The following is a 101,304-nucleotide window of genomic DNA, read 5'->3' on the forward strand; positions in this document are numbered from 1 at the left end:
AAACGGCGGGGCCGGTGCTGGTGATCGGGGTCGGGCTCATGGCTTCTCCTGGTGAGGCTTTCGCCCGGCAACAGGCGTTCCGGCCGGGTACGACTGTTGCCTGCGCCGGACGATGAACAAACCTTCGTCCCCGCCGCCGTCCGCCTCCCGGACGCGCCCCCAGCCCCCGTCGCCGGCAGCCGTCGGCAAGCCGCCGGTGGCGCCGGGCAACGACGCCAGCGACGACGGCAGCGGGCTGCCGCTGCCGCACGAACGCGACGAGGCACCCGACGCGCCCGGAGGCAAGCCGCGGCCCGTCATCGAACAGGCGCGGCGCGACATCGAGAGCGGCCAGGTCGACACCGACATGCGCAGCTCCGCCGGCCTCGACGCCGACGCGCGCAAAAAGGCTTTGCGCGGCGGGTCCTGAGGGCGGCGGCGCCTTCAGCGGCGCAGCGCCTGCTCGAGTTGCGCCTTGTCCATCGCCGAACGGCCGGCGATGCCGGCCTTGCGCGCTTCCTCGTAGAGCTGGCGGTAGCTGCGGCCGCCTTCGCCGCGGTGCGAGCGCAGGCCGCCGCGGCGCGACGGCGACAGGTCTTCGGTCGACGCCGGGCTCGCGCTCTCGGCCTCGCCGGCCTGGGCGCGCACCTTGTTCACGGTGCGTGCCGCGATCTCCTCGGCGCTGTCCTCGGACTTGCCGCGCTCCAGCAGCCCGTCCTTGATGTGTTCGTACTGGCGTTCGCGCTTGGCGCTCCAGGCCTTGGGCATGCCGTGCTCCGTCAGTCCGGACGCAGCGGCTCGGCGGCGTCGGTCTGCTCGCGCACCACGTCGCGCGGCGCGCCGTCACGGCGCAGACGGCCCTGCTCGCGCAGCATCTCGTGCCCCAGCTCCTGGCGCCGCGCCTTCGGCAGGGCCAGCACGACCTGCGGGAACAGGTGTTCCTCCTCCTCGCCGTGGTGGTGCACGCACTGCTCCTGCAGCACGTGCGCCTTGGCGCCGAAGGTGGCGTCGGCCGGGTCCAGGTCGAGCAGGTCGGCGAGCAGGCGCTTGAGCGACAGGTGCTCCTCCAGCGACTCGAGCAGCACGTCCTCGGTGCGTGCGCCGGCGACCGCGGGATAGAACACCCGCTCTTCGGCCAGCACGTGCATCGTCAGCTCGTCGCCGACGGCGACCAGCGCCTGCGCGCGTGCATCCGGCTGCTCGGCGGCGTGGAGCCGGCGCAGCAGTTCCTCGAGGCGGCGGTGCTGGGCGACGAGCATCACGACGGCGTCGTCGGCTTCCGGAAGGGCGTGTTCCACGGCGTTCTCATGAGTGGTGATGGCAGCTGCGGGCACGCCGCGTGCCCGAGTGCGGGCCGATGACCGAACCCGACCGTCCCCCGCCGCCTACACCCCGCCGCTCCGGGGGCGGCGGCCTCCGGGTCGGCCCCTGGCTGCTGCTGCTGCTCGCGCTGGCGCTGGCCTGGGTCCTGGTCGACGTGCTGATGCTGGTGTTCGCGGCGCTGCTGTTCGCCTTGATCCTGCGCGCGATGGCGCTGCCGCTGGAGCGCCGCGCCGGCCTGTCGCCGCGGCTGTCGCTGCCGCTGGTGCTGGTGGCGCTGGTGCTGGTCGTCGGCGGCGCCATCGGCGTGGCCGGCGCCGGTGCCGTCGAGCAGATGCAGGCGCTGCGCGAGACGCTGCCGCGCGCCTGGACGGCGTTCCAGCGCTGGCTCGCCGACTACACCACCGGGCGCTGGCTGCAGGAGCTGTGGCACAGCGCCAAACCCTTCGAAGACTGGAGCCGGCTCGCCGGCCTGGCCACCGGCACGATCAACGCCGCCACCGGCGCGATCGGCGCCGCGGTGCTGCTGGTCGTGCTCGGCATCTACCTGGCCGCCGACCCCGGCACCTACCGCGACGGCCTGCTGAAGCTGGTGCCGCGCAGCCGGCGCGAGCTCGTCGCGCGCACGCTCGACGCCGCCGGCCGCGACCTCTCGCGCTGGCTGCTGGGCCAGGGGGTGTCGATGCTGCTCGTCGGCGCGCTCACCGGCATCGGGCTGGCGCTGATCGGCATGCCGCTGCTGCTGTCGCTGAGCCTGATCGCCGGGCTGCTGGAGTTCGTGCCCTACTTCGGGCCGATCATCTCGGGCGTGCTGATCGTCGGCGTCGCGCTCGCCGAGGGCGAGGGGCTGGCGCTGCAGGCGCTGGTGGTCTGCGTCGCGGTGCAGCAGGCCGAGGGTTATGTCGTGCAGCCGCTGGTGCAGCGCTGGGCGGTGCGGCTGCCGCCGGTGCTGGGCATGTGTTCGGTGCTGGTCTTCGGCGTGCTGTTCGGCCTGCCCGGGGTGCTGCTGGCGATGCCGCTGATGGTGCTGACGATGACGCTGGTCAGCGAGCTCTACGTCAAGACCGTGATCGAGCCGCAGCGCTGACGACGGCAAAACTTGCCCGCTGCCGGTCATTCGAGCGGCGCAGGGCTTGGCTTTCGCGCGTTTTCCCCGGTGATGGCGGTGTTTTGTCGCGGCATGCTTCTTGAAGGGAACACGCGGGGACGCCTGTGCCAGGCGCCGGAGGACAGCAGATGAGCCCGAACCGCATCCGCGGCTGGCGCCGTTTCGGCGTCGGCCTGTTGTTGGTGGCTTCGCCCGCCTTCGGCGGCGACGCCGAGGTGTTCGAGATCGAGACGCTGGACGGCACGCCGCGGCTGCTGGTGCAGGCCGACAGCGGCGTGCGCAGCTGACGGGTATGGTCCTTGCTTTGCGCGGTCACACACTCGAACCGGACACCCAGCCGATGAACACGATTGCCGACGTCATGACGCGCGACCCGATCGCCATCCGGCCGAAGGAGACGGTGCAGCGCGCCGCGCAGCTGATGGACGAACTCAACGTCGGCTGCCTGCCGGTGTGCGAGGACTGGCAGGTGCGAGGCATCGTCACCGACCGCGACATCACCGTGCGCGCCATCGCCGCCGGGCTGGACCCTGCGGTCACCGAGATCGGCTCGGTGATGAGCGCCGGCGTGCGCTGCTGCTCGCAGCGCCAGCCGGCGGCCGAGGTGCTGCGGCAGATGTCGGCGGTGCAGATCCGGCGCCTGCCGGTGGTCGACGACCTGGGCCGCCTGGTCGGCATCGTCTCGCTCGGCGACATGGCCGCAACCGGCACCGAGGGCGTCGAGGAAACGCTGCGCTGCATCTCGACCCCGGCCGGCCCGGACCGGGCCGCCGCATGAGACCGCAGGACTGGTCCGCACCCACTGCCCTCAGGCCGGCCACGACGGCTGCCGCGCTGCTGCTCGCGGTGGCCGTGCTCGGCGGCTGCTCAGAGACCTCGCGCCTGCAGGTCGGTGCCGACGTCGGCCCCGAGCCGACGCTGGTCGAGCCGGTGCGGCGGCTGGTGCCGACGGTGAAGGTCGCGAAGGCCGTGGGCTGGCCCGCGGACACCGCGCCGGTCGCGGCCCCCGGGCTCGAGGTCCGGCCCTTCGCCACCGGGCTGGAGCACCCGCGCTGGCTGCAGGTGCTGCCCAACGGCGACGTGCTGGTCGCCGAGAGCAACGCGCCCGCACGCCCGGAAGAGGGCCGCGGCTTCAAGGCCTGGGTGATGAAGCTGGTGATGAAACGCGCCGGTGCCGGCGTGCCCAGCGCCGACCGCATCACGCTGCTGCGCGACGCCGACGGCGATGGCCGGGCCGAGCTGCGCACGCCCTTCCTCGAGAACCTGCACTCGCCCTTCGGCATGGCGCTGATCGGCGACCGCTTCTTCGTCGCCAACACCGACGCGGTGATGGAGTACCCCTACCGCAGCGGCGACACCCGCATCACCGGCGCCGGCCGACGCCTGGCCGAACTGCCGGCCGGCGCACGCAACCACCACTGGACCAAGAGCCTGATCGCCAGCCTGGACGGGCGCACGCTCTACGCCACCGTCGGCTCCAACAGCAACGTCGCCGAGAACGGCCTCGAGGAGGAGCGTGGCCGCGCCGCGATCTGGGCCATCGACGTCGCCAGCGGCGCGATGCGGCTGTACGCCAGCGGGCTGCGCAACCCCAACGGCATGGTCTGGGAGCCGGCGACCGGCGTGCTCTGGACCGTGGTCAACGAACGCGACGAACTCGGCAGCGACCTGGTGCCCGACTACCTGACTTCGGTGCGCGAAGGCGGCTTCTACGGCTGGCCCTGGCGCTGGTGGGGCCGCCACGTCGACAACCGGGTCGAGCAGCCGGCCTCGCTGCCCGAGGTGCTGGTGCCCGACTACGCGCTTGGCGCCCACGTTGCCGCGCTCGGCCTGGCCGCCGCGCGCGGCGCCGCGGTGACGACGCCACTGGGCGGCGCCACCGACGGCATGTTCATCGGCCAGCACGGCTCGTGGAACCGCAGCCCGCCTTCGGGCTACAAGGTGGTGTTCGTGCCTTTCGTCGGCGGCCGGCCCTCGGGCCAGCCGGTGGACGTGCTGACCGGCTTCCTCGACGACGAGGGCCAGGCACGCGGGCGCCCGGTCGGGGTCGCGGTCGACCGCCGCGGCGCGCTGCTGGTGGCCGACGACGTCGGCAACGTCGTCTGGCGCGTCGCGCCGCGCTGAGGTCCCGACACGAGGGCGGCGCGCCAGGCGCCGCCCTCGCCGCCGTCAGCGGTAGACGCCTTCGGCGCTGGCGCCGCGCCAGTTCTGCTCGAACCAGGCCGCGTCTTCGTCGTTGCGCGGGCGCACGCCCATCAGGATGCCGCCTTCGCGGATGCCGCTCTCGTACGCCTTGACGCGTTCTTCCGGGATGCCCCAGCCGATCAGCGCGCCGAGCAGGCTGCCGGCCGCGCCGCCGGCACCGGCCCCGGCCAGCCCGGCGGCCAGCGGGCCCGCGATCACCAGGCCCAGGCCCGGCAAGGCGAGCGTGGTGCCGATGGCCGCCACCGCCGCGGCCACGGCGCCGACGGTGCCGCCGATGCCGGCGCCGATACCGGCGCCTTCGGCCGCCTTGGTGCCCATCTCGGTCTGGGGTGCGTCGGCGTTGGTGAAGTGGCGCTGGCGGGTCTCGTCGGACATCACGAGGTTGACGTCGTCACGGCCGTAGCCGCGGTCGACGACACCCTGGTAGGCCGCCTCGGCCGCTTCGCGGTCGCGGAACAGGCCGGTGAGTACTTTGGGTTCAGTCATGTCTGGCTCCTGGTTGCATGCCGCCGGTTTGGCAAGGCCTGTACCCGTGCCTGCGAAGCAGCACGCGCGGCACAGCCCTTGCCGCCCGAGGGCAGGCGGCCCAGGAGGGCCGGCCGAAACCTGAGAAAGGATGCAGAGATGACTCAGCACGACGATCGTTTCAGGCAGCAAGGCAGTTCCCCCGACGAGCGCCGCCAGTGGGAGCAGGCGGGCCGCTCCGACGCGCAGGCCGGCAGCGGCGGCACGCGCAGCAGCGGCGGCAGCAACTACGGCGACTGGCGCGGTGACGACAACAACCGCGGCCAGATGGGCAGTGGCCAGGACGACTACAGCCGCCAGGGCGGACAGCAGGACCAGTACAGCTCGCGTGGCGGCCAGCAGGGCGGCAACCCGGGCTGGAGCCAGGGCGGCACGCCTGGTTACGGCTCCGGCAGGCCGGGCGAGCGTGCCTATGGCTCGACGGGCCCGGGCCGCGGTGCGCCGAGCGGCTACGGCGGGTCCGACCGCTTCGGCAGCAGCGAAGACACCTTCCGCGGCGGCAGCCCCGAGTACGGTGCCGGCGGCAGCCGCGGCGACTGGAGCAGTTCCGGCCGCCAGGGCGGCATGGGTGGGATGGGTGGCCTGGGCGACTGGGGTTCGCCGCAGCGCCATGAGGACTGGGGCCGCAACCCGGCAGGAGGCGGCGCGTGGGGCCAAGGCAGCCAGGGCGGCTGGAGCCCGGGTCAGCAAGGCGGCACCGCCGGCCAAGGCGCCTGGAACCAGAGCCAGCAAGGCGGCTACGCCGGCCAGGGTGGCTGGAATCAGGGCCAGGGGCAGGACCACCACCCGCACGACCCTGACTACCACCAGTGGCGCAGCGAACAGATGCGCGCGCTCGACGACGACTACCGCAACTGGCGCCAGGACCGCTACAAGAAGTTCTCCGACGAGTTCAACCAGTGGCGCAGCAACCGCAGTGCCGGCGCTTCGCCCAGCGGCTCGGTCTCCGACAGCCGTTCCACCCAGGCCAGCCTGGGTTCGTCCTCGTCGGGCGTGGGCGGCAGCGGCATGGCCGGCAGCACAGGCAGCACGGGCAGCAGCTCCACCGGCAACGGCGGGGCCGGCAGCAGCCTGGGTGGCACCGGCAGTGGCAGCCTGAACGGCGAGTCCGACACCGGCGCCGGCAAGGGCGCCAAGACGCGCTGATCCCGCCGCGACCATGGCAAAGGGGCGCCGCGAGGCGCCCCTTCTGGTTCGGCCGCGGCAGCTTCAGCTGTGGCGGCGACGGCGCTCGACTGACTCGATCTTCAGCATCTGCCGGTACTTGGTGACGGTGCGGCGCGCGACCACCAGGCCCTGGCGCGCGAGCTGGCGCGTGATCTCGGCGTCCGACAGCGGGCTCTCGGAGCGTTCGGCCTCGATGATGTCCTTGATCAGGCCGCGGATCGCGGTCGCCGAGCAGGCGCTGCCGTTGGCGCTGATCATCGCGCGCGAGAAGAAGTACTTCAGCTCGAAGACGCCGATCGGCGTAGCCATGTACTTGTTGTTCGTGACGCGCGAGACGGTGGACTCGTGGATGCCGACCTCGTCGGCGATCTCGCGCAGCACCAGCGGCTTCATCGCCATCGGCCCGTACTCGAGGAAGTGGCGCTGGCGGCGCACGATCGCGGTGGCGACGTCGAGGATGGTCGAAAAACGCTGCTCGACGTTGCGCAGCGTCCAGCGTGCGTCCTGCAGATGACCGGCCATCTCGGTGTTCTGCGCGCTGCGGTGGCGCTGGAACAGCTCGGCATAGACCTGGTTGAAGCGCACCTTGGGCACGACGGCCGGGTTCAGCTGCACGTTCCACTGCCCGCGCACGCGTCTGACCAGCACGTCGGGCACGACGTAGGCCACCTGCGTCGAGCCGAAGTGCCAGCCGGGGCGCGGGTCCAGGCGGCGGATGCGGTCGCAGACGGCCTCGACGCGCGCCGGCGTCTCGCCGAGCTGGTGCGCCAGGCCGTTGACGTCCTTGGCCGCCAGCGTCTGCAGGTGCTGGCCGACGATGCGTTCGGCCAGCGCGCGCATCTGCGGACAGTCGATCTTGCCCAGCTGCAGCTGCAGGCATTCGGCGACGCTGCGCGCGGCCACACCCGCCGGGTCCAGCGACTGCACGCGCTTGAGCGCGATCGTCAGCTCCACCAGCGTCGGCGGCGGGTCCAGCTGCAGCACCTGGGCCACCTCCTCCAGCGGGGTGCGCAGATAGCCGTCGTCGTCGAGCGACTCGACGATGGCGCGCGCCAGCATCAGGTCGCGGTGGGCCAGCGGCAGCACCCCGAGCTGCTCGTGCAGATGCATGTTCAGCGTCGTCTCGACCGCCATCATCTCCATCGCCGAAATCTCGCCGTCCTCGGCGCGGCGGGTCGACCCGGCGGTATCGCCCTGCCACATGTCGCGGTCGTCGCCGGCCTCGTTGCCGGCGATGCCGTCCAGTTCCTGCGGCTCCGAGTCGCGATCGGATTCGCGCTCGGCGGCGTCGTCGGCGCCCGGCAGGGCTTCGCCGTCGTCGCCTTCCTCGGTCTCGAGGAACGGGTTCTGCCCGAGCTTGTCGCGCACCATCGCCGCGAAATCCAGCGAGGACATCTGCAGCAGGCGCACGGCGTGCTGCAGCCGCGGCGAAAGCGTCTGCGTCTGTCGGTGTTCGGTCCTCAGGTCCATCGATGCCATCGGTGTGTGCCTCCTGATTGGTTGTGTGCTCCGTCGCCGGCTTCGCCGTGCCGGCACGGGCGCGACGGACCCAACCGCAACCCCCGTGCCGGAGCGCGGACGCGGATGCAAACCGATACAAAGCCTGCCGCAGCCCCCCGGAATCCCGGGCAACGGCGTGTAACCAGCTTTAAGCACGGCGAACGGCCGCCTGGCAGGTGCGCCGGCCGGCTTACCGACGGCAACGCTTTTGCGGCAAAGCGTGCCGGCGGGCACGCCGGCGGGCACGCCGGCGGCGGCAATGGCGGCACATCGATTGCCTCGGGAGGCCGCCCATCAGCCAACTCCGAGGAGGCCTCCATGCCCCGTTTGTCCCGCGCAGCCCAAGTGGCACGCGACCAGGTTTTCGCCGAGCTGAAGAACGATCACAAGCGCGTCAGGAAGGCCTACAAGGACTTCGAGAAGCTCGACAAGAGCGACACCGAGGCCTGCAGCCGCATCGTCGAGCAGGTGCTGCTCGAGCTGAGCGTGCATGCGACGCTCGAGGAAGAACTGCTCTACCCCCCTGCCCGTGCGGCGCTCACGGAGACCGACCTCGTCGACGAAGCCGAGGTCGAGCACGAGTCGGCACACCAGCTGATCGACCAGCTGCGCACGATGAGCCCCGACGACGACAAGTACGCCGCGCGTTTCACCGTGCTGTGCGAATACGTGCTGCACCACGTGAAGGAAGAGGAAGGCGAGTTCTTCCCGGCGCTGGAGAACCTGCGCCTGGAATGGGAACGGATCGCCGCCGACATGAGCGCCCGGCGCCAGGAACTGCTGGCCGACGAGAGCGACGATGCGCCGGCCATCATCGGCGAGCCCGAGCTGATCGCCGACGACGACCGGCTGCCGGCCAATGGCGTCGCCGACTCCGGCGCGGCCAACCCTCGCAAGATCTGACCGCGCACGGCGCGGCCACCCCCACTGCACGGCCTGCGGGCCGCCGAATGCCCACCATGTCCCTGCCCGTCCTGGTCGTCTTTTCCCACCTGCGCTGGAGCTTCGTCTGGCAGCGCCCGCAACACCTGATGTCGCGCCTGGCGCGGCGCTGGCGTGTCGTCTTCGTCGAGGAGCCGGTGCACGACACCGGCCCGGCGCGGCTGGAAGTGCATGACGCGATGCCCGGCGTCAGCGTGCTCGTGCCGCACACGCCGGTGCTCGCAGCCGGTTTCCACGACGACCAGCTGGCGCTGCTGGAGCCGCTGGTCGCGCGCCACCTGCACGCCGCCGGCGTGCGCGAGGCCGTCGTCTGGCTGTACACGCCGATGGCGCTGCCGCTGGTGAAGACGCTGGCGCTGCGCTGCCTGGCCTACGACTGCATGGACGAGCTCGCCGCGTTCAAGGACGCGCCGCGCCAGCTGCGACAGCGCGAGAACGCGCTGCTCAAGCGTGCCGACGTCGTCTTCACCGGCGGCCCCTCGCTGTACGACGCCAAGCGTGAGCTGCACCCCAACGTGCACTGCATCCCGAGTTCGGTCGACGCCGCGCACTTCGAACCCGCCGGCCTCGTCGCGGGCAGCGAACACGCGCTCGCCGCGGCCGCGCTTCAGGGTGCGCTGCCCGGCCCGCGGCTGGGTTATTACGGCGTCATCGACGAACGCCTGGACCTGGCGCTGGTTGCCGCGCTGGCCGATGCCCGCCCCGAGTGGCAGATCGTGATGGTCGGGCCGGTGGTCAAGATCGCACCCGAGTCGCTGCCCCGCCGCGCCAACCTGCACTGGCTGGGCATGCAGCCCTATGCGCGCCTGCCCTACCTGCTGGCCGGCTGGGACCTGGCGCTGATGCCGTTCGCGATCAACGACGCCACCCGCTTCATCAGCCCGACCAAGACGCTGGAGTACATGGCCGGCGAGAAGGCCACCGTCAGCACGCCGGTGCGCGACGTGGTCTCGCTCTACGGCGACGTGGTCAGCATCGCGCGCGACAGCGCCGGCTTCGTCGAGGCCTGCGAGACCTTGCTCGCGGAGAGCGTCGCGGCGCGCTGCCAGCGCGTGATGCGCATGCTGAACGCGGTGTCGGCGCACTCCTGGGAGCGCAGCGCCGACTGCGTGCACGACCTGCTGGTGCAGGCCACGGTACGCGCGACGCCGGCCCGGGTCGAGGCCCTCGCCCCGGCGGCACCGGCCGCCGCGCTGGCCGCCAGCGCCGGCGGCCGCGCCTGAAGCGCGCTCAGGACGGCTGGTCGTAGTCGCCCGTCAGTTCGATCCGGCGCGCGCGCAGGCGCGCGCCGAGTTCGAACAGGTCCAGGCCGGCCGCCAGCGCGAACACCGTCTCTTCCTCGAAGCGTGCGTGCGCGGCCAGCGCCCGCGCGAGCGCGTCGACACCCCCGTCGGCCTGCGCGCCGCCGGCTTCGGCGATGCGCCGCAGTTCGGCGTCCAGGCGCTCGTGTTCGGCGTGGGCGCGCTGCAGCGCCTCGCTGTGCGGCAGCGCCGGATAGAAGATCTCGTCCTCGATGCGCGCGTGGATGCGCATGCGGCCGCCGATGCGCGCGATCAGGCCGCTGCGGTCGGCGGCGCTGGCATCGGCCTGCACCAGACGCTGGTACTCGACGCACAGCGCCTCCAGCCGCCGGTGGTCCTCACGCAGCATCTCGAGCGCGTGGTGCGACTTGACGCGCTCGGGCGCGGTCTGGGTGACGGTCATGCATTACCTCCTGCGAGCTCAATCGCGGCCCTCGGCAATGAACGTTCCCGGGGGCGGGTACAGCGCTTGCCCTCAGCGCTGCACCCTGTTCACAAGGAGAAACCGAAGATGAAAACCCCGTCCCTGCTGCTCTCCCTCTGCCTCGCCGTCGGTGCCGTCGCGACCACCGGCTGCGCGGTCACCGATGGTCAGAGCAGCGTCGGCCAGTACGTCGACGACACGACGATCACGGCCCGTGTCAAGAAGCGCATGGCCGAAGACCCGACCGTGAGCGCGATGCGCATCACCGTCGAGACCCTCAACGGCACCGTGCAGCTCTCGGGCTTCGCGACCAATCAGAGCGAGAAGGACCACGCGGCCCAGATCGCGCGCGCCGTGCCCGACGTGAAGGACGTGCGCAACAACATCACCGTGCGCGCGGCGACCCAATGAGCCCGGCCCGCCGCACGCGTCCTGCCCGGTGCAGCGGCACGCGGGCGGCGGGCTCGCTCGCGCACGGCTGACCCGCCGTGCCGCCGCCGGCCGTTCCTCCCCGTGAGCCGGGCGGGACGGCCTTGCGCGGCCTCTTCGTGCTGGCGCTGCTGGCCTTCGTCAAGCTCGCCCAGCCGCTGCTCGCACCCATCGTCTTCGCCCTCGTGCTCACCGTCGTGCTCGCGCCGGCGGTACGGGCCTTGCGGCGTCGCGGCGTGCCCGAGTTCATCGGCGCCGGCGTCGTCGTGACGGCGGGGCTCGCGAGCGTCGTGCCGCTGGCGGCCGCACTGGCCGAACCCGCCGCCGCCTGGTGGGCGCGCGCGCCCGAGGTGCTGGCCGGGCTGCTGCAGCGCCTGGAGCGGCTGCGTGCCGCCGTCCCGGGCCTGGACAGCGGCGGCCCCGGCGCCGGACCGGGTGCGCTCGGCGAGCGCCTGGCCAGCGAAGGCGTGGCGCTGACCGGCCTGGTGCTCGGCCATGGCCTGGCCTTCGCGCTGTCGGCATCGGCCACCGTGATCCTGCTCTACTTTCTGCTTGCGTCGGAACACTGGCTGCTGGCGCGCGCGGTGCGTACGCTGCGCCGGCCGCGCCAGCGTGCGCTGGTGCTCGCCGGCCTGCTCGCGGCGCAGCGCGACATCGGCCGCTTCCTGTGGTCGCTGACGCTGATCAACATCGGCGTCGCGCTGGTCGTCGCGCTCGGCCTGCAGGCCATCGGCATGCCCGACCCGCTGCTCTGGGGCGTGGTCTGCGGCGTGCTGAACTTCATCCCCTATCTCGGGCCGGTGATCATCGTCGTGCTGCTGGGGCTGGCCGGGCTGCTGGCCTTCGGCCACCTGGGCGCGGCGCTGGCGCCGCCGGCGCTGTTCCTGGCGGTGCACGCGATCGAAGCGAACCTCATCGCCCCCTGGTTCGTCGGCCGACGCCTGGTGCTGAGCCCGATCTCGGTCTTTCTCGCGGTGATGGTGTGGGGCTGGCTCTGGGGCATGGCCGGGGCTCTGATCGCGGTGCCGCTGCTGATCGGGCTGCGCGCACTGTGCCGGCGCTGGCCGCCGCTGCGCTGGCTGGCGGCCTATCTCGACGGCCGCCAGGCGCGGCCGCCACCGCTGCGTTCTCTGCTCGCGCCGCAGCGTCCGGCGGCGCCGCGGCGCGGTGACGGCAGCGGGCCTTAAGGCTGTTTGTCCTGGACGCCGGGCGGCTCGTGGCCGGGCGCGGGCTCACGCAATCCCGGCGCGATGCCCGGCCCTGCAAGCTCCGCCGACGAAGCCGGTTGCGATGCCGGCAGCGCCTGCCGTGGCGGCAGCGGCGCGGGCTGCTGCAGCGGCGGCGCGAGCGGCGCACCGCCTCCAGTCGGAGCCGGCGGCGGCAGTGTCGGGATCGCGTTCGGGTCGGTGTCGCTGGTCTGGGCGGCAGCCGCGCCGGCGACGAGCACGAACAGCGCGGCGAACGCGAGACGGCGGGAGGCGATGGCGCTCATCGGACGGACCTCGGCGGATGGGGATGGGCAAACAGGCAAGACCGATGCCGCCCGCGTCCGCGGGGGACGGTGCGGCGACGGGCACAGGCTTTGCCGTACGCCGCGTCAACGGGATCTCGCCCCCCGCTCGGTGTCCGCCATGTCCAAGTCGAACGACCCTCGCCCCTGGCGACCAACCGGTCAGCCGCCGCCTCGTGCCGATTGGGGCTCGGGTCTGGCCGAGCCCCTGGTCGACGGCAACCGCGTGGAACTGCTGGCCGAAGGCGAGTCGGCGTTCCAGGCGATCTCGAACGCCCTCGACGGCGCGCGCGACCACGTCAACGTCGAGAACCTCGTCGACGATGCCGAGGCCGGCCGCGAGTTGCTGGAGCGGCTCGCCGCCCGGGCTCGGCAGGGCCTGCGCGTGAACCTGCTGGTCGACCACGCGCAGCTGGCAGCACCGGCGGCCGAGGCGCTGGAGCCGCTGCGCCAGGCCGGCGTCAGCCTGGCCGAACACGACTCGCAGGGCTGGAACGGCCTGCTGCCGCGGCGCTGCGAAGCGCGCGAGCTGCTGGTCGTCGACGGCCGCGAGGCCTTCATCGGCGGGCTCGACGCCCACGGCGGCCGGGGCCAGCCGCGGCTCGCGCGCATCGGCCCGCGGCTGCGGGTGCAGGGGCCCGTGCTGCAGGGGCTGCAGCGGCTGTTCATCGCCCACTGGCAGCGCTTCGCCCGCGGGCCGATGCAGGCGGCGCGTTACTTCCCGGCGCAGACGCCGGTCGGCCTGCACCGCGTCGGCATCGCCGCCGGCGAGAGCGGCCAGCACAACAGCTTCGTCGAGGTGCTGTTGTCGGCGATCGGCAACGCGGCAGCACGCGTCGTCCTCGCCTCGCCCTGCGAGCAGCCGCCGCGCCGCCTGCTGCAGGCCCTGGCCCAGGCCAGCAAGCGCGGCGCCGAGGTCGAGGTGCTGCTGCCGCGTGCCGGCAGCGGGTTGCTGCGCGGCATGCCGATGCGCCAGGTGCTGCAGGCCTCGGGCGTGCGCGTGCACGAGGCGCAGCCGGCGCAGTGGCATGCGCGGCTGTGCGTCGTCGACGGCGAATGGGTCGGCCTCGGCTCGGTGCGCCTGGACTGGCACAACGTCGTGCGCGACGCCGAGTCCGGCGTGGTCGTGGTCGACCCGGGCCTGGCGCAGCGGCTGGAGCAGCTGTTCCAGGCCGATGTGCAGCGCGGTCGCACCGCCGCCGCCTGGCGCGGCAGCCAGACCCAGCACTGGCAGCGCGAATCGTCCGGCGCCTTCGACGCCCGCCCCTGAGCCGGGCACCCGTGCCACACCGGGGCGGTTGGCCGGTGGTGGTGTCATCAGCCACACTGGACGCCGATGCTGTCCATATCCATCCGCTCCCGCCTGCTGCTGCTCGTCCTGGCCGTGCTGCTGCCGGCGGTGGCCGCTGCCGCCTTCGTCATCGTCCAGACCTACGCCGCCGAACGCGAGGCGGTCGATCGCAACCTGCGCGACACCGCGCGCGCGCTGTCGACCGTCATCGACCGCGAGATCGACCAGCGCGCCACCATCGTGCGCGTACTGGCCACGGCGCGCGCACTGGAGAACGCGCCACAGCTGACGGCCGAGCAGCGCCGCGTCTTCGACCGCCAGGCGCGGCGTGCGCTCGACGGCCTGGACGGCTGGCTCGAGCTGACCGACGGCGCCAAGGTGGTGCTGAGCACGCAGTTGCCGCCGGACATGGTCTCGCCGGCGGCCTCGGCGGGTGAGCTCGCCCAGTCGGCGGCGGTGCGTTCGCTGGCTGCGGCCGGCGACGCGCCAGGCCCGCACGCGCGGGTCGTGCAGCCGGTGCTGCGCGACGGCCGCGTCGTCGCCAACCTCGAGCTCACGATCATGCCGTCGGAGCTGCAGCGCATCATCGACCGCCAGAACCTGCCGCCGGGCTGGCTCGGCACCATCCTCGACGCCGACGCCACCGTGGTGGCACGCCATCCGGGCGGCGTGCAGCACGCCGGGCGCCCGGCGACGCCGGACATGCTCGAGCGCCTGCGCCGCGAACGCGAGGGCTTCTTCGAATCGGTGTCGCTCGACGGCACCCCCGTCCGCGGCTACTTCAGCAAGTCGGCGCGCGGCTGGACCTACATGACGGCGATGCCACGCCAGGCCGTCGCCGGCAGCCTGCCGCCGACGGTGTCGCAGCTGGCCATCGGCGGCGCGCTGCTGCTCGCGCTGGCGATCGCCGGTGCGCTCTTCGTGTCGCGCCGCATCGTCGGCCCGGTCAACTCGCTGAAGGAAGCGGCGGCGTGGATGCGGGCCGGCCAGCCGGTGCCGCACCGCGCGACCGGGCTCGCCGAATGCGACGAGGTCGGCACCGCGCTGGCCGAAGCCGCCGAGGCGATCCAGCACGCGCAGGCCGACCTCGAGCGCCAGGTCGCCGAGGCGGTGGCGCGCACCCGCCAGGCCGAGCAGCGGGTCTCGCTCAGCCAGCGTGTCGAGGCGCTGGGGCGGCTCACCGGCGGCGTCGCCCACGACTTCAACAACCTGCTGGGTGTGATCAGCAACAGCGCCCATCTGATCCAGCGCCGCGCCAGCTCACCCGACATCCAGGCGCCGGTGGCGGCGACGCTGCGTGCGGTCGAGGTCGGCAGCCGGCTGACGCAGCACCTGCTGCGCTTCTCGGGCCGGCACCCGACACGGCCGGCGCGCATCGAACTCGGGCGCTACCTCGCCGACTCGCAGGAGCTGATCCGGGTCGTGCTCGGCAAACGCTGCGAGCTGCAGGTCACGGTGGCGCCGGACACGCGCGGCATCATGGTCGACTCGAGCGAGCTCGAACTCGCGCTGATCAACCTCGCGCTGAACGCGCGCGACGCCCTGCCCGCCGGCGGCCACGTCTGGATCGAAGCCGGCAACGCCGCGCCCGAGGACCTGCCCGAGCTGCCGCCGGGCGACTACGTGCAGATCGCCGTCAACGACGACGGCACCGGCATCGCCGAGGCCATCGCCGACCGCGTCTTCGAGCCCTTCTTCACCACCAAGGGCGTGGGCAAGGGCACCGGCCTGGGCCTGAGCCAGGTGCACGGCTTCTGCGTCCAGGCGGGCGGGCGCGCGGCGCTGGCCAGCACCCCGGGCCTGGGCACGACGGTGACGCTGCTGCTGCCCGCGGCCGCACCTGAAGCCGCGGCCCCCGGCCCCGCGCCGGCGCCGCTGCCGGAAGGCGGGCTCTACGGCGTGCGCGTGCTGCTGGTAGAGGACAACGAGGAACTCGCCGACGTCACCGCTGGCCTGCTCGACTCGCTGGGCTGCCGCGTGCTGCGCGCGCGCAGCCCCGACGAAGCGCTGCTGCTGGCCGGCGAAGCACGCACGCTGGACGTCGTGCTGTCCGACGTCGTGATGCCGGGCGACATGGACGGCATCGCCCTCGCCCGCACGCTGCGCCAGCGCCGGCCGCAGCTGCCGGTGGTGCTGATCAGCGGCTTCAGCAGCGCACTCGGCGGCAACCACGGCTTCCCGGTGCTGCACAAACCCTGCACGCCCGAGGACCTGGTGCTGGCGCTGCGCGGCGCGATCGACGCCGCGCGCTGAAGACCTTTCGCCCCAGCGGGAACGCGGCCTGCCGGCAGTTCGTCATGGCGCGGCCGTCGAGGCCGGCGCCTGCCACGAACGAAAGGAAACCCATGATGGACCGCAAAGACGTCGTCGACACCCTGAACCGCCTGATCGAGACCAGCAAGGACGGCGAGTACGGTTTCCGTACCAGCGCCGAACACGCCCGCGACCCGCAGCTGCAGCAGACCCTGCAGTCGCGCGCCGAGGAGTGCCGCCAGGGCGCGGCCGAGCTGCAAAGCCTGGTCGTGCAATACGGCGGCACCGCCGAGGACAGCGGCTCGGCCACCGGTGCGATGCACCGCGGCTGGGTCGCCGTGAAGGGCACGCTGGCCGGCTACAGCGACCTGGCCATGCTCGAGGAGTGCGAGCGCGGCGAGGACACCGCGATCGAACGTTACCGCAGCGCACTCGCCGAAGACCTGCCCAGCGACGTGCGCATCGTCATCGAGCGCCAGTTCGAAGGCGTCAAGCGCAACCACTCGCAGATCCGCCTGCTGCGCGACACGGCGCGCGCACGCACCGCCTGAACCGGGTGAGTGACCGAAGGCGCCCGGAGCGATCCGGGCGCCTTTTATTTTGTTCAGCGGCCGGGCACACGCCGTTCGGCGTCGGCGTCGGGGTCGTCCTCGGGTTCGTCGTCGCCCGACTCCTCGGCGGGCAGGTCATCGCCGAGTTCGTCGGGTGCGACCGGCGGCGTGCGCCCCGGCACCGACGGCGGGGCGCCGACGGCTGCATCGGCGTCGGAATGGCCGTCGCCCACCGGGTCGGCCGCTTCGTCCTCGACGCCGCGGCGCGGCCGCGGGGCCTCGTCCGGCTCGCCCTCGGCCAGTTCGTCCTCCAGCGGGTCGCCCGCCTGGGCACGGTCGACGAAATCGAGTTCGGGGTCTTCGTCTTCGTGATCGATCTCGCCGCCGTCGGCCTCGACGATGTGGTCGACGCCGATGTCGGCGGCTTCGCGCCCGGCGTCGTGGCCGGCGCTGCGCTGCTCGCCGGTGCCGGCGGCATCGCTGCCTTCGCCGCCCGAGACGTCGCGGCCGGCCGGCCGCTCACGGCCCGCGTCGAGCGCGGCGTCCAGCGGCTCGCCCGGGTCGAGCTGGTCCAGGTCCTCGATGCCGGCCATGTCGCTGCCGGAGTCGGAGCTGTCGCTGGGGCCCAGCGTGCCGACGTCGCGGCCGGCGGGTTGGGTGTCGGCGCGTTCGATGCCGAGCAGGGGGCTGTGTCCCATCGTGCGTCCTTTCGTCGCCATGCAGGCGTGTTGGCCTGCGGCGGCAAGCGCCGTGCCCTCAGCGGCCCGGCTTGCGCTGCAGCGCTCTGCCAGGCGCCGGCCGGCATCAAGGCCTCAGCGCTCGCCCCAGTGCTGCACGCGCTCGACCGCGAAGCCCTCGGCACGCGCGACCTCGAGCAGCGCCGCCACCATCTGCGGCGCCGGTGTCGGCGTGCGCGACAGCAGCCACAGCGCTTGCCGGCTCGGGTGGCCGACGAGCGCAACGCTGTAGCCGCGGTCCAGCGCGATGATCTGGTAGTCGGCCCAGCCCAGCGGCAGGCCGTGCAGCCAGGCGGGCAGGAAGTTCAGCTGCAAGCGCGCGTTGCCGCTGTCGGGCACGACGCGGGCGACGCCGCGCACGACTTTTTCGCTGCCGTCGGGCCCGGCGCAGCGGTTCTCGACCTCGAGCTGCTCGCCGTCGAGCCGGTAGTGCGCGGTCGGCTGGCCCTCGCAACCGGCCTCGAAAGGCGCGCCCAGGCGTGCCACCTCGTACCAGCGGCCGGCATAACGCGTCAGGTCGACGTGTTCGACGGTGGCCAGCGGCGGCCCTTGGCGGCGCTGCAGCAGCTTGGTCACCAGCGGCAGGCCGATGCTCATCACGGCCGCCACGGTGCCGGGGCTGGTGCGGGCGCGCCAGCGGGCCGGCAGCAGCGGCCAGACCAACCCCAGCAACCCGACCCAGGGAACGGCATGGGCGGCGCCGGCAGCAAGCGACGGCGGCTCGGTGTCGGTGCGCGCGGCCGTGCCGCCACGGCGCAGCGACCACCACAGCGTCGTGCCCGCCAGCAGCACGCCAGCGCCGGTGGCGGCCAGGCGCCAGGGGCTGACGGCATGGCGCACGCGCCGGCCCAGGTCGTCGACGGCGTCGACGAGGCGGCGCTGGCGGGCGACCAGCGCCTGCTCGGCGGCAGCGATGCGTTGGTCCAGGTCTGCGTCAGGCGGCGGCACGTGCGGGTTCATCGGCAGTTTGTTTGGACGGCGCCGGCGCGAGCGGCGACAGCGTCGTCAGCGTCGTCAGCGTCGTCAGATGGCGCCGCGTCGCCGGCAGGTGCAGCAGCGGCAGCAGCGAGCGGATGCGCAGCACCGCCAGCCAGGCCGCCAGCAGGTTGGCGCCGAGTACGGCGATCAGCGCCCAGCCCCAGTAGAGCCCGGCTTCGATCAACGCGCCGGTGATGCCGGCCCACAGCGCCAGCCAGCCGGTCACGCCGAGCACCGCCGCAGCGACGAGCAGCGCGACGATCTGTGCCAGCGCGCGCCCGGCGCGGTTGACTTCGAGCACGAACAACTCGACCCGGTCGCCGACCAGACCCGGCAGCTCGCGCAGAACCGACTGCAGCGCGTCGAGCCAGCCTTGCCGCGCCGGGCGCTCCGGCGCGGCACCGCCCGTCCCGGGCGGCACCGTGCTGTCGTCCATCGCGCGTCAGCGCGCCAGACGCGCGACCAGCATGCCGACGGCCAGGGCCGTGGCGATCGCGGCGATCGGGTGCTCGCGCACCGTGTCGCGCAGGTCGTCGGTCCATTCGTGGCCGGTTTCGCGCAGGGCGTCGGCCTTGGCGTGCAGCTTTTCGCTGGCGTCGTGCACGCCGCCCTGCAGCCGGTGCACGTGCGGCGCCGCGCGCTCGGCGAGACGGTCGATCGTCTCGTGAGCGCCCTGCACCACACGCTGCAGCAGTTCGTCCGAACCGGCGCCGTTGCCGAGTGGTGCGGCACCGGGCGTGCCGGTGCCCGGACCCGGGTCGGCGGCACCGAAGCTGTCTTCTGGAGTGGAAGCCATCGCGGGATCTCCTGGGTTCAGCGCGGCGAGCCGCGACGTACGAGGTTGACGATGGCCAGCAGGATCACCGCGCCGACGAGCGACACGAGCAACGCACCGAGGCTGAACACGCCCTGGTTGATGGTGCCGACGCCGATCAGCGGCGACACCAGCCAGCCCCCGAGCGCCGCGCCGATGATGCCGACGACGACGTTGAGGATCACGCCCTGCTGGGCATCGGTATGCATGATCTTGCTTGCGACCCAGCCGATGAGACCGCCGACGACGAGCCAGATGATGAGGTTCATGAGTGAACTCCTTTCTGCAGCCGTCACGGCAATCGACGTGCCGCAGCTGGCAGGCGGCGGCGGCCGCGCCCCGGTCGGGAGCCGGGCTTGCCGCAGCGACGGCACTTCCAAGGAGTCCACGATGAACACGCTGCTCAGCAAGATATCGCCGACGGCCACACGCCTGATCCGCATGGACCACAGCCATGCGATGACCCAGTTCCACAAGCTCGAGCCCGGGCTTTCGGCCAGCGTGCGCCAGGCCACCGTGCGCCAGCTGTGCAGCGCGCTCGAGATCCACGCCCAGCTTGAGGAGGAAGTCTTCTACCCGGCGCTGCGCGAAGCCGGCATCGACTCGCCGCAGCTCGAGCGCAGCGTGCCCGAGCACGACGAGATGCGGGAGCTGATCGCTCGCGTGCGGGGCCTGGACGAGCAGCCCGAAGCGCAGCAGCAGGCCTTGTGCGAGCTGATGCGCGCGGTGATGCACCACGTCGCCGAAGAGGAAACGACGCTGCTGCCAACGGCCGAGCAGCGCCTGGGCGAGCGCCTGGGCGAACTCGGCGCGCGCATGACCGAGCGCCGCCTCGAACTCGCCAAGCCGCAGGCCGGCCAGATCGCCGCCGACATGGCGCGTGCGTCGCCGGGCAAGGCGGCGCTGGTCGTTGCCGGCACGCTGGCCGCCGGCGCGCTGCTGGTGGGCGGCATGCGGCGCGGCCGGCAGAAGCACCACGCCTGAGCGCGGCCGGTCGCGCTTCAGTCGAAGCCCGCCGCGAGCGTGCGCACGATCTCGGCCGCCGGCAGCTCCCGGCAGCCGTCGCGGCGTGTGCCCGACCACAAGGGCGTGAAGTCGTCGCGACCGAGCGCCTCGGCACGTTCGCGCAGCGGTGCGAGTGCGGCCGACGCGAGCGGAAACGGCGGCGCCAGGGCACTGACCGGGCCGAGCTCGCGCAGCACGCGGTTCACCAGCCCACGCGCCAGGCCGCCCGAGAAGACATTGGTCAGCACCGTCGGCGCCGAGTGCTCGCGCAGCCGGGCCCGGTGCAGCGGCCCGGTCAGCGCCTCGTCGCAGAGCAGGAACACGGTGCCGAGCTGCACCGCGCTCGCGCCGCGCGCCATCATCGCGCGCACGCCCTCGGCGTCGGCAATGCCGCCGGCGGCGACCACCGGCACCGCCAGACGCGCGACCAGCGCCGACACCAGCGTCGCCGTGTCGAGCTGCTGCGCCGGGTCGGTGTCGAGGAAGTGACCGCGGTGGCCACCGGCCTCCAGTCCCTGCGCGATCACGGCGTCGGCACCGCTCGCCTGCAGCCACAGCGCCTCGGCCAGCGTCGTCGCCGACGCGATCACGAAAGCGCCACGGGCCTTGACCCGCGCCAGCAGCGCCGGCGCCGGCAGCCCGAAGTGAAAGCTGACGACAGCCGGCCGGAAGGCCTCCAGCACCTCGGCCGCCTGGGCACCGAAGGGCTGGCGGCTGGCACCCGCCACCGGCGGCGCCGGCGGCAGCCCGAGCTCGGCGTAGTACGGCGCCAGAGCCTCGGCCCAGCGCTGCGCCCGCGCGGCGTCGGCCGCCAGCGTCACGTGGGCGAAGAAGTTGACGTTGCAGGGCCGGCCCGCAGCCTGCAGCGCCTGCAGTTCGGCCTCCAGCTTCACCGGCGACAGCATCGCCGCCGGCAGCGAACCGAGGGCGCCGGCGGCGCCCGCGGCCAGCGCCAGGCGCGTGTCCTGCACGCCGGCCATCGGTGCCTGGATCAGCGGCAGCGCCGCACCGGGGATCTTCATGCGCCGATTCTGGCGCGCGATGCCGGCCGTGCCGCGCGCAGGGTTCAGATCGCGCCGACGCTGCCGGTCACCGGCAGCACGATGCCGGTGATGTAGCCCGCGCAGACCGGCGAGGCCAGGAAGACGTAGGCCGGCGACAGCTCCTCGGGCTGGGCGGCGCGCTTGAAGTCGGTCTGCTGGCCGAACTCGGCCACGTCTTCGGCCGGGCTGTCGGCCGGGTTCAGCGGCGTCCACACCGGGCCGGGCGCGACCGCGTTGACGCGGATGCCGCGGCCGATCAGGTTGCTCGCCAGCGACTTGGTGAAGGCGTGGATCGCGCCCTTGGTCGCCGAATAGTCCAGCAGCCGCGCACTGCCGCGCAGGCCCACGACCGAGCCGGTGTTGATGATCGAGCCGCCCCGGCGCAGATACGGCAGCGCGGCGCGCGCCATGCGGAAATAACCGCCGATGTTGGTGTCCAGCGTTTCCATCAGGCGCAGGTCGTCGATCTCCTCCAGGCCTTGCGCGTGCTCCTGGAAGGCGGCGTTGTTGACGAGCACGTCGAGCCGGCCGAAGGCGTCGACCGTCTGCTCGACGGCCTGGCGGCACCAGGCGTCGTCCTTGACGTCGCCCTTGAGCAGCAGGCAGCGCCGGCCTTCGGCTTCGACGTGGCGCCGGGTTTCCTGCGCGTCATCGTCCGACGAGTGGTAGGCGACGGCGACGTCGGCACCTTCGCGTGCGAACAGCACCGCCACCGCCCGGCCGATGCCGGAATCGGCGCCGGTGATCAGCGCCACGAAGTCCTGCAGCTTGGCGCTGCCGCGGTAGTCGGGCGCGAGGAAATGGGGCTTCAGTTCGAGGTCGGCCTCCTGCCCGGGTTTGTCCAGGTGCTGGGCCGGCAGTCGGACCGGCTGTTCACGCGCGCCGGCCTGCACCGCCGCCGCCTCGGGCGCCTCGGTCCGGGCGGCGTCGCGGCCGTCCTGCTGCTGCTGGATGTCGCGCTGCGTCTGCAGCGTGCTGTCGTCGGTCGCCATCGGTGCTCCTGTGATGCCGGCTCAGCGCGGCGTGTCCTCGGGCGCCGGCCGCAGGTCGGCGCGTTCGCCCTCTTCGCCCGACCGCGTCTGGGCATCCAGGCCGCGGTCGGGCGACTCGGCGACCTGCGGCAGGTCGCCCGGGTGGTCTATCAGTTCCTCGATGACGAAGCGGCCGTAGAGCTGGGCGCGTTCGGCACCGTGCGGGCGCACCGCGTCCGCGATGCGCTGGGCGAGTTCGTCGTCACCGGCGCGCACGACCAGCCAGTGGTAGCCGCGTGCGGCAAGTTCACGCTGCGCCTTCGCCAGGTTGAGCTCCTGCCCGAGCGCGGCCAGAGGGCTGGCGTGGGCCAGGTCCTCGTCCAGGCGCTCGAACATCTCGCGGTCGCTGAAGCGGCGCAGGTCGCCCGGCGGCAGTGCCAGCGGGGCCAGCGCCTGCTCGGCCGCCGCGGCCTGCACGGCAGAGGGAAACGAGATCACGACGTGCCCCTCGGGCTTGAACACGCCGAAGCTGCGTTCTTCTCGGTCCATGTCTTGCTTCCTTGGGGCGTCGATGGCCGATGTCGGCAAAGGAGGTTCCCGATGAGCTCTTGCAGACCTGCGCCGCGGCAAAGCTTGCCGAAGCGCTTTCCGGGAACCCGGGGCGACGGCAGATGAGCGCCCCGGAGTCGCTGGAGACGCGCTCCAGCAGTGCCGCAGCGGCCGCGGGCACGGTCCCCGGCCGCGCCCGGCCACAGGTCCTCTACATCGAGGACGAACCGCTGAACGCCGAGCTGATGCGCGCGCTGTTCGACCGCCGGCCGCATCTGGAACTGATCGTCGCCGCCGACGGTGCGACGGCGGCTGCAATCGCGCCGACGATCAGCCCGCAGCTGCTGCTCGTCGACCTGCGCCTGCCCGACTGCCTGGGCAGCGAACTGCTGCCGCTGCTGCGCCTGCGTTTCGGCTGGCGCGAGGTGCGCGCGGTGGCGGTCACCGCCGAACACGGCTTCGGCGTCGGCTCGTCGAGCTTCGCCGAGGTCTGGCACAAGCCGATGGACCTGGTGCACGTGCTGCGCCGGCTCGACGAGTGGTTGCCGCCGGACACATCCGACTGACAAGCCGCCTGCTCTCCGACAGGCCGTGGGAACGGACGTTGCCAAGTCCAGGGGGCGGACGACCGCGACGTGCGCCGCACGACGCGGCGGTCCTTCCACTCAACAGATCGGAGATCAGGACATGACCAAGCTGAACAAGACTCTCACGGCGCTGGCAGTCGGCGCGATGCTCGCTTCGGGCGCCGCCTTCGCCCAGGGCACCGGCACCGGCACGGGCCAGGGCCAGAGCGGCACCCAGGGCCAGGGCGGCGGCACCGATGCCTATCCGGCGAACACCGGCTCGCAGACCGGCACGCCGGCCGGCGGCCCGAACAGCGGCGTCGGCGACCCGCGCAACGGCACCGTGACCGGCACCGGCACGGGCACGGGCACCACCGGCACGTCCGGCACCCTGGGCGGCACCGGCACCAACTCGACGACGGGTACCGGCAGCAGCACCGACGGCAGCAGCACGGACACGATGCGCCAGCCGCGCAGCGACCGCAACTAAGCCTGGCCCCCCGGCACAACGGAGCGCCTCGGCGCTCCGTTTTTCATTCGGCCGACGGCAACAGCTGCGGGAACACCTGGGCCGGCTTGCGCCACTCGGGCAGCACGTAGACGACACCGGGGCGGCGCGAGAAGGTCGGCCACACGACCTGGTCGTAGAACGAGGCCGGCACGTTGATGCAGCCAAACGAGATGCGGTTGTCGGCCGGCGTCGCCGAAGCCAGACGCTGCAGACGGCGCTCGGCCGCCACCGTCGGGCGCACGCGGTGCATCGACACCGCGGCCTCGTAGTCGACCCAGAGGATGTGGTCGCCGCGGGTGTTGCGCCCGGGTTCGAGCTCGAAGCGCCCGGCCGGTGTCGTGCGCTCCTCGGGGCGGATCTGCGCCAGCGGCCGCTCGCCGATGCCGGGCACCGAGTCGTCGCCGGCGGCCAGCCCCAGCAGCACCGGCGCACTGCCGACGACACGCGCACGCGCGTCCAGCACCCACAGCCGCGCCAGGCGCTTGTCGATGACGGCGAAGGGGCGCGCGCCGTGGTCGCGCGCGGCGACGACCGCGGCCACCAGCGCACGCGCGTCGTCGGACAACGGCGCGCTCGCGCCCTCGGCACCGGCCGCCAGCGCCATCAGCAGCGTGACCAGGCCGGTGCATCTCACTGGGGCACCCTTAGTCCTGGCGGCCGGTCCCGCCAGGCGGGAATGAGCCCCGGACAAGTCCTGAGGGCTCATGCCGTCTGCGCCCCCGACCACAAAGGCTGCGCCCCGTTCGGCTGCACACGTTCGGCGGCCGGCGCCGGCGTACGCACGCCGACCACGCGGTGCACGAAATGCAGCTTGCGCAGCGCCGGCGGCGACAGCACGAAGGGATAGAAATCGGCCACGCCCATGCTGCGCGACAGCTCGTTGAGCACCCCGGTCAGCTCCATCCAGCCGTTGACGATCGCCAGGAAGGGCCCGGGATTGCGGTCGCCGCTGTCGGCCAGCGCCGAGTTGCCGAAACGTTCGTAGTTCAGCTCCACCGTCTCGCCGTCCAGGCCGAAACTGCGTGCGGTGTCCAGCGTATCGATCATGTGCAGGTAATGGGCCCAGGTCTCGGCCCAGTCCTCCCACGGGTGGCTGCTGGCGTAGGCGCTGACGTGGCGCGCACCCCAGTCGGGCGGAGCACCCTGCTCGTAGTGGCGCGCGAGCGCGGCGCCGTAGTCGGCGCGTTCGTCGCCGAACAGGCGCCGGAAGGGCTCGTGCCAGCCGCTGTTGTCGACCAGGCGCTGCCAGTAGTAGTGGCCGACTTCGTGCCGCAGGTGGCCGAGCAGCGTGCGGTAGGGCTCGCCTAGCGCATGCCGGCGCTGCTCGCGCGTCGGGTCGTCGGCTTCCTCGACGTCGATCGTGATGATGCCGTCGGCATGCCCGGTGACGACCGCCGGCCCGCCGGGTGGCGTCTGCAGCAGGTCGAAGGCCAGGCCGCGCTGGGTGTCTTCGGCCACCCGGCTCTTGACCGGCAGGCCCAGCCCGATCAGCTGCGACACCAGGCGCCGCTGTGCGGTCGCCAGGCGCGCCCAGCGTTCGGCGTTGGCCATGATCGACAGGTCGGGCAGCGTGCGTGTCAGCCGGCAGCAGCGGCACTGCTGCGGCGACAGCGCGCCTTCGTCGGCGGGGTCGATGAGCCAGTTGCAGCCCGAGGCGCTGTCCAGGTTGGCGCAGCGCCGGTAGCGCCGCGGCCGGCGCGGGCGTGCCTCCTTCCACAGGTCGATGCCGGGCACCGGCTCCAGCGGCAGCAGGCGCCGGCGCTCGGGGTCGTAACCCAGCGGCGTGTGGCAGGCGATGCACTCGCTGTTGCGGAAGAAGACGGGCCGGCTGCAGCGGCATTCGAACTTGCGCGGCGTGATCGGCTCGGGAATGGCGGCCATGTGTCCTCCTGCTGCTTCAGAGCGTCATCAGCACCAGGGTGCCGGTCAGCGCGCCGAGCGCGGCACCGGCGGCGACGTCGCTCGGGTAATGGACCCCCAGCACGATGCGGGCCAGCGCCACCAGCAGCGCAAAGAGCGCCAGCAGCGGCGCCCAGGCCGGATAGAAACCGGCCAGCAGCAGCCCGAAGGCGACCGCGTGCAGCGTATGCCCGCTCGGGAAGCTGAAACGGTCGGGTACCGGGCAGCAGGCGCGGATGCCGGGGCACTGGTCGAAAGGCCGCGAACGCCGCGTGCCGCGCTTGAGCACCGAATACAGCATCAGGTTGACGAGGCCGAGTTCGGCGAACAGCAGCGAACAATGGCGCCCGGTCGGCCCGCCGAAGACCGCGAGCGCGACGCACAGCGTGATCCAGGGTCCGGCGTCGCCCAGTCTGCAGCAGAGCACCAGCAGCTTGACCAGCAGCGGGCGCGTCGCCCCGCGATGCAGCGCCAGCGCCCAGCGGCGGTCCAGCGCCACGCCTTGCAGGCGCGAGGCATCAAGCCAGCGCGGCATCACCCACCCGGTCGAACGCACGCCGCTCGGCGACCGCGCACAGCCGCTGCTCGAAACGCTGCAGCACCGCGCTCCAGTCGGCGGCGAGCGCGCTCTCCCGGGCGCGCCGGCGCAGCCGCGAGTCGGGGGCGGCTTCGTCCAGCGCGGCCTGCAGCGCCTGCTCGAAACCGGCTTCGTCGCCCGGAGGCGCGAGCCGGCCGTTGTCGCCGTCGATCACGTGCACCGCGGCCGCGGCGGCGTCGAAACCGGCATAGGCCAGGCCGCTGGCCAACGCCTCCAGCGTGACGTTGCCGAAGGTGTCGGTGAGGCTGGGGAAGGCGAAGGCGTCGGCGCTGGCGTAGTGGTGGGCGAGCTCGTCGCCGGTGCGCAGGCCGACGAAACGTGCCTGCGGATGGCGCTGCTCGAGCTGCGCGCGCTGCGGCCCGTCGCCGACGACCACCAGGCGCAGCGCCGGCCGTTCCTGCCGCAGCCGTTCCCAGCAGCGCAGCGCCAGCGCCACGTTCTTCTCGGCGGCCAGGCGCCCGACGTGCAGCAGCACCGGGTCGGCCGGCGCCGCGCCCCAGCTGGCACGCAGCGCCTCGTCGCGCCGCGCCGGGTCGAAACGGGTCGCGTCGACACCGCGGCCGCTGACCGCCAGGCGCACGAAACCCGCGGCCTGCAGGTCGCGGGCGAGCGCGGCGGTCGGCACGAAGCTGCAGTCGGCGAGCGCATGCAGCCGGCGCAGCCAGGCCAGCACCACCGGCTCGAGCCAGCCCAGCCGGTAGTGGCGGCTGTAGGCGTGGAAGTTGGTGCGGAAGTCGGCGCTGGTGGCGATGCCTTCGGCACGTGCCGCCGACAGCGCGGCCAGCGCCAGCGGCCCGGGCGTGGCGGCATGCACCAGCGCCGGCTTGAGCTCGCGCCAGCGCCGGCGCAAGGCGCCGCGCCGGGCCAGGCCGTAGCGCAGCTCGGGATACATCGGGATCGGGCCGCCGTGGCTGCGCCACTCGTTTTCGTCGTCGCAGAGCGCTTCGCCCGCCTGGCGCGGCCGGACCACGAGCACGCGGTGGCCGGCAGCGCGCAGATGGGCCACCGCGCGGGCGGCGGTGAGCGCGACGCCGTTGATCTCGGGCGGGTAGGTTTCGGTGACGTAGGCGATCTGCACGGTCTGGCTCTCGGTGAGGTCCGACGGCAAGGGCCGTTCCCGGCGCGGCATGGCGATTGCCATCTGCCCCCGGATGCGTGCCGCTGCCAGCGGCTTTCCGGGCTGCATTGAGCCGGTGCCGCGTGACAGCGCCGTGAGCGCCCCTGCCACGAAGCCGTCATGCCCGCACGGCGTCCATCCCGAACCGAAACCGCCCCAGGAAGACCGATGACCTTGCCCGCCCTGCTCCGCGCCCAGGCGCCCGAAACCGCGTCCCTGCGTGGACGTGTCGTGCTGATCACTGGCGGTGCCCAGGGTCTGGGCGCTGCGATCGCGCAGGTGCTCGGTGAATCCGGCGCCCGCGTCGTGCTCGCCGATCCGGCGCTGGAGCGCGCCGAGGACTGGGCCGCGGTGCTGGCCGAACGCGACATCGACGTGATGGCGCTGCGGCTGGACCTGCGCGACGTGCAGGCCTGCGAACGCACGGTCGCGGCCGTGCACAGGCGTTTCGGGCGCCTGGACGCGCTCGTCAACAACGCCGCGTTCGAGATCGCCGCGCCGCTGGCCGAGCTGTCGGTCGAGCAGATCCACGGCGCGATCACGTCGCAGCTGGCCGGCCCGTTCGTGATGGCCAAGCTCTGCGCGCCGCTGATGGCCGCCCAGACCGGCGGCGGCCACATCGTCAACATCGCGCCGCACGCCTCGCGCAGCGTCGGCCCGCACGCCAGTGTCTGCCACGCGACCAAATGGGGGCTGCTGGGCTTGTCGCAGGCGCTGCAGGCCGAACTCGAGCCGCAAGGCGTCAAGGTCTGCGCGATCGTCGCCGGCGGCCTGCGCACGCCCTTCATGCTCGAGCGATTCCCCGAGCTCGACCCGGACCGTCTGCAGGACCCGCTGCACGTCGCGCGTGTCGTGCGTTTCGTGCTGCTGCAGCCGGGCGAGACGGCGATCCACGAACTCAGCGTGCTGCCGGCCGGCGAGACCTGCGCGGCCTGAACCGATGGCCAAGGGCGCGCGGGGGCTCGGCGGCGGGCGCTGAAAGGCCGCACGCGGCCGCCCAGACGCTGACGCGCCGGGGCATGCGGTTTGCCGAACGCCGCGCCAACACCACCCTCGCCTGCACCGCCATGCCGCCATCCCCGATGAACGTCGTGCTCATCAGCGAACACGCCTCGCCGCTGGCCGGTGCCGGGGGCGTGGACGCCGGCGGCCAGAACGTCTACGTCGAACACGTCGCGCGCCGGCTGGCCGCGGCCGGGCACCGCGTCGACGTGCTGACGCGGCGCGACACCCGCGAGCTGCCGCGGCAGCTGGAGATGGCGCCCCGGCTGCGCCTGCACCACATCGACGCCGGCCCGGCGGCCTTCGTGCCGAAGGAGGCGCTGCTGCCGCACATGCCGGCCTTCGCCCGCGCCGCCGGCCAGCTGCAGGCGGTGCAGGCAGCCGATGTCGTGCACGCCAACTTCTTCATGTCGGGCTGGGTCGGCCTGGCGCTGCAGCGGCGCCTGCGCGTGCCGCTGGTGACGACCTTCCACGCGCTCGGCCTGGTGCGGCGTGAACACCAGGGCAGCGCCGACACCTTCCCGCCGGCCCGCATCGCGATCGAACGCACGCTGGTGCGGCGCAGCGAACGCCTGGTCGCCGAATGCCCGCAGGACCGCGACGACCTGGAGCGCCTGTACGACGCCGAGGGCGAGCGCATCGCCTGCGTGCCCTGCGGTGTCGACACCGCGGCCTTCCGCCCCGGCGACCGTGCCGCCGCGCGCCGGCGGCTGGGGCTGGACCCGGACGAGTTCATCGTGCTGCAGCTCGGCCGCCTGGTGCCGCGCAAAGGCATCGCCACCGTCGTCGAGGCGATGGCGCGGCTGCCGCCGGCGCTGCCGGCGCGGCTGGTGGTGGTGGGCGGCGACACGCGCACGCCCGATGCGGCGCGCACGCCGGAGATCGCCCGGCTGCGCATGCTGGCCGCACTCGGCGGCGTCGGCGGCCGGGTGCAGTTCGTCGGCCGGCGCGAGCGCCACGAGCTGCGCGACTGGTACGTCGCCGCCGACGTCTTCGCGACCACGCCCTGGTACGAGCCCTTCGGCATCACGCCGCTGGAGGCGATGGCCTGCGGCACGCCGGTGATCGGCAGCGCGGTCGGCGGCATCCGCCACACGGTGCTCGACGGCCGCACCGGCTTCCTGGTGCCGCCGCACGATCCCGACGCGCTCGCAGCCCGCATCGTCGCGCTGCACGCCGACCCGGCGCTGGCGCGCACGCTCGGTGCGGCCGGGGTGCGCCGCGTGCGCGCCGGCTTCACCTGGGACTTCGTCGCCGCCGAGCTGGCCAGGCTCTATGCCGGCCTGCTGACGCAGCGCCGGCGGGCGCCGCAGCTCGCTCCGCAGGCGCGCACCGCCGCGCGCCTGGCTTCCTGATGCCGGCGCCCGGCGCCGCGGGGCGGCGATGAACACCCGCCCGGCGGTCTTCGTCGACAAGGACGGCACGCTGGTCGTCGACCGGCCCTACAACGTCGACCCGGCGCTGCTGGCCTGGCAGCCGGCGGCGCCGCAGGCGCTGGCGGCGCTGGCGCAGGCGGGTTTCGCGATCGTCGTCGTCAGCAACCAGCAGGGGCTGGCGCTGGGCCGCTTCAGCGCGGCGCAGTTCGAGGTCTTGCGGCAGGCCTTGCAGGAACGGCTGCTGGCCGAGGCCGGTGTCGAGCTGACCGACTTCCTCTTCTGCCCGCACGCGCCGCTGGCCAGCGGCGCCCCGGCCTGCGCCTGCCGCAAGCCCGAACCCGGCATGCTGCTGGCCGCCGCCGAGCGCCACCAGCTGGACCTGGCGGCGTCGTGGATGGTCGGCGACACGCTCGACGACGTCGAAGCCGGGCGCCGCGCCGGCTGCCGCAGCATCCTCTACGACAGCGGCGGCGAGACGCTGTGGCGCAACGGCCCGCTGCGCGCGCCGCAGGCGCGGGTGCAGGACTGGGACGAGGTCGTGCACCGGGTGCTCGCCGACGCCCGCACCGAACGCCCGGAGCCCGGCCGGTGACGCCGGGCCTGCCGCTGCTGTCCGGCACCCGGCGCGCCTGGTCGCAGGCGCGGCGCGTGCTCGCGCTGCGGCTGGACAACCTGGGCGACCTGCTGATGACGACGCCAGCGCTGGCCGCGATCCGCGAGAGCCTGCCGCCGGAAGCACGGTTGACGCTGCTCACCTCGCCCGCAGGCGCCGCCGCGGCTGCCCACCTGCCCTTCGTCGACGAGCTGCTGGTTTTCGACGCGCCCTGGGTCGGCGGCGGCACGCCGAAGACGGCGATCGGCCTGGCCGAGACCGCGCTGCTGCTGCGGCTGGCCGACGGCGCCTACGACGCCGCGGTGATCTTCACCGTCTGCACCCAGAGCGCATTGCCGGGCGCGCTGCTGTGCCGCATGGCCGGCATTCCGCTGGTGCTCGCGCACAACCGCGAGAATCCCTATGCCTTGCTGAGCGACTGGATAGCCGAACCCGACCACGTGGCCGACACCATGCGCCACGAGGTGCGCCGCCAGCTCGACCTGGTGGCCGCCGTCGGCTGGCGCACCGACGACGAGCGGCTGCGCTTCGAGCTGCGCCAGGCCGACCGGGCGCGCGTGGCCGCAGCCCTGGCCGCCGCCGGCGTCGCGCCGGCGCGGCGCGACGCCGGCGCTACGCGCTGCTGCACCCGGGCGCATCGGCCGCATCGCGGCGCTGGCCGGCCGAACGGTTTGCCGGCGTCGGCCGGGCACTGGCCGCGGCCGGGCTGGCGGTGCTGGTGGCCGGCGACGGCGCCGACGAACCGCTGTGCGCCGCGGTGCTGGCGGGCATGCGCGGCGCGGGCCGGACGATCGGGCCGACGACGCTGGGTGAACTGGCGGCGTTGATCGCCGGTGCCGAGCTCCTGGTCGGCAACAACAGCGGCCCGGTGCACCTGGCGGCCGCCGTCGGCACGCCGGTGCTCGTGCTTTACGCCCAGACCAATCCGCAGCACACGCCCTGGCGCGTCCCGGCGCGTGTGCTGAGCCACGCGGTCGCGTGCCGCTGGTGCCTGAAAAGCCGCTGCCCGCAGGTGCACCACGGCTGCCTGCTGGGCGTCGGCGTCGACGAAGCGGCCGAGGCCGCGCTCGCCCTCGCCTCGGCGCAACGCACGATGAAGATGGAGCAGGACGCATGATCACGCTTGGACTCAACGCCGCCTTCCACGACAGCGCCGCGGTGCTGGTCGTCGACGGCGTTCCGGTCGCCGCCGCCGAGGAGGAGCGTTTCTCGCGCATCAAACACGCGAAGCGGCCGCTGCCCTTCACCGCCTGGGAACTGCCGTTCCAGGCCATCGCCTGGTGCCTGGAGCACGCCGGCCTGACGCTGGAGGCGGTCGACCACGTCGGCTACAGCCTGGACCCGGCGCTGTTCGCCGAAGGCCGCGAGGACCTGCGCGCCGACGACCGCATCCTGCTGCCGCTGCGACCGACCGCCGATGCGCGCCTGGCACCCTGGGACAGCCCCTGGGACCCGCTGTTCCTGTCCTACGTCGTCAACGCACCGCGCCAGCTGCGCGACGGCGCGCCGCACCACCTGCGCGCGCGCCTGTACGGCTCGCGCCCCGAGGCCATGCACTGGCGCTTCCACCACCTGCCGCACCACCTGTGCCACCAGGCCAGCGCCTTCCTCGCCGCACCGTTCGACAGCTGCGCGGTGATGACGCTGGACGGCCGCGGCGAACGTGCGACCAGCTGCTACGGCGTCTGGCGCGACGGCCGCTACCGGCCGCTGGGCGAGGTGCGCATGCCGCATTCGCTCGGGCTGCTGTACGAACGCGCCACCTCCTACCTCGGCTTCCTGCACGCCAGCGACGAGTACAAGGTGATGGCGCTGGCAGCGATGGGCAAGCCGCGCTGGGCGCGCGAGATCGGCGCCGCGGTGACGGTACACGGCGACGGCCGGTTCGAAGTCGGCGCGATGGACTTCGCCGCGCTCGCCGGCCCGGCGCGCCGGCACGGTGCCGCGCTCGAACAGCGCCACCTGGACCTGGCGGCTTCGCTGCAGGCGGTGCTGGAGGCCAAGGCGCTGGAGATCGCACGCTGGCTGCGCGAGGCCAGCGGCGAGCGCCAGCTGGCGATGGCCGGCGGCGTGGCACTGAACTGCCTGATGAACGCGCGGCTGCGCGACGAAGGCCCGTTCGAGCGCGTCTGGGTGCAGCCGGCGGCCGGCGACGCCGGCACCGCACTCGGTGCGGCGCTGTGGGTCGACGGCCGCGAACGCCTGGCTGCGGCCGGCGGCGACGGCGCCGCCGACGCGCAGGGCGCACTGCCGCTGGCGGCACGCGAATGGACCCAGACCCACGCCTACCTAGGCCCCGCCTGGAGCGACGAGGCGGTCGAGAAGGCGCTGGCCTGGGCCGGCCTGGACTACGAGGTCTGCGCCGACGACGCCGCGCTCGTCGACCGCACGGCGCAGCTGCTGGCGGCCGACTGCATCGTCGGCTGGTACCAGGGGCGCATGGAATGGGGCCCGCGTGCGCTCGGCGCGCGCTCGATCCTGGCGTCGCCGATCTCGCCGGCGATGCAGCAGCGCCTGAACGAGTTGAAGGACCGGGAGGACTTCCGCCCGGTGGCGCCGGTGCTGCCGCTGGAGGACTTCGGCGACTGGTTCGAACCGGCCACGGCCAACGGCGGTGAAGCGCCGTTCATGCTGTTCACCTTCCAGACCCGCGCCGACCGGCTGGCGCGCATCCCCTCGGCCTGCCACAGCGACGGCAGCGCACGCGTGCAGACGGTGCAGGCCGACAGCAACCCGCGGCTGCATGCGCTGCTGCGGCGCTTCGGCGTGCTGACCGGCGTGCCGGTGCTGGTCAACACCTCGTTCAACGTGCGCGGCCAGCCCATCGTCTGCAGCCCGCACGACGCGCTCGAGGCCTTCTTCGCGACGCCGCTGGACGCGCTCGCGATCGGCCGCTGCGTCATCGTCAAGCGCCGCGCGCGCGAGGTGCAGGCCGCGTGAGCGCGCTGCCGGCCGACGCTCCGCAGCGCGACCCGCAGGCGCGCCGGCCGCGGGTCTCGGTCGTCGTGCCGACGCACGGCCGCCCGGCGCTGCTGCTGCGCTGCCTGCAGGCGCTGACGGCGCAGACGCTGGCGCCGGCCGACTACGAGATCCTCGTCGTGGACGACGAACGCAGCGACGTCACGCACGCCGCGGTCGAGGCCTTCGCCATCGGCCTGCAGCCCGGCTTGCTGCGTTACCTGCGCGCCGACAGCGGCCACGGGCCGGCGGTGGCACGCAACACCGGCTGGCGCGCTGCCGCGGCCGATGTCGTCGCCTTCACCGACGACGACACCATCGCCGACCCGGGCTGGCTCGACGCCGGGCTGTTCGCGATGGCGCAAGGGCGCTGGGTGGCGGTCGGCGGCCGTGTCCTCGTGCCGCGGCCCGACGATGCCGACGAGCGCCCCACCGACCACGAGCTGATGACACGCGGCCTGGAGACGGCCGAGTTCGTCACCGCCAACGCCTTCGTGCGGCGCGCGGCGCTGCAGCTGCTGCAGGGCTTCGACGAGCGCTTCCGCCGCGCCTGGCGCGAAGACTCGGACCTGCAGTTCCGGCTCGAGGCCGTGGGTGTGGTCGGGCGCTGCGACGCGGCAATCGTGCTGCACCCGGTGCGGCCGGAGCGCTGGGGCGTGTCGCTGCGCCAGCAGAAGAACGTCTTCTACGACGCCCTGCTCTACCGCAAGCACCCGCGCGCCTACCGCGAACGTGTGCACCCGGTGCCGCCCTGGGACTACTTCGCCGTCGTCGCGCTGGTGCTGACGGCGCCGCTGCTGCTGCTGGCCGGCGCGCCGGTGACGGCCGGTGCGGCGCTGCTGATCGCGCTGGCGCTGATCGCCGCCTTCGCCTGGCGCCGGCTGCGCACCACCACGCGCCGGCCGGCGCATGTGCTGGAGATGCTGGCGACCTCGGCGCTGATCCCCTTCCTCGCGGTCTACTGGCGGCTGCGCGGCGCCTGGCACTTCCGCGTCGCCTTCGTGTGAACCCGCTGCCGGCGGGCCTGCGCCGTGTCGTCGTGCTGCGCGCGCTGATGCTCGGCGACCTGCTGTGCGCGACGCCGGCGCTGCGTGCGCTGCGGGCCGGGCTGCCGGGCGCACGCATCGCGCTCGTCGGCCTGCCCTGGGCGCGCGAACTGGTGCAGCGCCTGGAGAGCCTGGACGAGTTCATCGAGCTGCCCGGCTGGCCCGGCCTGCCCGAAACCGAGACGGCACCGCTGGCCCAGGCGCTCGGTTTCGTCGCCACGATGCGCCAGCGCCGCTGGGACCTGGCGCTGCAGCTGCATGGCAGCGGCGCCGTCGTCAACCCGCTGCTGGCTTCGTTCGGCGCGCGCCTGAACGCCGGTTTCGCGGCGCCGGGCACGCCGCGGCCGGCGGCCGACCGGCGCCGCTTCGTCGCCTGGCCGGAGCACGGCAGCGAGCTCGAGCGCCTGCTGGTGCTGACCGACGCGCTCGGCCTGCCGCGTCGCGGCACGCAGCTGGACTTCCCGCTCTTCGACGAGGACCGCCGCCGCGCCGCAGCGCTGCTCGGCGAAGGCCGCTGGGCCCTGGTGCACGCCGGCTCGCAGCTGCCGTCGCGGCGCTGGCCGCCGGAACGTTTTGCCGCCGTCGCCGACGCGCTGGCCGACAGCGGCCTGCAGGTCGTGTTGACCGGCAGCGCAGCCGAGGCGCCGCTGGTCGCGGCGCTGCGGCAGAAGATGCGGCAACCGGCGCTGGACCTCGCCGGCCGCACCGAGCTGTGGACGCTGGGCGCGATCGTCGAACGTGCCGCGCTGGTGGTCTGCAACGACACCGGCATCTCGCACATCGCGGCGGCGCTGGGCACGCCCAGCGTCGTCGTCGCCAGCGGCAGCGACGTCGCGCGCTGGGCGCCGCGCGACGCCAGCCGCCACCGCGTGCTCTGGCATCCGGTGCCCTGCCGGCCCTGCGCCCACCCCGTCTGCCCGACCGAACACGAATGCGCCGCCGGCGTCGAGGCTGCCGCGGTGCGCGCCGCGGCGCTGGCGGCGCTGGAGACCGACCATGCCTGAGTTCCGCCCCCGGCGCCGCCTGCGCATCCTCACCTGGCACGTGCACGGCAACTACCTCTACAACCTGACCCAGGTGCCGCACGACTTCTGGCTCGTCACCGACGAGCAGCGCAGCCCCCATCACGGCGGGCGCTGCGGCGTGCTGCCCTGGGGCGACAACGTGCACGAGGCGCCGGTCGAGCGCCTGCGCGAGATGGACTTCGACGTGCTGCTGTTCCAGTCGCGCCAGGCCTGGGAGCAGGAGCAGCACCAGGTGCTAAGCGCGGCGCAGCGCGCGCTGCCGCGCATCGTGCTCGAGCACGACCCGCCGCAGCTGAGCCCCACCGACACGCCGCACTGGTGCACCGACCCCGGCGCGCTGCTGGTCCACGTGACGCCGTACAACGCGCTGATGTGGGACAACGGCGCGGTGCCGGTGCGCGTCATCGAACACGGCGTCAAGCCGCTGGCCGAACCGCCCTGGACCGGCGCCGACCTGCGCGGCCTGGTCGTCGTCAACAACCTGCGGCTGCGCGGGCGCCGCCTCGGCCTGGACGTCTACCAGACGATGGCTGAACGCGTGCCGCTGCGCCTGGTCGGCATGGACAGCGCGTCGGTCGGCGGCGACGGCGAGCTCTCGCAGCTGGAGCTGCCGGCGGCGCTGGCGGCGCACCGATTCTTCTTCCACCCGATCCGCCACACCAGCCTGGGCCTGGCGGCGATCGAGGCGATGATGGCCGGCCTGCCGGTGGTCGGCCTGGCGACGACCGAACTCGTGACCGTGATCGACAGCGGCCGCAACGGCTTCATCGACACCCGGCCCGAGCGCCTGGAGCAGGCGATGCAGGCGCTGCGCGCCGACCGCGGCCTGGCGGCCGAATGGGGCGCGGCCGGCCAGCGCGACGCGCGCGAGCGTTTCGGCATCGCCCGCTTCGTAGCCGACTGGCTGCGGCTGCTGGCCGAAGCGACCGCCTGATCAGCGGCAGGGCAAGGGCTGCAGGCAGTCGCGGCAGGCGCGGTTCTGCCAGCGCGGGCTCTCGGCACGCGGCGCGAGCTGCGCCTGCAGCCAGCCGGTGAAGGCCTGGCCGCCGGCACGTGCGCTGTAGAAACCGTCGTCGCGCAGCAGCGTGTGATAGCTGCCGGCGGCGATGAAATGGCGGTAGTTCGGCAGCGTGCGGTCGGACGCGAGCTGTGCCGTCATCTGCCCGTTCCAGTCGAGCGCGACGTTGGGGCATTCGCCGCCGGGGCCGTAGTACTGCTCCATCAGGCCGTAGAAGCCGACCTGCACCTGGTCGAGCACGGTCGTGAACTGCGCCAGCCGGGCCTGCGGCAGGCCGGCGGCGGCACGATGCATCATCTGCGAGCCGGGCATGGTCTCGGGCGCGCCGAAGATCCAGGGCGCGAGCTGCGGGTTCCAGCCGGCGCGGCCCGGGTTGCCGAAGTCGAAACCGGGTGTCGTCACGCCCTGGCTGGAGTCGGCGAGCACGGCCAGCCGCGCCTCCGGGTAGGCCTTTGCGACCCAGGGCGAGTTGGCGGTGGCGCCGTAGCCGCCGGCGCTGGAGCCGGCGACCAGCACCTGGCTCGGCGCCGGCACATGCTGGCGTGCCCACTCGAGCACGACCATGAAGTTGTCGAAGCCGCGGTGCTCGATCGGGAAGGTCGACGGCAGCGGATACACCGGATGGCCGGCATTGGCGTAGCTGCGCGTCGCCGAGCCGGTGTGGATGTCGCCGGTGCAGTACGGGATGTAGACCTGGGTCCAGTCGTGCACCGGATTGGACGGGTCGTCGGCCCGGAACAGGCCGCCCAGGTCTTTCGGGCCGGGCTCGGCCGGTGCCTGGGGCACGAAGAACTGTGGCACGCCTTCGGGCAGGCCGTCGGCGGCCGGGTAGGTGCAGGTGAGGTCGTCCCAGCAGGCGCCGCCGCCCTCGAAGAAGACGACAAGTTTGTCGCTGCGGCCGGCACGGGTCCAGAAGCGGAAGGTGGCGTCGGTGCCGGGATAGCCCGAACAGGTCGCGGCGTGGCTGCGGCCGTCCAGCCCGGTGACGGGCGGCGGTGCGTCGATGCGCTGCCAGTCGGCGGCGCCGGCCTGGGCCGCAGCCAGTGTCAGCGCGCCCGCCAGCGTCAGCATCCCGGTTCGATTCATGGGGCTCCTCCTGATGTAGGCCGGGTCGTTCCGGCCGGCCGACTCTAGGGAGACTCCGGCGCGCGGCGTCCTGCGCAGCTAGGGATGGTGTTCGGTGCCAGCTGGAGGCAATTCGACGGCGGGAACGCCATTTGCCGACAGCGCCGCCATGCAGACACTCGCATCGACCGACCGGCGTGGCCGCCCGCATCTGCTGGATGCGTCGATGTTCCGCACCGCCGAGGGCGGCGGCGGCGTGCACCGGGTGCTCGGCGCCAAACGCGAAGGCCTGCTGGAACGCGGCTGGCGCCACAGCGTGCTCGCGCCCGGCGCCACCGGCGCGGACGAGATCGACTGCGGCGGCGTGCCGATCCCCGCCTCCGGCGGCTACCGCTTCGTGCTGCGCCGCCGGCACGCGGCTCGCCTGATCGAGGCCGCCGAACCCGACATCGTCGAAGCCGCCGACCCGTATGTGCTCGGCTGGGCCGTGCTCGACGCCACCGCGCGGCTGAACGTGCCCTCGGTGGCGTTCTGCCACAGCGACCTGCCGACGCTGATGGCGCGTCTGGTCGGCGGCCCGGCGGCGACGGCACGTGGGCGCTGGGCCGAAAGCCATGCGGCCCATTACCTCTGCCGGCTCTACAGCCGTTTCGACCTCGTGCTCGCGCCCAGCCGCGCGATGACGCAGCGATTGCACGCGCTCGGCATCAGCCACGCCCAGCACCAGCCGCTGGGCGTCGACTGCGCGGCCTTCACGCCCGCGGCCAACTCGCCGCGCTGGCGCGAGCGGCTCGCGGCCGGGCTCGGGCTGGCGCCGGCGACGCGGCTGCTGGTCTACACCGGGCGTTTTGCGCCGGAGAAGAACCTCGACCTGCTGGCCGACGCCGTGCGCAGGCTCGGCCCCGGCCACGCGCTGGTCGCGATGGGCTCCGGGCCGCGCCCGCCGCAAGGCGCTCATGTGCGCCTGCTGCCGGCGAGCAGCGACACGCGCCGCATCGCCCGGCTGCTGGCCAGTGCCGATGCCTTCGTGCACGCCGGCGACCAGGAGACCTTCGGCCTGTCGGCGCTGGAGGCCATGGCCTGCGGCACGCCGGTCGTCGTGCACGCCGCCGGCGGACTCGGTGAACTGGCCACCGGCGTCGGGCTGACGGTGCCCTCGCTGCGTGTCGAGGTCTGGGCCGAGGCCTTGCGTGCGGCGCTGGACCACGGCGCCTCGCCGCTGGCCTGGGCCGGCATGGCGCGCGCTCGGGCGCACGACTGGAGCCTGGTGCTGGAACAGCTGACGGCGCGCTACCGGCTCGCGATCCGCGAGCACCAGCGCGCACGCGGCCACGGCGTCCTGTTCGCACCGCCGCAACCCTCGTGACTGCCGCCGCCGCGCCCAGGCGCCACGTCGCGGTGGTGCTGCACGACGTCGCACCGTCGCGCTGGGCCGGCTGCACCCGCGTCATCGCCCAGTGCCAGCAGGTGGCGCGCCATGCCGGCGTCGCGCTGCCGCTGACGCTGCTGGTCGTGCCCGAGATGCACGGCGAGGCGGCATCGCCGGAATTCCTGCGCTGGCTGCGGCGCCAGGTTCAGCTCGGCCACGAACTGGCGCTGCACGGCTACAGCCACCACGACGACGGGCCGCGGCCGAACAGCCTGGCCGAACACCTGCTGCGACGCTGGTACACCGACAACGAAGGCGAGTTCGCCGCGCTCGCACACGAAGCCGCCGCCGAACGCCTGAGCGCCGGCCTGGCCTGGGCCGAGCGCCACGGGCTGCCGATCGCCGGCTTCGTCGCCCCGGCCTGGCTGATGAGCCCCGGCGCCTGGGCCGCCGTGCGCGCCGCCCCCTTCGACTACACCTGCACGCTGGCCGGCGTGCACGCGCTGCCGGGCGGCGAGGCGCTGCACGCGCGCAGCTTCGTCTTCAGCACGCGTGCCGCCTGGCGCCGCCAGGCCTCGCTGCTGTGGAACCGCACGCTGGGCCTGGTGCAGTACCGCGCCCCGCTGCAGCGTTTCGAGTTGCATCCGAGCGACTGCGACCAGGCCTCGGTGAGCCGCTGCTGGTCGACGCTGCTGGAACGCGCGCTGCGACAGCGCGAACCGCTGAAGATGGCCGAGGCCGCGGCACTGGCGCGCCGCACCGGCACGCCGCCTGCCCGGGCGGCGGCATGAAAAACCCGCCGCCCTCCACCGCCCACGCGGTCCTCGTCACCGGCGCCGCCGGTTTCGTCGGCAGCCACCTGTGCGAGCGCCTGCTCGAACGCGGCTGCCGCGTGCTCGCGCTCGACAACCTGTCCTCAGGCGACGCCCGTCACCTGGAGCCGTTGCAGCGCCATCCGGCGTTCCGCTTCCTGCACCACGACATCACCGAGCCGCTGCCCGCCGAGGCGCACGCGGTCGAGCGCATCTTCAACCTCGCCTGCCCGGCCAGCCCGGCCTATTACCGGCGCCACCCGGTGGCCACCGTGCTGTCGAGCGCGGTCGGCGCCTGGCGGCTGCTGGAGCTGGCGCAGCTGAACGGCGCCCGCCTGCTGCACGTCTCGACGAGCGAGGTCTACGGCGACCCGCAGGTGCACCCGCAGCCCGAGCACTACTGGGGCCACGTGAACCCGATCGGCGAACGCTCGTGCTACGACGAAGGCAAACGCTGCGCCGAGGCGATGTGCATGGCCTACGCGCGCGAGCGCGGCGTCGTCGTGCGCCTGGCGCGGCTGTTCAACTGCTACGGCCCGCGGCTGCGCCCGGGCGACGGCCGCGTCGTCAGCAACTTCGTCGTGCAGGCGCTCGCCGGACGGCCGCTGACGGTCTACGGCGACGGCCGCCAGACGCGCAGCTTCTGCTACGTCGACGACACCGTCGCCGGGCTGCTGGCGCTGATGGACGGCGAGACCGTCGGCCCGATCAACCTCGGCAACCCCGAGGAGCACACGATGCTGGAGCTGGCCCGGCGCGTGCTGCGCCTGACGTCCAGCCGCTCAGCGCTGGAGTTCCACCCGCTGCCGGCCGACGACCCGGTGCGGCGCAAGCCCGACATCGCCGCGGCCCAGGCCGCGCTGGGCTGGGCGCCGCGCATCGCGCTGGACGACGGGCTGGCGCGCACCATCGGCTACTTCGCCGCGCTCGCGGCGCCGGCGCAGCTTCAGGCTCAAGGCATGGTCTCGCCGTCGGCGGCGTACTCCTTGAGCCGGTTGTAGAGCGTCTTCAGGCTGATCCCGAGCACCGCGGCGGTACGCTCCTTCTGGTGCTTGTAGTGGCGCAGCGTGGCCTCGATCAGCGCACGTTCGGCCTGCGCCATCGAGGTGCCGATGGGCAGCGTGACGACGTCCATGCGCGGCACCGAGGGCGCGGGTTCGGACGCGACGACCGCCGCCGGCGCCGGCGGCACGAGTGCCGCGCCCGGCGCCGCACGCGGCAGCCACTGGTCGTCGATGACGTCGCCCTCGGCCATCACGTAGGCACGCTGCACCGCGTTGCGCAGTTCGCGCACGTTGCCCGGCCAGGGATACTGCGCGAGCTGCTCGAGCGCCGCCGGGCTGAGGCTGCGCTTGCGCCCTTCCTGGGCGTTGATGCCGTCGAGGAAGTGCTGCGCCAGCAGGCCGACGTCGGACAGCCGGTCGCGCAGCGGCGGCAGCTCGATCGGGAAGACGTTGAGCCGGTACAGCAGGTCTTCGCGCAGCCGGCCGGCGGCCACCGCCTGGTGCGGCGGGCGGTTGGTCGCGGCGATGATGCGCACGTCGGCTTCCTGGCTGACGGTGGAGCCGACACGCATGAAGCGCCCGGTCTCGAGCACACGCAGCAGCTTGACCTGCAGCTCCAGCGGCATCTCGGTGATCTCGTCGAGGAAGAGCGTGCCGCCGCTGGCGCGTTCGAAGAAGCCCAGGTGCTGGCGGTCGGCGCCGGTGAAGCTGCCCTTCTCGTGGCCGAAGATCTCGCTTTCGATCAGGTTGGGCGAGATCGCGCCGCAGTTCACCGCCAGGAAGGGCCGCTGGCGCCGGCGCGACAGGTCGTGCACCGACTGCGCGACGACCTCCTTGCCGGTGCCGCTCTCGCCGGTGATGAACACCGTCACCGCGGTGCCGGCGACGCGCGAGATCTGCTCGTAGACCCGCAGCATCGGCTGCGACTGGCCCCAGAGGTGGCCGAACTGGCCGCTCTTGGCCAGGCCGGCGTTCAGCGTCTCGACCTCGGCTTTCAGCGCCGAGGGCTTCATGAAGCGCGCCAGCACGCCTTCGAGCTGGCGCATCACGATCGGCTTGACGAGGTAGTCGGCGGCCCCCAGGCGCAAGGCCTCGATCGAGGTGTCCAGGCTGGCGTGCCCGGTGATCAGCACGATCTCGGAGTTGGCGACGAGCTGCGGGTCGGCGAACAGGTCCATGCCACTGCCGTCGGGCAGGCGCAGGTCGAGCAGGACGAGGTCGGGCTGCTGCAGCGCGATCTGGCGCCGCGCGTCGCGCAGCGTGTGGGCCACCGCGACCGTGAAACGGTCGCCGGCCACGAGCTCACGCAAGGTGGTGGCCGAGTCGACGTCGTCGTCCACGATCAGGGCATGGTGCATCGGCATGGTGTGTCGGGCGCCTCGTGAGCGCCATGGCGAGTTTGCGGTCGAACGATCATCGGCGACGCCGCCCCCGCTTCCGGGAGCGGGTACGACGGTCTTGTATCGATCTGTGTCCTGCTCGGGGTGGCGCCCGCCGCGCCCGATGCCATCGCGGACCCCGATTCAACGCCCACGGCCGCGGCGGCGCAAGCACAGCCGGGCCGACGATAGGCGCTTTGTTTCAGAGGGTGATGCGACAAGCGAAAACGTGATCGCTCAGCGCAGCAGTGCGCGCAGGTGCTGTTGCAGCCGGTCGAGCGCCGGTGCCCACGACCGCTGTTCCAGCAGCGGTTGCAGCCGCGCCTGCCGCTCCAGACGCGCCGCAAGCGGCTCGGCCAGCGCGGCGTCGCCAGCGCACGCGAGCCCGGCGACATCGGCTGCGAGCAGCAGGCCGGGTAGCACGCCCGGTGCCGGGTCGCCGAGCGCGACGACGGCCAGCCCGGTCGCGAGTGCACTCCAGGCCTCGACGCCGGGCGCTCGCGCGTCCACCGGCGTCGGCAGCAGCAAGCAGGCCGAACGCGCGGCCAGCTCCGGCAGCAGCCGGGCCGGCGCGAAGCCGATCGGGTGCAAGTTGGGCGCTGGCGGCATCGCGCCCGGCCCCGCGCCGGCAGCGAGCACGAAGCTCCAGTTCGGCCGCCGCGCCGCGAGTTCGCACACGAGCGCGAGCGCCGCGGCATCGGGTATCGCGCCGCACAGCACGCGCGGCGCGGGGATCCCGGCCAGCAGATGCCCGGCTTCGTAGCCGTCCCAGCCGCCGTCGCTGACGCGAGCCCCAGCGGCCGGGTCGACACCGTCGGGCAGCACGAAGTCGGTCGCGGCAGGCCCCGGCCGGTCGCGCACGACCCAATCGGCGGCGGCCAGCGCGTCGGCATCGGCCCCGGCGCAGCCGGCGTCGACGACGATTGCAGCCGGTTCCAGCGCACGCGCCAGCGCCAGCACGCCGGGCCGGGCGAGCCAGGCCAGCGGCTGCGGCCAGCCCTCGTGCTGCCAGGCCTGCTGCAGCAATGCCTCGAGCGCCTGCTGCTCCTGCGCCGCGCCGAGGCCGGGCGGCAGCTGCGGCACCAGCGACAGCAGCGCCGGTCCGCGGCTGATGCGGTCCAGCCGCGGTTCGTCGCCGGGCTGCGTCGGTTCGACGACCACCACGCGCCAGCGCCCGGCCAGGCGCGTGGCGATCTCGCGCGTGCGCTGCGGCAGGGGTTCCCAGGGTTCGGGCGCGAACACCAGCAGCAGCGGCGCGGCCGGCGCCGGCGGCTCGGGCAGCGCCTGCTGCCAGGCGGCCAGTGCGGCGGCGTAGACGGGCTCGAGCACCCGCCGCCGCGGCCGGCCGGGCGGCACGTGCCACAGACCGCTGCGGTGCCAGACGGCGGGCTCGTGCCAGTCGGGACGGTCCAGCAACGGATACAGGCACAGGCCCTGCACCGGCACCCCCGCGGCACGGGCGCGCCGCACTTCGTCGGCGACCTCGTCCAGCCACGCGGCGCGGCCGGCGCCGACGTGGCCGGTCTCGGCCAGCACCAGCGGCCGCCGGTAGCGCTGCCAGGCCTCGGCGAGCAGGCGCGACAGCGGCATGCGGCGCGCGTCGTGCAGGTGCCAGGCCAGGCGCTGCTCGGTCAGCGCCTCCCACTGGCTGGCGTGGTAGTGGTTCAGGCCGATCAGGTCGAGCGCACCCTCATGGCCGCCGAGTTCGGGCTCGGCGCGGCCGCTGAGCAGGTCGCAGGTCTGCCACTGCCAGCTGCGGATCTGTTCGGCCAGCGGCGCCAGCTCCGGCTGGCCACTCGGCGCGACCACGTGCACGATGGGCTCGACGTGCAGGAAGCGGCAGCGCGGCTCGGCCTCGCGCATCGCCGCCATCGCCGCCAGCGCGGCGCGCACCAGGCGGCGCTTGACGGCGTAGCCGCTGATGCGCGAACCCTCGTCGGCCGTGTCCGGCCCATCGTCGGGCGCATGAAGCAGCCCGCGCTGCGACGCCGCCCAGGCCAGGAAGCCGATCTCGTTGACCGGCGTGAACAGCGGCGGCTGCAAGCTGGCGCGTCCGACCGTTCGCGCGACCTCGGCGGCGAAGGCCGCGAAACGCGGGATGAGCCGGTCGTCGTGCAGGCACAGGTCGGGCGGGATGCCGTAGTGCCACAGCGTCCACGCGACCTGCAGCCCGGCGCTGTCGGCGCTGCGCGCGATGCGCCCGGCACGCGTCAGGTCCCAGCGGCCGGGCGCGGTTTCGGCCAGGCGCCAGCCTATGCTCTCGCGGACCCAGGTGAGGCCGGCGGCGCGCGCCCGCAGATGGTCGCCTTCGAGGCAGTCGACATGGCCCTGCCAGGCGGCGAGGTCGAGGCGGTCGCCGCGTGCGTTGACGTGGTCGGCACCTTCGAAGCCGCCGCCCCAGAAGCCGGCGAGCGCGGCCTCGTCCGCGGCCGGCGTCATCGACGCCGCGGGCACGGCGCCGGCACGCCGCGCCTCACACGCTCAGTGCCGGGCCGGCATCGGCGGCGGCGTGCCGGGCTCGATGATCGGCGGCACCTCGGTCGGCGTCGGCGGCTCGATGATCTCGGGCGGGATCTCGTCGGGCCCGGGCGGCGGCGCCGGAGAAGGAGGCGGCGGCACCGTCTCGGGCAGCGGTTGCGGGACATGCAGCGCCAGCGGCGCGACGGTTGGTGTCTCGGAAATCCACATCGGGTGCTCCCTGGGGCGATGACCGGATGTGGCAACACCCGTTCCCGCAGCCCGGCCTGCAGCGGGAACACCGTTTGCACCCGGTTTGCACCCGGCGGCCTCCTGCCCCGTCCCGAAAGCCCCCGATGCCACCCCTGTCCGCGCCGAGCTACCACGAGCAGATCGGGGCGCCGTCGGCGCGCGACGGCGACGGCTTCGACACCCTGATCGTCGGCGCCGGGTTTGCCGGCAGCGTCATCGCCGAACGCCTGGCCGGCGATGGCGGCGAGCGTGTGCTCGTCGTCGAACGCCGCCCCCATGTCGGCGGCAACGCCTACGACCGCTACGACGACGCCGGCCTGCTGGTGCACCCCTACGGGCCGCACATCTTCCACACCAACTCGGCCGATGTCTTCGAACACCTCTCGCGCTTCACACGCTGGCGGCCGTACCAGCACCGCGTGCTGGCCAGCGTCGACGGCCGCCTGCTGCCGATACCGATCAACCTCGACACCGTCAACACGCTCTACGGGCTGAAGCTGAGCGCGCTCGAGATGGAGGCCTTCCTCGCCTCGGTCGCCGAGCGTGTGGACCCGGTGCGCACGTCCGAGGACGTGGTCGTCACCCGGGTCGGGCGCGAGCTCTACGAGAAGTTCTTCCGCGGCTACACGCGCAAGCAGTGGGGGCTGGATCCGTCGGAGCTGGACGCCAGCGTCACGGCGCGCGTGCCGACACGCAGCAACCGCGACGACCGCTATTTCACCGACACCTTCCAGGCGATGCCGCTGCACGGCTACACGCGCCTGTTCGAGAACATGCTGCGCCACCCACGCATCAGCGTGATGCTGAACACCGACTACCGCGACGTGCTGCGCCTGGTGCCCTGGAAGCGCCTGGTCTACACCGGGCCCATCGACGCCTTCTTCGACCACCGCCACGGCAAGCTGCCCTATCGCAGCCTGGACTTCGAGCATCAGACCCTGGACCAGGAGCGCTTCCAGGCCGTCGGCACGGTGAACTTCCCGAACGACTACGCCTACACGCGCGTGACCGAGTTCAAGCACCTCACGGGCCAGCAGCATCGCCAGACCTCGATCATCTACGAGCACCCGCGCGCCGACGGCGATCCCTACTATCCGGTGCCACGCGCCGAGAACCACACGCTGTTCCGGCGCTATGAAAGCGACGCCGAGCAACTGTGCGACGTCGTCTTCGTGGGTCGCCTGGCGAGCTACCGCTACTACAACATGGACCAGGTCGTCGCCCAGGCCCTTGTCACTGCGCGCCGGCTGCTGGCGCAGGGCCGGCCATGACGCCGCGCCCGCTGCCCCCGCCGCCCGACGACAGCTCGGTCGCCGGCGAAGAAGATCCTGGCGCGGCCGTCGACGACGGCGTCGGCGGCCCGCCGGTGCCCGACGTGCCGGTGGCGCCGCAACCGGCACCGCCCAAGGACGCGCCGGTACGCGGCAACTGAGAAGAAGAGCCCGGCATCGACCGGGCGCCGGCTTCAGCGGCTGGCGGCCGAGGCCGGGTCCATCGCGCTGCCGGCGGTGCTGTCGGAGCCGGTGGCGCCCATCGTGCCGGTGCTGCCGGTGCCGGTGGTGGTGGACGGCATCGTCGGCGCCGGTGCTGCAGGCGCGGTCTCGGTCGTCGGTTGGGGGGGCTCGTTGCCGCGACGGTCGCAAGCCGCCAGCGTGAAGGCCGCGGCTGCGGCCAGGACGATCAGTGCCGGAGTCCGGCGCAGGGTCGGGTGGGTCATCGGGGGTTTCTCGGTGAAATGCCGCCCGCGGGCGGCGAAAGACGCCCGCCACGGCGGGCGCCACACGGGGTCTTCTTCAGGCCGGTCGGCCGTAGGCGGCGGTCGACGACAGCGGCGCCGGGCTCGGCGTGCTGTCGTAACGCACCTGCGGCTTGGGCGTGCGTCCCAGTTCGAGCAGCGCCCCGACCAGCGGCGCGCAGATGATCCAGAGCGGAATCAGGGCGCCCCAGCTGTTGCTCATTTCCATCGTGGTCTCCTATGGCAGCCGCCCTCGGCTGCAGTGCCGGCCGGGCGGCAACAGACGTGCCCGCCGCGGCAGCGCCCAACGGCCAGGACACGCCGGGTAGCCGGCTTGCCCGTGGGCGCCGGACTTCAAGGAGTCGACGTGCACACGATGGTCAAACGCAAGCCTGGCGGCGCCGGGCGCGCCTGACGGCGATGCTCGAAAAACTGCCCGACACGCTGGGTCACGCGCTGCACGGCATGCGCGCCGGTCGTGACAAGACGCTGTTCCACGCCATCGACCTGCGCGCCGGCATGGGCGCGATCCGGCTCGAAAGCCTCGCCTTCGGCGACCACGCACCGATCCCGGCGCTCTATACCGCCGACGGCACCGGGATCTCGCCGCCGCTGCACTGGAGCGGCGTGCCGGCGGCGGCGGTCGAACTGGTGCTGATCGTCGAGGACGCCGACTCGCCCAGCCCGCAGCCGCTGGTGCACGCGATCGCGCACGCGCTGCCGGCCGACGCGGCCGGCGCACTGGCCGAAGGCGCGCTCGGCGGTGGCAACAGCGCACCGGCGGTCGCCACAGGCCTGAACTCGCTGCTGCAATCGGCCTGGCTCGCGCCCGACCCTCCGCCCGGCCACGGCCTGCATCACTACCTGTTCCAGGTCTTCGCGCTCGAGGCCGGCGAAGGCCTGGGTTCGACGCCGGGCCGCGACGCGCTGCGCCAGGCAGTGCTGGCGCGCGGCCTGGCCAGCGGCTGCCTGGTCGGCTGTTACGAGCGGCGCGACGGGAGCATCACCGAAGGCGCTGCCGGCCCGGTGGGTGCCGCCCGCATCGCCTGACGGCGGACGGGCGGCGGCCAAGCGTCAGCGTGCCTTCGCGACGGTGTCGTGCAGCGCACGCGCGGCCTGCAGATGGTCCCGCAGCGTCGGCAGCGTCTTGGTCGCGAACGCCTTCAGCTCGGCGTCGTCGCCGCTGCGGCTTTGCTTCTCGAACAGCTCGACGGTGCGCTCATGGTCGTCGACCATCGCCTTCATGAACTCGCGGTCGAACTCGGCGCCTTTGAGCTGGGACAGCTTGTCCAGCGAGCGCCGTTGACGCCGGTCGGATTCGGCCGGCGTGCCGACGCCGCGAGCGACGGCCAGGCGAGTGACCTCCTGGTTGGCGCCGGTGTGGTCCTGGACCATGCGCTCGCCGAACTGGCGCACCTGCGGATTGGAAGCACGTTCCTTGGCCATGTTGCCCAGCGCCACCTCGGCCATGCCGCCGGCAGCGGCATGCTCCAGGAACTGGCGGTCGCCGCGGGCGACGTCGCGGCCGGTGGCGGTTGCCTTGGCAGCGCCGGCCGAAGCGCCGGCTGCGGGCTGCTGCGCCGTGCTCTGGGCGCCGGCGGCGGCGGCAAACGAGATCAGGACGGCAGCCAGGGCGGCGCGTTGCATGCGGGTATCGATCATTCGGGTGTCCTCGTTCTCGGGTGGGAACAGGACAAGGCAATCGACGTGCGCACCGCCCTCAGCTGCCGCCTGCGGCCCGCCGCCGGCCTGCCAGGCCGTGCTCGACCAGCAGCGCCTGGAAGGCTTGCAGGTCCAGCGGCTTGACGAGATAACCGTCGAAGCCGGCTCGCGCGGCGGCCTCCCGGTCGGCTTCGGTGTTGTAGCCGGTCAGCGCGAACAGCCGGGTCGTGCTGCCCTCGGCGCGCACCGCCGCCGCCAGGGAGTGGCCGTCGAGACCGGGCAGCCCGAGATCGACGAGCGCCAGCTCGGGCCGTTCGCGCCTGATGGCTTCCAGCCCCGCCTGCCCGTCGGCCGCGGTGCTGACGGCGTGGCCCTGCAGTTCCAGCAGCGCCGCCAGCATCTCGCGGCTGTCGGCGTTGTCTTCGACCAGCAGCACACGCAGCGCGCCGGCGGGCGCCGATGCCGCCGCGTCGCCGTGCCCCGCAGCCGGCGGCGCGCAGCGCGCCAGGCGCACGTTGAACAGCGAGCCTCCGAGATCGCCGCCGTTGGACGCCGAGACCTTGCCGCCGTGCAGCACGACGAGCTGTTGCACGATCGACAGGCCCAGGCCGACACCTCCGGGCGAGCGGTCGATCAGGCGCGGCCCTTGCGAGAACGACTCGAAGACCCGCGGCAGCAGCTCGGGCTCGAGGCCGGGGCCGTCGTCGGCCACCGTCAGCACCGCCTCGTCGCCGTCGGCGGCCACGCTCAGGCGTACGTGGCCGCCGGCCGGCGTGTACTTGCAGGCGTTGTCCAGCAGGTTGGAGACGATCTGCTCGAGCCGCACTTCGTCGCCTTCGACCCAGACCGGCTCGGCGACGAGCTCGATGCGCAGCCCGGAGCAGCGGCCGGCGGCATCGAAATGCCCGACCACGTGGCGTGCGATCGCCGCCAGGTCCACCGGCCGGCGCTGCAGCTCGAGCTTGCCGGAAGCCAGGCGCGTGGCGTCGAGCAGGTCGTCGACCATCTTGCGCAGATGGCGCACCTGACGCTGCACGACCTCGAGCGCCCGGCTGCGGTCGCGCGCCAGCGCCGCCGGCTCGGCCAGCACCGCGCTCGCCGACGCGATGGCGCTCAGCGGGTTGCGCAGTTCATGGCCCAGCATCGCGATGTACTGGTCCTTGGAGCGGCTGGCGGCCTCGGCGATGGCTCGGGCCCGGGTCTCGCTGGCCAGCGCACGCGCCTGGGCCTCGTCGCGCGCACGGCGTGCATCGGCCGCTTCCTGCGCCTTCTGGCGCACGGTATCGGCGTCGATCTGCCCGAGCACACGCGCCTCGCCGGGCTCGTCGTCGGCGAGGCCGGCGGCCATCTCGAGCACGCCGGTCATCGCGCTGGCGATGCGGTTGCTGATCACGGCAGCCAGCAGCAGCGCCGCGATCGTGGCCGCCGTCAGCGACACCACCGTCACCAGCGTCGTCTTGCGCACCGTGCCGTCGAGGATCGCCACCGGCACGCCGCTGGACAGCACCCAGCCCGCCGACCGCATCCGGCTGAAGGCGCTGAAGTAAGGCGTGCCGTCCAGGTTGCGGGCGGTGAGCACGCCCTCGTCCTGGTCGCGGGTCGCCTGCAGGAACTGCGGGTCGGCGTCGCGGCCGACCCACTGTTCGTGCTCGAGCGTGCGCGCGGCGATGCGGCCGCTGCGGTCGCTCAGCGTGATCGTGCCCGGCCCGGCGATGTCGTAACGGCGCAGGAAGGCCAGCCATTCGGCGTCGCCTATGGTCGCGAGCAGCACGCCGACGGTGCGCCCCTGGCGCTGCACCGGCACCGCCAGGTAGCTGCGATTCCCCTCGACGACGTCCGACAGCACCCCGCCGGCAGCCTGGCTGGCCTGCTCGAGCACGGCCGCCGGCGGCGCATCCGTGCTCGCGCCTTCCCGCGCCAGATGCCAGGCCGTGCCGCCTTCTGCAAGCGGCTGCAGCGTGATCGCACGCCACAGCGGATGGCTCGCGAACAGCGCCGCCGCGTCGCTGCTGGCGACGAGTTCGTTGCGGGCCGAAGACGAGCTGGCGAGGCCGGTCAGCGCGCGCAGGCCCGACTCGATCTGCGTGTCCAGCGCCAGCCGCAAAGCCGTCACGCGCTCGCGCAGCCGTTCTTCCTGCTCATGGCGCTGCACCGACTGCAGTTGCACCAGCGTGGCGCCGGCCAGCAAGGTGATCGGGACGACGAGCGCGATGACGAGCGCGACGAGCTGCGAGCGAATGCGCACGGGCCGTCGTCCGCCTCAGACGCCGTGGCCGGCGCGGCGCCCGACGGCGGACCAGGCGGCGGGGCGACAGGCAGGTGGATGCATCGGGTTCTCCTGCGGTGCCGCTGGCCGGCGGCTGACCGGGGGCCAAGTATGGTCCAGCAAGGCCGGTGCCGCCCGGTCAGCCCCATCGGTGCACGGGCTAGCCCCGCGCCCGCGGGGTGGCACGATTGCACAGCCCCGGCCGGCGGGCGGCAGCGGCACGGGCTCAGGCGCGAAGGGTCGATGCTGCATTGCAGCATCCTCTGCTATAAAGGGTAAACCCTGAACCGCGGCCCGCCGCCGACACCACCATGATCCGCTCCTCGCTCGTCCTCGCCGCCATGCTGCTCAGCTTCTCCGCCGCCCAGGCGTCCGATCTCGGCTACCACCCGGCGCTGTCCAAGTCGCGCCCGACGGCCAGCGGCATCGACCCGTCGACCTTCATCCCGCGCCATCCGGCCGGCGGCACCGTCGGCCATGCGCCGGCGGCGGACAAGGTGGTCCAGGCCGCGGCCACGCCCAAGGCGCGCTGAGGAGCTGGGTCCCAGCATGCGCATCGCCATCGCCGTCGATCCCAGCGGCCGCGAGATCTCGGGCCATGCCGGCCAATGCCGCAACTGGCAGCTCTACGACTGCCGTGCCGGCGAGGGCTTGCCGCAGCCGGTGCCGGTCGAGCTGACGCGCGAGCAGCTGCCGCATCATCTGAAGGACGAGGACCCGCACCCGCTGAAGGGCTGCGAGATCCTGGTCGTCGGCAGCGCTGGCGACGGCTTCGTGCGCCACATGGCCGGCTGGGGTGCGCAGGTGGTGCGCACCGGCGAGCGCGATCCGCGGCAGGCGCTCGAACGCCTGATCGCCGGCGAGGCGCTGCCCGATACCCGGCCCGACCTGAGCCTCGTGCTCTGCAAGCTGCGCGATCTGTTCTCGCGCCATTGACCGCGTCCCCGGTCGGCGCGAGCATGGCCGGTCGCTGCTACCGGCCCGTCCGATGACCGTCGCCTCCCTGACTTCGCCGCGCCTGCTGCTGCTCGTGTTGCCGGCCTTGCTGCCGCTTGGCGGCTGTGCCGGTGCGGCGGCCGCGAGCGTCACCGTCTACACGGCCGCCGGCAGCCGCCAGTGCGAAGCGCCTCCGCCCGAGCCCCAGGCCGCGGCGGTTGCACGACTGGTCGCGGCCGGACTGGAGCCACGCTCACCGCGCTGCGGACACGACGGCCGCATGCGGGCGGCGATGTGCGGTCTGGCCGACGGGCGCATCGTCGTCGTCGACCTGCCGGCCAGCGCGCTCGATGGCGCGCGAAACCTGGGCTGGAAGCCGCTGTCGGAACTGCCTGACGCGCGCGTGCAGGCCTGCGACTGAAGGCGGCGGCTGGCGCCTGCCGGGGCGCGCTGCCCTGCGCCCGGCCTCAGTGCAGCAACTCGAAGCGGGAGGCCCAGCGGCTGCTGCCGTCGGCGCCGACGCGGCGTGCGGCGGCGCGCTCCTCGTGGAAGGCGCGGCCGCTGACGACGACGACCAGATCCGGGTTCTTCGACACCGAACGTGCACCGGCGATCGTGCGCGCCAGGCGCTCGAGACGATGCGAGCGCCGGAACGACGGGCTGAGCGAAACGCAGAGCACGTCGTAGTGACGCGCCGCGACCAACGTCTGAAGGGCTTCGTCGCTGTCGGGGTACTCGGACTGCGGCAGCCAGCCCGCCTGCCACAAGGACTCGGCGTCCAGTGCGGCGCCGAGCATGTGCGACTCGCCCGGCTGCGGAACCACCAGCGCCGAGCGCCCGGCGTGCCCGGCGACGCGTGCGCAGCAACCGTCGAGCTGGCGCAGTTCGGAGAGCAGCCGGCACAGGCCGATCGTGACCTCGGCCTCGGTGCAGTCGTCCACCGCCCACAGGTCGCCCATGCGCCGCGCCGCGGGCTCGACCAGCCCCGTGAACAGGCGATGCAGCGAGCCGTGTCCGGCGTAGTGCTCGCAGAGCAGTTCGCGCGCGCCGGCCCCGGTCGGCCCGATCAGGCGGCGCGCCAGTTCGATGCTGCGGCGTTCGTCGACGCAGGCGGGCAAGGACTGGTGCCAGGCCACCAGCCCCGGCAGCAAAACCGATTCGATCAGCCGCATCACGTCCGGATGCGAACGGCAGATGCCGTGCAGGGGCGCCGGCGGCACCTGCGCAGACGAGGCCGGCGTCGCGCTCGGCCGCAACACCAGGTTGGCCCCGGCGAAGGCGGAAACACCCATGGGCAGCGCCATGGGCACGGTGCGGCGCTTCACCGCCGCACCGAGCACGCCGCGCCAAAGGCGCACAAGGCGGTCGGCTGGGCGTTCGAGCCAGAGAGCCGCGCGATTGGCTCCACTCCACAGCAACGAAACCAGCCTGGAGGCTTGGCTTGTCGGGGGCGGATCCAAAGCGGGCGCAGGTCCGGTGCTGCGTTCCGTCATGGCCCAATCCTAATCACGAATGGCGACAGCGCATGGTGTTGCAGCAAACAGTGCGCACTTTCCCTGATGGGCGGACCGGGGCGTTTCCAAGCAACGAGAACGCATCCCGCCAAGCGATATGAAAACGCCAGGAACGATGCGCGAGCGGGCCATCCGTTATCGTGGGCCGATGATCCGTTCGAGCATCAAAGGCGCACGTGCGCAGCGATGGCGTGAGGCCGTGCTGCAACTCGGCGCCTGGGCCTCGCTGACGCTGGCGGTGGCCGCGCTGGCAGCCGCCTGGCTGGCCTACCGCTGGCTGGACCCGACGCCCGAGCGCCGGATCGTGATGGCCAGCGGCCCGGAGCAAGGTGCGTACGAGGAGTTTGCGCGCCGGTACGTGCCGCTCTTGCGCGCCTACGGCGTCGAGCTCGAGCTGCGCCAGACGCAGGGCTCGGCGGAGAACCTGCGGCTGCTGCGCGACCCTTCCTCGGGTGTGCAGGTGGCATTCGTGCAAGGCGGTGTCGATCCGCGCGCCGACGCCGGCAATGACGCCCTGGTATCGCTCGGCACCGTGGCGCACGAGCCGCTGTGGATCTTCTACCGCGAGGACCGTGCCCGCCGTCTCGGGCCAGGCGGGCTCACCCGCGTCGCCCAGTTGCGCGGCTGGCGTGTCGAGGCCGGCACCACCGGAAGCGGCACGGGGCCGCTGCTGCAGCAGATCCTGCAGGCCAACGGCCTCGAACTCGAGGAGCTGCGGCTCGGGCGCAGGCCGACGGTGTTCGGCGTCGTCGAGCTGATCCAGGGCCGCGCCGACGCGCTGGTGATGGTGTCTGCCGCCGACGCGCCGCTCGTCCAGTACCTGCTGCGCGCGCCGGGCGTGCGCCTGCTGGGCTTCGAACAGGCGGATGCCTATGCCCGGCGTTTCGCCTTCCTCCAGGCGCTGGTGCTGCCGCGTGGTGTTGTCGACCTCGCCCGTGACGAACCCGCTCGCGACCTGCAGCTGATCGCGACGAACGCGTCGCTGGTGGCGCGCTCCGATCTCCACCCTGCCCTGGTTCAGCTGCTGGTGCAGGCGGCGAAGCAGGCACACGGCGCCGCCGGCTGGCTTCATGCGGCCGGCGACTTTCCGCAGGCGACGAGCGCCGAATGGCCGCTGGCGCCGGAGGCCGAGCGCCTGGCGCGCAGCGGGCCGCCCTGGCTGCAGCGGCACCTGCCGTTCTGGCTCGCCAACTTCGTCGATCGCATGTGGATCGTGCTGCTGCCGCTGCTGGCCGCGATGGTGCCGCTGTCGCGGCTGGTGCCGCCGCTGGTGGCGATGCGTTTTCGCTCGCGGGTCTATCGCTGGTACGCCAACCTGCGTGAACTGGAACAGGCACTGGAGAAACCGGACGCCGACCTCGGCCGGCTGCAGGCCGAACTCGACCGCATCGACGCGCAGATCGCCCGCATCGGGCTGCCGCTGGCCTACACCGGCGAGCTCTACGAGTTGCGCGGCCATGTGCACATGGTCAGGAAACGTCTGCTCGCACGCGCCGAACCGTGCGACGCCGCCCCCGCGAACGCGTGACGCGAGCGCCGGCGCGCACGCCATTTGCCAAGTTTCGAGCGGCGACATCTGGCTATTGCCGCATGCCGGCAGGGCCATGCGAAACCGGCCACATTGGCGTCGCGCCGGACGGCCGGCGCGACATGGCCGCAAAGCACTTCCACCTGGACCGAGGCCATCATGGACGAGACCCCGAATCCGATTCGTCACAACACGAGCGCCCCTCCGGTCGCCTTGCCCGCCGGGCACGTCGGGCCGGTGATGTTGCCGGGCACGAACCGCGAGATCTGGTGGACCGGGCGGGTGGCGATCGGCCTGCGTTACGAACCGCCGGCACCGCGGGAGCCGATCAGCCGGTCGGCGGCCTGGGTACAGTCGCTGATGCTGGCCTGGTCGCGCCGCCAAGGGCAGCGCCGCAGCGCCCGCACCGCATGAGACGCAACAGCGTCGCACCCACCCGCTTCAGGTGATCATGCTGCCCACGACGGCCAGCAGCACGAGCGCGCCGGTGGCGTAGATCACGGTACGCAACAGCTCCCAGTCCAGCCGATCGGCGAGCGCCGCGACTTCGCGCTCGAGCTCCGAATCGGTGATGTCCTCGGGAAACTCCTCGTCTTCGCTCGCATTCATGGCTTTCGATCCTCGTCGAGTGCGGCCAGGAGATGGCGCCGTGGCGGGCGCGCCGGTCAGCAGGAGACTGAAGGTGGCTTCGATCTTTGCGGCTGGCGCTTGACGTCCCGCGCAGCCGCAGCCGTGCGGCCATGCCGCCGCAGCACACGCAGGATGGTGCAGACCGTGTCGCGCCAGGGAAGCTCGTGCGTGAGACGGTTCAGCGCGACGATCGCCGACAGGCGCTCGTCCGAAGCCGGGGTCGGCACGAGACAGCGCAGGTTGGACGCGATGGCGTTCGGATCGCTGAGCACGACGACACCCGGGCGCAGTTCGGTCCAGCCCCAACTGGCGGCCACTTCGACACCCTCGAGCGTCGCGGCCCAGACGGTGTCGCCGCTCCAGCGACCGGCGCCGTCGCGTTTTTCGTTCACGCGTGTGCCCAGATGCCACCACGATGGCCATTCGGCCGGGTCCTCCGGCATGTACCATTCGCGCACCGGCCACGACCGGATCATCCAGGGTTCGACGCAAACAGAGCCCATTACATTACCGTCTGCGAAGGAGTTTGTCGGAACAGCGGCGTTTTGGCGCCTGTGAACCGGCATGATGGTTACCGCGATGAAATACCAGGATTACCTGGACATCGGCACCGCCACCGACCGCGCGACGTTCGAATCGCGTCTCGTGCGTTTCGCCCAGGATCTCGATTTCCCGATCGTGCAGGCCGTGCTGATGGTCAAGCGGCCGGCACAGCCGGCCCTGGTCGCGCGCCTGGGCAATCTGCCGCGCAGCTTCCAGGAGGCCTCGCTCGACGAAACCGACTCGCGGCGCGACCCGGTCCTGCAGCGGCTGCTGACGGCCAGCCTGCCCTTCGTCTACGACCAGGCGACCTATGTCGACGCCGGCGCGGGGGATCTGTGGGAGACGCAGGCGCACTACGGCTTTCGCACCGGGATCTCGATGGCGCTGCACATGCCGGGTGGACGCCAGTTCCTGTTCGGCGTCGACCGTGACCAGCCGTTGCCCGCGGACGACCGCGATCTGACGCGGCTGATGGCCGACCTGCAGCTGCTGGCCGTCTACGCGCAGGAAACAGCTGCCCGCGTGATGCTGCCGTCTGCCGAACGCAGCCCGGCCCGCCCGAGGCTCACGCCCCGGGAGCGGGAGGTGCTGCAATGGACACGCGACGGCAAGTCGGCCTGGGCGATCGGCCAGATCCTGTCGATGAGCGAGCACACGGTGGTTTTTCACCTTCGCAACGCAATGAGTAAGCTCGAGGTCTCCAGCAAACACAGCGCGGTGCTGAAGGCCATGGAACTGGGCCTGCTCTGACGATGCGCCTTCGGCGCACCGTGCCGATGGTGAAAAAAGAGGCGTCGCCCATGGAGGGCGACGCCTGACGCGAGCGCGCTGGAGGGACGAACGCTCCCGCATCGAATGCCCGGGTCGTGATCACCAGCACTTACCGGGCGCAGAAAACGGAATGCGATCTCCGAAAGGATCGACCACCGGCCTTATGCAATCAGGCCGGTCATGCAATCGTCATAATTCGGAGATCGCAGCAGGCATCAAAGCCCGCCGGTACGAGGAAAGCCGAAGAGTTCCGCCAGAAGATCCCACATTTCAGTTCTCCAAATGCCGCCGAATGGCGTTGAATTCGATGTGGTGAATTCCATCAGGAGAGGCCGCATTTGGGACCTGCAAACCTTTGCAGGTTCTGATGCGGTGACCGCCGCAGGGCGGCGCTGCCGGCCGATTGGCAGACGCGACAGGGCGCGGCCATGGCCGGGACACTCGGCGGCGGCGCCCTGGCGGGACCAGGGGCCGGCGGGTGTCGAGTACGAAGAGCCGGTGCGCAGGCGCGGCGCCGGCTGGCCCGGCAGAGGCGGGCTCGGGGAGGCGGCGCGGCGCCTTCAGGTGGGCGCGGGCACCGGCAGCACGGACGGCGGCAGCAGCGGCGCCGTCAGCGCCAGACGATCACAGACAACCGGCAGACGATTCGTTATCGCCTGCCGCTCGGACCGGGCTCAGCCGAAGGCACAGGAGCCGGGCCCGCCGGCGCGCCCGCAACCGGCGCAAGGGCTCGGCGCGGCAGGGGCCGCTTCAGGTGCGGCTTTGCCCGCGGCAAATACCGACAACTGCTTCTCGAGCGAAGTCGATTGGCATTGGGGGCAGGCGGGGACGGTGTCGGAACGCACCAGCGTCTCGAAACGTTGTCCGCAGTCCTGGCAGGCGTATTCGTAGATCGGCATGTCGTCTTGCTTCTGGCCGCGGTGCGGCGTGGTCAACACGCGATTCTGCGCCAGCGGCGAGTCTGCAAACGCATCATGCGCACCCGAAGAAGCGGCCGCGGCCGCGGCATCGGGCAAGCAGACGCAAGGCATCGACGAAGCAAGTGGCAGGACGCCCGAGGACGTATTGCGGCTGCACCCGCCCCGGGGCCTCAGTTCGGAGTCGAAACCACGCGTCGTGCACGATGCGCAGCCTGCGCAGAAGCGAAAAAGCCCGCCCGGTTTCCCGGGCGGGCTCTCGCCGAACTGTGTCTCCGCTTGCGGTTCCTGGTATCCGGAGTGATCCGGAAGAAGGCAAGACGAAAACGAATAAATGGTCGGGGTGGCGGGATTCGAACTCGCGACCCCTTGCACCCCATGCAAGTGATCCGCCATAAAAACCCTTAAGAATCAACCGCTTAGCTCGCGACCCAGAGATTTCCGGGCATTTTATCCGGGCGCTCCTGCTGCCTCGCGGCTACTGTAAACACGGAGTCCGGCGTTGACCTATGGCTACAGACGCTGAGCCAAGGTCGCCTGCGACTCGGTCGACATCCATCCTAAGCAAGTTCTGGCCCTTCGTTCGGAGGCCAAAGAGCGCAGTCGAGCCGGTGTGGCCGAGATGCAGGCCGTCCGCGCCCGGTTTGACCCGGGCGCCGCGCACTTAGAGGTGGTGCGGTTTGCGTCTTGGGCAGTCGCCGAAGATGGTTAACATGCACTCCAACGTTTGAACGCAATAGAGCGCACGCGTCTAATCATGTGCGCCGTGGCACGATAATAGACGGCGTACTAATAAAAGCACGCTAGGCGAACTGCATAAGTCCGAATTACGCGAGACAACACATCCAAAAATTATGTGATGCACGCCGTAACCCAGCATAGAAAATGGTCGGGATGACAGGATTTGAACCTGCGACCCTCGGTCCCCCAGACCGATGCGCTACCAGGCTGCGCTACATCCCGACTGCCTCTCCCAAACGGGCGAGGAATGCAAGTGCGTTACCGGGCGTGCTTCCCGGTGACGCACTTGCCTCACGGGCAAGTGATGCACCGGACGTTCACAGGGGTATCAGAACGATACCCGGATCGGCCTTGCAATGTACTGAACCACTACGACAGGGTATAGATTTTGCACCAAAACGAGGTTTCCAAGAACCCCATGCAAGTGCGCTACCAGGCTGCGCTACACCCCGACGAAGCCTCGCAGTATACCCTAGAAGAACGCCAATCGAGTCAAGGCGTCAACAATTCGCGAATCGACAGCAGTTCGGCGCGCAGCCCGTCCAGATCGTCCGACGAAGCGAGCACGCCGCGGTCGCCGAGGCCGATCAGGTCGCCGACACCGCGCTCCACGTCGGGTGTGTCTTCGCCATCCAAGGCCGGCAGCGCGGTCGCGTCGGCCGGATCGACTGCGGCGGAACGCGCACCGGGGTGATTCTCGGACAGTCGGTTGCGGGCTCCGCTGATCGTGAAGCCCTGCTCGTAGAGCAGTTCGCGAATGCGCCGGATCAGCAGCACCTCGTGGTGCTGGTAGTAGCGCCGGTTGCCACGGCGCTTCATGGGCTTGAGCTGCGTGAACTCCTGCTCCCAGTACCGCAGCACATACGGTTTGACACCGCAGAGCTCGCTCACCTCACCGATCGTGAAGTAGCGTTTGGCGGGGATGGCGGGAAGCGTTTTCTCCACTGAAAACAACAGGATCGACGCGGGATCGAGACTTTACTCGAAGTCCCCCTCGGCGGGCGTGTCGCCTTGCACGATCGCCTTCAACTTGTGACTCGCGTGGAAGGTGACGACGTTGCGCGCCTTGATCGGGATGAGCTCGCCGGTCCGCGGGTTGCGCCCCGGACGCGGAGCCTTGCGCCGGATGTTGAAGTTGCCGAAGCCCGAGAGCTTGACGTCGTCGCCCGCGACCAGCGTGCCGTGCACGATCTCGAAGAAGGCCTCGACCATGTCCTTGGACTCGCGCTTGTTCAGGCCCAGGCGGTCGAACAGCAGGTCGGCGAGTTCGGCCTTGGTCAGCGTCGGCGTCTCCAGCGACGGCAGGATGACACGTTCCCTGGCGGTGTTGTCGGTCATGTGGTTCCTCGCTCCCAGTGCCTCAGCCGCGCAGCCGTGCCCCACAGGCACGGGCGACGCGGTCCACCGCCGCAGCGGTCGCGGCTTCGATGCGTTCGTCCGTCAGCGTCGCGGCCGGGTCCAGCAGTTCCAGGCGCACGGCCAGGCTGCGTTCGCCGGCCTGCAGGCCGCCGCCAGGCTGTGCGGGCTTGTAGATGTCGAAAAGCGTCGCCTGGCGCACCAGCGGGTCGTCGCGCAGCGCGGCGACCAGCGCATCGTGGCGCACCTGCTCGCCGACGACCAGCGCCAGATCACGCCAGACCGACTGCTGACGCGACAGCGGCTCGAACACCGGCAGCGGGCGCTGCAGCAGCACCGCGGCCTCCAGTTCGAAAACCACCGGCGGCTGCGGCAACTCGTAGGCCTGGCGCCACTTCGGGTGCAGTTCGCCGACGTGGCCGACAGCACGGCCGTCGACCTCGACACGCGCGCAGCGCCCCGGATGCAGCGCCGGGTGGGTGTCGGCGACGAAGACGACACGGCGCGGCGCGAACAGCGCCTCGACGTCGCCCTTGACGTCGAAGAAGTCGACCGCCCGCTCCTTCTGCCCCCACTGCAGCGGCAGTGCGTTGCCATAAGCCAGGCCGGCGATGCGCAGCGGCTGGTCGACACCGGCCACCGCAAGCGGGCCATCGACGGCCGCCGGGTCGCGGCGGAAGACGCGGCCGATTTCGAACACACGCACGCGCAGCGCCTTGCGCGCCAGGTTGCCACGCAGCACCGCGACCAGGCTGCCGATCAGGCTGGAGCGCATCACCGCCAGCGGCGCGGCGATCGGGTTCAGCACCTTGATCGGGTCGGGGTTGCCGGCGAGCTCACGCTCCCAGCGTTCCTCGACGAAACTGAAGCTGATCGTCTCCTGGTAGTCGAGCGCCGCGACCGCGCGTTGCAGCGCCGACGCGCTGCGCCGCGCCTCGGGCCGCACGCGCGCCGTCACCGGCGCCTGCGGCGGCGTCGCCGGCAGCTTGTCGTAGCCGACGACACGAACGACCTCCTCGATCAGGTCTTCCTCGATCTTCAGATCGAAACGCCAGCTCGGCGGCGTCACGGTCAGGCAGCCGGGTTCCTCGCTGAACTGCAGGCCCAGGCGGCGGAAGACCTCGGCGCACTGCGGCTGCGTCAGCGGCAGGCCCGTCACCTTGGCAGCGCGTTCGACGCGCAGCGTCACGGCTTGCGCCTTCGGCAGCGCCAGCACCTGGTCGTCCATCGGGCCGGCTTCGCCGCCGCAGATCTCGATGATCAGCCGCGTGATGCGTTCGATGTGCTCGACCGTCAGCGCCGGGTCGACGCCGCGCTCGAAGCGGTGGCCGGCGTCGGTACTGAAGTTGTAGCGCCGCGAACGGCCCTGCACCGCCTCGGGCCACCAGAACGCGGCCTCGACGTAGACGTTCTTCGTGTCGTCGGACACCGCGGTGGCGTCGCCGCCCATGATGCCGGCGAGCGACTCGACTTCCTTCGCGTCGGCGATGACGCCGACCTGGGCGTCCACGGTGATCGTGTTGCCGTTGAGCAGCTTCAGCGTCTCGCCCTCGCCACCCCAGCGCACGACCAGCTTCTCGTGGATCTTGTCGAGATCGAAGATGTGCGACGGCCGGCCGAACTCGAACATCACGTAGTTCGAGATGTCGACCAGTGCGCTGACGCTGCGCTGGCCGCAGCGCGCCAGGCGGTCGACGATCCACTGCGGCGTCTTGGCCTGGGTGTTCACGCCACGCACGACACGGCCCGAGAAGCGGCCGCACAGGTCGGCCGCCTGCACCTCGACCGGCAGGCGCTGGTCGTGTGCCGGCACGACGGGGGCGATCGCCGGCGTCACCAGCGGCGTGCCGGTCAGCGCCGAGACCTCGCGTGCGATGCCGTAGACGCTGAGCGCATGCGCCAGGTTGGGCGTGAGCTTGAGCGTGAAGACGGTGTCGTCGAGATTCAGGTATTCGCGGATGTTCGTGCCCACCGGCGCATCCGCCGGCAGCTCGAGCAGGCCGCCGTGTTCGTCGGCGATCTTCAGCTCGCGTGCCGAGCACAGCATGCCGAAGCTCTGCACGCCGCGCAGCTTGCCGACGCCGATCTTGAACGGCTTGCCGTCATCGCCGGGCGGCAGCACCGCGCCGACGGTGGCCAGCGGCGCCTTCAGGCCGGCGCGTGCGTTGGGCGCGCCGCAGACGATCTGCAGCGGCTCGGCGGCGCCGATCGACACCTTGCACACGCGCAGCCGGTCGGCCTGCGGGTGCGGCTCGGCTTCGAGGATCTGGGCGACGACGATGCCGGTGAACGGCGGCGCCACCGGCTCCAGGCTCTCGACCTCGAGGCCGGACATGGTCAGCAGGTCAGCGAGCTGCTGCGTGCCGAGCGGGGGGTTGCAGAACTCGCGCAACCAGGATTCTGGAAACTGCATGCGGCTCTCGTGTCAGCGGAACTGGGAAAGGAAACGCAGGTCGTTGTCGAAAAACAGGCGCAGGTCGGGCACGCCGTAGCGCAGCATCGCCAGCCGGTCCGGGCCCATGCCGAAGGCGAAGCCGATGTGGCGCTCAGGGTCCAGGCCGAAGTTGCGCACGACGTTCGGGTGCACCTGGCCGGAACCGGCGACTTCGAGCCAGCGCCCGGCCAGCGGGCCGCTGCGGAAGGCGATGTCGATCTCGGCCGAGGGTTCGGTGAACGGGAAGAACGACGGCCGGAAACGCACGTCGAAATCGTCGGTCTCGAAGAACTGGCGGATGAACTCCGAGAAGACGAACTTCAGGTCCTTGAAGCTGACGTTCTCGCCGATCCACAGGCCTTCGCACTGGTGGAACATCGGCGAGTGCGTCGCGTCGCTGTCGACGCGGTAGGTGCGGCCGGGGGCGACGACGCGGATCTCGGGGATGGTCTGGCCAGCGGCGAGCTCGGCCGCGTACTTCGCGGCGTGGGCACGGGCGTAGCGCACCTGCATCGGGCTGGTGTGCGGGCGCAGGTTCAGCCAGCGGCCTTCGCTGTCCTTCAGATCGACGTAGAAGGTGTCCTGCATCGAACGCGCCGGATGGTTCTCCGGGTTGTTCAGCGCGGTGAAGCTCATCCAGTCGGTCTCGATCTCGGGGCCTTCGGCGACGTCGAAGCCCATCGAACCGAAGATCTGTTCGATGCGTTCGATGACGCGGCTCACCGGGTGCAGCCCGCCGACCGAACGGCCGCGGCCGGGCAGCGTGACGTCCAGCGCCTCGGCCCGCAGCTGCGCGGCGAGTTCGGCTTCGGCCAGGCGTTCGCGCGCGGCCGTCAGCTCGGTTTCGATGCGGACCTTGGCCTGGTTGATCTCGGCGCCACGCGTCTTCTTCTGCTCGGGCGGCAAAGCGGCCATGCCCTTCAACAGTTCGGTCACGCGGCCGCTCTTGCCGAGGTAGCGCGCCTTGGCGTTCTCCAGTTCGGCCGGGCTGGGCGCCGCGCCGAAATCGGCGACAGCAGCCTGCACCAGCGATTCGAGGTCGTTCATGTCGGCGTCGGTCAACATGAGCCGCCGCCGCAGCGTCGGCTCGAAAAAAGAAAAAAGGCCGCCTGGAAGGTGACGGCCTTTGGAAAGCTCATGCCCCGGTCAAGCCGGGACTTGCTGGTCAAGCGAGCTGGGCCTTCACCTTCGCCACGATGGCGCCGAAGGCAGCCGGGTCCTTGACCGCGAGATCGGCCAGGACCTTGCGGTCGATGTCGATCTGGGCCTTCTTCAGGCCGGCCATGAACTTGCTGTAGGTGATGCCGAGTTCACGGCTCGCGGCGTTGATACGCGCGATCCAGAGCTGACGGAACACCCGCTTGCGGGTACGACGGTCACGGTAGGCGTACTGGCCCGCCTTCATCACCGCCTGCTTGGCGATGCGGAAGACGTTCTTGCGACGGCCGCGGAAACCCTTGGCCAGGGCCAGGATCTTCTTGTGGCGGGCGTGGGCGGTTACACCGCGTTTGACGCGAGGCATTGTGTGGCTCCTTGTGCGTGCGGAAGAAGATTACAGGCCGGCGAAGGGCAGCATCGAAGCGATGTGGCCCATGTCGGTCTCGTGCACGTTGGTCGCACCACGCAGGTGGCGCTTACGCGTCGTCGTCTTCTTCGTCAGGATGTGGCGCTTGAACGCCTGACCGCGCTTGACGGTACCACCCGGACGCACGCGGAACCGCTTCTTGGCGCCGCTCTTGGTCTTCATCTTGGGCATGACTGCTCCTTCTAAGTTACCCCTGCAGGCGTCACCGGAGGACTCCGGCGAACTTGTCTGCCTGCAGCGGCTTTTGTTCCACCACCGCGGTGACCGACCACGGCAGCGGAAATCTCTTGCCTGGACCTGGCCTTACTTCCGCTTCGGCGCCAGCACCATGATCATCTGACGGCCTTCGAGCTTGGGCATGTGCTCGACGACCGCCACGTCCGCCAGTTCGTCACGGATGCGCTCGAGCAGCCGCATGCCGATGTCCTGGTGGGTGATTTCGCGGCCGCGGAAACGCAGCGTGACCTTGCCCTTGTCGCCGTCCTCGCCGATGAAGCGGCGCAGGTTGCGCATCTTGATCGCGTAGTCGCCTTCGTCGGTACCGGGGCGGAACTTGACTTCCTTGACCTCGATGACCTTCTGTTTGGACTTGGCTTCGGCGGCCTTCTTCTGCTCCTGGTACTTGAACTTGCCGTAGTCCATCAGCCGACACACCGGCGGATCCGCAGTGGCCGCGATCTCGACGAGATCGACGTCCAGCTCGCCAGCCATGCGCAGGGCCTCCATCGTCGGGACGATGCCTAGGGGTTCGTTGTTGACCCCGTTCAGGCGCACCTGCAGCGCCATGATTTCCCGATTCAGCCTGTGCTTGCGCTCCGCGTTGGGAGTGCGGCGATCCATGAACGTAGCGATGTGTCAACTCCTCGAGCGGCCCGAAGGCGACGGGCCGTCAATCAAATCAGGGGTGCGAGTGGCGCTGGCAAGGCTCATACCTTGGCGGCGATGTCGCTGGCGATCTTCTGTTGGAAGTCTGCGAGCGGCATCACACCGAGATCGAGATTACCCCGAGCGCGCACAGCAACAGCCCCGTTTGCCTTCTCCTTGTCGCCGACGACCAGGATGAACGGGGCCTTCTGCACTGAGTGCTCGCGGATTTTACGATTAATTTTTTCGTTGCGCAGGTCCAGCTGCACCCGCAGGCCCTGTTTCTGCAGCGCTTTCGCCACTTCGGACGCGTATTCCGCCTGCGAATCGGTGATCGACGCCACCGCCACCTGCACCGGCGACAGCCACACCGGCAAGGCGCCGGCGTGCTGCTCGATCAGGATGCCGATGTAGCGCTCCAGGCTGCCGACGATCGCGCGGTGCAGCATCACCGGATGCCGGCGCGAGCCGTCCTCGGCAACGTACTCGGCGTCCAGGCGCTCGGCCATCGAGAAGTCGACCTGCATCGTGCCGCACTGCCACTGGCGGCCGATCGCGTCCTTCAGCGTGTACTCGATCTTCGGGCCGTAGAAGGCGCCGTCCCCGGGCGAGATCACGAACTCGCAGCCCGAGCGCCGCAGGCTCTCGATCAGCGCCTGCTCGGCCTTGTCCCAGATCTCGTCGCTGCCGATGCGTTTTTCCGGACGCGTCGCGACCTTGTAGAGGATGTCGGTGAAACCGAAGTCGGCGTAGACCTTCTGCAGCAGCGCCGTGTAGGCGACGCACTCGTCGAGGATCATGTCCTCGGTGCAGAAGATGTGGCCGTCGTCCTGCGTGAAGGCGCGCACGCGCATGATGCCGTGCAGGCCGCCGGTGGGCTCGTTGCGGTGGCAGGCGCCGAACTCGCCGTAGCGCAGCGGCAGGTCGCGGTAGCTCTTGATGCCCTGCTTGAAGATCAGGATGTGGCCCGGGCAGTTCATCGGTTTCAGCGCGTATTCGCGCTTCTCCGACTCCGTCGTGAACATGTTCTCGCGGTACTTGTCCCAGTGGCCGGTCTTCTCCCACAGCGCCTTGTCCAGGATCTGCGGGCCCTTGACCTCCTGGTAGCCGTTGTCGCGGTAGACGCGGCGCATGTACTGCTCGACTTCCTGCCACACCGTCCAGCCCTTGGCATGCCAGAAGACCGTGCCGGGCGAGTGTTCGTCGAGGTGGAACAGGTCGAGTTCGCGGCCGAGCCTGCGGTGGTCGCGCTTCTCGGCTTCCTCGAGCATGTGCAGATAGGCCTGCAGCTCGTCCTTGCTCGCCCAGGCGGTGCCGTAGACGCGCTGCAGCTGCTCGTTGTTCTGGTCGCCGCGCCAGTAGGCGCCGGCCACCTTCATCAGCTTGAAGTGCTTGAGCCGGCCCGTGCTCGGCACGTGCGGGCCGCGGCACAAGTCCTCGAAGCCGCCTTCGCGGTACAGCGAGACGTCCTGGTCGGCCGGGATGCTGGCGATGATCTCGGCCTTGTAGCTCTCGCCCAGGCTCTTGAAATAGGCCACGGCCTCGTCGCGCGGCAGCACGCGGCGCACGACGGGTTCATTCTTGGCCGCGAGTTCGCCCATGCGCTTCTCGATCGCCGCCAGGTCTTCGGGCGTGAACGGGCGCTTGTAGGCGAAGTCGTAATAAAAGCCGTTCTCGACCACCGGGCCTATCGTCACCTGGGCCTCGGGGAAGAGTTCCTTCACCGCGTAAGCCAGCAGGTGGGCCGTCGAGTGGCGGATGATCTCCAGGCCGTCGGCGTCCTTGTCGGTGACGATCGCCAGCGTGGCGTCCTGCTCGATGCGGTGGCTGGTGTCGACGAGACGGCCATCGACACGCCCGGCAAGCGCCGCCTTGGCCAGGCCGGCACCGATGGACGCGGCAACTTCGGCAACCGTCACGGGCGCCGCGAACTCACGCCGGGAACCGTCCGGCAGGGTGATCTGGATCATGTTCAACCTCTGAAAAGACAAAGCGCGGTGTCATGCCGCGCTCGTGTCCGCAAGAAAAGAAAAGACGGAACGCGCGGCCCTCAGACCTCGGAGGTGTTCGGGGTAGTCCGCGGTGTCATAACCGTCATGCCTTTCTCGCTCTTGTGAGGTTGTTCGATGCGGGCATTTTAGCGCGCCGGCCGCGCACCGGCTCAGCGCAGCGGCAGCGGATCCAGCGGCCGCCCCGAACTCACGAGTTCGGCGAAGTCGTCGGCCAGCCGCCGGCTCTCGTCGAGCGCACGCCGCCAGACGCGCACGCGGCCGGCCAGGTCGTCGCCATAGGCCTTGAAATCCTGCCGGTCCGGCAGCTTGCCGTTGGGCAGCGACCGCACCCACTCGGGCGTCGGCGCGAGCACGACGACGTTGTCCAGCAGCGGCGTCGCCCGGTGGCGGCGTGTCCAGGCCTTGTCCAGCCAGCCGGGCACGATCTGCGGCTGAAAATGCGGATACAGCACCAGGCCCTCGGTCATCGTCGCGTAGCCCAGGTGCAGGTGGTAATCGGTGATGCCGCCGTCCCAGTAGGCGCCACGCGGACCGCCGGGCACGTCGTGCACGGCGTCGAGCCAGAACGGGATCGAGCAGCTCGCGAGTACGGCGCTCGCCAGGTTGGCCGCGCTCAGCGGCGCGACCCGGCTCGGGTAGTCCGACAGCGCGAACGGCAGTGCGTCGCGCGGGTCGCTGAATACGACGCGTTCGATCCAGCCGCCCAGCGCGCGCCGGCTCGCGGCGTTGACGACGAAGGCGCCGGCATAGCCGATCGGCGTGCGCCAGCGCCCTTCCCGGCCGAGCAGATGGCGGCCGCGACTCGTGAAAACATGCAGCCGAAAGCGTGGATTCGAGAGCACGCGGTCAGCGTAAACCCCCAGTCGCGCGTTGACCGTCTGACTGAAGGTTTCGCTGACTTGTCGTTTTGTCGGAGGTCGGCCCGGTTCGTGCTCATAGTGTTGCGTGATGTAGTCCTCGGCCAGCGTGGCCAACGCCGCGTCGGCGTCGGGCAGACAGGCCGAAGCCAGCCTCCAGGCGCCTATCGATGCGCCCAGGAGGTGCACGGTTACACCGGTATCGCGCAACCAATGTCCGAAAATGAAGCGGTCGAGCGGATTGAGTACCAGACCTTTCGGTCCGCCCGCCGCGCCCGGCAGCACCCGGACGTCCGCTGCGCGCAACCCACGCTCCTGAAGTACGCATCGTGCGCGGGGGCCGGCGAAGAGTTGCAGAGCACGCATGGGCGCGATGCTAGGTCAGCTTGTTGCCATCCTTCACCGCCCGATACGCCCGCGGCTCACGACGCCCGGCGCTTCGGCCCTATGTTCACAGGCAATGCGAATTGATGCGACGTTCATGACACGCCGCGGCCCCTGGCTGCGCGCGATCGCGGCCCTGCTGGTCGCGTCGGCAGCCGGCAGCGCCAGCGCCTTCGGCCTCGACGACGTGGCGCGGGAAGCCGAAACACTGTCCCGCCGGGCCTATCAGGAGCCTGCCGCGTTGCCGCGCGCGCTGGCCGAACTGAGCTACGACGACTACCGCAAGGTCCGCTTCCTTCCGGATCGTGGCCTGTGGCGGCCGGAGAAGCTGCCGTTCGAGCTGCAGTTCTTCCACGTCGGCCGCGGCTTCACGCGGGCGCTGCGGCTGATGGAGATCGTCGGCGGCCAGCCGCGGCCACTCGAGGTCCCGCGCGCCTCGTTCAGCGACGAAGGCGTGCTGCCGGCCTCCGAAGTCGTCTCCGGCATCGCCGGCCTGCGCGTGCACCACGCGCTGAACACGCCGCAGGTGATGGACGAACTGATCGTCTTCCTCGGCGCCAGCTACTTCCGCGCGCTCGGTGCCGGCCAGCGCTACGGCCTGTCGGCGCGTGGCCTGGCGGTCGACACCGCCGGCGGCAACGGCGAGGAGTTCCCGGCCTTCACCGCGTTCTGGCTCGAACGCCCGGCACCAGGTGCGCAGACGCTGCGCCTGTACGCCCTGCTCGACGGCCCGCGCGTGGCCGGTGCCTACCAGTTCGACATCCGCCCCGGCACGACCACCGTCGTCGAGGTGCAGACGCGGCTGTGGCTGCGCTCGCCGGTGGCGACGCTGGGCATCGCGCCGCTGTCCAGCATGTTCCTGCACGGCGAGAACCAGCCGGTGGCCGACGACTACCGCCCCGAGGTGCACGACTCCGACGGCCTGCAGATCGAAACTGGCGAGGGCGAATGGATCTGGCGCCCGCTGGTCAACCCGAAACATGCCTTCGTGACCTCGTTCGCGCTCAAGTCGCCGCGTGGGTTCGGCCTGCAACAGCGCGACCGCGCCTTCGGCAGCTACGAAGACCTCGAAGCCGCCTACGAACGCCGGCCCAGCGTCTGGATCGAGCCGCTGGGCGACTGGGGCGCCGGCCGGGTCGAACTGCTGCAGTTCCACACGCCCAACGAGACCCACGACAACATCGCCGCCTACTGGGTGCCGCAAGAGCTCCCGCCAGCGGGCAAGCCGCTTGCCATCGGCTGGCGCATGTCCTGGGCAGGCGACGACGCGAAACAGCCACCCGGCGCCCGGGTCGTGCAGACCCGAGCCGGCCACGGCTACCGCGAAGCCGCGATCGCCGACGAGCGGCTGCAGTTCCACCTCGACTTCGCCGGCCCGGCGCTGGACGCGCTGCCGGCTGGTGCCGCGGTCGAGGCGGTCGTCAGCGGCAACGACAATGCGCGCGAGCTGCGTGCCGTGGCTTATCCGAATCCCGCGCGCGGCGGCTGGCGCGTCTCGATCGATGTCGAGCGCGCCGATGCCGGCCGCGCTCTTGAACTGCGTGCGTTCTTGCGCCTGGGCGATCGCACGCTGTCCGAAACCTGGTCCTACGCCCTCGCACCCAAATGAAAACCAATCTGCGTACCGCCCCCCGGGTCATGCGTTCGGCCATGCGCCCGCATCCCTGGTTCGGTTTCCTGCGTGGCCTGCTCTTCGCCGTGATGCCCGGCATGCGTTTCGGTTCGCCGCCACGCGCCGTCGCCTGGCTGCAGGCCGCGAAGGCGCGCCGCCGTGTGCTGCTGGCGCTGGTCGCGGCCTTCGCCGCCGCCGCCTTCGCGCTGACGCCCGAGGGCACGCCCTGGGCGCAGACGCTGCTGCAGACCCTGCTCTTCGCCTGGGTGGCGATCGGTTTCGTCACCGCGCTGATGGGCGGCTGGGTGATGCTGCGCGGCGACCCGCACGCGCTGCGCCTGAAGCAGCCGCACGCGCCGATCGACCGCGGCGCCCGCACCGCGGTGATCATGCCGATCTGCAACGAGGACATCGCCACCGTCTACGGCGGCCTGCGCGCGACCTGCGAGTCGCTGGCGGCCACCGGGGCGCTGTCGCTGTTCGACATCTACGTGCTCTCGGACACCGCCGACCCCAAGCTGCGCGAAGCCGAAGTCGCCGCCTGGGAGCGCATGCGCACGATGCTGGGCGACGGTGAGGTCGACGGCGGCGCGCGCGTCTTCTACCGCTGGCGCCGCCGCCGCACCAAGCGCAAGGCCGGCAACGTCGCCGACTTCTGCCGCCGCTGGGGCTCGCAGTACCGCTACATGGTCGTGCTCGACGCCGACAGCACGATGAGCGGCGAGACCCTGGTCTCGATGGTGCGGCTGATGGAAGAGAACCCACGCGCCGGCATCGTGCAGTCGCTGCCGACGGCACGCGCGCAAGACACGCTGCACTCGCAGCTGCAGCAGTTCGCCACCCGTGTCACCGGCCGCCTGTTCTCGCTGGGCATGGCGTTCTGGCAGCTGGGCGAGTCGCACTACTGGGGCCACAACGCGATCATCCGCGTCGAAGCCTTCATGAAGCATTGCGCGCTGGCGCCGATTCCGGGCCGCGGCGGCCTGGCCGGCGACATCCTGTCGCACGACTTCGTCGAAGCCGCTTTGATGCGCCGCGCCGGCTACGAGGTCTGGCTTGCGCCGCAGCTCGACGGCTCCTGGGAGCAGTACCCGCCCAACCTGCTGGCCGAGCTGCAGCGTGACCGCCGCTGGTGCCAAGGCAACCTGCAGAACGCGCGCCTGGTGGCCGAACCGGGCTGGCGCCCGGCGCACCGGGCGATGTTCGTCACCGGCGCGCTGTCGTACGCGATCGCGCCGCTGTGGCTGGTCTTCGTCGTGCTCGGCGCCTTGTTCGACCCGCCGCAGCTGACGCAGGACGGCGCCATGGTGCTGTGGATCATGACCGCGGTGCTGCTGCTGATGCCGCGTGCGCTCGGCGTCGCCGCGGTGTTCCTGGCGCGTGACCAGCATCGCTTCGGCGGCAGCCTGGCGCTGCTGGCGAGCGCGGTGCTGGAACTGCTGGCTTCGGCGGTGCAGGCGCCACTGCGCATGCTGGCGCATACGAGCTTCGTCATCGGCGCGCTCACCGGCCTGAAGCTGGACTGGAAGTCGCCGCCGCGGCAGGCCACCGCCGTCGCCTGGCGCGACGCCGCGCTCAGCATCGGCCTGCTGACGCTGCCGGCCCTGGCGCTGGCGGTTCTCGGCCAACGCAGCGGCGACATCGCCTTCTGGCACCTGGCGCCGCTGCTGCTGCCGCTGGTGCTGGCGGTGCCGTTCACCGTGCTCACCGGCAGCGAAGCGCTGGGCCGTGCGGTGCGACGTGTCGGCCTGCTGCTGACGCCGGAAGACCGCGACCCGCCGCGCCCGGTGGCGCGTGCCGCCGACAACCGCTCGTTCGCCGACCTGATGCCGCTGCCGCAGATCGTCGGCGGCGCCTCGCGCGGTGCCGCCGCGGCCTTCGCCCGGCCGCGTGCCGTGATGGCGCTGGGTGCCGCGGCGCTGGCCGTGCTGGTGGTGCTGCCGCAGCCCGGCGTGACGCCGCAGCTGTCGCCGGCGATGCAGGCCGAGCGCGAGATCTTCGCGCTGATGCGTTCGATGCCGCTGAGCGTGCCGGACGTGACGCTGGAGCCGCGTTCGGTGCGCGTGCGTCTGGACGCGAACTACCGTCCGGCGGCGCGCATCGATGACGACATTCGCCAGCGCGCGCTGGAATCGGTCCAGCGCGCCCAGGGCCAGGAGAACTACGAGCGCTTGGTCAACAGCTTGGCGAAGGCCGCGGCCATCGCGCCCTGAGACTGAGACTGAGGCTGCGCGGGGCCGCCGCCGCGCGCGCGTTCGTCGCGGCCGGCCGGCTTGTAGGCGTTGCCGCCGCGGTCGCCCGCCGGGCGCGGCGCCGCATCCAGCTTCATCGTCAGCGAGATGCGCTTGCGCGCGAGGTCGACCTCGAGCACACGCACCTTCACCGTCTGGCCGGTCTTCACGACCTCGCGCGCGTCGCTGACGAACTTGTTCGCGAGCTGGCTGACGTGCACCAGCCCGTCCTGGTGCACGCCCAGGTCGACGAAAGCGCCGAACTGGGCGACGTTGCTGACCGTGCCTTCGAGCACCATGCCCGGCTGCAGGTCCTTGATGTCCTCGATGCCCTCGTTGAAACGGGCGACGACGAAGTCGGGCCGCGGGTCGCGCCCGGGCTTTTCCAGCTCGACGAGGATGTCCTTGACCGTGATCGCGCCGAACTTCTCGTCGGCGAAGACCTCAGGCTTGAGCGTGCGCAGCACCTCGGCACGCCCCATCAGTTCCTGCACCGGGCGGCCGGTGGCGGCCAGCATCTTCTGCACCAGCGGATAGGTCTCGGGGTGCACCCCGGTCAGGTCCAGCGGGTTGTCGCCGTCGCGGATGCGCAGGAAACCGGCGGCCTGCTCGAAGGTGCGCGGGCCCAGGCCCGAGACGTCCAGCAGCTGCTGGCGGTTGCGGAAGGCGCCGTGGGCATCGCGCCAGCGCACGATGCTCGCGGCCACCGCCGGCGACAGCCCCGAGACGCGCGCCAGCAGCGGCGCCGACGCGGTGTTGAGGTCGACGCCGACGCCGTTGACGCAGTCCTCGACGACCGCGTCCAGCGACTTCGCCAGCCCGCTCTGGTTGACGTCGTGCTGGTACTGGCCGACGCCGATGCTCTTCGGGTCGATCTTCACCAGCTCGGCCAGCGGGTCCTGCAGCCGGCGCGCGATGCTGACGGCGCCGCGCAAGCTGACGTCCAGCTCGGGCAGTTCCTTGCTCGCGAACTCGCTGGCCGAATAGACCGAGGCGCCGGCTTCGCTGACGACGACCTTGTCCAGCTTCACGTCGGGCGCGATCTGGGCGACACGCTTGATCAGGTCGGCGGCGAGTTTGTCGGTCTCGCGGCTGGCGGTGCCGTTGCCGATCGCGATCAGGTTGACGCCGTGCGTGGCCACCAGCCGGCCGAGCACGTGCAGCGAGCCTTCCCAGTCGTTGCGCGGCTCGTGCGGGTAGACGGTGTTCGTGTCCAGCACCTTGCCGGTGTCGCTGACCACGGCCACCTTGACGCCGGTGCGGATGCCCGGGTCCAGCCCCATCACGACACGTTTGCCGGCCGGCGCGGCCAGCAGCAGGTCGCGCAGGTTGTCGGCGAAGACCTTGATCGCGACGGCCTCGGCTTCTTCGCGCAGGCGCGCGAACAGGTCGCGCTCCAGCGACAGCGAGAGCTTGACCTTCCAGGTCCAGGCCACGGTCTTGCGGATCAGCTCGTCGCCCGCGCGTTTGGCGTGGCTCCAGCCGAGGTGGCGCGCGATGCGGCCTTCGGCCAGTGTCGGCCGTCCGGGCACGACTTCTTCGTCCAGCACCAGCTTGGCGTCCAGCCACTCCAGCGTACGGCCGCGGAACACCGCCAGCGCGCGGTGGCTGGGCACGGTGCGGATGGGCTCGGCGTAGTCGAAGTAGTCGCGGAACTTGGCGGCGTCGGCGTGCGTGCCGTCCTTGCCGTCGACCAGCTTGCTCTGGAACAGGCCTTCGGCCCAGAGCCATTCGCGCAGCTGGCGGACCAGCAGCGCGTCTTCGGCCCAGCGTTCGGCGAGCAGGTCGCGCACGCCGTCCAGCACCGCGTGGGCGTCGGCAAAACCGCCGTCGGCGTTGATGAAGGCGGCGGCCTCGGCCAGCGGCTCCAGCGTCGGGTCGGCGAAGAGCTTGTCGGCCAGCGGCTCGAGCCCGGCTTCGCGCGCGATCATGCCCTTGGTGCGGCGCCGGGGCTTGTACGGCAGGTACAGGTCTTCCAGTTCCTGCTTGGTCGGCGCGGCCTCGATCGCGCTGCGCAGTTCGGGCGTCAGCTTGCCCTGCTCGTCGATGCTCTTCAGCACCGCGGCGCGGCGGTCCTCGAGTTCGCGCAGGTAGCCCAGGCGCGACTCGAGCTCACGCAGCTGGATGTCGTCCAGGCCGTCGGTCGCTTCCTTGCGATAGCGGGCGATGAACGGCACCGTGGCGCCGCCGTCCAACAGTTCGACGGCGGTGTTCACCTGTGCCGGCCGAACCTTCAGTTCGGCGGCGATCTGCAGAACGATCTTGTCCAAGAGCAATGTCCGGAAAACCGAAAGGCGCGGAGTTTAAGGGCCGGGTGGGGCCGGCCCCGACCCATCCCGCCCCGCAGGGCGGGACTTGTGCTCAGTTGCGGCCCAACCAGCGCGCCGCGCCCTCGCCCGCCACGCGGCCGGTCGTGAAGCAGCCGGTCAGCAGATAACCGCCGGTCGGCGCCTCCCAGTCCAGCATCTCGCCGGCGACGAAGACGCCGGGCAGCGCCCTGAGCATCAGCGCCTCGTCCAGCGCCTCCAGGCGCACGCCGCCGGCGCTGCTGATCGCTTCGGCGATCGGCCGCGCCGCCGTCAGCGTCACCGGCAGCGCCTTGATCGCGGCCGCGAGTTTGCTCGCGTCGTGCTGGTCGTCCTTGGGCACCAGCTCCCACAGCAGCGCGGTCTTGACGCCGCCCAGGTTCAGCCGCGTCTTCAGGTGCGTGGCCAGCGAGCGGCTGCCGCGTGGGTGCGCCAGTTCACGCTGCACCCAGTCCAGCGGCCGCGCCGGCAGCAGGTCGAGTTCGAAGACCGCGCGGCCCTCGCGTGCGATGGTGTCGCGCAGCGCGGCCGCGAAGGCGTAGACCAGGCTGCCTTCGACACCGGTTTCGGTCAGCACGAACTCGCCGGGGCGGCGTTCGCCGCCGAAGCTGATCGCGACCGACTTCAGCGGCTCGCCGGCGTGACGGCTGCGCAGGAACTCGCTCCAGACGACGTCGAAACCGCAGTTGGCCGGCTGCAGCGGTGCCAGCTCGACGCCGCGTGCGGCCAGCCAGGGCCACCAGGCGCCGTCGCTGCCCAGGCGCGGCCAGCTCGCGCCGCCCAGCGCCAGCACGGTGGCCGCGGGTTGCAGCGCCCGGGTGCCGGCCGGCGTCTCGAAGAGCAGCGCACCGTCTTCGCGCCAGCCGCTCCAGCGGTGGCGCATGTGGAACACGGCGCCGGCTGCCCGCAGCCGGTGCAGCCAGGCGCGCAGCAGCGGCGCCGCCTTCATCTCGGCCGGGAACACACGGCCCGAGCTGCCGACGAAGGTGGCAACACCCAGACCCTGTGCCCAGGCGCGCAACTCGTCGGCACCGAAGGCGCGCAGCCGCGGCTCGAACCAATCCGCGCGCACGCCGTAGCGCGCGACGAAACGTTCGAAAGGCTCCGCATGCGTCAGGTTCAGCCCGCCCTTGCCGGCGAGCAGGAACTTGCGCCCGACCGAGGGCATCGCGTCGAAGACCTCGACACGCTGCCCGGCGGCGGCCAGCCGTTCGGCGGCCATCAGCCCGGCGGGGCCGGCGCCGATGACGGCGGCAAAGTTGTCAGGCATCTGGCGCGGCCCTCCCAAGCCGCCATCGCACGAGGTCTTCGATCGACAGGATCGGCAGATCATGCGCGCGTGCAAAAGCTTCGATCTGCTTGCCGCGCGCCATGCTGCCGTCGGGGTTCATCAGTTCGCACAGCACCGCGGCACGCGCCAGCCCGGCCAGGTCGCAGAGATCGATGGACCCTTCGGTGTGGCCGCGGCGCTGCAGCACGCCGCCGGCTTCGGCGCGCAGCGGGAACACGTGGCCGGGGCTCACCAGATCCTCGGCACGGGCGTCGGGCGCGGTGGCGGCCTGCACGGTGCGCAGCCGGTCGGCGGCGCTGACGCCGGTGCCGACACCTTCGCGCGCCTCGATCGAGACGGTGAAGGCGGTGCGGAAACGGCTGGCGTTGTCGGCCACCATGGGCCTGAGCCCCAGGCGTTCGACGGCCGGCGGCGGCAGGCACAGGCAGACGATGCCGCTGCCCTCGCGGATCAGCATCGCCATCGTCGCCTCGCTCAGGCATTCGGCGGCGACGATCAGGTCGGCCTCGTTTTCGCGGTCGTCGTCGTCGACCAGCAGCACCGGGCGTCCGGCGCGCATCGCGGCGGCAGCGGCGGCGAGCCGGCTGGCCCGGGTCGTGGGTGCGCCGGCGATGGCCGGCAGTTCGGTGGTTTCGATCATGTGGAAACGCTCCTCGATGAGTGGGACGGAGACGTTCCAGGGACGCGTGCGCGCCGCCACGCCGCGACCAGCCGGAGCCGGGCACGGCAAAGCGGCACGTCTTCTTTCATCCGGACTGTGACCGTCGGCCCTGGCGTCGCACCAGGTCTGCTGACCCCGGCTTGCGCCGGGCGCTCGCGGGCTCGCGGCCGAGGCCGCATACCGCCGGTGGGGAGTTCCACCCCGCCCTGAAGACGTGTGCCGGCAACCGCCGGCACAGCCGACTGTAACCGCCCTTCAGCCGCGCCCGCGCAGCGCGGCGCGCAGCTGCTCGCCGACCTGGGGCCGGTCGGCGAAGGCGTCGCTGGGGTTGCGGCCGCTGGCGAGGTCGTCCAGGCGCTGGCGCACCGAACCCAGGGTCTGCGGGTGGCTGAAGATGTAGAAGCGCCCGCTGTCCATCGCGTCGAAGACCGCGGCGGCGACGTCGGCCGCCGTCACCTTGCCGCCGGTCACAGCCTTTTCCATCAGCGCCTGCGCGACCAGCTGGCTGCGTGTCGGGCGGCCGTCAGCAGCCAGTTCGGCCGGGCGGTGGCGGCCGCTCTGGTGGATGCCGGTGGGCACGAAGAAGGGGCACAGCACATGGGCCTGCACACGTTCGGCGACCAGCGACAAGTCCTGGTAGAGCGTCTCGCTGAGCGCGACGACGGCGTGTTTGCTGACGTTGTAGACGCCCATGTTGGGCATGTTGACCAGGCCCGCCATGCTCGCGGTGTTGACGACGTGGCCGCGGTAGCCGGGATCGGCCTGGGCCGCTGCCAGCATCGCCGGCACGAAGACACGCACGCCGTGGGCCACGCCCATCAGGTTGACGCCCAGCACCCACTCCCAGTCCTTGGCCGACTGCTCCCAGATCAGCCCGCCGGCGCCGACGCCGGCGTTGTTGAAGACGAAGTGCGGCGTGCCGAAACGCGCGAAGGTGGCCGCGGCCAGCGCCTCGACCTCGGCCGCCTTGCTAACGTCCAGCCGGAACGGCAGCACCTCGGCGCCGCGCGCCGTCAGCTCGGCAGCGGCCGCCTCCAGCGCCTCGGCCTGCAGGTCGGCCATCACCAGCTTCATGCCGCGGGCGGCGGCGATGCGGCTCGTTTCCAGGCCGAAACCGCTGGCGGCACCGGTGATGACCGCGACGCGACCCTGCCATTCGTTCATCGTCTGCTCCTCAGTCGCCACCGGGGCGGCGCAGCATTTCCAGATGCGGGATGCCGTCTTCCAGATAGGGCTCGCCGACGGCCTCGAAGCCGAAATCGGCATAAAAACGCTGCAGGCGCGCCTGCGCGCTGATGCGGATGCCGCGCCCGGGCCAGGCTGTTTCGCAGCGGGCGACGCCCTCGCCCACCAGCAGCCGGCCCAGGCCGCTGCCGCGGCGCTCGGGCGAACTGATGACGCGGCCGATCGAGGGCTCCTCGTACTGCAGCCCCGGGTCGACGACACGCAGATAGGCCTGCAGCACGCCGGCGTCGTCGCGCCCGAGCAGATGCCAGCAGTGGCGGTCGACGCCGTCCGGGTCCTGGAAAGGCCCCTGCTCGAGGATGAAGACGCGGCAGCGCAGCGCCAGCGCGTCGTAGAGATCGTCCAGGCGCAGGTCGTCCCAGCGCAGCCAGTGCCAGTGCATCAGATCAGCTTGACCAGTTGTTTGCCGAAGTTGCGGCCCTTCAGCATGCCGAGGAAGGCCTCGGGCGCAGCGGCCAGGCCTTCGGCGACGCTCTCGCGGTACCTGATCGTGCCGCCGGCGACACCCGCCGCCAGCTCGCGCAGCGCCTCGGGCCAGTCGCCCATGTGTTCGCTGACGATGAAGCCCTGCAGCGTCAGCCGCGACTGCAGGATGGTCTGCGGCCAGCTCATCGGGATGGGCTGGCCGTCGTAGCCGGCGATCATCCCGCACAGCGCGATGCGGCCGAAGGCGTTCATGCGCAGCATGGTCGCGTCCATCACCGCGCCGCCGACGTTCTCGAAGCAGCCGTCGACACCGTCGGGTGCGGCGTCGCGCAGCGCGCGCGCGAGCGATCGTGCGTCGGCGTGTTCGCGGTAGTCGATGCAGGCGTCGAAACCCAGCTCGTCGACGACATAGGCGCACTTGGCCGCTCCGCCGGCATAACCGACGACGCGGCAGCCGCGAGCCTTGGCGAGCTGGCCGACGACGCTGCCGACCGCGCCGCTGGCGGCGCTGACGACCACCGTCTTCCCGGCCTGGGGCGCGATGATGCGCACCAGCCCGTACCAGGCGGTGACGCCCGGCATGCCGACCGCCCCCAGGTAGGCCGACAGCGGCAGCCGCGTGTCGACTTTGCGCAGCATCCCGGCGGCGGCGCCGTCGACCACCGAATAGAGCTGCCATCCGCCCATGCCGACGACGGCGTCGCCGGCGGCGTAGCCCGGGTGGCGCGAGTCGACGACCTCGCCCACCGTGCCGCCGATCATCACCTCGTCCAGCGGCTGCGGCGCGGCGTAGCTCTTGGAGTCGTTCATGCGGCCGCGCATGTACGGGTCCAGGCTCAGGTAATGGTGGCGCACGAGCACCTGGCCCTCGGCCAGCGCCGGCAGCGGCGCCTCGACGAGGCGGAAGTTGGCGGCGGTTGCCTCGCCCTGCGGGCGCGAGGCGAGCACGATCTGCTGGTTGTTCATCTCTATCTCCTTGGGCCTTAGCCCTCTCGCGTGAAATCGCGCTCGGGCCTGAGTCTGGCGTTCGATGCCTTCCGGCCTCGCACGTCCCGACTCAGCCAGCGTGCACGGCGCTGACGCCACCGTCCACCGCCAGCACCTGGCCGGTGATGTGTTTGCCTGCGGGGCTGCACAGCAGCAGCGCGGCGCCTTTCAGGTCGTCGTCGTCGCCGATGCGGCCCAGCGGCGCGGCAGCGGCCAGGCGCTGTTCGCCCACCGTCTCCAGCGTGCCACGCGTCATCCGGCTCGGGAAAAAACCCGGCGCCAGCGCGTTGACGTTGATGCCGTGGCGGCCCCATTCGCCGGCCAGCGTGCGCGTGAAGTTGACGACCGCGCCCTTGCTGGTGCCGTAGGCGATGAACTGCATGTTCAGGCTGCCGGCCAGACCTGCGATCGACGCGACGTTGACGATGCGCCCCGACCGGCGCGGGATCATGCTGGCGCGCGCCACCGCCTGCGAGAACAGGAACAGGCTGCGCACGTTCAGGTCCATGACCTTGTCCCAGGCGTCGAGCGGGTGTTCCTCGGCCGGCGCGCCCCAGGTGGCGCCGGCGTTGTTGACGAGGATGTCGATCGGGCCCAGGCGCTGCAGCGTCTCGTCGACGATGCGCTGCACGTCTTCGGGCCGGCTGGCGTCGCCGGCGACCCAGCGTGCGTCGATTCCCCGCTCGGCCAGATGGGCGACGGCCTCCTCCAGGTCGGCTGCCTTGCGCGAGGTGAGCATGACTTTGGCGCCGGCTTCACCCAGCGCCTCGGCGATCTGCAGCCCCAGGCCGCGCGAGCCGCCGGTGACGAGCGCGACACGCCCGTCGAGGCGGAAGAGGTCCATCACCGGCGTGCTCATCAGCCCTCCGTCGTGTAGTCCAGCACGTGGCGCGTCTGGCGCAGCGTGCCCAGGAACTTGGACACCGCCTGGTGATGCGGGTGGTTCTGGTAGGCGTCCAGCGCGGCGGCGTCGGCGAAGGTCGAGTCGAGCAGCACGTCGACGTTGGCCTCGCAGCCGGGCTCGGCGAGCGCGGCGCGGAAATGCAGGATGCCCGGCACCAGCGCCGCGCAGGAATCGAGTTCGGCCTTGAAGCGCGGCGCGTCGGCCTTGTCCTTCAGGGTCCACATCACCAGGTGTCGTACAGCCATCGTTAGTTCCTCGGTCAGAAACAGGAGTCGTCCAGTTCACGCACCAGCGCCTCGCGCCGCGCCACCGGCGCCAGCCAGGCGTCGATCTTGGGCAGCTCGTAGGCGTAGAAGTAGCGCGTGGCCGCCAGTGTGCCCGGCCGCGACGCGCCCGTCGCCAGCGCCAGATCCAGCCACAGCCAGGCGACGACGACGTGGCCGAAGGCCTGCAGATAAGGCGTGGCATTGGCCGTCGCCGCCTCGGCGTCGCCGGTGGCCCAGGCCGAACGCGTGGCCGCGCCCAGCCGCTGCAAGGCACCGGCCAGCGCGACGCCGGCTTCGGCCAGGCCGGCGACCTGACCGGCACGCTGCGCCGTGGCGTCGATCCGGGTCGCCAGCAGCTTCAGCGCCGCGCCGCCGTCGGCCAGCACCTTGCGGCCCAGCAGGTCCAGCGCCTGGATGCCGTGCGTGCCCTCGTGGATCATGTTCAGGCGGTTGTCGCGCCAGTACTGCTCGACCGGGAAGTCGCGTGTGTAGCCGCAGCCACCCAGCACCTGGATCGCCAGCGAGTTGGCTTCCAGGCAGCACTCGCTGGGCCAGCTCTTGGCGATCGGCGTCAGCAGCTCGAGCAGCCGGCGCGCGTCGGCCGCGGCCTCGGGCGTGCCGGTGCGCGCCTCGTCGACCAGCCGGGCGCAGTAGAGCGACAGCGCCAGCCCGCCTTCGACATAAGTCTTCTGCGCCAGCAGCATGCGGCGCACGTCGGCGTGGCGCAGGATGGGCACTTGCGGCTGCGCCGCGTCCTTGGCGCCCAGCGGCCGGCCCTGCGGACGCTGGCGCGCGTACTCCAGGCTGGCTTCGTAACCCGCCCAGCCGAGCATCACTGCGCCCAGGCCGACGGCGATGCGCGCCTCGTTCATCATGTGGAACATGGAGCGCAGGCCGTCGCCGGGCCGGCCGACGAGCCAGGCGATCGCGCCCTCGGACTCGCCGAAGTTCAACAGCGTATTCGTCGTGCCGCGATAACCCAGCTTGTGGTTCAGCCCGGCGAGCACGACGTCGTTACGCCGCCCCGGCCGGCCGTCGGGCCCCGGCAGGAACTTCGGGCAGATGAACAGCGACAGGCCTTTGACGCCCGGCGGCAGGCGGCCGTTTTCGTCGGGGATCTTGGCCAGCACCAGGTGCACGATGTTGGCCGCCAGTTCGTGTTCGCCGCCGGATATCCACATCTTGTGGCCGCGCAGCCGAAAGCGCGGGCCCAGCGGATCGGCCTCGTGGCCGGGGCCGTCGGGCTCGGCGCGTGTCGCGATGTCCGACAACGACGAGCCCGCCTGCGGTTCGCTGAGGCACATCGTGCCGAACCACTCGCCGGCGAAGAGCCGGCGCGCGAAGGTCTCGCGCTGCGCCGGCGTGCCGTGCGCGGCGATCAGGTTGGCGTTGCCGGTGGTCAGCATCGCGTAGCCGGCAATCGCGACGCTGGCCTTGCTGAAGAAGGCGTTGGCCGCCATCTCGGCGACATAAGGCAGCTGCAGGCCGCCGAACTCGGCGTCCTGCGAGGCCGCCAACAACCCCGACTCGACGTAGGCCGCGACCGCGGCGCGTGTGCTCTCGGGCAGATGCACACGTTCGCCGTCGAAACGCGGCTCCTCGACGTCGGCGCGGCGGTTGGCCGGCGCAAAACGGTCGGCGGCGATGCGCTCGGCCAGGTCGAGCACCGCGCCGACGGTCTCGCGCGAGTGCTCGGCGTGGCGTTCGCGCTCGAACAGTGCGCCGACGTCCAGCCAGTCGTGCAGCAGGAAATCCAGCGTCTCGCGCAGCGAACTCACTTTGGCTCCCTTCGGCCTGCGGCCGGTCCCGCCAAGCGGGAATGAGCCCCGGACAAGTCCTGAGCGCTCATGCGGCGTCTCCGAGCCGGCCGGCGGGGCGCGCCCTGGAGCGAAGTAAAGGAGGAGTCCCGGCGGAGCCGGGACGGGGGACATGAGCGCAAGGGCGCGCCCCGGCGGCCGGCTCTCGCGCCGGTTTGTCAGCCGCGAGCCTCACAGCACCTCGAACACGCCGGCCGCGCCCATGCCGCCGCCGATGCACATCGTCACGCAGACACGTTTGGCGCCGCGGCGCCGCCCTTCGATCAGCGCGTGGCCGGTCAGGCGCTGGCCGCTGACGCCGTAGGGGTGGCCGATCGCAATCGCGCCGCCGTTGACGTTCAGGCGCTCCATGGGGATGCCCAGCCGATCGGCGCGGTACAGCACCTGCACCGCGAAGGCTTCGTTGAGTTCCCAGAGGTCGATGTCGTCGACCGTCAGCCCCAGGCGCTGCAAGACCTTGGGCACCGCGAACACCGGGCCTATGCCCATCTCGTCGGGCTCGCAGCCGGCGACCGCGAAACCGAGGAAACGGCCCAGCGGCTTCAGCCCCTTCTGCTCGGCGTAGCGCTCGTGCACCAGGACGCAGGCTCCGGCACCGTCGCTGAACTGGCTGGCGTTGCCGGCGCTGATCACGCCGCCGGGCAGCGCGCTGCGCAAGTCCTTGATGCCCTCGTAGGTGGTGCCCGGACGCAGCCCTTCGTCGACGCTGATCGTGACTTCGCGGCTGCGCAGCCCCAGCACCTTGTCGGCGACGCCGGCCACCGTCGTCACCGGCACGATCTCGGCGGCGAACAGGCCCTGCTCCTGCGCCGCGCAAGCGCGCTGCTGGCTCTGCGCGCCGTAATGGTCCTGGCGTTCGCGCGAGACGCCGTAGCGTTGGGCCACGGTCTCGGCGGTCTGCAGCATCGTCCAGTAGATCTCGGGCTTGCTCTTCTTCAGCGCCGGGTCGAACAGCATGTGCTGGTTCATCTCCTGCTGCACGCAGGAGATGCTCTCGACACCGCCGGCGATGTAGACCTCGCCCTCGCCGGCGGCGATGCGCTGCGCCGCCAGCGAAATGGTCTGCAGGCCGCTGGAGCAGAAGCGGTTGACGGTCATGCCCGGCGTGCTCACCGGCAGCCCGGCACGCAGCGCGATCTGGCGCGCGATGTTGGCGCCGGTCGCGCCCTCGGGGTTGGCGCAGCCCATCAGCACGTCCTCGACGGCGCCGGGCTCGAGGCCGGCGCGCTGCAGCGCCGCGGCGACCGCGAAGCTGCCCAGCGTCGCGCCGTGGGTCATGTTGAAAGCGCCCTTCCAGCTCTTGGCCAGGGGCGTGCGGGCGGTCGAGACGATGACGGCTTGGCTCATGGTCGGTCCTCAGGCGGTGAAGCGGCGGCCCTCGGCGGCCAGGCGGGCGAGCAAGGGCGCCGGCGTCCAGAAGCCGGCGTCGTCCAGCGGGTTGCGCGCGAAGGCCTTCATCGCCTGCACGACGTTGAACAGGCCCTGGCCGTCGGCGTAACACATCGGCCCGCCGCGCCACAGCGGGAAGCCGTAGCCGGTGAGGTAGACCATGTCGATATCGCTGGCCTTGCCGGCGATGCCCTCTTCCAGCAGCCTGGCGCCTTCGTTGACGAGCGCGTAGACGAGGCGGTGCACGATCTCGTCGTCGGCGATGGCACGCGGCGCGATGCCGAGTTCGGCCCGGTGCCGGGCGACCATCTCCTCGACCAGCGGCGAGGCGATCGCATCGCGCCGGCCCGGCGCGTAGTCGTACCAGCCGGCGCCGGTCTTCTGGCCGAAGCGGCCCCGCTCGCACAGCAGGTCGGCGGTCTTGCTGTAGCGCAGCTGCGGCTGCTCGACGGCGCGGCGCTTGCGGATCGCCCAGCCGATGTCGTTGCCGGCCAGGTCGCCCATGCGGAACGGGCCCATCGCGAAGCCGAAGGCCTCGATCGCGCGGTCGACCTGCTGCGGCGTGCAGCCCTCGTCCAGCAGGAACCCCGCCTGGCGCGCGTACTGCTCGATCATGCGGTTGCCGATGAAGCCGTCGCAGACGCCCGAGACCACCGCGGTCTTGCGGATCTTCTTGGCGAGCTGCATCACGGTGGCGAGCACGTCCTTCGCGGTCTGGGCGCCGCGCACCACCTCCAGCAGCTTCATCACGTTGGCCGGGCTGAAGAAATGCAGGCCGACGACGTCCTCAGGCCGCTTCGTGAAGGCGGCGATGCGGTCCAGGTCCAGCGTCGAGGTATTGGACGCCAGGATCGCGCCCGGTTTCGCCACTTCGTCCAGCGCGCGGAACACCTGCTCCTTGACGCCCATGTCCTCGAACACCGCTTCGATGATCAGGTCGGCGTCGCGCAGGTCCTCGTAGGCGAGCGTGGTCTTCAGCAGCGCCAGACGCTGCTGGTACTGATCTTCCTTGAGCTTGCCTTTCCTGACCTGGGCTTCGTAGTTGCGGCGGATCGTCGCGACGCCGCGCTCCAGCGCCTCGGGCTTGCTCTCGAGCAGGGTCACCGGGATGCCGGCGTTCAGGAAGTTCATCGTGATGCCGCCGCCCATCGTGCCGGCGCCGACGACGCCGACCCGGGTGACGCTGCGCACCGGCGTGTCCTCGGGCACGTCGGCGATCCGGCTGGCGGCACGTTCGGCGAAGAAGGCGTGGCGCAGCGCCTGGCTCTCGGGCGTGAACATCAGCGCCATGAAGAGTTCACGCTCGTAGGCCAGGCCGGCCTCGATGTCGCGTTTGACCGCGGCCTCGACGGCGTCGACACACCTGGCCGGCGCCGGGAAGTGTTTGGCCATCGCCTTCACGGTGTTGCGCACGAACTGGAAGTAGGCGTCGGGGTTGGCGTGGCGCGCCTTCAGGTCGCGCACCCGCGGCAGCGCCGCGCCGGCGGCGTGTTCGCGACCCTTGGCGGCGGCGAAGGCCGCGGCACCGGCCACCAGCTCGCCGTCGACGATCTGGTCGAACAGCTTCTGCCCCGGCAGCGAGGCCAGCAGCTCGCTCTTCACCGCCTCGCCGGAGACGATCATGTTCAGCGCGGTCTCGACGTAGAGCACCCGCGGCAGGCGCTGCGTGCCGCCGGCGCCGGGCAGCAGGCCGAGCTTGACCTCCGGCAGCGCGACCTGGGTGCCGGGCGCGGCGACGCGGTAATGGCAGGCCAGCGACAGCTCCAGCCCGCCGCCCATGCAGCTGCCGTGGATGGCCGCGACCACCGGCTTGGTCGCCGCCTCGACCTGGCGGATCAGCGAATGCAGGTTGGGCTCGGCGATCGCCTTGTCGCTGCCGAACTCCTTGATGTCGGCCCCGCCCGAGAACAGCTTGCCGGCGCCGGTGATGACGATCGCCAGCACCTCGGCATCGGCCAGCGCCCGCTCCAGGCCGGCGCTCAGTTCACGCCGCGTCGCCAGGCCCATGCCGTTGACCGGCGGGTTGTCCAGCGTGAGCACGGCGACCTCGCCGTGGAGGTCGTAACGGACGGCCATGATGTCTCCTTCTGGGGGCCTGTTTCCGAGGGGCGAAGCCCCCGGTTCGGCTCGGTTTCGAACGGTCGTTTCATTCTAGGAGTCGGGTTTGGGGGCGCGCTGTCCCTGCGGCGACAAAGGTCGGCACATGACATCAGTCAAGCCCATGCCGCCAACGCGCCGATATCGTGCGCCGGCCACTCGGGGCCTTGATGCCCCTCAACCGACTGTGAACGACCTCCACACCACCGACATCGCCATCGTCGGCGCCGGCCCCGCGGGCCTGGCGCTGGCGGCGGCGCTCGCGCAGGCCGGCCTGCGTTGCACCGTGCTCGAACAGAACAGCGCCGAGTCGCTGGTCGCGCCGCCGGAGGACGGGCGCGACATCGCGCTGACGCATCGCGCGCGCGCCATCCTCGAACGCCTGGGCCACTGGGACCGGCTGCCCGCCGACGAGATCGCGCCCTTGAAGCGCGCGCTGGTGCGCAACGGCGCCTCGCCGCTGGTGCTGCCTTTCGACGGCCAGGCCGACGGCCACGAGGCCCTGGGTTACCTGGTGCCGAATCACCGCCTGCGCGAAGCCGCCTACGCCGCGGCCGCCGCGGCGCCGGGCATCGAGATCGTCGGCGACGCGCGCGTCACCGCGCTGGAACGCGACGAACAAGGCGCCACCGTGCGCCTGGCCGATGGCCGCGCCTGGCGCGCGCCGCTGGTCGTCGCCGCCGACAGCCGCTTCTCGACGACGCGGCGCCTGGGCGGCATCGGCGCGCACCTGCTGGACTTCGGCCGCACCTGCATCGTCGTGCGCATGCGCCACGAGGAGGACCACGAGAACACCGCGCACGAGTGCTTCCGCTACGGCAACACGCTGGCCATCCTGCCGATGGCCGGGCGCCAGAGTTCGGCCGTCGTGACGCTGAAGAGCGACCAGGCACCGGAGTGGATGGCGCTGTCGGACGAAGCCTTCGCGCTGCGGGTCGAGCAGCACTTCGACCGCCGCCTGGGCCGCATGGACGTCGCCGCGCCGCGCCACGCCTACCCGCTGGTGGCGGCCTACGCGACCCGTTTCGTCGGCCCGCGTTTCGCGCTCGTCGGCGACGCCGCGGTCGGCATGCACCCGGTCACCGCGCACGGCTACAACTTCGGCCTCTACGGCGTCGAGGTGCTGGCGCGCGAACTGGAGCGTGCCGCACGCAGTCGTCGCGACCTGGGCGACGCTGCGGTGCTGGCCGCCTACGAACGCGAACACCGGCTGCGCACGCTGCCGGTCTACCTCGGCACCAACGCCATCGTGCGCCTGTTCACCGACGACACGCCGCCGGCCAGGCTGGTTCGTGGCGCGGTGCTGAAGGCGGCGAGCGTGGCGTCGCCGCTGCGCACGCTGATCGCGCGCCAGCTCACCGGGGGCGTGAGGCGGGCGGCTTCGGCCTGAACGCCAAAAGTATCGCAAACGCGATACAGTGCCCGCATGAAGTCCACGACCATCCCGCCGGTTCGCATCGAGCCGCAGTTCCGCGACGAGATCGAGCAGGCGCTCGAAGAAGGCGAGAGCCTCGCTTCGTTGGTCGAGCAGGCGGTACGCACCGAGGTGGCCCGCCGCCGTGACCAGGCCGAGTTCGTGCGGCGCGGCCTGGCCGCGGTCGCACGCTCCGAGGCCGACGGCGACTGGGTGCCGGCCGACACGGTTCTCGAGAAGCTCGAAGCCCGACTGGCCGCTGCGCGCGAGCGCCAGAGCAAACCCGCCGCATGAACTACCAGGTCGTCTTCAGCCGCGAGGCCGAAGAGGATCTGCTGAGGCTGTTCGAGCACGCCTTCGCGCGTGAACTGAACAGCCCCTCGGGTGATCTCGACATCCCCGGCCGGGCGATCGAAGCGATCCGCCAGGCCTGTCGCTTCCTCGCCGTCAGCCCTTTCAGCTGCCGCAAGGCGGCCAGCAGTCCGTTCGCGCGCGAGCTGATCGTGCCCTTCGGTGCCAGCGGCTTCGTCGTCTATTTCGAGATCCGGGCCGAGCGGCGCGTGCATGTCGGCGCCGTCCGGCACCAGCGCGAAAGCGACTATCACTGAGGCCGGACGTAGGACGCCGGAAGGCCTCAGACCTCCAGCCACTCGCGCCGCACGCCGGCGTCGGCCGCCAGCGCCGCGGGCGTGCCGGCGAAGACGATGCGGCCGTGGCCCATCACCAGGCAGCGGTCGGCGAGCTGCAGCGCGATCGCCAGCTTCTGCTCGACCAGCAATACGCCGACGCCGCGCCGGCGCGCTTCGGCCAGCAGTTCGGCCACCTGGGCGACGACCTGCGGCGCCAGGCCTTCGGTGGGTTCGTCGACGATCAGCAGATCCGGGTCGCCGACCAGCGTGCGCGCCAGCGTCAGCATCTGCTGCTCGCCGCCCGAGAGCACGCCGGCCGGGGCCTGCGCGCGTTCGGCCAGGCGGGGGAAACGCGCCAGCAGCTCGGCCGTGGTCCAGCGGCGCGTGCCGCGGCGCGGGCGTTCGCCCAGGCGCAGGTTCTCGTTGACGCTGAGCGTCGGGAAGACGTCGCGGCTCTCGGGCACGTAGCCCAGGCCGGCGCGTGCGATCTCGTGCGCTGGACGCCCCAGCAGCTCGGCGCCCTGCCAGCGCACCGAACCGCGCGCCGGCAGCAGACCCATCAGCGCCTTGGCCGTCGTCGAGCGGCCCGAGCCGTTGCGGCCCAGCAGCGCGACGATCTCGCCGGCACCCACGTCCAGGTCGACGCCGTGCAGCACCGGGCGCACGCCGTAGCCGGCCTCCAGGCCACGCACCGTCAGCACCCGCCCTCCCCGGCCGGCGGCAGCGCGCCCAGATAAGCCTGCTGCACACGCGGATCGGCGCGCACCACTTCCGGCGTGTCGAAAGCGACGACCTCGCCGTCGACCAGCACCGCGATGCGGTCGGCCAGGTCGAAGACCACGCCCATGTCGTGTTCGACGACGAGCAGCGTGCGCCCTTCGGTCGCGCGGCGGATCAGCGCGACGAACCAGGCCGTCTCCTCGCGGCTCATGCCGGCGGTGGGTTCATCCAGCAGCACGACGCCGGCGTCGCCGGCGATCGTCAGGCCGATCTCCAGCGCACGCTGCTCGGCGTAGGCGAGCTGCGCCGCCGGCACGTCGCGGCGCGGCTCCAGCCGCAGCATCGCCAGCAGCGCCTCGGCGCGTTCGTCCAGGCTGCGGCGACGCGCCGGGCGCCAGAAGGCATAACCGGCGCCCTCGCTGTGCAGCAGCGCGCAGCGCAGGTTCTCGACCGTCGACAGGCGCGGGAACAGCTGGCTGGTCTGAAAGCTGCGCGCAAGACCGCGGCGCACGATCTCGTAGGGTGGCAGGCCGTGGATCGCCTGGCCGTTCAGCCGGATCTCGCCGGCGTCGGGCGCGAGCTGGCCGCTGATCAGGTTGAACAGCGTGCTCTTGCCGGCGCCGTTGGGGCCGATCAGCGCGACACGTTCGCCCGGCTGCACCGCCAGGCTGGCGCCGCGCACGACCTCGGTCCGGCCGAAACGCCGGCGCACGGCGCGCAGTTCCAGCGCCGGCGTCAACGCGCTGCCTCCTGCGCCCACTGCGGCGCGAAACGCCGCCGCGCGAGTTCGAACAAGGCCGCCGCGGTGGCCAGCAGCAGCACGGCGCCGACCCAGGCGTCGGCCGAGTCGAGTTGCAGCGGCAGGCCGGCGAAGTTCAGCACCGGGCCGGAAGCCGCGTCGAGCTGGCGCCGATAAAGCAACTCGACCAGCACCGCGAGACCCGTCAGCGCGATGACGGCCAGCGCGAGCAGCGCCAGCAGCCCGGCCCACAGCCTGCGCAGCCGGCCCGCGGCGGCGGCACGCGCCAGGCTCGCCGCGACGCCGGCCAGCCCGCCCGGCGCCGCCATCACGACGAGGATGAAGGCCAGGCCCAGGTACAGCAGCCAGGCGCGTGTCAGCGCCGACAGCAGCACGCCGGCCAGCACCATCAACACCGCACCGATCACCGGCCCGGCGAAGTAGGCCGTGCCGCCCAGCACCGTGAACAGCAGGTAGGCGCCGGACCTGAGCGCGCCCAGCACCTCGGCGCTGACGATCTCGAAATGCAGCGCCGCCAGCCCGCCGGCCACGCCCATGAAGAAGCCCGAGACGACGAAAGCCAGGTAGCGCACGCGGCGCGCGCTGTAGCCGACGAACTCCGTGCGCAGCGGGTTGTCGCGCACGGCGTTCAACATGCGTCCCAGCGGCGTGCGCGTGAAGCCGTACATCGCCGCGGTGCAGGCGAAGCAGTAGACGGCGATCAGCGCGTAGACCTGCCAGGCCGGCCCGAAGCTGATGCCCCACACCGGCGCGCCGACGACACGGTCGGCGCTCAGCCCGCCTTCGCCGCCGAAGACCGTGGGGAACATCAGCGCCAGCGCGGCGACCAGCTCGCCCAGGCCCAGCGTGATCATCGCGAACGGTGTGCCGGCGGTGCGCGTCGTCAGCCAGCCCAGCGTCGCCGCGCCGGCCAGCCCGCCCAGGCCGCCGACCAGCGGCACCAGGCTGACCGGCAGCGCCAGCTCGCCGGCCGCGATCCAGCGCAGTGAATGGATCGCCGCGTAAGCACCCAGGCCGGAATAGACCGCGTGGCCGAAGCTCAGCATGCCGCCCTGCCCCAGCAGCAGGTTGAAGGCCAGGCAGGCGACGATGGCGATGCCGATCTGCGACAGCATCGTCAGCGCCAGGCTGCTGTCGAAGACCAGCGGCGCCAGCGCCAGCACCAGCGCGTAGCCGCCCCAGACGAGCAAGGCCCAAGCCCGGTGACGCGGCGGCACCCTCATCCCTCGCGCGTGCCGAAGAGCCCACGCGGGCGCAGCACCAGCACCCCCACCAGCAGCAGATAGGGCAGGATTGCCGCCACCTGCGACAGCTTGACGCTCCACAGCGCCCAGGCCGCGGTCTCGGGTGCCGGCGTCCAGTGCAGCGCCGCTGCCAGGTCGGCGAGCGAACGGTCGCTGGCCACCGCGAACGAGTCCAGCACGCCCAGCAGCAGCGAGGCGACGAAGGCCCCGCCCAGCGAGCCCAGCCCGCCGATGACGATGAGCGCGAAGACCACCGGCCCGACGGCCTGCGCCATCGACGGTTCGGTGACCCGCATCACGCCGCCGACGACGCCGGCCAGCGCCGCCAGCGCGGTGCCGGCACCGAAGACCAGCATCAAGACCTGCGGCACGTCGTGGCCCAGCGCCTGCACCATCTGCGGGTGCGTCAGCGCGGCGCGGATCACCAGGCCCAGCCGCGTCGTGCGCAGCGCCAGCGCCAGCACGCCCAGCAGCGCCAGCGCCAGCACCATCGCGAAGGCGCGCAGCGCCGGGAACTGGGTGCAGACCCACGCCGCGTCGCCGCGGCAGGCCTCGGGCGCGGCGCCCCAGGCCAGCGTCAGCCCGGCCGGCGCCTGCACCAGCGTGAACAGCGGCCCGGCCAGCGCCGGCGGCGGCTCGAAGGCCAGCGGCTGGCGGCCCCAGACCAGCTGCACCAGCTCGACGACGACATAGGCCAGACCGAAGGTGACGAGCAGCTCGGCGACGTGGCCCTGCGGGTGTACGCGGCGCAGCACCCAGCGCTCGAAGGCGGCGCCGGCCAGGCCCACGACCAGCGGCGCCACCACCAGCGCGACCCAGAAGCCCGCGCCCGCGGCGACGGTGGCGCCGACGTAGGCGCCCAGCATGTAGAAGCTCGCGTGGGCGAAGTTCAGCACGCCCATCAGGCTGAAGATCAGCGTCAGCCCCGAGGCCAGCAGGAACAGCAGCAGGCCCACGGACAGCCCGTTGAGCAGCGAGACGAGGAAGTGCGAGGTGGCCATCACGAAGCCGTGACGATAACGGGCCGCGGTGCTTAAGCCCCTGCGCCGGCGCGGCGCGCGGCGGCTTCCCACAATGCTGGCGATGAACGCCTCCGACCGGACCTTCCCCGACGAGCCGCGCTGGCGCGACGACGGTTTCGTGCGCCGCGCCGGCGCCCCGCTGGCCATCGCCCAGCCGCCGCAGCCGGTGCCCGAGGCGCACTGGGTGGCGCGCAACGAGGCCTTCGCACGTGAACTCGGCTGGTGGGACTGGCTGCAGCGCGACGAGGCGCTGGCGCTGCTGGCCGGCAACGCCCAGCCCGCCGGCGGCACGCTGGCCACGGTCTATTCCGGCCACCAGTTCGGCGTCTGGGCGGGGCAGCTGGGTGACGGCCGCGCGCTGCTGCTGGGCGAAGCCGACACGCCGCTCGGGCCGCTGGAACTGCAACTGAAGGGCAGCGGCCTGACGCCGTATTCGCGCATGGGCGACGGCCGCGCGGTGCTGCGCTCGTCGATCCGCGAGTACCTGTGCTCCGAGGCGATGCACGCGCTCGGCATCCCGACGACACGTGCGCTGGCGCTCGTCGGCTCGCCGCTGCCGGTGCGACGCGAACGCGCTGAGACCGCCGCCGTCGTCACGCGTGTGGCGCCGAGCTTCCTGCGTTTCGGCCACTTCGAACACTTCGCCCACACCGCGGCCGATACGGCGGCGCTGCGGCGCCTGGCCGACGCTGCGATCGAGCGCTACTTCCCGGCGCAGGCCGAGGCGGCCGAGCGCTATGCCGCGCTGCTCGAAGAGGTGGCGCGACGCACCGCGCGGCTCGTCGCGTCTTGGCAGGCCGTCGGCTTCTGCCACGGCGTGATGAACACCGACAACATGTCGCTGCTCGGGCTGACGATCGACTACGGGCCTTTCGGTTTCCTCGACGCCTTCGACCCCGGCCACGTCTGCAATCACTCGGACGAACGCGGCCGCTACGCCTATTCGCGCCAGCCCAATGTCGCGTTCTGGAACCTGCACGCGCTGGCGCAGGCGCTGCTGCCGCTGATCGGGGACACCGACGCCGCGGTCGCCGCGCTGGAGCCGTACAAAACCGAGTTCCTGGCCGCGCTGCAGGCGCAGATGCGCGCCAAGCTCGGCCTGGCGAGCGAGCGCCCGGAAGACGGAGCGCTCGTCGACGACCTGCTGCGCCGCATGGCCGAGGACGGCGCCGACTACACCATCACCTGGCGCCGGCTCGGGCGCTTGGACAGCAGCCCGGGCGCACGCAACGAAGCGCTGCGCGACCTGTTCCTCGACCGCGAAGCCTTCGACGCCTGGGCGGTGCGCTACGCCGGGCGGCTGCGCGCCGAGAACAGCGTCGACGCCGAACGCCGCTTGCGCATGGACGGAACCAACCCCAAGTACGTGCTGCGCAACCACCTCGCCGAAACCGCCATCCGCCAGGCCGAAGACGGCGACTTCGCCGAGCTCGCACGGCTGCTGGCCGTGCTGCAGCATCCGTTCGACGAGCAGCCCGCGCATGAGGCGCTCGCCGGTTTCCCGCCCGCATGGGCGCAGCAGCTCGAGGTCTCCTGCTCGTCATGAACATGTTCTCCAAACGCCACGACCCGCATGCCCACGACGACCCGCGCTACGAAGTCCGCAAGAGCGACGCCGAATGGCGCGAGCAGCTCGATGCGACCCAGTACCAGGTCGCGCGCCAGGCCGCCACCGAACGCCCGTTCAGCGGCAAGTACTGGGACCACTTCGAGGACGGCCGCTACGACTGCGTCGGCTGCGGCACGCCGCTGTTCGCCAGCCGCAGCAAGTTCGACGCCGGCTGCGGCTGGCCGAGCTACTGGCAGCCGCTGGAGGCCGACGTCATCGAGGAGGTACGCGACACCACTCACGGCATGGTGCGCGTCGAGGTGCGCTGCCGCCGCTGCGGCACCCACCTGGGCCATGTCTTCGACGATGGCCCGGCACCCACAGGCCAGCGCTACTGCATCAACTCGGCGGCCATCGACTTCAAGCCCGAGCCGACATGAGCCGGGCCGTTTCGGCCTGTCGCGGGCACGGCTTCACGGGCCGGCCCTCGTGCAGCCGGCACAATGACGCCATGAACCGTATCCGCCGCCCCGCATGAAGCTGCTGCTGGACTTCCTGCCGATCGTCCTGTTCTTCGCCTGCTTCAAGCTGGCCGAAAGCAACCCCGAGTGGGCCGCGGACTTCGCGACCGAGAACTTCGGCTTCGTCGTCTCCGGCGGCGTCGTCGGCGTCAAGGAGGCGCCGGTGCTGCTGTCGACCATCGTCGTCATCCTGGCAACGCTGGCGCAGGTGCTGGTGCTCAAGCTGCGCGGGCGCAAGATCGACACCATGCTCTGGGTGAGCCTGGTGCTGGTCGTGGTGCTGGGCGGGCTGACGATCTGGTTCCACAACGAGACCTTCATCAAGTGGAAGCCCAGCGTCCTGTACTGGAGCATGGGCACCGCGCTCTGGCTGGCGCCGCTGCTGGCCGGCAAGAACCTGCTGAAGGCGCTGCTGGGCGAACAGATGCAGCTGCCGGCGCGCGTCTGGCACCGGCTGAACTTCGCCTGGGTCGCGTTCTTCGCCGGGATGGGCCTGCTCAACCTGTGGGTCGCCTACAGCTTCAGCACTGACACCTGGGTCAACTTCAAGCTCTTCGGCGGCGTCGGCCTGATGGTCGCCTTCACCGTCGCCCAGGGCCTGTACCTGGGCCGATACCTGGACGACAACGGCGCGCCGCGCGAGGGCTCGCGTTGAGCCGCGCCGACGAGATCGAAGCCGCGCTGCGCGCCGCGCTCGACCCGGTCGAGCTCGAGGTGCTGGACGACAGCGCGAAACACGCCGGCCACGCCGGTGCCCGCGAAGGCGGCCATTTCCAGGTGCGCATCCGCAGTGCGCGCTTCGTCGGGCTGGCGCCCTTGGCGCGCCATCGCCTTGTGTATGATGCCCTCGGCCCCCTGGGCCAACGGGGTGTGCACGCGTTGGCAATCGACGCGCAGCCGCCCCGGCAGGACTGACACCCCCGAACAACTCCATCGGCGCGCCGCACCGCAGGATCGGTGCGCGCCTCATCCGAAAGTGCCATCCATGAGCTCGAAGTCCCTCGCCCTGCGCACGGCCATCGCCGTCGCCGCCAGCGCCCTGCTGATGCCGCTGGCCGCACAGGCGCAGAACATCGCTGTCGTCAACGGCAAGCCGGTGCCCAAGGCGCGTGTCGAAACCCTGCTGCAGCAGGCCGCTCGCGCCGGCCAGCAGGTCGGCCCCGAACTGCAGCAGCAGGCCCGCGACCAGGTCGTGCTGCGCGAGATCTTCGTGCAGGAAGCCGAGAAGAAGGGCCTGGCCACCAGCGCCGACTACAAGGCGCAGATGGAGCTCGCCCGCCAGAGCATCCTGATCCGCGAGCTGTTCGAGACCTACCGCAAGACCCACCCGGTCGCCGACGCCCAGGCGCAGGCCGAGTACGACAAGATCAAGGTCTCGGCCGCCGGCACCGAATACCACGCGCGCCACATCCTGGTCGAGACCGAAGACGCGGCCAAGGCGCTGATCGCCCAGATCAAGGCCGGCGCCAGCTTCGAGGAACTGGCCAAGAAGAACTCCAAGGACCCGGGATCCGGTGAGAACGGCGGCGACCTCGACTTCGCCAAGCCCGACGCCTACGTGCCCGAGTTCAGCCAGGCCATGGTCGCGCTGAAGAAGGGCGAGATGACCGAGACGCCGGTGAAGAGCCAGTTCGGCTGGCACATCATCCGCCTGGACGACACGCGCGAAGCGCAGTTCCCGGCCTTCGAGGAAGTGAAGGACCAGCTCAAGCAGCGCATGGAACAGGCCGGCCTGCAGCAGTACCAGGAACAGCTGCGCACCAAGGCCCGCACCGACTACAAGTTCGGCGCCCAGTAAACGCCGCGCGGCAAGCAGCCGAATCGAAGGCCCCATGCGGGGCCTTCGTCGTTTCCGGCCGCCTTCAGCCGCGTACGGCAGGCGCCGTGGCCGGCGCCAAGTCGCTGCCGTCCAGCGTGACGACCGCCGCCTGGTGGGCGTCGGCCTCGCGCCCGGCGCTGCGCGCCAGCGCTGCGGCCTCGGGCGCCAGCGCCTCCTGCACCTGCGCCTCGGCCAGCTGGCGCGAACGTGCGTAGGCCGCAAAACGGCGCGCGCCGCGTTCCGTGCAGCGATCGTCGTAACCGAGCAGGAAAGCGGCCGAATGCGGCCGCCCTTCGCGCGCGGCAAACAGCGCGAACATCGGCGCGACGATGTCGAACGCCACCCAGTCGCTGGCACGCGAGGTTTCGACGAAGCTGCGCAGCGCCTCACGCGCCGCGTCCAGCTGGCCGTCGCGCAGCAGTGCATGGGCATAGTTGCCCCAGGCGAAACAGGCCTGCGAGCCGATACCGCCGCGGTAGAAGGCCGTCAGTTCGGCACCGGCGGCGATCGCCGCGGCAGCGTCGCCCAGTTCCAGGTGCAGATAGGCCAGGTTGGACAGCGCGCCGCGTGCGAACTGGTTCCAGCCGGCCTCGCGCGCCGCTGCGGCCGCAGCCTCGCAGGCACGCAGCGCCTGCTCCGACTGCCCGAGGAAGGAATACGCCAGCGCCTCGGCGTGGTAGCGATAGCGCCGCAGCAGTGGCGGGAAATCGGCCTCGGCCTGCTGCGCCAGGTCGTGCAGCGCCTGGACCGCGCCATCGGACTGCTCGCCGAGCGCGGCGACGGCGTAGCTGCTCGCCAGGAAGGCCTGGCGCCGCTCGCCCAGGCTCCGGTACAGGGCAGCCGCCTCGGTCGCCAGCTCGCGCGAGGCGCGCCGCCGCGACAAGGCCAGCACCTTGGCGGCGCCGAGGCAGAAGGCGGCACGCGCCGGCGGCGCCAGCGTCGACGAGGGCTGCAGCTGCTCGGCGCGGCGCAGCAGCTCCAGATACTCCTGCACGCGCACGCTCAGCACGAAGAGCATCGCGGTCTCGGCCAGCAGGCCGTAGGCGAGATCGGCCTCGCGCGTCGTCGCCCAGCGCAGCGCCGCCAGCACGTTGTCGAGGTCGGGCTCGTAGCGCCGGCGCCAGCCGCGCTCGGTGTCGACGAAGATGCGTTCGTCGGCGCCGCGGCAGGCGTCGAGCACGCCATGGGCATGCTGGCGCGACGCGGTCTCGGGATCGGGCTCCTGCAGCATCGCGAACTGCCGCGTCGGCTCGAGCAGCCGCAGGCGCGAGGCCTCGCCGGCCTCGACGACGACGAGCGAGCGTTCGATCAGGTCGGCCAGTGCCTGGTGCAGGTTGTCCTCGTCCAGCTCCTGACGCCCGATGGCCAGGGCGAGTTCGTAGGAGAAGCCGCGCACGCACCAGGACAGGCGGCGCAGCAGCAGCTGGCTGGCCGGCGGCAGCAGCCGGTAGCTCCACTGCAGCGTCGCCAGCAGCGTCTGGCGCCGCGGCGGCTGGCCGGCGTCCAGCGGCGGCGGCAAGCGCTCGCGCAGCAATTCGGCCAGCCCTTCGCTGCCGAGCCTGCGCACACGGGAGGCCAGCAGGGCGATGGCCAGCGCCGAGCCGCCGACCTGGCCGCAGACGCGTGCGATCGCGCGCAGTTCGTCATCGCCCAGCGCCTGGCCCTCGCCCAGCCCGGCACGGTGCAGGAAGTGGCGCAGCGCATCGCTGGCCAGCAGCCCGGCACGCGGCGCGTCGGGCAGCGCCAGCGACAGGCCTTCCAGGCGCATCACCTGCTCTTCGGGGTGATGCAGCGGCAGCTGCGTCGTGACCAGCACCTGCAGCCGCGGCGCGGCCGCGAGCCGGTTGAAGAGTTCGTAGACGCCGCTGCACGAGGCTTCGGCGCTGTCGAGCACGAGCAGCACCGGCCGCTGGCGCAGCGCGGCGAGCACCGCCGCCACCGGCCCGACCTGGCTGGTCTGCGGCACGCCCAGGCGGTCGGCGACCGAAGCCGCCAGATCCTCGACGCCGCGCACGCCGTCGATCTCGACCCACAGCACCAGCAGGCCGCGGCCGCGCATCCGGTGCGCGGCTCGCAGCGCCAGCGCCGTCTTGCCGACGCCGCCCAGGCCGCACAGGCTCACGAGGCGGGAACGGTCCAGGTGTGCGGCCAGTTCCTGTTGATCGGATTCGCGCCCGACGAAACCCGGGGGTTCGGCGGGCAGGTCGACGGCGCGCAGCTGCGGCGGCAAAACACCGTCGTCCTGCGGGTCCTGCACCTCGCAGACCAGCTGGTAGCCACGGCCGGGGATCGTCGCGATGGCCTCGGGGCCGAGCACGCGGCGCAGCTGCTCGATGTCGAGCGACAGGCCGTCGCGCCCACCGGGAAGACCGGGGCAGACGCGCTCGATCAGCTCGGCGTGCGACATCGGCCGCGTGCGGCCGTCGATCAGCGTCAGCAGCAGCTCGAAAGCGCGCTCGCCGAGGGGCTCGCCGTGTTCGCCCAGCAGCCGTCTGGCCTGCAGGTCGACGCCGAAACCGCCGACCTGCATCCGCTTGGCCATTTCGCTCCCCGCGCGTATTGACGACACGCCGCGAGCATAAATGACGGGACGCAGGCTGCAGCCTGCGTTTCAGGCGGCTGGGCGCCGCCCGAGAGCCCGGCGCGTTGGCGCCGGGCGGTGTTCAGCGGCGCGGCCCGCGCGGGCCTTGCGCGGCACGGCCGCCGCCATGGCCGCTGGACGAACCACGCGGCGACGGCCCGGAAGACGTGCGCTGACCGCCAGACTGGTTGCGCTGGCCACCGCTGCCCTGCCCGGCGCCCTGACCTTGCGGCCGAGCACCGCCGCCGCCACCCGGGCGGCCGCCACGCGGCGCGCCCTGGCCGCCGCCAGCGTTGCGGCGCGTGCCGCCGACGCCGATCGTCATGCGGCCGAGCACGATGGGCTCGGCCTTCTCGCCGGGCGCCGGCGCGAAGCCCGGGATCACCTGGACCGGAATGTCGCGCTTGATCAGGCGCTCGATGTCGCGCAGGAAGATGTCCTCGTCCAGGCAGACGAGCGAGATCGCCTCGCCGCTGGCGCCGGCACGGCCGGTGCGGCCGATGCGGTGCACGTAGTCCTCGGGCACGTTGGGCAGCTCGAAGTTGACGACGTGCGGCAGCTGGTCGATGTCGATGCCGCGCGCGGCGATGTCGGTCGCCACCAGCACCTGCAGCGTGCCGGCCTTGAACTCGGCCAGCGCCTTGGTGCGCGCACCCTGGCTCTTGTTGCCGTGGATCGCCATCGCGCTGATGCCTTGTTCGTTGAGGAACTCGGCCAGGCGGTTGGCACCGTGTTTCATGCGCGTGAAGACCAGCACCTGGTGCCAGTCGCCCTGGCGGATCAGGTGTGCGAGCAGGTCCTTCTTCTTCTCGCGCCCGACCGGGTGCACCTTCTGCGCGATGGTCTCGGCGGTGGCGTTGCGGCGCGCGACCTCGATCAGCGCCGGCTGGTTCAGCAGCCGGTCGGCCAGTGCCTTGATCTCGTCGCTGAAGGTGGCCGAGAAGAGCAGGCTCTGCTTCTTCGGCGGCAGTGCCGCGAGCACCTTCTTGATGTCGTGGATGAAGCCCATGTCGAGCATGCGGTCGGCTTCGTCCAGCACCAGGATCTGCACCTGCGACAGGTCGAGCGTGCCCTGGGCGTGGTGGTCCAGCAGCCGGCCGGGCGTGGCGACGAGGATGTCGACGCCCTTCTTCAGGCGGTCGATCTGCGGCTGCATGCCGACGCCGCCGAACATCACCATGCTGGTGAGCGGCAGGTACTTGCCGTAGGCGCGCACGCTTTCTTCGACCTGGGCGGCGAGTTCACGGGTCGGCGTCAGCACCAGGGCACGGATGGCGATGCGACCACGCGAGTCGCGCAGCGGCTTGGCTTCGGTCAGGCGCTGCAGCATCGGCAGCGTGAAGCCGGCGGTCTTGCCGGTGCCCGTCTGCGCCCCGGCGAGCAGGTCGCCGCCTTGCAGTACCGCGGGGATGGCCTGGACCTGGATCGGCGTCGGCACGTCGTAGCCCTGGTCGCGGACAGCACGCAGCAACGGCTCGGCGAGGCCGAGATCGGAAAAGTTCATGGAGTCGGAATTCGGTCGGCCTGTCGCCCGCTCGGGGCGCCAGTCGCAGGCGTCAGATCAAGGGGCCGCGAGAAGCGGCGTCGGGCTCGACGGCGATGCAACGACTGGGCTCTGCATCGGTGTCTCCGATTCTATCTGATGCAGATCAAATCTGCATCGTGAGACCCCACGACACGAGACCTCCCTTGACCCGGATGGCTGACGCCGCAGCGCCGGCGCGACGGCGATTGCCCGGGGTCAAGCGCTGCAGCCGGGCCGCGAGCGGCGACAATAGCGGATTGCCCGGCGCTCAGCCCGCCGGAAGCTCCACCTTAGTCAGCACACGAACAGCAGCCATGGCCCAGTACGTATTCACGATGAACCGCGTCGGCAAGATCGTGCCGCCGAAGCGGCAGATCCTGAAGGACATCAGCCTGTCCTTCTTCCCCGGCGCCAAGATCGGGGTGCTCGGCATCAACGGCAGCGGCAAGTCGACGCTGCTGAAGATCATGGCCGGGCTGGACAAGGACATCGAAGGCGACGCGGTGCCGATGCCGGGCCTGAACATCGGCTACCTGCCGCAGGAACCCGAGCTCGACCCGAACCAGAACGTGCGCGAAGCCGTCGAACAAGGCATAGGCGGCGTGCTCGCCGCGAAGAAGCGCCTGGACGAGGTCTACGCCGAGTACGCCGAGCCCGATGCCGACTTCGACAAGCTCGCCGCCGAGCAGGCCGAGCTCGAAGCCATCATCGCCGCCGCCGGCAGCGAGAACACCGACCTGCAGCTCGAACTGGCCGCCGACGCGCTGCGCCTGCCGCCCTGGGACGCGCAGATCGGCGTGCTCTCCGGCGGCGAGAAGCGCCGCGTCGCGCTGTGCCGGCTGCTGCTGTCCAAGCCCGACATGCTGCTGCTGGACGAGCCGACCAACCACTTGGACGCCGAATCGGTCGACTGGCTCGAGCAGTTCCTGCAGCGCTACCCCGGCACCGTGGTCGCGATCACCCACGATCGCTACTTCCTGGACAACGCCGCCGAGTGGATTCTCGAACTCGACCGCGGCATGGGCATCCCGTGGAAGGGCAACTACTCCGACTGGCTGGACCAGAAGGAACGCCGCCTCGAGATCGAGCAGAAGAAGGAAGACGCGCGCATGAAGGCGATGAAGGAGGAACTCAAGTGGGTTCGCTCCAACGCCAAGGGCCGCCAGGCCAAGAGCAAGGCGCGTCTGGCCCGCTTCGAGGAACTGAGCGACGTCGAATACCAGCGCCGCAACGAGACCAACGAGATCTTCATCCCGGTGGCCGAGCGCCTGGGCAACGAGGTCATCGAGTTCAAGGGCGTCACCAAGAGCTTCGGTGACCGCTGCCTGATCGACAACCTGAGCTTCAAGGTGCCGGCGGGCGCCATCGTCGGCATCATCGGCCCCAACGGCGCCGGCAAGTCGACGCTGTTCCGCATGCTCCAGGGCGTGGAGCAGCCCGATTCGGGCGAGGTCGTGATCGGCAAGACCGCGCACCTGGCCTTCGTCGACCAGAGCCGCGCCAGCCTGGAAGCGTCCAACACCGTCTGGCAGGACGTCTCCGGCGGCCTGGACAACATCGTCGTCGGCCAGTTCGTGATGCCCAGCCGCGCCTACCTGGGCCGCTTCAACTTCAAGGGCAACGACCAGCAGAAGCTCGTCGGCAGCCTGTCCGGCGGCGAACGCGGCCGCCTGCACCTGGCCAAGACCCTGGCCCAGGGCGGCAACGTGCTGATGCTCGACGAACCGTCGAACGACCTGGACGTCGAAACCCTGCGTGCGCTCGAAGAGGCGCTGCTCGAGTTCGCAGGCTCGGCCATGGTCATCAGCCATGACCGCTGGTTCCTGGACCGCATCGCGACCCACATCCTCGCCTGCGAAGGCGACTCGCAGTGGTTCTTCTACGCCGGCAACTACCACGAGTACGAAGAAGACAAGAAGAAGCGCCTGGGCGAAGAAGGCGCGCGCCCGAAGCGCGTGCGCTTCAAGCCGATCAAATAAGGCGCGGCTCGCGCCCGGCAGACGACGGCGGCCCGCGGGCCGCCGTTTTCATTTGCGAAGGCGGGATTGCGGCGCCGTTTATACAAGCGTATAAACCGCTGCATGTCCCGTGTCTCCACCAGCCCCGAGCCCGGCAGCCGCGAACGCCTGCTGCAGGCCGGGCTGACGCTGGCCCAGCGCGCTGGCCTGAAGGCACTGACGGTGCGCGCCGTCGCCGCCGAGGCCGGCGCCAACCTGGGCAGCTTCGTCTACCACTTCGGCTCGCGCGAGGCTTTCGTCGACGAGCTGATCGAGCGCTGGTACGCGCCGATGTTCGCGCAGCTGCAGGGTCTGGCCGACCACCCGGCCGACCCGCTGGCGGCGCTGCGTGCGGCGCTGCTCGAGTTCGTCGGCTGGGTGGTCCAGCACCGCGCCTTCCTGGCCCACCTGGTGGGCGACGCCGCCGCCGGCGAGACCGGCGCCCGGCGTTTCCTGGCGACGATAGACCGGCGCCACCCCGCCGTGCTGCTGGGCCTGATCGCCGCCGCGCAGGCCAGCGGCGGCCTGCGCCGCGCCGAGCCGCTGCACCAGCTGATGTTCCTGCTGGCCGCGCTGGCACTGCCGGTGCTGCTGACCCAGTTCCTGGCCGCACGCGAGATCGCACCGGCGCCCTTCGTCGGCCTGCTGGTGCCGCTGGCCATCGCGCCGGAACGTGTCGCCGAGCGCCTGGACTGGGCGCTGCGTGGCCTGGCCCCCGACCGCTAAAGGCCCGCCGATGACCACCCTGCCCCTGCGCCCCCTCCTGGCCGCCGCGCTTGCGGCCCTGCTCGCCGGCTGCGGCGCCGAACCCGACGCGCCGCTGGCCGGTTATGCCGAAGCCGAGCTGGTCTACGTCGCCGCCTCGGCCGGCGGCACGCTGCGTACGC

The 101,304-nt window shown here is 71.8% G+C and carries 104 protein-coding genes, 1 tRNA gene and 1 riboswitch; of the genes, 48 read left to right on the forward strand and 57 right to left on the reverse strand.

The features are described from left to right. Positions 1-196: 196 nt before the first annotated feature. Positions 197-409 (forward strand): hypothetical protein, encoded by a 213-nt coding sequence (locus CKO43_RS00850; protein WP_200377541.1) that lies wholly within the window; start codon positions 197-199, stop codon positions 407-409. A gap of 14 nt (positions 410-423) precedes the next feature. Here CKO43_RS00850 and CKO43_RS00855 read toward each other — a convergent pair whose 3' ends face one another. Next, positions 424-747: a plasmid stabilization protein gene (locus tag CKO43_RS00855; RefSeq protein ID WP_200377542.1), complete on the reverse strand. Its 324-nt coding sequence runs from the start codon at positions 745-747 to the stop codon at positions 424-426. 11 nt (positions 748-758) lie between these two features. After that, a complete protein-coding gene (locus tag CKO43_RS00860) occupies positions 759-1,277 on the reverse strand; it encodes a hemerythrin domain-containing protein (protein WP_200377543.1) in 519 nt (172 codons plus the stop codon). A gap of 59 nt (positions 1,278-1,336) precedes the next feature. On the opposite strand from CKO43_RS00860, the gene CKO43_RS00865 reads away from it, so the two are divergent. From CKO43_RS00865 to CKO43_RS00880, 4 genes are all read left to right on the forward strand, one after another. Then, the gene (locus tag CKO43_RS00865) at positions 1,337-2,386 is read left to right on the forward strand and encodes an AI-2E family transporter (protein WP_200377544.1); all 1,050 of its coding nucleotides are present in this window, start codon (positions 1,337-1,339) and stop codon (positions 2,384-2,386) included. Positions 2,387-2,535: 149 nt separating this feature from the next. Further along, positions 2,536-2,694, forward strand: a complete 159-nt coding sequence (locus CKO43_RS00870) for a hypothetical protein (RefSeq protein WP_200377545.1) — start codon at positions 2,536-2,538, stop codon at positions 2,692-2,694. A 53-nt stretch (positions 2,695-2,747) separates the two neighbouring features. Beyond that, a complete protein-coding gene (locus tag CKO43_RS00875; protein WP_200377546.1) occupies positions 2,748-3,185 on the forward strand; it encodes a CBS domain-containing protein in 438 nt (145 codons plus the stop codon). Further along, the gene (locus tag CKO43_RS00880) at positions 3,182-4,531 is read left to right on the forward strand and encodes a PQQ-dependent sugar dehydrogenase (protein ID WP_200377547.1); all 1,350 of its coding nucleotides are present in this window, start codon (positions 3,182-3,184) and stop codon (positions 4,529-4,531) included. The genes CKO43_RS00875 and CKO43_RS00880 overlap by 4 nt, the downstream gene beginning before the upstream one ends. Positions 4,532-4,576: 45 nt before the next feature. Here CKO43_RS00880 and CKO43_RS00885 read toward each other — a convergent pair whose 3' ends face one another. Continuing rightward, positions 4,577-5,098: a hypothetical protein gene (locus CKO43_RS00885; protein WP_200377548.1), complete on the reverse strand. Its 522-nt coding sequence runs from the start codon at positions 5,096-5,098 to the stop codon at positions 4,577-4,579. Between the two features lie 138 nt (positions 5,099-5,236). Here CKO43_RS00885 and CKO43_RS00890 point away from each other — a divergent pair, with 138 nt between their 5' ends. After that, complete coding sequence (locus tag CKO43_RS00890) at positions 5,237-6,283, forward strand: hypothetical protein (RefSeq protein WP_200377549.1); 1,047 nt, start codon at positions 5,237-5,239, stop codon at positions 6,281-6,283. A 63-nt stretch (positions 6,284-6,346) separates the two neighbouring features. Here the strand turns inward: CKO43_RS00890 and rpoN are convergent, their stop codons facing one another. Continuing rightward, positions 6,347-7,783 (reverse strand): RNA polymerase factor sigma-54, encoded by a 1,437-nt coding sequence (rpoN, locus tag CKO43_RS00895; protein WP_200377550.1) that lies wholly within the window; start codon positions 7,781-7,783, stop codon positions 6,347-6,349. 339 nt (positions 7,784-8,122) lie between these two features. Between rpoN and CKO43_RS00900 the strand changes: the two genes are divergently transcribed. Next, complete coding sequence (locus CKO43_RS00900; protein ID WP_200377551.1) at positions 8,123-8,707, forward strand: hemerythrin domain-containing protein; 585 nt, start codon at positions 8,123-8,125, stop codon at positions 8,705-8,707. A gap of 56 nt (positions 8,708-8,763) precedes the next feature. Next, entirely contained in the window at positions 8,764-9,969 is a 1,206-nt protein-coding gene (locus CKO43_RS00905) for a glycosyltransferase (protein ID WP_242481014.1), read from the forward strand. 7 nt (positions 9,970-9,976) lie between these two features. Here CKO43_RS00905 and CKO43_RS00910 read toward each other — a convergent pair whose 3' ends face one another. Further along, the gene (locus CKO43_RS00910; RefSeq protein ID WP_200377553.1) at positions 9,977-10,450 is read right to left on the reverse strand and encodes a hemerythrin domain-containing protein; all 474 of its coding nucleotides are present in this window, start codon (positions 10,448-10,450) and stop codon (positions 9,977-9,979) included. A gap of 108 nt (positions 10,451-10,558) precedes the next feature. Between CKO43_RS00910 and CKO43_RS00915 the strand changes: the two genes are divergently transcribed. Continuing rightward, the gene (locus CKO43_RS00915) at positions 10,559-10,882 is read left to right on the forward strand and encodes a BON domain-containing protein (RefSeq protein ID WP_200232460.1); all 324 of its coding nucleotides are present in this window, start codon (positions 10,559-10,561) and stop codon (positions 10,880-10,882) included. Positions 10,883-11,004: 122 nt separating this feature from the next. Further along, positions 11,005-12,087, forward strand: a complete 1,083-nt coding sequence (locus CKO43_RS00920) for an AI-2E family transporter (protein WP_200377554.1) — start codon at positions 11,005-11,007, stop codon at positions 12,085-12,087. Here CKO43_RS00920 and CKO43_RS00925 read toward each other — a convergent pair. Beyond that, complete coding sequence (locus tag CKO43_RS00925; protein ID WP_200377555.1) at positions 12,084-12,392, reverse strand: hypothetical protein; 309 nt, start codon at positions 12,390-12,392, stop codon at positions 12,084-12,086. The two genes, CKO43_RS00920 and CKO43_RS00925, sit on opposite strands and share 4 nt — an antisense overlap. 139 nt (positions 12,393-12,531) lie before the next feature. Here CKO43_RS00925 and CKO43_RS00930 point away from each other — a divergent pair, with 139 nt between their 5' ends. The 3 genes from CKO43_RS00930 to CKO43_RS00940 all read left to right on the forward strand — a co-directional run bounded on the left by CKO43_RS00930 (position 12,532) and on the right by CKO43_RS00940 (position 16,505). Then, positions 12,532-13,680, forward strand: coding sequence for a phospholipase D-like domain-containing protein (locus tag CKO43_RS00930; RefSeq protein ID WP_200377556.1), 1,149 nt, complete (start codon positions 12,532-12,534; stop codon positions 13,678-13,680). Positions 13,681-13,746: 66 nt separating this feature from the next. Next, positions 13,747-15,954 (forward strand): ATP-binding protein, encoded by a 2,208-nt coding sequence (locus CKO43_RS00935; RefSeq protein WP_200377557.1) that lies wholly within the window; start codon positions 13,747-13,749, stop codon positions 15,952-15,954. A gap of 95 nt (positions 15,955-16,049) precedes the next feature. Then, on the forward strand, positions 16,050-16,505 hold the full coding sequence (locus CKO43_RS00940) for a ferritin-like domain-containing protein (RefSeq protein ID WP_346014526.1): 456 nt from the start codon (positions 16,050-16,052) through the stop codon (positions 16,503-16,505). 53 nt (positions 16,506-16,558) lie between these two features. Here the strand turns inward: CKO43_RS00940 and CKO43_RS00945 are convergent, their stop codons facing one another. The 5 genes from CKO43_RS00945 to CKO43_RS00965 form a co-directional block, all read right to left on the reverse strand. After that, the gene (locus CKO43_RS00945; RefSeq protein ID WP_200377558.1) at positions 16,559-17,203 is read right to left on the reverse strand and encodes a hypothetical protein; all 645 of its coding nucleotides are present in this window, start codon (positions 17,201-17,203) and stop codon (positions 16,559-16,561) included. 114 nt (positions 17,204-17,317) lie between these two features. Continuing rightward, the gene (locus tag CKO43_RS00950) at positions 17,318-18,202 is read right to left on the reverse strand and encodes a lipocalin family protein (protein WP_200377559.1); all 885 of its coding nucleotides are present in this window, start codon (positions 18,200-18,202) and stop codon (positions 17,318-17,320) included. Next, positions 18,177-18,656 carry a phage holin family protein gene (locus CKO43_RS00955; protein ID WP_200377560.1) on the reverse strand — a complete coding sequence of 160 codons (480 nt, stop codon included), beginning with the start codon at positions 18,654-18,656 and terminating at the stop codon, positions 18,177-18,179. The genes CKO43_RS00950 and CKO43_RS00955 overlap by 26 nt, the downstream gene beginning before the upstream one ends. 6 nt (positions 18,657-18,662) lie before the next feature. Further along, positions 18,663-19,016 carry a DUF883 family protein gene (locus CKO43_RS00960; RefSeq protein WP_242478238.1) on the reverse strand — a complete coding sequence of 118 codons (354 nt, stop codon included), beginning with the start codon at positions 19,014-19,016 and terminating at the stop codon, positions 18,663-18,665. Between the two features lie 17 nt (positions 19,017-19,033). After that, on the reverse strand, positions 19,034-19,303 hold the full coding sequence (locus CKO43_RS00965) for a GlsB/YeaQ/YmgE family stress response membrane protein (protein WP_200232422.1): 270 nt from the start codon (positions 19,301-19,303) through the stop codon (positions 19,034-19,036). A gap of 121 nt (positions 19,304-19,424) precedes the next feature. Between CKO43_RS00965 and CKO43_RS00970 the strand changes: the two genes are divergently transcribed. Further along, entirely contained in the window at positions 19,425-20,018 is a 594-nt protein-coding gene (locus CKO43_RS00970) for a hemerythrin domain-containing protein (RefSeq protein WP_200377561.1), read from the forward strand. A gap of 17 nt (positions 20,019-20,035) precedes the next feature. On the opposite strand, the gene CKO43_RS00975 is transcribed toward CKO43_RS00970, so the two are convergent. Genes CKO43_RS00975 through CKO43_RS00985 form a run of 3 tightly spaced genes read right to left on the reverse strand, consistent with a single transcriptional unit; the run spans position 20,036 to position 22,602 of the window. Next, a complete protein-coding gene (locus tag CKO43_RS00975; RefSeq protein ID WP_200377562.1) occupies positions 20,036-21,061 on the reverse strand; it encodes an NAD(P)H-dependent flavin oxidoreductase in 1,026 nt (341 codons plus the stop codon). A gap of 44 nt (positions 21,062-21,105) precedes the next feature. After that, on the reverse strand, positions 21,106-22,074 hold the full coding sequence (locus CKO43_RS00980) for an SDR family oxidoreductase (protein ID WP_200377563.1): 969 nt from the start codon (positions 22,072-22,074) through the stop codon (positions 21,106-21,108). 21 nt (positions 22,075-22,095) lie between these two features. Continuing rightward, the gene (locus CKO43_RS00985) at positions 22,096-22,602 is read right to left on the reverse strand and encodes a hypothetical protein (protein WP_200377566.1); all 507 of its coding nucleotides are present in this window, start codon (positions 22,600-22,602) and stop codon (positions 22,096-22,098) included. A gap of 122 nt (positions 22,603-22,724) precedes the next feature. On the opposite strand from CKO43_RS00985, the gene CKO43_RS00990 reads away from it, so the two are divergent. Both CKO43_RS00990 and CKO43_RS00995 read left to right on the forward strand, forming a co-directional pair. Then, entirely contained in the window at positions 22,725-23,168 is a 444-nt protein-coding gene (locus CKO43_RS00990) for a response regulator (protein WP_200377568.1), read from the forward strand. A gap of 121 nt (positions 23,169-23,289) precedes the next feature. Next, positions 23,290-23,658 (forward strand): hypothetical protein, encoded by a 369-nt coding sequence (locus CKO43_RS00995; protein ID WP_200232435.1) that lies wholly within the window; start codon positions 23,290-23,292, stop codon positions 23,656-23,658. Positions 23,659-23,701: 43 nt separating this feature from the next. On the opposite strand, the gene CKO43_RS01000 is transcribed toward CKO43_RS00995, so the two are convergent. The 4 genes from CKO43_RS01000 to CKO43_RS01015 all read right to left on the reverse strand — a co-directional run bounded on the left by CKO43_RS01000 (position 23,702) and on the right by CKO43_RS01015 (position 27,284). Further along, positions 23,702-24,283, reverse strand: a complete 582-nt coding sequence (locus CKO43_RS01000; protein WP_200377648.1) for a L,D-transpeptidase — start codon at positions 24,281-24,283, stop codon at positions 23,702-23,704. Positions 24,284-24,381: 98 nt separating this feature from the next. Further along, the gene (locus tag CKO43_RS01005; protein WP_200377570.1) at positions 24,382-25,560 is read right to left on the reverse strand and encodes a zinc-binding metallopeptidase family protein; all 1,179 of its coding nucleotides are present in this window, start codon (positions 25,558-25,560) and stop codon (positions 24,382-24,384) included. A gap of 16 nt (positions 25,561-25,576) precedes the next feature. Next, positions 25,577-26,113 carry a phosphatase PAP2 family protein gene (locus CKO43_RS01010; protein WP_200377572.1) on the reverse strand — a complete coding sequence of 179 codons (537 nt, stop codon included), beginning with the start codon at positions 26,111-26,113 and terminating at the stop codon, positions 25,577-25,579. Then, complete coding sequence (locus CKO43_RS01015; protein WP_242481015.1) at positions 26,097-27,284, reverse strand: glycosyltransferase family 4 protein; 1,188 nt, start codon at positions 27,282-27,284, stop codon at positions 26,097-26,099. Before CKO43_RS01015 ends, CKO43_RS01010 begins: the two co-directional genes overlap by 17 nt. A gap of 177 nt (positions 27,285-27,461) precedes the next feature. Between CKO43_RS01015 and CKO43_RS01020 the strand changes: the two genes are divergently transcribed. The 8 genes from CKO43_RS01020 (at position 27,462) to CKO43_RS01055 (ending at position 36,247) form a co-directional block, all read left to right on the forward strand. Continuing rightward, the gene (locus tag CKO43_RS01020) at positions 27,462-28,229 is read left to right on the forward strand and encodes an SDR family oxidoreductase (RefSeq protein WP_200232410.1); all 768 of its coding nucleotides are present in this window, start codon (positions 27,462-27,464) and stop codon (positions 28,227-28,229) included. A 146-nt stretch (positions 28,230-28,375) separates the two neighbouring features. Further along, on the forward strand, positions 28,376-29,650 hold the full coding sequence (locus tag CKO43_RS01025; protein WP_200377573.1) for a glycosyltransferase: 1,275 nt from the start codon (positions 28,376-28,378) through the stop codon (positions 29,648-29,650). Between the two features lie 28 nt (positions 29,651-29,678). Beyond that, positions 29,679-30,263 (forward strand): D-glycero-alpha-D-manno-heptose-1,7-bisphosphate 7-phosphatase, encoded by a 585-nt coding sequence (locus CKO43_RS01030; protein ID WP_200377574.1) that lies wholly within the window; start codon positions 29,679-29,681, stop codon positions 30,261-30,263. Positions 30,264-30,633: 370 nt separating this feature from the next. Then, on the forward strand, positions 30,634-31,401 hold the full coding sequence (locus CKO43_RS26265; RefSeq protein ID WP_200377575.1) for a glycosyltransferase family 9 protein: 768 nt from the start codon (positions 30,634-30,636) through the stop codon (positions 31,399-31,401). Next, the gene (locus CKO43_RS01040; RefSeq protein ID WP_200377576.1) at positions 31,398-33,224 is read left to right on the forward strand and encodes a carbamoyltransferase family protein; all 1,827 of its coding nucleotides are present in this window, start codon (positions 31,398-31,400) and stop codon (positions 33,222-33,224) included. The genes CKO43_RS26265 and CKO43_RS01040 overlap by 4 nt, the downstream gene beginning before the upstream one ends. A 5-nt stretch (positions 33,225-33,229) precedes the next feature. Beyond that, entirely contained in the window at positions 33,230-34,249 is a 1,020-nt protein-coding gene (locus tag CKO43_RS01045; RefSeq protein ID WP_200377651.1) for a glycosyltransferase family 2 protein, read from the forward strand. After that, entirely contained in the window at positions 34,246-35,292 is a 1,047-nt protein-coding gene (locus tag CKO43_RS01050) for a glycosyltransferase family 9 protein (protein WP_346728191.1), read from the forward strand. The genes CKO43_RS01045 and CKO43_RS01050 overlap by 4 nt, the downstream gene beginning before the upstream one ends. Then, positions 35,285-36,247 (forward strand): glycosyltransferase, encoded by a 963-nt coding sequence (locus tag CKO43_RS01055; RefSeq protein ID WP_200377577.1) that lies wholly within the window; start codon positions 35,285-35,287, stop codon positions 36,245-36,247. The genes CKO43_RS01050 and CKO43_RS01055 overlap by 8 nt, the downstream gene beginning before the upstream one ends. Here CKO43_RS01055 and CKO43_RS01060 read toward each other — a convergent pair whose 3' ends face one another. Next, on the reverse strand, positions 36,248-37,417 hold the full coding sequence (locus CKO43_RS01060) for a pectin acetylesterase-family hydrolase (protein WP_200377578.1): 1,170 nt from the start codon (positions 37,415-37,417) through the stop codon (positions 36,248-36,250). It lies immediately after the preceding gene. Positions 37,418-37,565: 148 nt separating this feature from the next. Here CKO43_RS01060 and CKO43_RS01065 point away from each other — a divergent pair, with 148 nt between their 5' ends. The 3 genes from CKO43_RS01065 to CKO43_RS01075 are packed head-to-tail and all read left to right on the forward strand — an operon-like array spanning position 37,566 to position 40,578. Beyond that, complete coding sequence (locus CKO43_RS01065; protein ID WP_200377580.1) at positions 37,566-38,762, forward strand: glycosyltransferase; 1,197 nt, start codon at positions 37,566-37,568, stop codon at positions 38,760-38,762. Then, entirely contained in the window at positions 38,759-39,556 is a 798-nt protein-coding gene (locus tag CKO43_RS01070) for a DUF2334 domain-containing protein (protein ID WP_200377582.1), read from the forward strand. Before CKO43_RS01065 ends, CKO43_RS01070 begins: the two co-directional genes overlap by 4 nt. Further along, entirely contained in the window at positions 39,553-40,578 is a 1,026-nt protein-coding gene (locus CKO43_RS01075; RefSeq protein WP_200377584.1) for a UDP-glucuronic acid decarboxylase family protein, read from the forward strand. Before CKO43_RS01070 ends, CKO43_RS01075 begins: the two co-directional genes overlap by 4 nt. Here the strand turns inward: CKO43_RS01075 and CKO43_RS01080 are convergent. From CKO43_RS01080 to CKO43_RS01090, 3 genes are all read right to left on the reverse strand, one after another. Then, entirely contained in the window at positions 40,530-41,939 is a 1,410-nt protein-coding gene (locus CKO43_RS01080; RefSeq protein ID WP_200377586.1) for a sigma-54-dependent transcriptional regulator, read from the reverse strand. The two genes, CKO43_RS01075 and CKO43_RS01080, sit on opposite strands and share 49 nt — an antisense overlap. 258 nt (positions 41,940-42,197) lie before the next feature. Continuing rightward, complete coding sequence (locus tag CKO43_RS01085) at positions 42,198-44,399, reverse strand: glycosyltransferase family protein (protein WP_200377588.1); 2,202 nt, start codon at positions 44,397-44,399, stop codon at positions 42,198-42,200. A 42-nt stretch (positions 44,400-44,441) separates the two neighbouring features. Beyond that, positions 44,442-44,648, reverse strand: coding sequence for a hypothetical protein (locus tag CKO43_RS01090; protein ID WP_200225554.1), 207 nt, complete (start codon positions 44,646-44,648; stop codon positions 44,442-44,444). Positions 44,649-44,773: 125 nt separating this feature from the next. Here CKO43_RS01090 and glf point away from each other — a divergent pair, with 125 nt between their 5' ends. Both glf and CKO43_RS01100 read left to right on the forward strand, forming a co-directional pair. After that, a complete protein-coding gene (gene glf, locus CKO43_RS01095) occupies positions 44,774-45,940 on the forward strand; it encodes a UDP-galactopyranose mutase (RefSeq protein ID WP_200225551.1) in 1,167 nt (388 codons plus the stop codon). Continuing rightward, positions 45,937-46,101: a hypothetical protein gene (locus CKO43_RS01100; protein WP_200225549.1), complete on the forward strand. Its 165-nt coding sequence runs from the start codon at positions 45,937-45,939 to the stop codon at positions 46,099-46,101. Before glf ends, CKO43_RS01100 begins: the two co-directional genes overlap by 4 nt. A gap of 33 nt (positions 46,102-46,134) precedes the next feature. Here the strand turns inward: CKO43_RS01100 and CKO43_RS01105 are convergent, their stop codons facing one another. Both CKO43_RS01105 and CKO43_RS01110 read right to left on the reverse strand, forming a co-directional pair. Beyond that, positions 46,135-46,386, reverse strand: coding sequence for a hypothetical protein (locus CKO43_RS01105; RefSeq protein ID WP_200225547.1), 252 nt, complete (start codon positions 46,384-46,386; stop codon positions 46,135-46,137). 76 nt (positions 46,387-46,462) lie between these two features. Continuing rightward, positions 46,463-46,633 carry a hypothetical protein gene (locus CKO43_RS01110; RefSeq protein ID WP_200225543.1) on the reverse strand — a complete coding sequence of 57 codons (171 nt, stop codon included), beginning with the start codon at positions 46,631-46,633 and terminating at the stop codon, positions 46,463-46,465. Between the two features lie 191 nt (positions 46,634-46,824). On the opposite strand from CKO43_RS01110, the gene CKO43_RS01115 reads away from it, so the two are divergent. Then, on the forward strand, positions 46,825-47,454 hold the full coding sequence (locus tag CKO43_RS01115; RefSeq protein WP_200377590.1) for a YbhB/YbcL family Raf kinase inhibitor-like protein: 630 nt from the start codon (positions 46,825-46,827) through the stop codon (positions 47,452-47,454). A 24-nt stretch (positions 47,455-47,478) separates the two neighbouring features. On the opposite strand, the gene CKO43_RS01120 is transcribed toward CKO43_RS01115, so the two are convergent. After that, positions 47,479-48,066 (reverse strand): DUF4142 domain-containing protein, encoded by a 588-nt coding sequence (locus CKO43_RS01120; RefSeq protein ID WP_200225537.1) that lies wholly within the window; start codon positions 48,064-48,066, stop codon positions 47,479-47,481. Between the two features lie 58 nt (positions 48,067-48,124). Beyond that, on the reverse strand, positions 48,125-50,311 hold the full coding sequence (locus CKO43_RS26270) for an ATP-binding protein (RefSeq protein WP_200377592.1): 2,187 nt from the start codon (positions 50,309-50,311) through the stop codon (positions 48,125-48,127). A gap of 332 nt (positions 50,312-50,643) precedes the next feature. Between CKO43_RS26270 and CKO43_RS01130 the strand changes: the two genes are divergently transcribed. The 3 genes from CKO43_RS01130 to CKO43_RS01140 are packed head-to-tail and all read left to right on the forward strand — an operon-like array spanning position 50,644 to position 51,689. Next, on the forward strand, positions 50,644-50,865 hold the full coding sequence (locus CKO43_RS01130) for a hypothetical protein (protein WP_200225531.1): 222 nt from the start codon (positions 50,644-50,646) through the stop codon (positions 50,863-50,865). Between the two features lie 16 nt (positions 50,866-50,881). Then, positions 50,882-51,268: a NifB/NifX family molybdenum-iron cluster-binding protein gene (locus CKO43_RS01135; protein ID WP_200225528.1), complete on the forward strand. Its 387-nt coding sequence runs from the start codon at positions 50,882-50,884 to the stop codon at positions 51,266-51,268. 52 nt (positions 51,269-51,320) lie between these two features. Next, positions 51,321-51,689 (forward strand): hypothetical protein, encoded by a 369-nt coding sequence (locus CKO43_RS01140; RefSeq protein WP_200225525.1) that lies wholly within the window; start codon positions 51,321-51,323, stop codon positions 51,687-51,689. 46 nt (positions 51,690-51,735) lie between these two features. On the opposite strand, the gene CKO43_RS01145 is transcribed toward CKO43_RS01140, so the two are convergent. Next, the gene (locus CKO43_RS01145) at positions 51,736-52,593 is read right to left on the reverse strand and encodes a cobalamin B12-binding domain-containing protein (protein WP_346014374.1); all 858 of its coding nucleotides are present in this window, start codon (positions 52,591-52,593) and stop codon (positions 51,736-51,738) included. 337 nt (positions 52,594-52,930) lie between these two features. Between CKO43_RS01145 and CKO43_RS01150 the strand changes: the two genes are divergently transcribed. Together CKO43_RS01150 and CKO43_RS01155 are read left to right on the forward strand one after the other, a co-directional pair. Then, positions 52,931-54,310: a TAXI family TRAP transporter solute-binding subunit gene (locus CKO43_RS01150; protein WP_200377594.1), complete on the forward strand. Its 1,380-nt coding sequence runs from the start codon at positions 52,931-52,933 to the stop codon at positions 54,308-54,310. A 159-nt stretch (positions 54,311-54,469) separates the two neighbouring features. Continuing rightward, the gene (locus CKO43_RS01155) at positions 54,470-54,724 is read left to right on the forward strand and encodes a hypothetical protein (protein ID WP_200377597.1); all 255 of its coding nucleotides are present in this window, start codon (positions 54,470-54,472) and stop codon (positions 54,722-54,724) included. Between the two features lie 27 nt (positions 54,725-54,751). On the opposite strand, the gene CKO43_RS01160 is transcribed toward CKO43_RS01155, so the two are convergent. Further along, positions 54,752-54,919, reverse strand: coding sequence for a hypothetical protein (locus CKO43_RS01160; RefSeq protein WP_200225516.1), 168 nt, complete (start codon positions 54,917-54,919; stop codon positions 54,752-54,754). Between the two features lie 56 nt (positions 54,920-54,975). Next, the gene (locus tag CKO43_RS01165; RefSeq protein ID WP_346014373.1) at positions 54,976-55,332 is read right to left on the reverse strand and encodes a hypothetical protein; all 357 of its coding nucleotides are present in this window, start codon (positions 55,330-55,332) and stop codon (positions 54,976-54,978) included. 175 nt (positions 55,333-55,507) lie between these two features. Between CKO43_RS01165 and CKO43_RS01170 the strand changes: the two genes are divergently transcribed. Continuing rightward, positions 55,508-56,233 (forward strand): helix-turn-helix transcriptional regulator, encoded by a 726-nt coding sequence (locus tag CKO43_RS01170; RefSeq protein ID WP_242477744.1) that lies wholly within the window; start codon positions 55,508-55,510, stop codon positions 56,231-56,233. A 695-nt stretch (positions 56,234-56,928) separates the two neighbouring features. Here CKO43_RS01170 and CKO43_RS01175 read toward each other — a convergent pair. From CKO43_RS01175 to CKO43_RS01225, 11 genes are all read right to left on the reverse strand, one after another. After that, entirely contained in the window at positions 56,929-57,189 is a 261-nt protein-coding gene (locus CKO43_RS01175; RefSeq protein WP_430699111.1) for an FmdB family zinc ribbon protein, read from the reverse strand. Positions 57,190-58,057: 868 nt separating this feature from the next. Next, positions 58,058-58,134 (reverse strand) — tRNA-Pro (locus CKO43_RS01180). A gap of 270 nt (positions 58,135-58,404) precedes the next feature. Continuing rightward, a complete protein-coding gene (locus CKO43_RS01185; protein WP_430699114.1) occupies positions 58,405-58,857 on the reverse strand; it encodes a MerR family transcriptional regulator in 453 nt (150 codons plus the stop codon). Positions 58,858-58,890: 33 nt separating this feature from the next. After that, positions 58,891-59,250: an integration host factor subunit alpha gene (locus CKO43_RS01190; protein ID WP_200225511.1), complete on the reverse strand. Its 360-nt coding sequence runs from the start codon at positions 59,248-59,250 to the stop codon at positions 58,891-58,893. A 22-nt stretch (positions 59,251-59,272) separates the two neighbouring features. Next, entirely contained in the window at positions 59,273-61,681 is a 2,409-nt protein-coding gene (gene pheT, locus CKO43_RS01195) for a phenylalanine--tRNA ligase subunit beta (protein ID WP_200377599.1), read from the reverse strand. Between the two features lie 12 nt (positions 61,682-61,693). Then, on the reverse strand, positions 61,694-62,749 hold the full coding sequence (gene pheS, locus CKO43_RS01200; protein WP_200377601.1) for a phenylalanine--tRNA ligase subunit alpha: 1,056 nt from the start codon (positions 62,747-62,749) through the stop codon (positions 61,694-61,696). A gap of 118 nt (positions 62,750-62,867) precedes the next feature. Beyond that, positions 62,868-63,224 carry a 50S ribosomal protein L20 gene (rplT, locus tag CKO43_RS01205; protein WP_009856974.1) on the reverse strand — a complete coding sequence of 119 codons (357 nt, stop codon included), beginning with the start codon at positions 63,222-63,224 and terminating at the stop codon, positions 62,868-62,870. Positions 63,225-63,254: 30 nt separating this feature from the next. Then, on the reverse strand, positions 63,255-63,458 hold the full coding sequence (gene rpmI / locus CKO43_RS01210) for a 50S ribosomal protein L35 (RefSeq protein ID WP_200225504.1): 204 nt from the start codon (positions 63,456-63,458) through the stop codon (positions 63,255-63,257). A gap of 132 nt (positions 63,459-63,590) precedes the next feature. Further along, a complete protein-coding gene (gene infC, locus CKO43_RS01215; protein ID WP_200225503.1) occupies positions 63,591-64,127 on the reverse strand; it encodes a translation initiation factor IF-3 in 537 nt (178 codons plus the stop codon). An 86-nt stretch (positions 64,128-64,213) separates the two neighbouring features. Next, positions 64,214-66,121, reverse strand: a complete 1,908-nt coding sequence (thrS, locus tag CKO43_RS01220) for a threonine--tRNA ligase (protein WP_200225501.1) — start codon at positions 66,119-66,121, stop codon at positions 64,214-64,216. Positions 66,122-66,312: 191 nt separating this feature from the next. Next, complete coding sequence (locus CKO43_RS01225) at positions 66,313-67,386, reverse strand: patatin-like phospholipase family protein (RefSeq protein ID WP_200377602.1); 1,074 nt, start codon at positions 67,384-67,386, stop codon at positions 66,313-66,315. Positions 67,387-67,501: 115 nt separating this feature from the next. Between CKO43_RS01225 and CKO43_RS01230 the strand changes: the two genes are divergently transcribed. Together CKO43_RS01230 and mdoH are read left to right on the forward strand one after the other, a co-directional pair. Beyond that, positions 67,502-69,013, forward strand: coding sequence for a glucan biosynthesis protein G (locus CKO43_RS01230; RefSeq protein ID WP_200377604.1), 1,512 nt, complete (start codon positions 67,502-67,504; stop codon positions 69,011-69,013). Between the two features lie 41 nt (positions 69,014-69,054). Beyond that, the gene (mdoH, locus tag CKO43_RS01235) at positions 69,055-71,229 is read left to right on the forward strand and encodes a glucans biosynthesis glucosyltransferase MdoH (protein ID WP_242481017.1); all 2,175 of its coding nucleotides are present in this window, start codon (positions 69,055-69,057) and stop codon (positions 71,227-71,229) included. Here the strand turns inward: mdoH and CKO43_RS01240 are convergent. The 11 genes from CKO43_RS01240 to CKO43_RS01290 form a co-directional block, all read right to left on the reverse strand. After that, positions 71,178-73,517, reverse strand: coding sequence for a Tex family protein (locus CKO43_RS01240; RefSeq protein ID WP_200377606.1), 2,340 nt, complete (start codon positions 73,515-73,517; stop codon positions 71,178-71,180). The two genes, mdoH and CKO43_RS01240, sit on opposite strands and share 52 nt — an antisense overlap. Positions 73,518-73,608: 91 nt before the next feature. After that, positions 73,609-74,823: a TIGR03862 family flavoprotein gene (locus tag CKO43_RS01245; protein ID WP_200377607.1), complete on the reverse strand. Its 1,215-nt coding sequence runs from the start codon at positions 74,821-74,823 to the stop codon at positions 73,609-73,611. After that, positions 74,816-75,484 carry a 3,4-dihydroxy-2-butanone-4-phosphate synthase gene (ribB, locus tag CKO43_RS01250; RefSeq protein ID WP_200377608.1) on the reverse strand — a complete coding sequence of 223 codons (669 nt, stop codon included), beginning with the start codon at positions 75,482-75,484 and terminating at the stop codon, positions 74,816-74,818. Before ribB ends, CKO43_RS01245 begins: the two co-directional genes overlap by 8 nt. A 94-nt stretch (positions 75,485-75,578) precedes the next feature. Continuing rightward, a riboswitch (FMN riboswitch) is annotated at positions 75,579-75,723 on the reverse strand. A gap of 37 nt (positions 75,724-75,760) precedes the next feature. Next, the gene (locus CKO43_RS01255) at positions 75,761-76,669 is read right to left on the reverse strand and encodes an SDR family oxidoreductase (protein WP_200377609.1); all 909 of its coding nucleotides are present in this window, start codon (positions 76,667-76,669) and stop codon (positions 75,761-75,763) included. 10 nt (positions 76,670-76,679) lie between these two features. Then, complete coding sequence (locus CKO43_RS01260) at positions 76,680-77,132, reverse strand: GNAT family N-acetyltransferase (protein ID WP_200225485.1); 453 nt, start codon at positions 77,130-77,132, stop codon at positions 76,680-76,682. After that, the gene (locus CKO43_RS01265; RefSeq protein ID WP_200377610.1) at positions 77,132-78,142 is read right to left on the reverse strand and encodes an NADP-dependent oxidoreductase; all 1,011 of its coding nucleotides are present in this window, start codon (positions 78,140-78,142) and stop codon (positions 77,132-77,134) included. The genes CKO43_RS01260 and CKO43_RS01265 overlap by 1 nt, the downstream gene beginning before the upstream one ends. Positions 78,143-78,233: 91 nt before the next feature. Next, a complete protein-coding gene (locus CKO43_RS01270) occupies positions 78,234-79,022 on the reverse strand; it encodes an SDR family oxidoreductase (RefSeq protein WP_200377611.1) in 789 nt (262 codons plus the stop codon). Then, on the reverse strand, positions 79,022-79,312 hold the full coding sequence (locus CKO43_RS01275) for a Dabb family protein (protein ID WP_200225479.1): 291 nt from the start codon (positions 79,310-79,312) through the stop codon (positions 79,022-79,024). Before CKO43_RS01275 ends, CKO43_RS01270 begins: the two co-directional genes overlap by 1 nt. 14 nt (positions 79,313-79,326) lie before the next feature. Next, on the reverse strand, positions 79,327-81,111 hold the full coding sequence (locus CKO43_RS01280) for an acyl-CoA dehydrogenase family protein (protein WP_200225477.1): 1,785 nt from the start codon (positions 81,109-81,111) through the stop codon (positions 79,327-79,329). Between the two features lie 210 nt (positions 81,112-81,321). Next, on the reverse strand, positions 81,322-82,497 hold the full coding sequence (locus CKO43_RS01285) for an acetyl-CoA C-acyltransferase (protein WP_200377612.1): 1,176 nt from the start codon (positions 82,495-82,497) through the stop codon (positions 81,322-81,324). 9 nt (positions 82,498-82,506) lie between these two features. Next, positions 82,507-84,615, reverse strand: a complete 2,109-nt coding sequence (locus CKO43_RS01290; RefSeq protein ID WP_200225472.1) for a 3-hydroxyacyl-CoA dehydrogenase NAD-binding domain-containing protein — start codon at positions 84,613-84,615, stop codon at positions 82,507-82,509. Between the two features lie 208 nt (positions 84,616-84,823). Between CKO43_RS01290 and ubiM the strand changes: the two genes are divergently transcribed. From ubiM to CKO43_RS01305, 3 genes are read left to right on the forward strand one after another with little or no spacing between them, the layout of a single operon-like run. Beyond that, positions 84,824-86,026: a 5-demethoxyubiquinol-8 5-hydroxylase UbiM gene (gene ubiM, locus CKO43_RS01295; protein ID WP_200377615.1), complete on the forward strand. Its 1,203-nt coding sequence runs from the start codon at positions 84,824-84,826 to the stop codon at positions 86,024-86,026. A 36-nt stretch (positions 86,027-86,062) separates the two neighbouring features. Next, on the forward strand, positions 86,063-86,344 hold the full coding sequence (locus CKO43_RS01300) for a YlcI/YnfO family protein (protein ID WP_200225468.1): 282 nt from the start codon (positions 86,063-86,065) through the stop codon (positions 86,342-86,344). Next, positions 86,341-86,658 carry a type II toxin-antitoxin system RelE/ParE family toxin gene (locus CKO43_RS01305; RefSeq protein WP_200225466.1) on the forward strand — a complete coding sequence of 106 codons (318 nt, stop codon included), beginning with the start codon at positions 86,341-86,343 and terminating at the stop codon, positions 86,656-86,658. The genes CKO43_RS01300 and CKO43_RS01305 overlap by 4 nt, the downstream gene beginning before the upstream one ends. Before the next feature lie 26 nt (positions 86,659-86,684). Here the strand turns inward: CKO43_RS01305 and CKO43_RS01310 are convergent, their stop codons facing one another. From CKO43_RS01310 to CKO43_RS01325, 4 genes are read right to left on the reverse strand one after another with little or no spacing between them, the layout of a single operon-like run. Continuing rightward, complete coding sequence (locus CKO43_RS01310) at positions 86,685-87,380, reverse strand: ATP-binding cassette domain-containing protein (RefSeq protein WP_200377616.1); 696 nt, start codon at positions 87,378-87,380, stop codon at positions 86,685-86,687. Then, positions 87,374-88,138, reverse strand: a complete 765-nt coding sequence (locus CKO43_RS01315) for an ABC transporter ATP-binding protein (protein WP_200377617.1) — start codon at positions 88,136-88,138, stop codon at positions 87,374-87,376. The genes CKO43_RS01310 and CKO43_RS01315 overlap by 7 nt, the downstream gene beginning before the upstream one ends. After that, entirely contained in the window at positions 88,135-89,382 is a 1,248-nt protein-coding gene (locus tag CKO43_RS01320; RefSeq protein WP_200377618.1) for a branched-chain amino acid ABC transporter permease, read from the reverse strand. Before CKO43_RS01320 ends, CKO43_RS01315 begins: the two co-directional genes overlap by 4 nt. After that, positions 89,379-90,404 (reverse strand): branched-chain amino acid ABC transporter permease, encoded by a 1,026-nt coding sequence (locus CKO43_RS01325; RefSeq protein WP_200377619.1) that lies wholly within the window; start codon positions 90,402-90,404, stop codon positions 89,379-89,381. The genes CKO43_RS01320 and CKO43_RS01325 overlap by 4 nt, the downstream gene beginning before the upstream one ends. Before the next feature lie 82 nt (positions 90,405-90,486). Between CKO43_RS01325 and CKO43_RS01330 the strand changes: the two genes are divergently transcribed. The 5 genes from CKO43_RS01330 to CKO43_RS01350 all read left to right on the forward strand — a co-directional run bounded on the left by CKO43_RS01330 (position 90,487) and on the right by CKO43_RS01350 (position 94,293). Beyond that, positions 90,487-91,971 carry a protein adenylyltransferase SelO gene (locus CKO43_RS01330; RefSeq protein WP_242481018.1) on the forward strand — a complete coding sequence of 495 codons (1,485 nt, stop codon included), beginning with the start codon at positions 90,487-90,489 and terminating at the stop codon, positions 91,969-91,971. 2 nt (positions 91,972-91,973) lie between these two features. Next, positions 91,974-92,414: a peptide-methionine (R)-S-oxide reductase MsrB gene (msrB, locus tag CKO43_RS01335; protein ID WP_431191954.1), complete on the forward strand. Its 441-nt coding sequence runs from the start codon at positions 91,974-91,976 to the stop codon at positions 92,412-92,414. Positions 92,415-92,508: 94 nt separating this feature from the next. Continuing rightward, positions 92,509-93,150 (forward strand): septation protein A, encoded by a 642-nt coding sequence (locus tag CKO43_RS01340; RefSeq protein WP_200225457.1) that lies wholly within the window; start codon positions 92,509-92,511, stop codon positions 93,148-93,150. Then, positions 93,147-93,410 carry a BolA family protein gene (locus CKO43_RS01345; RefSeq protein WP_200225456.1) on the forward strand — a complete coding sequence of 88 codons (264 nt, stop codon included), beginning with the start codon at positions 93,147-93,149 and terminating at the stop codon, positions 93,408-93,410. The genes CKO43_RS01340 and CKO43_RS01345 overlap by 4 nt, the downstream gene beginning before the upstream one ends. Before the next feature lie 70 nt (positions 93,411-93,480). Then, entirely contained in the window at positions 93,481-94,293 is an 813-nt protein-coding gene (locus tag CKO43_RS01350) for a foldase protein PrsA (RefSeq protein ID WP_200377623.1), read from the forward strand. Between the two features lie 64 nt (positions 94,294-94,357). Here the strand turns inward: CKO43_RS01350 and CKO43_RS01355 are convergent, their stop codons facing one another. Together CKO43_RS01355 and CKO43_RS01360 are read right to left on the reverse strand one after the other, a co-directional pair. After that, the gene (locus CKO43_RS01355; protein WP_200377630.1) at positions 94,358-96,856 is read right to left on the reverse strand and encodes an ATP-binding protein; all 2,499 of its coding nucleotides are present in this window, start codon (positions 96,854-96,856) and stop codon (positions 94,358-94,360) included. Positions 96,857-96,977: 121 nt separating this feature from the next. After that, a complete protein-coding gene (locus CKO43_RS01360; RefSeq protein WP_200377644.1) occupies positions 96,978-98,399 on the reverse strand; it encodes a DEAD/DEAH box helicase in 1,422 nt (473 codons plus the stop codon). Positions 98,400-98,734: 335 nt separating this feature from the next. Between CKO43_RS01360 and ettA the strand changes: the two genes are divergently transcribed. Together ettA and CKO43_RS01370 are read left to right on the forward strand one after the other, a co-directional pair. Next, positions 98,735-100,399, forward strand: coding sequence for an energy-dependent translational throttle protein EttA (gene ettA / locus CKO43_RS01365; RefSeq protein WP_200225451.1), 1,665 nt, complete (start codon positions 98,735-98,737; stop codon positions 100,397-100,399). Positions 100,400-100,501: 102 nt separating this feature from the next. Then, on the forward strand, positions 100,502-101,143 hold the full coding sequence (locus CKO43_RS01370; protein WP_200377646.1) for a TetR/AcrR family transcriptional regulator: 642 nt from the start codon (positions 100,502-100,504) through the stop codon (positions 101,141-101,143). Positions 101,144-101,304 lie beyond the last annotated feature (161 nt).

Origin of the sequence: Rubrivivax gelatinosus (genome assembly GCF_016583785.1) — a bacterium.
Lineage (GTDB): Bacteria > Pseudomonadota > Gammaproteobacteria > Burkholderiales > Burkholderiaceae_C > Rubrivivax > Rubrivivax gelatinosus_B.

What these genes read in the sequence shown, in the direction of transcription:
- msrB (WP_431191954.1), top strand. Translation starts at nt 91,974, where the DNA reads ATGTTCTCCAAACGCCACGACCCGCATGCCCACGACGACCCGCGCTAC.
- CKO43_RS00905 (WP_242481014.1), top strand. Translation starts at nt 8,764, where the DNA reads ATGTCCCTGCCCGTCCTGGTCGTCTTTTCCCACCTGCGCTGGAGCTTC.
- CKO43_RS00870 (WP_200377545.1), top strand. Translation starts at nt 2,536, where the DNA reads ATGAGCCCGAACCGCATCCGCGGCTGGCGCCGTTTCGGCGTCGGCCTG.
- CKO43_RS01160 (WP_200225516.1), bottom strand. Translation starts at nt 54,919, where the DNA reads ATGAATGCGAGCGAAGACGAGGAGTTTCCCGAGGACATCACCGATTCG.
- CKO43_RS01030 (WP_200377574.1), top strand. Translation starts at nt 29,679, where the DNA reads ATGAACACCCGCCCGGCGGTCTTCGTCGACAAGGACGGCACGCTGGTC.
- rplT (WP_009856974.1), bottom strand. Translation starts at nt 63,224, where the DNA reads ATGCCTCGCGTCAAACGCGGTGTAACCGCCCACGCCCGCCACAAGAAG.
- CKO43_RS01230 (WP_200377604.1), top strand. Translation starts at nt 67,502, where the DNA reads ATGACACGCCGCGGCCCCTGGCTGCGCGCGATCGCGGCCCTGCTGGTC.
- CKO43_RS01265 (WP_200377610.1), bottom strand. Translation starts at nt 78,142, where the DNA reads ATGAACAACCAGCAGATCGTGCTCGCCTCGCGCCCGCAGGGCGAGGCA.
- CKO43_RS01275 (WP_200225479.1), bottom strand. Translation starts at nt 79,312, where the DNA reads ATGGCTGTACGACACCTGGTGATGTGGACCCTGAAGGACAAGGCCGAC.
- CKO43_RS00900 (WP_200377551.1), top strand. Translation starts at nt 8,123, where the DNA reads ATGCCCCGTTTGTCCCGCGCAGCCCAAGTGGCACGCGACCAGGTTTTC.
- ettA (WP_200225451.1), top strand. Translation starts at nt 98,735, where the DNA reads ATGGCCCAGTACGTATTCACGATGAACCGCGTCGGCAAGATCGTGCCG.
- CKO43_RS00955 (WP_200377560.1), bottom strand. Translation starts at nt 18,656, where the DNA reads ATGGACGACAGCACGGTGCCGCCCGGGACGGGCGGTGCCGCGCCGGAG.
- CKO43_RS01360 (WP_200377644.1), bottom strand. Translation starts at nt 98,399, where the DNA reads ATGAACTTTTCCGATCTCGGCCTCGCCGAGCCGTTGCTGCGTGCTGTC.
- CKO43_RS01325 (WP_200377619.1), bottom strand. Translation starts at nt 90,404, where the DNA reads ATGGCCACCTCGCACTTCCTCGTCTCGCTGCTCAACGGGCTGTCCGTG.
- CKO43_RS01130 (WP_200225531.1), top strand. Translation starts at nt 50,644, where the DNA reads ATGATCCGCTCCTCGCTCGTCCTCGCCGCCATGCTGCTCAGCTTCTCC.
- rpmI (WP_200225504.1), bottom strand. Translation starts at nt 63,458, where the DNA reads ATGCCCAAGATGAAGACCAAGAGCGGCGCCAAGAAGCGGTTCCGCGTG.
- CKO43_RS00940 (WP_346014526.1), top strand. Translation starts at nt 16,050, where the DNA reads ATGGACCGCAAAGACGTCGTCGACACCCTGAACCGCCTGATCGAGACC.
- CKO43_RS01025 (WP_200377573.1), top strand. Translation starts at nt 28,376, where the DNA reads ATGAACGTCGTGCTCATCAGCGAACACGCCTCGCCGCTGGCCGGTGCC.
- glf (WP_200225551.1), top strand. Translation starts at nt 44,774, where the DNA reads ATGCCACCCCTGTCCGCGCCGAGCTACCACGAGCAGATCGGGGCGCCG.
- CKO43_RS00890 (WP_200377549.1), top strand. Translation starts at nt 5,237, where the DNA reads ATGACTCAGCACGACGATCGTTTCAGGCAGCAAGGCAGTTCCCCCGAC.
- CKO43_RS01100 (WP_200225549.1), top strand. Translation starts at nt 45,937, where the DNA reads ATGACGCCGCGCCCGCTGCCCCCGCCGCCCGACGACAGCTCGGTCGCC.
- CKO43_RS01285 (WP_200377612.1), bottom strand. Translation starts at nt 82,497, where the DNA reads ATGAGCCAAGCCGTCATCGTCTCGACCGCCCGCACGCCCCTGGCCAAG.
- CKO43_RS01040 (WP_200377576.1), top strand. Translation starts at nt 31,398, where the DNA reads ATGATCACGCTTGGACTCAACGCCGCCTTCCACGACAGCGCCGCGGTG.
- mdoH (WP_242481017.1), top strand. Translation starts at nt 69,055, where the DNA reads ATGCGCCCGCATCCCTGGTTCGGTTTCCTGCGTGGCCTGCTCTTCGCC.
- CKO43_RS01170 (WP_242477744.1), top strand. Translation starts at nt 55,508, where the DNA reads ATGGTTACCGCGATGAAATACCAGGATTACCTGGACATCGGCACCGCC.
- CKO43_RS01085 (WP_200377588.1), bottom strand. Translation starts at nt 44,399, where the DNA reads ATGACGCCGGCCGCGGACGAGGCCGCGCTCGCCGGCTTCTGGGGCGGC.
- CKO43_RS01330 (WP_242481018.1), top strand. Translation starts at nt 90,487, where the DNA reads ATGAACGCCTCCGACCGGACCTTCCCCGACGAGCCGCGCTGGCGCGAC.
- CKO43_RS00985 (WP_200377566.1), bottom strand. Translation starts at nt 22,602, where the DNA reads ATGGACCGAGAAGAACGCAGCTTCGGCGTGTTCAAGCCCGAGGGGCAC.
- CKO43_RS01320 (WP_200377618.1), bottom strand. Translation starts at nt 89,382, where the DNA reads ATGAGGGTGCCGCCGCGTCACCGGGCTTGGGCCTTGCTCGTCTGGGGC.
- CKO43_RS01115 (WP_200377590.1), top strand. Translation starts at nt 46,825, where the DNA reads ATGCTCGAAAAACTGCCCGACACGCTGGGTCACGCGCTGCACGGCATG.
- CKO43_RS01020 (WP_200232410.1), top strand. Translation starts at nt 27,462, where the DNA reads ATGACCTTGCCCGCCCTGCTCCGCGCCCAGGCGCCCGAAACCGCGTCC.
- pheS (WP_200377601.1), bottom strand. Translation starts at nt 62,749, where the DNA reads ATGAACGACCTCGAATCGCTGGTGCAGGCTGCTGTCGCCGATTTCGGC.
- CKO43_RS00925 (WP_200377555.1), bottom strand. Translation starts at nt 12,392, where the DNA reads ATGAGCGCCATCGCCTCCCGCCGTCTCGCGTTCGCCGCGCTGTTCGTG.
- CKO43_RS01290 (WP_200225472.1), bottom strand. Translation starts at nt 84,615, where the DNA reads ATGGCCGTCCGTTACGACCTCCACGGCGAGGTCGCCGTGCTCACGCTG.
- CKO43_RS00965 (WP_200232422.1), bottom strand. Translation starts at nt 19,303, where the DNA reads ATGAACCTCATCATCTGGCTCGTCGTCGGCGGTCTCATCGGCTGGGTC.
- CKO43_RS00875 (WP_200377546.1), top strand. Translation starts at nt 2,748, where the DNA reads ATGAACACGATTGCCGACGTCATGACGCGCGACCCGATCGCCATCCGG.
- CKO43_RS01105 (WP_200225547.1), bottom strand. Translation starts at nt 46,386, where the DNA reads ATGACCCACCCGACCCTGCGCCGGACTCCGGCACTGATCGTCCTGGCC.
- CKO43_RS00980 (WP_200377563.1), bottom strand. Translation starts at nt 22,074, where the DNA reads ATGGCGACCGACGACAGCACGCTGCAGACGCAGCGCGACATCCAGCAG.
- CKO43_RS01110 (WP_200225543.1), bottom strand. Translation starts at nt 46,633, where the DNA reads ATGGAAATGAGCAACAGCTGGGGCGCCCTGATTCCGCTCTGGATCATC.
- CKO43_RS01260 (WP_200225485.1), bottom strand. Translation starts at nt 77,132, where the DNA reads ATGCACTGGCACTGGCTGCGCTGGGACGACCTGCGCCTGGACGATCTC.
- CKO43_RS01060 (WP_200377578.1), bottom strand. Translation starts at nt 37,417, where the DNA reads ATGAATCGAACCGGGATGCTGACGCTGGCGGGCGCGCTGACACTGGCT.
- CKO43_RS00945 (WP_200377558.1), bottom strand. Translation starts at nt 17,203, where the DNA reads ATGGGACACAGCCCCCTGCTCGGCATCGAACGCGCCGACACCCAACCC.
- CKO43_RS01140 (WP_200225525.1), top strand. Translation starts at nt 51,321, where the DNA reads ATGACCGTCGCCTCCCTGACTTCGCCGCGCCTGCTGCTGCTCGTGTTG.
- CKO43_RS00885 (WP_200377548.1), bottom strand. Translation starts at nt 5,098, where the DNA reads ATGACTGAACCCAAAGTACTCACCGGCCTGTTCCGCGACCGCGAAGCG.
- CKO43_RS00950 (WP_200377559.1), bottom strand. Translation starts at nt 18,202, where the DNA reads ATGAACCCGCACGTGCCGCCGCCTGACGCAGACCTGGACCAACGCATC.
- CKO43_RS00855 (WP_200377542.1), bottom strand. Translation starts at nt 747, where the DNA reads ATGCCCAAGGCCTGGAGCGCCAAGCGCGAACGCCAGTACGAACACATC.
- CKO43_RS00975 (WP_200377562.1), bottom strand. Translation starts at nt 21,061, where the DNA reads ATGAAGATCCCCGGTGCGGCGCTGCCGCTGATCCAGGCACCGATGGCC.
- CKO43_RS00930 (WP_200377556.1), top strand. Translation starts at nt 12,532, where the DNA reads ATGTCCAAGTCGAACGACCCTCGCCCCTGGCGACCAACCGGTCAGCCG.
- CKO43_RS01090 (WP_200225554.1), bottom strand. Translation starts at nt 44,648, where the DNA reads ATGTGGATTTCCGAGACACCAACCGTCGCGCCGCTGGCGCTGCATGTC.
- CKO43_RS01370 (WP_200377646.1), top strand. Translation starts at nt 100,502, where the DNA reads ATGTCCCGTGTCTCCACCAGCCCCGAGCCCGGCAGCCGCGAACGCCTG.
- CKO43_RS01350 (WP_200377623.1), top strand. Translation starts at nt 93,481, where the DNA reads ATGAGCTCGAAGTCCCTCGCCCTGCGCACGGCCATCGCCGTCGCCGCC.
- CKO43_RS01245 (WP_200377607.1), bottom strand. Translation starts at nt 74,823, where the DNA reads ATGCCTGACAACTTTGCCGCCGTCATCGGCGCCGGCCCCGCCGGGCTG.
- CKO43_RS00970 (WP_200377561.1), top strand. Translation starts at nt 19,425, where the DNA reads ATGAACACGCTGCTCAGCAAGATATCGCCGACGGCCACACGCCTGATC.
- CKO43_RS01155 (WP_200377597.1), top strand. Translation starts at nt 54,470, where the DNA reads ATGGACGAGACCCCGAATCCGATTCGTCACAACACGAGCGCCCCTCCG.
- CKO43_RS00915 (WP_200232460.1), top strand. Translation starts at nt 10,559, where the DNA reads ATGAAAACCCCGTCCCTGCTGCTCTCCCTCTGCCTCGCCGTCGGTGCC.
- CKO43_RS00910 (WP_200377553.1), bottom strand. Translation starts at nt 10,450, where the DNA reads ATGACCGTCACCCAGACCGCGCCCGAGCGCGTCAAGTCGCACCACGCG.
- CKO43_RS01135 (WP_200225528.1), top strand. Translation starts at nt 50,882, where the DNA reads ATGCGCATCGCCATCGCCGTCGATCCCAGCGGCCGCGAGATCTCGGGC.
- CKO43_RS01225 (WP_200377602.1), bottom strand. Translation starts at nt 67,386, where the DNA reads ATGCGTGCTCTGCAACTCTTCGCCGGCCCCCGCGCACGATGCGTACTT.
- CKO43_RS00935 (WP_200377557.1), top strand. Translation starts at nt 13,747, where the DNA reads ATGCTGTCCATATCCATCCGCTCCCGCCTGCTGCTGCTCGTCCTGGCC.
- CKO43_RS01270 (WP_200377611.1), bottom strand. Translation starts at nt 79,022, where the DNA reads ATGAGCACGCCGGTGATGGACCTCTTCCGCCTCGACGGGCGTGTCGCG.
- CKO43_RS01000 (WP_200377648.1), bottom strand. Translation starts at nt 24,283, where the DNA reads ATGGCGCTGGCGGCCGGTGCCGAGGGCGCGAGCGCGCCGTTGTCCGAC.
- CKO43_RS00995 (WP_200232435.1), top strand. Translation starts at nt 23,290, where the DNA reads ATGACCAAGCTGAACAAGACTCTCACGGCGCTGGCAGTCGGCGCGATG.
- CKO43_RS01010 (WP_200377572.1), bottom strand. Translation starts at nt 26,113, where the DNA reads ATGCCGCGCTGGCTTGATGCCTCGCGCCTGCAAGGCGTGGCGCTGGAC.
- CKO43_RS01075 (WP_200377584.1), top strand. Translation starts at nt 39,553, where the DNA reads ATGAAAAACCCGCCGCCCTCCACCGCCCACGCGGTCCTCGTCACCGGC.
- CKO43_RS00990 (WP_200377568.1), top strand. Translation starts at nt 22,725, where the DNA reads ATGAGCGCCCCGGAGTCGCTGGAGACGCGCTCCAGCAGTGCCGCAGCG.
- pheT (WP_200377599.1), bottom strand. Translation starts at nt 61,681, where the DNA reads ATGCAGTTTCCAGAATCCTGGTTGCGCGAGTTCTGCAACCCCCCGCTC.
- CKO43_RS01055 (WP_200377577.1), top strand. Translation starts at nt 35,285, where the DNA reads ATGCCTGAGTTCCGCCCCCGGCGCCGCCTGCGCATCCTCACCTGGCAC.
- CKO43_RS00865 (WP_200377544.1), top strand. Translation starts at nt 1,337, where the DNA reads ATGACCGAACCCGACCGTCCCCCGCCGCCTACACCCCGCCGCTCCGGG.
- CKO43_RS01300 (WP_200225468.1), top strand. Translation starts at nt 86,063, where the DNA reads ATGAAGTCCACGACCATCCCGCCGGTTCGCATCGAGCCGCAGTTCCGC.
- CKO43_RS01065 (WP_200377580.1), top strand. Translation starts at nt 37,566, where the DNA reads ATGCAGACACTCGCATCGACCGACCGGCGTGGCCGCCCGCATCTGCTG.
- CKO43_RS00960 (WP_242478238.1), bottom strand. Translation starts at nt 19,016, where the DNA reads ATGGCTTCCACTCCAGAAGACAGCTTCGGTGCCGCCGACCCGGGTCCG.
- CKO43_RS01190 (WP_200225511.1), bottom strand. Translation starts at nt 59,250, where the DNA reads ATGACCGACAACACCGCCAGGGAACGTGTCATCCTGCCGTCGCTGGAG.
- CKO43_RS01255 (WP_200377609.1), bottom strand. Translation starts at nt 76,669, where the DNA reads ATGAACGAATGGCAGGGTCGCGTCGCGGTCATCACCGGTGCCGCCAGC.
- CKO43_RS01355 (WP_200377630.1), bottom strand. Translation starts at nt 96,856, where the DNA reads ATGGCCAAGCGGATGCAGGTCGGCGGTTTCGGCGTCGACCTGCAGGCC.
- rpoN (WP_200377550.1), bottom strand. Translation starts at nt 7,783, where the DNA reads ATGGCATCGATGGACCTGAGGACCGAACACCGACAGACGCAGACGCTT.
- CKO43_RS01080 (WP_200377586.1), bottom strand. Translation starts at nt 41,939, where the DNA reads ATGCACCATGCCCTGATCGTGGACGACGACGTCGACTCGGCCACCACC.
- infC (WP_200225503.1), bottom strand. Translation starts at nt 64,127, where the DNA reads ATGGATCGCCGCACTCCCAACGCGGAGCGCAAGCACAGGCTGAATCGG.
- thrS (WP_200225501.1), bottom strand. Translation starts at nt 66,121, where the DNA reads ATGATCCAGATCACCCTGCCGGACGGTTCCCGGCGTGAGTTCGCGGCG.
- CKO43_RS01340 (WP_200225457.1), top strand. Translation starts at nt 92,509, where the DNA reads ATGAAGCTGCTGCTGGACTTCCTGCCGATCGTCCTGTTCTTCGCCTGC.
- CKO43_RS01305 (WP_200225466.1), top strand. Translation starts at nt 86,341, where the DNA reads ATGAACTACCAGGTCGTCTTCAGCCGCGAGGCCGAAGAGGATCTGCTG.
- CKO43_RS01120 (WP_200225537.1), bottom strand. Translation starts at nt 48,066, where the DNA reads ATGATCGATACCCGCATGCAACGCGCCGCCCTGGCTGCCGTCCTGATC.
- ribB (WP_200377608.1), bottom strand. Translation starts at nt 75,484, where the DNA reads ATGATCGAAACCACCGAACTGCCGGCCATCGCCGGCGCACCCACGACC.
- CKO43_RS01005 (WP_200377570.1), bottom strand. Translation starts at nt 25,560, where the DNA reads ATGGCCGCCATTCCCGAGCCGATCACGCCGCGCAAGTTCGAATGCCGC.
- CKO43_RS01150 (WP_200377594.1), top strand. Translation starts at nt 52,931, where the DNA reads ATGATCCGTTCGAGCATCAAAGGCGCACGTGCGCAGCGATGGCGTGAG.
- CKO43_RS00880 (WP_200377547.1), top strand. Translation starts at nt 3,182, where the DNA reads ATGAGACCGCAGGACTGGTCCGCACCCACTGCCCTCAGGCCGGCCACG.